Origin of the sequence: Yoonia sp. I 8.24 (genome assembly GCF_022096995.1) — a bacterium.
In the GTDB taxonomy this organism is placed as follows: domain Bacteria; phylum Pseudomonadota; class Alphaproteobacteria; order Rhodobacterales; family Rhodobacteraceae; genus Yoonia.
Genome location: NZ_JACXGQ010000002.1, coordinates 344516 through 459504, shown reverse-complemented (window position 1 = coordinate 459504; position 114989 = coordinate 344516). Strand labels below are relative to the sequence as shown.

Below are 114989 nucleotides of genomic sequence, written 5' to 3'. Positions count from 1 at the left end.
CCAAAAGATGGGTATTCACCTGCACTGCCGCGGTAAGGTTCACCATGTGCCTGTGCCCTTCGATCACCACCGCCTGTCCTTTCTGCGCCTGTGTCGCCATGGCTTGGGACATTTCAGGCGTGGAATTACGATCGCCATCCCCCGTGAGCGCGAGAAAGGGGCAGCTAATGTTAGAAAGCTGATCCGCGTAGGTCTTGTCGCCACCCGCGAATGCAGAATAGGCCGTTCCATAGGCTGCAAGATCAACGGCGTTAAGCCAGTCAGAAACCTGCGCACGGACTTCACCGTCAATTAGTGAGGTGCCAAACCAACGCGCCAGCGGCGTCTGGATGTCTACCTTGCCACGACAAATTTCAGCTGCGCGCACAGTCACTGCCGCACTAGCTGCAACATCCCGAAGGTAGACCGCATTCAAAAGTGCAACACGTCGGGTCATATCGGGATAGGTCGCCGCATACCCCCCTGCGATCAAGGCACCCATTGAATGCCCTGCAAGATTAACAGGCCCGAGGTCTAACGTTGTGATGACATCATCCAACCACGCAACATATCCGGACAACGTGCTGCCTTGGGGCAAGGGATCGCTGCCGCCATGTCCGGGTAGGTCGAAGGCGATAACGCGATTACCGCGTTGCAATGTCTCGATTTGCGGTCCCCAAGCCGCCGATTGCATACCAACACCGTGCAGCAAGATCACAGGTTCGCCCGCACCATGGGCACGGCACGAAACTGTCGCGTTCGACTTAGACAGATGCAGGGTTGTCAACGTCATGGCCCAGTTCCTTGAGGTCTTGATAGCGGTCACCGATGCGGTGATGCGGGCGACCACCGATGGAGGCCCCAAGAGCGATGAGAATTTCGTCAGCCGCAGGCGCATCAGCTACAGACGTCTGGATCGTCAGATAATGAGACCTGCGACCACCATCGTTTTTGTCCATCAGCGGGATCATCAGCGGTGCGTTCGCGGGGCCGCGTGTGTTGCAGAACGACAAGTATGATTTTGCCCCGACAGCGTTGCGATAGTGGTTGCCAAAATGCAAAGTGTGAATCAGCGCAGAGGCGTGCTCAACTTCGCCATTGAGCCCGACAATAGCCGATTTTCCGTAGCCTTCTACCTTGTCACCACCGCCAGCGGCCTCAAGCACCATATCTGTCAGCATCTCACCGAGTCCTGATGCGCAGTCACGGATGGCCGGAGAGAGGTCTTCGACGAACCCCTGACCGGCCCAAGGGTTGCGGATAACGGCCATCGCCGCGATCAGGGTCAACGGCTTTTCGGCCGTCTTACCGCCTTCAATAAGCGTGTTTTCGACGTGAAGAAGTGTCTTTCTGATTTCTGCGGGCACCGGCGGCTTCCTTTGAGTGATCGAATCTCCCAATATCTTGGTATACCATCATACCATATGTCAATATTGCTTGAGGCCACGGCGTTAGACGACTATAAATCCCAAATGAATATTGCGAAATCTAATCTGCCCAAGATCGAACATGCGCCTCAAACCCTGCGCGACATCGTGCAAGAGCGGATGCGCACGGCCATCATCGAAGGCCATTTCGCCCCTGGTGAACGGTTGATCGAGAGACCACTTTGTGATCAGCTCGGCGTAAGTCGGACGGTCGTCCGTGAGACGATCCGTTTTCTGGAAGCTGAGGGTTTGGTTGAAATCATCCCGAACCGCGGTCCGATTGTTGCCTTACTTGACTGGGATCAAGCTGTGCAAATCTATGAAATTCGCGAGCAGCTGGAAGGCTCCGCCGCTGCCGTTTGCGCGCAGCGTTACAGCGGCGACTTTGCCAAGCGACTGGGCGAGGCATTGGCGGCGCTCAACGCAACGATGGATGATTCTGAATGGATCGGCGTCATGCGGGCAACCACCCGATTTTACGAGATCATTTTCACCGAATCTGGCCATTCGATTGCTTGGGATATTGTGCAGCGTTTGAATGGACGGATCAGCCGCCTGCGCGTTCTCACGTTGTCCGCGAAAGATCGCCCGAAGCCGGGTATGAGCCATATGACCGCGATTTTTGAGGCCATTATCAGCCGCGACGCTGATGCTGCTCGGGCGGCAGTGGAGGCCCATATCCTTGATGCGTCCACGACAGCACAACGCTTTTTGCAGGACGAAACGAAAAAGGCGGCAGGCGATGTCTAAGGGATACTGGATTGCTTTTGTTACGGTGACTGACCCCGACGCATATGCTGGCTATCAAGCGCTGGCTCCCGCAGCTTTTGCTAAATACGGCGCACGATTTCTTGTGCGCGGCGGTGATGCAACACCGCTTGAGGGGGAAGCGTGGCAGCGGCACGTGGTCGTTGAATTTGAAAGCAAGGCTCAAGCCTTGGCGTGCTACAATTCACCGGAATACAGGGAGGCCCGCAGCCAACGTTCAGGCGCTTGCAAAGCCAACATCGCCATCGTTGACGGCCTGCCCGAAGCATAAATAGTCACCTAGCGAGGACACCCCATGAGTGCATTTGACGAAGATCTGTTCCTGAAAGGTTTGGAGCAACGTAAAGCAACGCTTGGTGCCGAGTATGTTGAGAAAAACCTTGCGGCGGCTGACGAATTTACACAGCCGTTTCAAGAGGCAATGACAGCTTGGTGCTGGGGCTTTGGCTGGGGCGATGACGTCATTGACGCGAAAACACGCTCGATGATGAACCTGTCGATGATCGGCGCTTTGGGCAAAATGACCGAGTGGGAACTCCACTGCCGCGGCGCTCTCAACAATGGTGTAACAAAAGAAGAAATCCGCGCGATCATCCACGTCATCGCGATATACTGCGGCGTGCCACAGGGCCTTGAATGCTTTCGTGCGGCCCGAAAAGTGCTTATTGAAGAAGGCGTAATCTGACGCCGCTCTCACCCAAACCAAAAAGCGCGGCAATCTTCTGGAAAGGTTTTCAGACGAATATCGAATACCGGAAATGGGCCCCGAAGCAAACCATGCGAAGGCATGCCGGAACAGCAGCTTCGAACAATGGCGCACTTCTTTTTATGATGGAGGTCAGCGGTTCGAGCCTGTGCGGAGAATTAGTAAAATCTGGAGATATGTGCGGCACTCAGGACATTCGCCGTAAATTTCACGCCTAAAGGGAGGTGCTAGTTCTGATACTATCTCTCGATCTTGTCTCTCAAAGCATAGTAAGCCATTCCAACTGCAATCATCAAACTTCCAACTGTCCGGCCGACAGGCAAGTTCCAATGTCGGCAGTTCTCGAATATCTCAAATTCCGAGCTGTCCCCGGTGATGCAATGCGCCGTCACCTCTGCGAGAATGTGGCTTAGGGCAATGCCATGCCCACTGTAGCCTTGGACATAGAACACGTTGGCTCCGATGCGGCCAACCTGTGGGATGCGGTTCAACACGATGCCGTCCATGCCCGACCAACTATAGTCAATTTCAACGCCCTTGAGGCGTGGAAAAGTACGTTCGAGTGCAGGGCGCAATTCGCGTGCAACGTCTTTGCTTTCGCGTCCTGAATAATTTGTGCCGCCACCAAACATAACCCGATTGTCGGCCGTTAAGCGGAAGTAATCCAAAACGAAACGCCCGTCATAAACCGCGAGGTTATGCGGGTTAATTGAGGCTGCATCTTCTTGAGAAAGCGGTGCTGTCGCCATGTTGGCCAATGAGGCCGGGAATAATTTGCCACGCAGTTTCGGCTGTTCTAGCAAATGATAGGCATTCCCGGCGAGCATGACTTTATCTGCGCGCACAGAGCCATGTTTGGTACGGACGGTTGGGTTTGCGCCATGTTCAATATTGATGACTTCGCTGTTTTCAAACACCTTCCCGCCCAGTGAAACGAGGGCCTCCGCCTGCCCCAGACAGAAATTCAACGAGTGTAGGTGCATATTTTTGCGGTTCAACAGCCCGCCAATATAGAGGTCCGTTTCGAGGTAGTCGGGCATGTTGGCCCCAGAAATCATCGTGAGGTCATCGGCCATTCCACGACGACAGCCCGTCGCATAGATGTCTTCGAGTTCGGCCAATTGCCCCTTTGTCAGCGCGGTTTGCATTTGCCCAAAACGCAAGTCGCAATCGATATTGTACTTAGCGATACGTTTTCGGATAATATCGTGACCGCGCCAGCGCAGATCCCAAACGAAATCCGCAGCCCTATCGCCTAACGTGCGGCGAAACTCGCGCTGCATCGCTTTGTCACCCGACAGGCTGCCGGTTATTTGTCCGCCATTACGGCCCGTCGCCCCCCAACCGATTTGATTTGCTTCGCACAACACCACACTTAACCCGCGCTCTGCCAGTTCAAGCGCCGTGGCAACCCCCGTGAACCCACCACCAATGATGGCAACATCTGCGGTAATGTCAGAGGTCAGTTGCGGGAACACCGTTTTGGTGTTGGCAGTCGCCGCGTAGTAAGATGAAGTGTGAGGCATAGAATATCTGCTTTATGAACGTGTTTTCTTGAAGAATGCTTCGATCTCATCTGCAAAATTGACGCGCGTTAGCGGATCATCTTGTGCCGCGGCCGCACCATCCTTGATATGTTGCGGCAGTTGCCCACCGCGCGCTTCGAGCAAATCAGCCATGAAGCCCGCTGTGAATTCGGGATGTGGTTGAATGGTCAATGCTTGGTCGCCATAGGCAAGGATTGCGTTTTCGCAAAAATCTGACGACCCCACGACTGAAGCCATTTCGGGGCGCCGGGTGACTTGATCTTGATGCCAAGCTATCATTTTCTGATCGCCGAACTGGCCACTTTCATAGGCAGTGGGGCCAACAGACCAACCGCCGTCGAATTTTTCGACCTTGCCGCCCAGCGCTTGCGCCAAAATCTGATGCCCAAAGCAGACTCCAAAAATTGGCACCCCTTGGGCAAAGGTTTCACGCAAAAACTCTTCAAGCGGCGGAATCCAATCGTGATCTTCATACGCCCCGAACCGAGAGCCCGTGATAAGCCAGCCGTCCGCGCTTTGCGGCAACTTCGGGAATTTGCCGTCAAGAACCTCGTAGGTTTCAAAATCGAAGCCACGCCCATCAAGGTAGCGTTTAAAAAACGCGTCGTAATCGCCGTATTTTTCGTTCAGGCTTTCAGGCGAACGACCTGTTTGCAGGATGCCAATTTTCATCGTGTACTTTCTATGTCCGTCCAACTTTAGCTGTTTTTGCGCCCGCCTTTTCAGCCAGAACGCATAACCAGTCATGCGCAAGATGGGCAGCGGCCAATGCGGTGATTTCAGACGTGTCGAATGGTGGCGAGACCTCAACAATATCCATCCCGACAAGGTTTAGTTCGCCAAGGCCGCGGATAATTTCAAGGCCGTGCCATGATGCCAGACCACCTGCCACAGGCGTCCCTGTTCCCGGCGCAAATGCAGGATCAAGACCGTCAATGTCAAAGCTGACATAAACGGGTGCATCGCCAGCACGTTTTTTGGCAATATCAATTGCAGCATGAATACCGTGGCGATGAATCCAAGGGCTGCTGAGAATCTCAAACCCATGATCGCTATCGTTGTAGGTGCGCAAACCGATTTGCGTGGATTTTGCGGGGTCGATAATGCCATCAACGGTGGCCCGCGCAAACATTGTGCCGTGGTCAATCGCTACACCGTCATCTTCCCATGTATCGCAATGAGCGTCGATCTGAATTAGCGCAATGGGTCCGTGTTTTTCTGCGTGGGCTTTGATGAGCGGATAAGCAATTGAATGATCCCCGCCCAACGTTAGAAGCTTAGTCCCGGCGGCGATGATTTCTGCCGCTTGGTTCTGAATTGCTGGCAGCACCGTTTCAGGGTGATGTGGGTCAAGCATCACATCCCCAAAATCGACCACGTTAAGCGTGTCAAACGGATCAAACCCCCATGGAAACGCCTTAAGTTCAGCCAGTTGGACAGAGGCTGCACGAATTGCGCGCGGCCCCAACCGCGTGCCCGGCCGGTAGGTGACCGCATTGTCAAAGGGGACACCCATGACAGCCACATCGACGCCATCTAGGTCACGACTGTAGCAACGGCGCAAAAAGCTTACCGCCCCGCCATATGTCATTTCATGCCAACGGCCCTTGAGGTCCGTTTTTAGAAACGCTTGATCACCATTGCCCAACATTTTGCCCTCACAGTCCGAATCTGTCTTTGATGTCGTAGTACCAAGACCCAATTATTGAATAGGGCACGCGGAACATGCGACCACCGGGAAATGGGATATAAGGCACTTTTTCAAATACGTCGTAGCGGCTTGCGTCGCCTGAAATGGCTTCGGCCAAAATCCGACCAAATGTATGCGATCCAGTAACGCCATGCCCCGAATAACCGTGCGCAAAGTACGTGTTGTTATTAAGACGGCCCATTTGTGGCACGCGGCTAAATGATAAAGCGAAATTGCCGCTCCAAGCGTGCGCAATTTTGACATTCGCAAGTTCAGGGAAAACTTTGCTCAGATTTTTACGCAGCTTGGCTTCGATATCACGCGGATCAGCCCCGCCATAGACGGTCCCACCACCAAACAGCAGACGATTGTCAGCAGACAGGCGGTAGTAGTCCAAAATATACCGAATATCTTCGACGCAAGTGTCCGTTGGAAGCAGACGGTTGGCCTGCTCATCGGAAAGCTGTTCAGTCGCCATAACTTGTGTGGACACTGGCATAACACGAGACGTCAATTTGGGCACAACTTTACCAAGGTAAGCGTTACCACACAGGACAACTGTCTTGCTTGTGATCGTGCCCGTTTCCGTTTTCACCACGGGACGCGCGGCTTCGTAATTCACATCTATCACACGCGACATTTCAAAAATTGTGCCACCGTTCTTTTCAAACGCGTCCGCCTCACCCAAGGCAAAGTTCAAAGGGTGCATATGCCCCCCGGAATGATCAATCATCCCACCCGCGTACATATCTGATCCGACGTAGTCTTTGATCTTGTCTTTGGACACCATTTCTTGCGTGTTCAGACCGTAGCCTTGCCATAGCGCCAAACGCTCCTCAAGCTCGCGCATATGCGCATCAGTGCAGGCGGTGAACAGGTTTGTTGGCTTGTAGTCACATTGGATGTCGTAGGTTTTGATACGGTCGCGAATAATATCGCCCCCCTCCATAACCAAGCCTGCGACAAAGTTTGCAGTGTCCTGGCCATAGCGACGTTTGATGGTCTGCAAGGATGCGTTCAAACCGTTGACGACCTGTCCGCCGTTGCGGCCAGATGCCCCCCAACCAATACGCGCACCTTCGACAATCGCGACGTTGTGGCCTTGTTCGGCGAGGTGCAAGGCCGTGGAAAGGCCCGAATAACCCGCACCGACAACGCAGACATCAAATGTTTGATCGCCCTTAAGCGCGGGGCGCAATGTCCGGGTATTTGCAGATGCCGCATAATAGCTTGTTGTGTGGTCCCCATTGCCTGCGTAGGCGTACGCTGCAGTCATCAAACTGTCTCCAAGTAGGTGTGATATTCAGCATCGGGTACAATGCTAAGGAAGTGTTGCAGTTCTTGTTGTTTTGCTTGCGCAAATAGCCGCACCATTTGCGGGCCGAGCACGTCAGCCATAGTTTTACCCTGTTCAAATGCAGCAATTGCCGACAACCAGTCCAAAGGAAGACTAGGCGCATCTGCATCGTAAGCGTTCCCGGTGACGGGAGCTGCCGGCTCCAGCTGCGCATCAATGCCGTTCAAGGCACTTCCAAGAATTGCCGCAAGTACTAAATACGGGTTTGAATCTGCACCAGCGACCCGGTGTTCGATGCGGCGTGCCGCATTTGGCCCACCTGGAATTCGGATCGCACATGTCCGGTTCTCATACCCCCACGCGGCACTGGTGGGTGCGTGCGAATTGGGGCGCATGCGGCGATAGCTGTTTTGATGGGGTGCAAAAAGCAACGTGCTTTCATGCATCGCGCTTAGCAATCCTGCCACTGCGAACCGCAAAGTATCAGACCCCACGTCGGTCCCATCGTCAAAGACATTATTCCCATCCGAATCCAGCATCGAAAAGTGCACATGCATGCCATTGCCCGGCTGATCACCGAATGGTTTCGCCATAAACGTGGCACAAAACCCGTGCTTGCGCGCTGTATCTTTCACAACATTCTTAAACAAAAGCGCGTCATCCGCGGCCTTCAGAGGGTCTGCCGTATGCAACAAATTGATCTCAAATTGTCCCGCGCCACCTTCGGAAATCGCGGCATCTGCGGGAATATTTTGGATACGGCACGCCGCATATACATCATCCAAAAATGCATTCAGCGACGCCAATTCCGCGACCGAAAGTACGTTCCCCTTTGTTGTTGGCGCAAGGGCGTTTGGCAGCGTCGGCGGAACCGCCACACCATTCGTCACTGTGGTCAAATAAAATTCAAGCTCGGTCGCGACAACGGCCGTAAGCCCCTTATTTTTCAAGCGCTTCACCACCTTGACAAGCGCTTGGCGCGGATCAGTTGCCATAGGTGTGCCATCTTCCAAAGTCAGCATCACCTGAAACATCGCCGAGGCATTTTCATCCTCGGATTGTCCGATAATACCGCGTTCAGTGACGTTGCAAACACCATCGCCATCGCCACTTTCAAAGACAAGCTCGCTGGCTTCAATGTCATGTCCCCAGATATCGACAGTACACGCCGATTGCGGCATCCGCATACCGCCAGAAAGAAGCTTATCAAGTTGCGAAAGAGGGACCCGTTTGCCGCGCAGAACACCATTGATATCGCAAAGCCCGATAATGATCGCGTTGACTTCAGGGTGCTCGGCCAGCCAATCTTGGGCGTTTTGGAATGTCACGATGTATGTCCTTCTATGGAACGTGGAATCTCTGCGCAGGGGCTCGGGCATCTATTTAAATGCGGCATCGTCATAGGATCCTCACAGTTTGTCGCGCATCGAAAACCACAGCATCGCAAGGATCAGCAGTGGTTGGCGCATGAGCGTGCCACCCGGAAATTTCGGGGACGGAATTTGTGACATGATGTCAAATCGTTCGGCCTGCCCTGCGATCGCCTCAGCAGCGATTTGGCCTGATAGGGTGCCAAGAGCGACGCCCTGGCCGGAAAAACCCGACATGCTCAGGACATTTCCAGCACCGTAGCGCGCGTAGTGTGGCAACCGATTCATGGTGATCCCCAACGTACCTCCCCACGCATAATCGATCTTCGCGTCTTGCAACTGCGGGAAAATATCGGTCATTGGTTTGCGCACTTGGGCTGCGATGTCTTTTGGGAACTTGTAACTATAGCTTTCGGTGCCGCCAAACAGCATGCGGTTATCATCACTAAAGCGGAAGTAATTCACCACAAATTTCGTGTCCGCCACCGCGATGTTCTTTGCCAAAACCTTGGCGCGATCCGCGTCGGACAAGGGTTCTGTTGCGACGATATAATTGTTGATGGGCATCACGCGACGCGTCACGTCAGCGTCTAAATTTCCGATATATCCATTGCACGCCATAACGACATATTTCGCAGAAATCCGCGCAGCATCCGTTTTCACGACAGCCGTCGGTCCGTGCTGGATCGATCTTACATGGCTGTTTTCATGAAGCTTTACGCCAGCCTTCTGCGCCATTCGTGCGAGACCTAGCGCAAATTGCAACGGGTCGATATGCCCCGAACGGGTGTCAAAACTTCCACCGTGATATGCTTGCGATTGAACCAGCTCTTGCATCTCTTGCTTGTCCAAAAATGAAATATGTTCATACCCGTATTTCGTGTTCATCTTCTCGACGTAATCGCGGGAATGCGGGACATAGCGTGCGCGATGATCGGCGTGGGCAATGCCGGGGTGAAAATCAGCGTGAACCAAGTCGGATTGCGACAAATCACGCACGCATTCGACTGCTTGCATACCAATTTCCCACAATGCGCGCGCGCGATCTTCGCCAAACATGTCTTCCAGTTCATCCTGGTCGACACGTTGCCCCTGCCCGACTTGTCCGCCGTTGCGGCCGGACGCACCAAACCCGATGCGCTGCGCCTCAAGCAAGCGTACAGAATAACCTTTTTGCGCCAAATGCAGGGCGGTCGAAAGACCCGTAAACCCACCGCCAATGACACAGACATCGCAGTTTAGATCGCCTTGGACCGCATCACAGTCCGCAATAGCCGTGATATTGCTGGCGTAGAACGACGGAGGATAAGTTCCCTCCTTATCGTTCACAGAAAGGAGATTCATTAGACGTTCAACAGCAGGTGCTGCCGTTCCCATGGTGAAATCTCGCGCTGGTACTCTTCGTTTTCAGCGCGCTTCAAGTCTAAGAACAATTGGCAGAACTCTGTTCCCAAGACATCCCACAGCGCATCTGCATCTTCAAATAAGTTCAGCGCAGCGTTCAGGCCCGGCGGCAAAGCATCTTCTGTTTCCCATACCTCGTTGACGGCTTCAGGGCGCGGCAACGTCTTGTTTTTCATACCAAGATATCCGCAAGCCAAGGATGCTGCTATCGCCAGATAAGGATTGCAATCCATGCCGATCACGCGATTTTCTAGGCGGCGGGCGTCCGGCCCAGAATGCGGCACGCGCAAACCAGTTGTCCGGTTATCGGCAGCCCATTCAAGATTAGCTGGGGCGCTTTGGCCATCCACGGTGATCCGGCGATATGAATTCACATAAGGCGCCAGCAATGGCACAGCCTGCATCAGGTATTTTTGCGAGCCACCGATGAAATGCGTGAATGCTTCTGTCGCATTGCCATCCGCATCAGAGAATATGTTTTTACCTGTTTTTGTGTCCAAAATGGACTGATGAATATGCATGGCACTTCCCGGTTCATCCCGCATCGGCTTGGCCATGAAGGTGGCATAGATACCATTTTTTAGTGCCGCTTCCCGAATGGTGCGCTTAAAAATGAACACCTGATCCGCGAGGGCAAGTGGATCGCCGTGCAACAGATTGATCTCAATCTGCCCTGCCCCGCCCTCTTGAATCACCGTATCAATCTCGAGCCCCTGTGCCTCGGCAAAGTCGTAAATCGTGTCGATAACCGGCCCGTATTCATCAACGGCCGCCATCGAATAGACTTGGCTGCTAGAGCGTTTTCGGCCGGTGCGCCCAACCGGCGCCTCAATCGGTTCATTTGGATCGACATTTGGTGTTGTCAGGTAGAACTCTAATTCCGGGGCAACAACAGCGGTCAGACCTTCCGCAGCATAGAAATCCAAAATCCGACGCAGCACGTTGCGCGGCGCTATCGCAAGATTTTCGCCTTCGCGCGTCTTCATATCACAAATAATTTGAACTGACGGATCGTCGCCCCATGGAATTGCCGTGGCCGTTCCCATATCCGGCACAAGCATGACATCTTTCTCAAGCCATTGATTTTCGATTTCCATATCCACGTATTCACCTGAAATCGTCTGGTAAAACAGCGAGATAGGCAGAAAGAACGCTTCATCAGGTTTGAATTTATGCGCGGGCATAGCTTTGCCGCGTGACGTGCCGGCGATATCGGGAATGATAATTTCCACCTCATCGATCCGGCGGTCTCCGAGGTACTCTTGAAAATGGTCCGGCAGCTCAGAAATCCATGACGCTGTGGTCGACTTTGTATCACGTCTATTCATTGGTTCTTACCTAAATTTTGATCAAATTTATCTGCGAGAGGTTGACCCGCAAGCATAATCCCCTGCTCGAGGTCTTCCTGCATTGCCGCCGCCGCCGCCTCAGGGTTTCCATCTAAAAACGCCTGCAAAATTGCGTCGTGTTTATCGGGCAGGTTCGCCGTGCCATATCGACCACAAACTACGCGCAGGCTGGGTCCGACCTGCAACCAAAGCGACTGCGCAATACGCGTCAGAATCGGGGAATTTGCGTGGGCATAAATATTGAAATGAAATGCTTTGTTGCGCTCCAAGTACCCATTAACATCACCGACATTGATCGCGAGATCCACCTCTCGGTCAATTTCATACAGCTCTTTAACATGTTGCTTTGTAATTGATTTTGCGGCCCTTTTTGCCAACTCAGGCTCAACCTTCAACCGCATGAAATAAATATCATCAAGCTGATCTTGCGTGAGGGTCGGGACAATAACGCGACGGTTCCCCAAGGTCTCCAGCGCGCTTTCAGATGTCAAACGTCGAATCGCTTCGCGAACAGGCGTCATTCCAACGCCAAGAATTTCGGCCAACCCCTGAATGGTCATAGGTTGCCCCGGTGCAAATTCTCCCAATAGAATTCTATCGCGCAACGTTGCGTAGACGGCTTGGTGCTCCGGCATTTTTTTGTCAATTTGCATAAATTTTAACCAATCGTCGCTATCGGATCTCAGTTTCTTCTCATCAATATTTGCAAAAAACTTGCTATTGTCAAACTTTTGATCAAAAGTTTTTTCAATCAACAAGGAGAAATCAATGAAACTGTTTACCACCCTTTCGACGATTGCGCTTTGCGCTATCGCCCAATCGGCGCTCGCGGAAGAAGTGCGCATCTATAACTGGTCCGATTATATCGACGAAGATCTCTTGGATCAGTTCGAAGCGGAAACTGGTATCGAAGTCATCTATGATGTGTTCGACAGTAACGAAGTTCTTGAAACTAAAATGCTTGCTGGTAGCTCCGGCTACGACATCGTTGTGCCAACGGGCGACTTTTTGCAGCGTCAGATTCAGGCGGGCGCGTTCCAGCAGCTTGATCTGAGCAAATTGCCAAACCATAGCAACGTATGGGACCTGATCGAAGCGCGCACAGCCCAGTACGATCCTGACAATGCCTATTCGATCAACTACATGTGGGGCACCACCGGCATTGGCGTGAACGTCAACAAAGTGGCCGAAGTCCTTGGTGATGACGCCCAGATCGGTTCACTCGATTTGATTTTCAATCCAGAGAACATGGAAAAGCTTGCCGAATGCGGCGTCTATTTCTTGGATGCGCCGACCGAAGTCATCCCAGCGGCATTGGCGTATTTGGGTGAAGCGCCTGACAGCCAAGACCCTGATGTGCTTGCATTGGCAGAGCCACTTTTGACGGCCGTCGCACCCTATGTTGCAAAGTATAACAGCTCTGAATATATCAATGCGCTCGCGAACGGCGACATCTGTGTCGCCTTCGGTTGGTCAGGTGACGTTCTTCAAGCGCGTGACCGTGCAGACGAGGCAGAGAATGGCGTTGAGATCGCTTACAACGCCCCATCTGAAGGCGCCCTGATGTGGTTCGACCAGATGGCCATTCCCGTCGACGCGCCAAACCCTGACGCCGCGCACGCATTCCTGAACTTCATTTTGGATGCTGAAAACATGGCTGCCGCGTCGAACTATGTTTACTACGCAAACGGAAACCTTGCCTCTCAAGAATTCTTGTTTGAGGACGTGATCGATGATCCTGCGATCTACCCAGATGAGGCGACGCTCGAAAACCTTTATACAGCGACCCCATACGAGCCACGCGTTCAACGTACCGTAACGCGCATGTGGACCAAGGTTAAGTCCGGGACATAATACCCCCCTTAACACGCACTGATGAAGTTATCGCATGGAGGAGAACCTCCATGCGTATTCGACAGGATTTTATAATGAATACTGACGCCCCCTTCGCCCCTTGGGAAGATGAGACTGCGACGCCTCTCATCAAGTTTTCAAATGTGACCAAACAATATGGTACATTTACAGCGATTGATGATGTCGATCTCAAAATCTATCCCAAAGAATTTTTTGCCCTGCTCGGTCCATCGGGTTGCGGCAAAACAACCTTGATGCGGATGCTCGGTGGATTTGAAACTGTTACCGAAGGGAGCATCACGATTGATGGCGTCGATATGGATGGCATTCCACCGAACAAGCGCGTCGTGAATATGATGTTCCAGTCTTATGCATTATTCCCGCATCTTACCGTTGCGGAAAACCTCGCCTTCGGATTGAAGCGATCCGATATGCCCAAATCGGAAATTGATGGCCGCGTCGAAGAGATGCTGCGCCTCGTCCAGCTCAAGAAATTCGCAAGCCGCAAGCCGCACCAAATGTCTGGTGGGCAACGCCAACGTGTCGCGCTTGCACGTGCATTGGCCAAAGCGCCCAAATTATTGCTCCTGGATGAACCTCTTGGCGCGCTTGACAAGAAGCTACGTCGAGAAACGCAATTCGAGTTGATGGATATTCAAGAGAAGACCGGCACCACATTTGTGATCGTGACCCATGACCAAGAAGAGGCCATGACAGTGGCAAGCCGCATCGCAGTGATGGATCACGGAAAACTGAAACAAATCGACACCCCCGACCGGATCTATGAAGCACCCAATTCACTCTATGTTGCGGACTTTATCGGCGACGTAAATATCATCGAAGGTCAGGTTACCAAATCAGAAGGCGAGGCTGCCGAATTGTCATGGGGCGAGGGAAAACCCGCCATACGCGGCATGGCCGGTGAAAGCCTGACCGCGGCAACATCCGGCGCATTTGCGGTACGCCCCGAGAAAGTCGCTATCTTTTCCGACGAACCGATGGACCGCCATAACCGCGTCAATGGGACCGTCGAGGACATTGCATATCTCGGAAACATGTCGACCTATTACGTGCGACTTGAGAATGGTTCATTGATCAAATCTCAGGTTGCAAATAATCGCCGCATTGCGCGTCGCGCAATCACTTGGGGCGACAGTGTTTGGCTCTCATGGACGGATACCGCCGGTATCGTCCTCGCATCGTAGGGGGCACCATGAATATCGCACGCCGCCTTCTTATCACCGTACCATATGCATGGCTCGTAGCCTTGTTTTTGGTGCCCTTTTTGATCGTTTTCAAGATTTCGCTATCAGATTACGCGATCTCAATTCCGCCTTACACCCCAACCCTAGAGCTAGAAGAAGGTTGGCCTGGGTTTCGGGCTTTTTGGGCGGGTCTCGACTTTGAAAACTTTGTCTTTCTGTCCGAAGACTCTCTTTACATCAAAGCCTATTGGTCCAGTCTCAAGATTGCCGTGCTCGCAACGTTTTTCACGCTGCTCATTGGTTTTCCTTTTGCCTATGCGATCGCAAACGCGCCACAAGAATGGCGTCCTAGCCTTTTGCTGCTGATCATTCTGCCTTTCTGGACAAGCTTTTTGATCCGCATTTATGCGCTCATCGGCATCATTTCCAACGAAGGCTTCTTAAACCAATTTCTGATGTGGACAGGTATTATCTCTGATCCGCTGGTGATCATGAATACCAATACCGCTGTCTATATTGGCATCGTCTACACTTACCTGCCGTTTATGGTCTTACCGATCTACGCCACGCTCGAAAAGCTCGATGGTTCTTTGCTAGAAGCGGCGCAGGATTTGGGCTGCACACGCACAAGCGCCTTTTGGTCGGTCACCATACATTTGGCGAAGCCGGGCATCATCGCGGGTTGTTTTCTCGTCTTCATCCCTGCGTTGGGCGAATTTGTGATCCCTTCCCTCCTGGGCGGTTCACGCACCTTGATGATTGGTAAGGTTCTATGGGAAGAATTCTTTTCAAACCGTGATTGGCCATTGGCTTCGGCGGTGGCGGTCATTCTTCTCCTCGTCTTGATCATCCCCATCATCTTGTTCCAACGAAACGAGCAAAAACATCGGGAGCAAAACAAATGAGAAAGCCATCATGGTTTAACGTTGTCTCACTCACGCTCGGTTTTGCGTTCTTGTATATCCCCATGATCATCTTGGTCATTTATAGCTTCAATGAATCAAAGCTCGTTGCCGTTTGGGGGGGCTTTTCGACCAAATGGTACGGCGAGCTCATGCAAAACGAAGCATTCCTCGACGCGGCTTGGGTCACACTGAAGGTCGGGGTTATCTCGTCTACCATCGCGACCGTCTTGGGCACTATGGCAGCCTTTGTGTTGGTACGTGCTGGCCGGTTCCGCGGGCGCACATTGTTTTCTGGCATGATCTACGCCCCACTTGTGATGCCCGAAGTCATAACAGGCCTGTCTTTGCTGCTGCTCTTCATAGCTGTTGGCATGGACCGGGGCGTCGCGACGATTGTATTGGCGCACGCTACGTTTTCAATGTGTTACGTGTCCGTCGTTGTCTCATCGCGCATGGCATCGTTTGACGAAAGCTTGGAAGAAGCGGCGCTTGATTTGGGCTGCACGCCTTGGGACGCGTTTAAATCCGTGACCCTGCCGATTATCGCGCCTGCTGTCGCCTCCGGCTGGCTACTGGCTTTTACATTGTCGCTTGATGATCTGGTGATCGCATCGTTCACGGCGGGCCCATCGGCCACAACGTTGCCGATCAAGATATATTCTTCCGTGCGGCTCGGTGTCAGCCCCGAAATTAACGCCCTGTCGACGTTGATCATCGGACTGGTGACGATCGGTGTGCTCGTGGCGTCCATCACTTCAAAGCGCGCGATTCAAAAACAAAAGCGCGATGAGCTTCTCGCGGTCCACTAGGTATCAACCAACACATGTTGGCTGGGGATTCGCCTGCAGCGTTTATCGCGCCACTGACACCGCTAGAATGTTGGTGGCGTGCACGCGCTGATGATCACAGTCTCAACGGGGCCAACTTGTCGAAACCGGTGTGGGCTTGTGCTTGGAAAGAAATATGCGTCGCCCGGCCCCAAGATTTTTCGCATATCGCCTACGGTAACTTCGACACGTCCGGAAATGACGATGCCTCCCTCTTCGCCTGCGTGTTCGTACATGACCCGTCCTGTATCGGCATTCAGCGGATAGGTTTCTTTAAGTATTTGTAGGTTTCTACCGAGCGAGCTAGCGCCGATTTGCTTAAGTGACAGGGATTTTGTGCCAATCTCTGTTAACTCTTCGGCTGCATAAAAGACGTTGGTTTCAAGTTCTGGTTCAAAATCGAAGAACTCCGACAAGCCAATCGGGATACCTTCTAAGATGCGCTTTAATGACCCCACTGAAGGGCTCGTCTTTCCAGATTCCATCAAAGAAATTGTCGCGCTTGCAACATTCGTCTTTTTTGCGAGTGCCCTTTGCGACAAGCCCGCACGAAGCCTGAGAGAACGCAGGCGTTGACCGAGCTGGGCGTTTTCTGAGAAATCCGTGTTCGACATGATTAAAATTCCAATCACTCCTGATTTAAGTCATTATATTTCAATACCTTATAATCACAAAGATACAGACTATTCGGTAAATAATAAACAATTTATCGTTCTTATATCTGGTTTTGTATTGGCCAAGACGCGCTAGTCATAGGAAGTGAAAAGAATGTTGAACGCAGACGTAAGTAAACGCAAAGACGGCGCGATCGCGCGTGGCGTTGGAATGATGACGCAAGTTTTCGCAGATCGCGCGGAAAATTCAGAAATCTGGGACATCGAAGGCACGCGCTACATCGACTTTGCCGCAGGTATTGCTGTCGTGAACACCGGGCACCGCCACCCAAAGGTGATAGACGCCGTCAAAGCCCAGCTAGATCGGTTCACGCATACCTGTCATCAGGTCGTCCCCTATGAAAACTACGTCTCATTGGCCGAGCGCCTCAATGCGCTTGTTCCCGGTGATTTTGAAAAGAAAACAGTCTTTGTCACCACAGGTGCAGAAGCGGCCGAGAATGCAGTCAAAATCGCACGCGCTGCGACGGGTCGCTCTGCTGTCATCGCGTTTTCTGGTGGTTTTCATGGCCGTACGTTCATGGGCATGGCGCTTACTGGAAAAGTGGTGCCGTACAAAAAGGGCTTCGGAAGCATGCCCGGCGATGTATTTCACGCTCCCTTTCCAGTCCCGATACATGGTGTAACGGTTGAGGATTCAATCGCTGCTTTGGACAAGCTGTTTAAAGCCGATGTTGACCCTGACCGCGTCGCGGCAATCATCATTGAACCTGTACAAGGCGAAGGTGGATTCTATGACGCCCCGCGCGCATTGATGGTACATTTGCGCAAACTTTGTGACGAACACGGCATCCTGTTGATCGCAGACGAGGTGCAAACGGGGTTTGCACGGACAGGCAAAATGTTCGCGATGGAACACCACGATGTAGTCGCTGATCTGACAACGATGGCCAAAGGGCTTGGTGGCGGGTTCCCAATCGCGGCGGTTACGGGGCGCGCAACGGTTATGGATGCGGCAAACCCGGGCGGTCTTGGCGGAACTTATGGTGGCAGCCCTATGGGGATTGCTGCCGCGCATGCGGTTTTGGACATTATTGACGAAGAAAACCTATGCGATCGCGCAAACGCACTTGGATCACGCTTAAAGCAGCGGCTTGAAAGCTTGCGCGCCGATATTCCTGAAATTGCGGATATCCGCGGTCTTGGATTTATGACAGCGGTAGAGTTCAACCTGCCCGACGGTGTTACACCCAATGCCGATTTCACGAATGCCGTAAAAGCGCATGCATTGAAGAAAAACCTGATTTTGTTGACCTGCGGGGTATATGGCAATGTCGTTCGTTTCCTTGCGCCAATCACCATCCAAGATGACGTTTTCGCAGAGGCACTTGATATCATCGAGGCCTCCATTCGTGCCGCCCGTGCAGATGTGAGTGAATAATATGATCTCTACAAAACTCGCAGGAATGTTGAAAAATCCAGCACTGCTCTTGGATGCCGGTTTTATTGACGGTGAATGGCTGACGGTTGCCGAAGGTGGTAAATGCTTTGACGTTCTGAACCCATCAACAGCTGAGACGCTCGCTTCGCTTCCCGACATGGGGCTGACGGAAACCAATCGTGCGATTGATGCTGCCTATGTCGCCCAAACCGCATGGGCAAAGCGGACAGGCAAAGAACGCGGAAACATCTTGCGTCGTCTGTTTGATCTGATGGTTGCAAATGCCGACGACCTCGCAGTTATCCTCACGGCTGAAATGGGCAAACCATTGCCAGAGGCGAAAGGCGAGATCCTATATGGCGCGAGCTACGTCGAATGGTTCGCCGAAGAAGCAAAGCGTATCTACGGCGACATCATCCCGGGCCACCAACCTGACAAGAGAATTATGGTTTTGAAACAACCTGTTGGTGTCGTCGCATCGATCACACCTTGGAATTTCCCGAATGCCATGATGACGCGCAAGCTGGCACCGGCACTTGCCGTGGGATGTTCATTCGTCGCCAAACCAGCAGAGCTGACCCCGCTGTCCGCCCTTGCCATGGCGTACCTCGCGCAAGAGGCTGGTATCCCCGACGGATTGTTCAATGTTATTACGACAACGCAAAGTGCGATGGTTGGTCAAGCATTCAGTTCCAATAGCAAAGTACGCAAGCTTACCTTCACCGGGTCCACAAATGTGGGTAAAATCCTGATGCGCCAATCTGCGGATCAGGTTCAGAAAACATCGATGGAACTTGGCGGCAATGCACCGTTTATCGTCTTTGACGATGCTGATCTGGATACCGCAGTCGAAGGCGCGATGATTTCTAAATACCGTAACAATGGGCAAACCTGTGTCTGCGCTAACCGCATTTATGTGCAGTCAGGCGTCTACAATGCATTTGCCGAAAAACTTGCGGTGGCTGTTCGTGCCGTGAAGGTTGGCGACGGGTTTGATGACGGCGTTGCAGCGGGCCCATTAATCAATTTGCAGGCCGTTTCGAAGGTCGAAGATCATATCGCGGACGCCAAAGCCAAAGGTGCGTCAGTGCTGGTTGGCGGCAAACGGCATGAACTTGGCGGAACCTTCTTTGAACCGACGATCCTCAGTGGGGTTCGCAAAGACATGACAATCGCCTCCGAAGAGACTTTCGGCCCTGTGGCCCCGCTCTTTAAGTTCGATTCCGTTGACGATGTTATTGAGCAGGCAAACGATACAGAATTTGGACTGGCGTCCTATTTCTACGCCAAGGACCTGTCGCGCGTCTGGAAGGTGGCCGAAGCATTAGAATATGGAATGGTAGGCGTGAACACGGGTTTGATTTCAACAGAGGTCGCACCATTCGGTGGCATCAAGCAATCAGGTCAGGGCCGAGAAGGGTCAAAATATGGCACTGAAGATTACCTAGAGATCAAATACGTCTGTCTGGGTGGAATTGAGTAACCGCACCCATCGATTAAATAAGCCACGCGTTTGGCTGCCGAGCGGCACCGTCTGGAAATTCTCCAATTGATTGGGACGTCACGTGGATTTGTCATGCCCCCTCAAGATGACCTGCTTTTGTCTTTGAGCCACGGCAGCACAGCAGAAAAATCTGTCCCTAATCCGCCCTCAGCATTCACAAACCTTGCATAAAGATCGCGAGCCATCGCGCCCATCGGCGTTTCAGCATCACAAGATGCCGCCGCATCTTGGCTAAGCCCCAAGTCCTTGAGCATCAATTCCGATGCAAATCCGGGCTTGTAATCATTGTCTGCTGGGCTTTGTGGCCCAACGCCCGGGGCGGGGCAATAGGCGTTCATCGTCCAGCTATACCCCGAAGACGTAGACACAACATCGTACATTGCCTGTCGATCCAGACCAAGCTTGTCAGCAAGCGCGAACGCCTCGCAGGTGCCAAGCATTGTTATCCCAAGGATCATATTGTTACATATTTTCGCGGCCTGCCCCGCGCCTGTCGCGCCGCAATGTACGGCCTTCTGACCCATAATATCAAACAGCGGTTTCGTCGTAGCAAACGCCGCGTCATCACCGCCGACCATAAAGGTCAGCGTGCCATCGGCCGCCCCTTTGATGCCACCTGACACCGGTGCATCCAAGGCCCCAAGACCTGCAGCATTCGCATCAGCCCCTACTGCGCGAGCGCTGTCGACATCAACCGTCGAACAATCAATAAACACACCGCCCTTTGGCAGCGCCGCGATCACCTCTGCTGCGACATTGCGCAGGATCGCGCCGTTGGGCAGCATCGTGATCGCGACGTCAGCATCTGCGCAGGCTTGTGCAATCGAATCCGCCATGGCCAATCCTTCCGGCACAGCGACAGGATCAACGCCAACCACATCATGCCCCGCACGGGCCAAATTGACGGCCATGGGACCGCCCATGTTTCCAAGTCCAATAAATGCAATCTTCATGTTGGTTCTCCTGTTTCGGTCCAATCGTTGGCGCCAAGGCTTTCGATCATCTGGTCGATGTCCGCACGGGGCACATCGAAACCGCTGTGGTGCCATTTTGGTGCGAAATCGCGGTCTATAATCTGCGCACGAATACCCTCGAGAAAATCACCTTGTTTTTGTGCGCGGTAAGAAAAGCGGTACTCGCGTTCAAGCGCATCACTTAAATCCCCGGATCGCGCCGCGCGGATCAGTTCGAGGCCACATGCCATCGCGAGGGGCGATCCCTTGGCCAGTCGTTTGCTCGTTTCCTCAGCGAATTGCGAATGGGATTCAGCAAGGTTCACGCCAATCTCAGAAAGCGTCGCACCACCAAACAAAGCATCTATTTCAGACTGCTGGCTTTCCAAATCACCTTTTTGCACGGGTTGTGCCATCTTGGTGATCTTGGCGATGCTCCCTGTTTTAGCAAGGTCGTCAATCAAATCCACCCAGTCATCTTGCGAGACAAAGTAATCTGCAAATCCAGCAAAGATCGCATCAAAAGGCCCCATGCGCGTTCCGGTTAACCCAAGATAGGTTCCAACCTCACCCGCCGCGCGCCCAAGAATGAAAGTTCCGCCGACATCTGGTACGAGGCCAATACCACATTCGGGCATGGCAACTTTTGTGGTCTCGCTCACAATCCGGTGGGATGCATGGCACGCAACTCCAACGCCGCCGCCCATGACAAATCCCTGCATAAAGACCACCACCGGTTTTGGGAATTGCGCGATTTTGAGATTCATTTGGTATTCTTGGTGCCAGAACGCCCGCCCAAATGCAAAATCTCCAGCCGACCCTTTTTCATAAAGCTCTGCTATGTCACCGCCTGCGCAGAATGCTTTGGTGCCAGCCGCATCAATGACAAGCAACGCGATGTCTGGGTCGTCGCGCCATCTGTCTAAGGCATCTTCTATTGCAATCGACATCTCTGATGTTAGCGCATTCAGCGCTTCAGGTCGGTTCAATGTGATCCGCCCTGCGTGCCCGTCAGTGCGGATGATAATGTCTTTTTTCGTCATCAATCAGCCACCAGCCTGCATTTTGATATCGCGCGCAATAACGAGACGTTGAATTTCGCTCGTGCCTTCGTAGATTTGGCAGATACGGGCATCTCTGTATATCCGTTCAAGCGGATGGTCCGCTAAAAATCCGTATCCCCCTAAAATCTGGATCGCTTGGCTACAGACTTTTTCAGCAAGCTCAGATGTGAACAGCTTCGCCATGGACGCTTCTTTGAGGCAGGGCAAACCCGCATCCTTTAGCGCCGCCGCATAGAACACCATCTGGCGGCCTGCCGCGATCTGCGTGTCCATATCAGCCAGTTGAAATGATATGGCTTGTTGATCAAAAATCGGCTTCCCAAACGCCTGGCGATCCATCGCGTAATCACGTGCATATTCAAACGCACTGCGCGCCATCCCAACGGCCTGTGCCGCGATCCCGATCCGACCGCTTTCCAAATTTGCGAGAGCGATTTTGTACCCCTGCCCTTCTTCACCCAGCAGATTTTCTGTTGGAATGCGCAGGTTTTCAAATGCGATCTGGCAAGTGTCGGATGAATTAATCCCCAACTTATCTTCGACCCGAACGACTTCATACCCCGGAGTGTCCGTTTCGACGATGAATGCCGAAATACCGCGTTTTCCGGCCGCTTTGTCGGTCACTGCAAAAACGATGATCATGTGACCGTTTTTACCCGAGGTGATAAACTGTTTGGCCCCGTTTAGTACCCAATTATCCCCATCACGCACGGCAGTCGTCCTTAGGTTCGACGCGTCAGACCCAGCCTGCGGTTCTGTCAGCGCGAAACCTCCGATCCATTCGCCCGATGCGAGCTTGGGGAGGTATTTTTGTTTTTGGGCATCGGTTCCGTAATCACGGATTGGGCCGCAACCAACGGAACTGTGGACCGACATAATCGTCGAACAAGCCCCGTCCCCCGCTGCAATTTCCTCGACCACGCTGGCGTAGCTTACAAAATCCGCATCAAAGCCGCCGTATTCTTCGGGCACTTGCATGCCAAGAAAACCAAGTTCACCCATCATAGCGAGTTCATCTTTCGGGAACCGCGCGTTGCGGTCACGTTCTTGCGCACCCGGCCAAAGTTCAGCCTTAGCGAATTGGCGCGCCATATCGCGGATCGCGGTTTGCGTTTCATCAAGGATCATGTCGTCTCCATCAATTCTAGTGCGATGGCCGTAGCCTCACCACCACCAATACAAATCGCGACCATGCCGCGTTGGACATTGCGGGATCTTTTCTGGTTGTGAATTCTTGGGTTGTTCATCAGATCGAATAGCGACTGTCGCCCGACGCGATGAAACTATAACTGAGGCACTACGTGCGCCCAAACCAGAGGCCGCGCCTGAAACTACTATCGCTTTATTTTGCATATCATCTTCCCAAGTTGGCGGAATGATAGCTCTTGCTTTGCTTGCATACAGTATCACATTGTGTTCCAATGATGAGACAAAAAGACAGTCAGAAAAACCGCCGTATGGTCGCGCCAATTTTCGTCAACGAAGCGCTCGCTTGTGGCGATGCAGCAGGCGTTGACATCACGACCCTTCTGAAAGACGCTGCCGTAAGCGCTGATGACCTAAATCAATTGGACACGGATGGGTTTGCGCGCATTTGGCTCGCGCTATCCGCTACTTTGTCTGATGAATTTTTTAGCCTTGGGGTGCGGCCAATGCGACCAGGCAGCACGACCCTGCTGGGGCATGCGATCCGTCAGGCTAAGACACTCGAAGTGGCTGTACAGCGAACCCTACGGTTCTTGCGGGTTGTTTTGGATGAACCATACGGCACGTTGGAAACAAACAAGAGCGACTGTAAAATCACCATCGCGGAAACGAACCCATCGCAACACGTGTTTACCTATCGCGCGTTCTTTCTCATTCTCCACGGCTTTAATTGCTGGGTCGCCAAAGAACGTATCCCGATAAAATCCATTTCCTTTCCCTGCCCCGAGCCGGAAGGCGCCAATGACTACGTTGATTTTTTTGGGGTCCCAGTAACGTTTGACGCGCCAGTTGCCAGCCTCGTTTTTGATCGGAAGTTCTTAGGCCGCAAAGTTGATCGCAGCGAAGGCGACTTAAAAACTTTTTTACGCAGTCTCCCCGAGGCGTTTTTGCGGGGGTACAAAGACACGGGCGGGTTAAAGCACATCATCATCGAAACTTGCCTGAAAGGCCCTGCCGAAGATTGGCCCGATGCGGTTGCAGTGGCCGCTCGACTAGGCATGTCGCGATCCAGCTTGCACCGGCAGCTGAAGGCCGAAGGGCACAGCTTAACCCAGCTCAAAGACGAACAGCGCCGCAACCGAGCGACCGTATTACTATCCAGAACAGACCTACCGATATCCGACGTTTCAGCTGCAGTAGGATATGCCGAAGAAAGCGCGTTTTTTCGTGCATTCCATCGCTGGTACGCGGCAACCCCGAACCAATTTCGCAGTGCCGGACTGCCGCCCTCCCTCGTCGACGGATAGATCCTATTTTGCGGCAAACTTGGGTTTGCGTTTTTCCAAAAAGGCAGACATGCCTTCTATTTGGTCTTAAGTTCCAAACAGGGAAGCCTCCCTAAAACTCGCCCGCCAATACATGATTGAGATTGGTCAGCCCGAACGCACGCGTTTCATTTCCCGCCGCCAAAGCTACCACCGAAATACATTGGGTGCCTTGGGCACCGGCGGCAACCTAAGGCGACGAGAGCCCTTTGATCCAGTCATGGTGTCCGCCAGCCGCATAGATGCATGCTTCGAATATCGCGGCCGCGCAGATCAGGAAAGCCCGTATGAATATGGTCAGCGCGTCGCCAATGGACTTGAAAAGGAACTGTTGCGGATCGGCCCAGAGACTGTGATCGGCTTTCTCGCTGAACCTGTGGTTGACCGCCCGCGCGGCGCAGATGGGTGAGTACCTTGGCACCGCGTTGAAAGAGTCGTTCGCACAACACCCACACGTGGGCGACATTCGTGGGCGCGGCATGTTCCGCGGGCTAGAATTTGTCGCCGACGTAGATACGAAAGCGCCATTCGAGCCTAGCAATAAACTGGCGGCAAGGTTGAAAGCCAAAGCGATGGAGAATGGTTTGATTTGTTACCCCATGAACGGGACCATCGACGGAAAAATGGCGATCATGTCCTGCTGGCACCACCATTCATCTGCACTGAAAACCAGATTGATGAATTAATCGACAAGCTTCGCAGAAGCATTGAGGATGTGATTTGAGGCTCTGAAAAGAAACTCCGGGTAGCCCTGAAATCACATTTTACTCTGCTCCAGATCCCCGTACCGCTGTGCGATGACGCTGAGCAGCCGATCGTGCGACATTATTTCTACAACGTCGCAAATTGGGATGCCTCCTGAGGTCTCAGTTATTTTTGTGCGGCGCCCAAAGCACCCGTCAGGTGTTTCAAAAATCTGAGGTTCCGCAACGCTGACGTCTATTTTGTGATCAAGTAGGAGCTGACCAAACAAGGTAAACGTCCCGCGCAACTGGCTGACAAGCATTTCGGGCAGGTTTTCGAAAACGATGCTAAGTTCCGCGTGCAGAACGGTTTCCCCGCTTGCGACAGAGGCCAAATGCGATGTGCGCGTTAGTCTTTGATCGCGTTGCGTAATCGCCACATTATCGGCCTTCATTGCGCCGAACGTCGCGGTAAGGCGCGGTGTCATTAATCCGCGATGTGCGAGCAATCGCAAAGATAGGCTTTGCGCGCACTGCGTCTGAGTTGGCACAAATATCCCTTTGCTTTGGGTCGTTTCAGACATTTGCGGGGGCGTCGCTTTCTTAGGGATTGGTCCAACAGAACTTTACGCGGCGAAGATGCTAGGTTTTCTCGGTCGCGGCAATAGTATCGTCGCTTATGTCGCAGATTGTTTTGTTGGTAGCGACGCGATCGCCCACATGAATTGTCCTAGCGCGCCTCTCTAACAACACCGGCCGCGTCGATTGTGCGACCATGACAGGTGACAGCAGCATCGGTGTAATTGAACCAGAACCGTTCTGTGCCGGTGTCGCGAACCCGTACACCATCGGGCAGATCAAGCGTCGCGATCCCCGCCTTTTCACAAAGATCTTGCAAGAATATATGAAGCGCTGCGCCGTCAAGCCAGCCTCCCAAATAGGTTTGCTTCCCGTCGCGCATCGCCACTGCTTCACCCGTGGCCGTGTGCAGCACAGGTTCTGCCCCGCCCTCGAGCACATCGCGGTAATTGATCACATGCCCGCCCGTTGTCAGCGGGATCGGACAATCGGGGCGCAGGCTCTCGATCGCAACAACGGTCACATCCAACGATGGAATTGCGGGCGGCAACGGGGTTGGAATGCCCATTTCGGCATTGCGCGCACCCGTGCGGGGCCCGTAGACCACCTGCGCATCACTTGCGCCCAACGCGGCTTTCAAATCATCGGCCATCGCCATCATGCCTGGCACCATCACCAAACCATACCCTGCAAAATCGCGTGCGCTGGCGGGCAAAATATCAACCGACAACCCCAGACGGCGTAATCCGCGATAAACATCCAAGATCAGCCCAAAGTAACTAAGCCCCGCGCCATGCGGTTGCACCGTCCACGCGAAATCAGCGTCGTAATCAAAGATGATCGCAACAGGGGCCTGCAGCGGGGCGACATCTGACGCGTCGGCTAATTCAGCCGTGACCTGTTTCAGCTCCTCCATCACGCCCGCGTCAACGCTATCGGGGCGCAAAAGACCTGCATGCAATTGTTCTTGTGCGACGGGGGCTTGGCGCCAACGGAAATAGCAGACGGCTTCGGCGCCATGGGCAAAGGCCTCCCACGACCACAGTCGCACCATGCCGGGCAGTGGTGTCGGGTTATACGGGGCCCAATTCACCGGGCCGGGCTGTTGTTCCATCACCCACCAGCGCCCTTTCCCGACCGCGCGGTACAGATCATGGTGCAGCGCTTGAAAATCCGGGTCGCCTTGGCGGGCAAAAGCACGTTGTCGGGCAGCATCTGCGCCCACCCGGTCCTCGAGAAAACCAAGTGGGTAACTATCCCAGCTTGCAAAATCGAGATCATCGCCCACCGCGAAGTGATCAAAATCAGTGATCCGGCCCATATAGTTATGGGTGATCGGCGCATCCGTCTGCGCGCGGATCAAATCGACTTGTCGCCGGTTAAATGCAACGACTTGATCAGAGCTAAACCGCCGGAAAGCCAGACAATGGGCGGGGTTGGCCTCGGTCACGGTCAGGTTCGGCAGGTCGACCTCAGCAAAGCTGCCATAATCCATCGACCAAAACGTATTGCCCCAATCCACGTTCAATTGATCAACAGAACCATAACGCAGGGCGAGCCAATCTTGAAACGCAGCCCGCGCGGCATCGCTATACGAAATTGTCGTGTCGTGGCAGCCGTATTCATTGTCCGTCTGCCAAGCAGCCACATATGGGTTGGCGCCATAGCGGGCGGCCATCAGCCCAACAATTTTCGCGCATTCGGCCTGATAAGGTTCATGACTAAAGCAATAATGACGCCGCGATCCAAATTTACGCGGGCGACCTTCAACATCCACAGCAAGCATATCGGGATGACGTGTCAGCATCCAACGCGGCGGCGTGGCTGTCGGCGTGCCAAGCACAACTTTCAGCCCTGCATCCCCAAGTGTCTGGATCGCTTGATCGAGCCACTCCCAGCAATAATTGCCCGGCGTTGGTTCAAGCTTTGCCCATGAAAATTCGCCGATCCGCACCCAGGTCAGCCCTGCGTCAACCATACGACGTGCATCTTCGGTCCACATCTTTGAAGGCCATTGTTCTGGGTAATAGCAGGTGCCAAGCGTACGTTTCATGGTGTCTCGCAAATCTTGTTTTTTAGGCGACGGCTTGGTCATATGCCGCAACAATCGCCTGCGCCCGTTGGTGCACGTCATCAGCTGTATAGCCCGGCTTATAGATCGCGCTTCCGATACCAAAGCCAGCGGCACCAGCGCCAATCCACTCTGCAAAATTATCAGGCCCTGCCCCGCCTACCGCATAGACAGGCATATCAGCGGGCAAAACGGCCTTATAGGCCGCAAGCCCCCCTGTGCCGATCACCGAGGATGGAAAAATTTTCAGCCCATCAGCGCCAGCTTTGATCGCGGCAAAGCATTCGGTTGGGGTTAAGACACCGGGATAAGATTGCATCCCCGCAGCTTTGGTCGCGGCAATCACGTCAATATCCGCATTCGGAGAGACAATCAGCGTGCCGCCCGCCGCTTTGACATTGGCGACATCTTCTACCGTCAAAACAGTCCCTGCCCCGATGGTCACATCATCCCCCACCGCTGCAACCATCGCAGCGATAGACGCCAACGGTTCGGGTGAATTGAGCGGCACCTCAATATCTGTGATGCCTTCTTCTACCAATACAGTGCAAATTTCGACAGCTTCCGGTGGGGTAATGCCCCGCAAAATGGCGATAATATTTCTGCTCATGAGACGCACCTTGATATGTTAATAACCCGCGAGGGTTTGGAAAATGATACAGCCATTAATGGCTTTCGCGTGTGACGGGGCGCGTGTCCTTGCCGACAAGGAAATCAAGATCCGCGCCTTTATCTGCCTGAAGAACCGTATCCACATACATCTTTGCATAGCCGCGCGTGTAATGCGGCGCGTCCGGTTCCCATGCGGCGCGGCGTTCGGCCAGAACCTCGTCCGAGACCAACAAATCCAAAGCGCCAGCGCTTGCCGAAAGCCGCAGGCGGTCCCCCGTTTTCACCAGCGCAAGGTTGCCGCCCGCATTCGCTTCGGGGCTGACATGCAAAACCACCGTGCCAAAAGCCGTGCCAGACATGCGGGCGTCTGAGACCCGAACCATATCGCGCACACCTTCTTTGACCAGTTTCGCCGGGATCGGCATATTGCCGACCTCTGGCATGCCCGGATATCCCTTGGGACCACAGCCTTTGAGCACAAGGATAGTGTCGGCTGTCACGGGCAGGTCTTCGCGGTCGATATTGGCTTTCATGTCTTCGATGTTTTCAAACACAAATGCCTCGCCTTCATGTTCTAGCAGCGTTTCAGTCGCCGCAGATGGTTTGATGATGGCACCATTCGGGGCGAGATTGCCGCGTAGCACCCGCAGGCCCGCCGCAGGTTTCAGCGGGTTGTCAAAAGAGCGAATGACATCGTCATTGTAACATTCGGCCCCCTCTGCGTAGGCCATAATATCGCCGCCCATCACCGTTTGCGCGGGGCGCAATTTGTCTTTGAGTTCGGACAGGACCACAGGCATTCCACCCGCGTAACAGAAATCTTCCATCAGGTATTTGCCCGATGGCATACAGTTCACGAGCAGCGGAATTTCTGTGCCAATCTCAAAATCATCCAGCGACAAATCAATCCCCACACGGCCCGCAATCGCAAGCAAATGAATAACCGCGTTGGTCGATCCACCCACGGCGGCATTGGCTAAAATGGCGTTTTCAAATGCTTCGCGGGTCATGACTTGCGACAGCTTCAGGTCTTCTTCGACCATCTCAACAATGCGTTTTCCGGTCAGATGCGACAGTGCCATACGGCGCGCGTCTACGGCAGGAAGTGCCGCATTTGTGGGCAATGACATGCCCATCGCCTCGACGACACTGGCCATGGTCGACGCGGTCCCCATCGTCATGCAAACGCCTTTGGAACGGCTCATACCTGCTTCCGCATTCATGAAATCTTTCAGGGTCATATCACCCGCCCGCACCGCCTCTGAAAATTTCCAAACGTCAGTGCCCGACCCGATATCTTTGCCCTTGAACTTGCCGTTCAACATCGGACCAGAGCTAACAACGATGGTCGGCAAATCGACAGAAGCCGCGCCCATCAGCTGCCCCGGCGTGGTCTTGTCACAGCCCCCCAAAAGCACAACGCCATCAATGCCATATGCACGAATGCTTTCTTCAACATCCATCGCCAGCAGGTTGCGAAATAGCATAGCCGTGGGTTTCATCTGGGTTTCCCCCAGCGACATCACAGGGAATTCCACCGGAAAACCGCCCGCTTCCCAGACACCGCGTTTCACGCCTTCTGCCAGATCGCGCAGCCCAGAATTACAAGGTGTCAGTTCAGACCAAGTATTGCAGATGCCAATGATCGGACGCCCATCAAACGCATGGTCAGGAAAGCCTTGGTTTTTCATCCAACTGCGGTGAATAAACCCATCTTTATCCTGTTTCCCGTACCATGCGCGGTTGCGTTTTTCTTTGGTCATAGACGTGTTCCTTCGACGACCCACATACGCTCTGGGAACGACCAAGGGAGCGTGATGCCGTGACGCATAAGATATGCGCCTGACAGTTCCAAGGGGCGATCCTTTAGGGCTGTTGTTCCACGCGAAAGGGGTGCAATTTCAGCGCGGTTTTTGAGTGAAATACGGTAGATCGCGGCAGGGTCAAGCGCAGTCAGGCGCAAAGGCCGCGGCGCGATCTGTTTTGAGGTTGCGGATTTGCCTGCGAAAACGACAAAACGCCCACCATCTGCCGCCAGATGCTGTTCAGCAGTCACCGCCAGGTCAGCACTATCAAGCCGCAGGATGTCCGCAAAGCGCATCCAATCACGGTTATCTTTCCACCACTGTGTAACTTCGGACAGCACAGCGATTTCGCGCGCGTCCAATTCGCGCGGGTCCATCTCGAACCCCATATGGCGCTGTGCCGCAACCCACGCGCGGAACGTGATATCAAGCGTGCGCCCAGAGGTATGACAAACGCGCGGCCCCACATGGCTGCCGGTCACTGCACTGGGCAAAAACAGTGCCGCATCATGCTGGATACGCAAGCGTTCAATCGCGTCGTTGCTGTCTGACAACCAGACACGTTGGGTACGGCTGAGGATGCCAAAATCGATCCGCCCACCACCAGATGCGCAGCTTTCAATTTCCACCAGCGGGAAATCCGCACGCAGGCGCGCCAGCAGCGCATAGGTACCTTCCGCTTGCACAGCATCCGGCGCAGGCAGAACCCGATTATGATCCCATTTGATATAGTATACGTCATAATCTCCCAAAACTGCGGCAATGTGATCATAAAGGTAATCACGCACATCGGGCAGCGCCATGTTTAAAACATGTTGTTGGCGTCCTGCAATCTGATCCGCAGGGCCAAGTACCCAGTCTGGGTGGGCGCGGCAAAGGTCGCTATCTTGGTTCACCATCTCGGGTTCAAACCAAATTCCAAAGGTCATCCCAAGCCCAAGGACATGGTCAATCAACGGTGTGAGCCCATCGGGGAATTTGCGCGGATCAATGGTCCAATCACCGAGACTGGTTGTGTCGTCGTTACGCTTACCAAACCAACCATCATCAAGCACAAACCGTTCAGCCCCAAGCGCGGCTGCGCGGTCAGCGATATCGGTCAGAACCGGCAGGTCATGATCGAAATAGACGGCTTCCCAGCAGTTATAATGCACAGGGCGCGGCTGATCGGGTTTCGGCCAAGTCACAATTCGGTCGCGCACATGCCGCTGAAAACTGACAGCGCAACCGTTCATCCCGCTGTCGGAATAGGTTAGGTAAAGCGGTGCTGTTTGAAACTGCGTGCCGGGGGTGGTTTGCGTGCGGGCCGCGTGGCCAAATTGCACCTGACGGCGTCCATCCTGTAGCTCTTCGGCAATCATCGTGTGACCGCCAGACCAGCCATAGTGAAACGCGTAGCATTCGCCGCTGGTATCTGTCGCGCCCGATATGGGTATCAAAAGACCCGGAAAATGTTCGTGGCCCGAGCGCCCGGTCCGGTTTTCGCGCATATGAATGCCGGGTGTCCACGGGGTACGGTTCAGTTGGAACTCGTCGCACCAACGCCCAGAGACATCAATCATATCGATAGATTGCTGTGGCGCAGGCATCACGGGTGCGGCAAGCCAATGCAGTTGCACCGGGATCCGCGTATCCAAGGTCGTTTGACAGGTGATCACATGCGTTTGCGCATCAACCACAAAATCAATGGTTAGCGTCAGGCCGTTAGCCGCATCCTTGCTAACCACTTTCAATCCAGCGCTTGCATCAACTTCGGTAGCGGTAAACTTTGGCAGAATGGGCGCGCCATCCCCGGCGCTTAAGATCAGCCCCGGTTGGCCTTGAAACGACCGCCCCGCTTCGGGGCAAATCGATAGATCGGGGTTCTCGTCCAACATGCCTCCTGTGATATCGATCACATGTGCGGCGCAAACCGCGTCCAGATCCTCGGTCGGCGGCAGGGGCGCACCCCAATAGACAACCTGCGGCAAACGGTCAGTTGCCACGGCTAAAACAAGCGTTTGTTGGCCATCATCAAGTCGATAAACATCCAACATCTACTTCACCGCCCCAAGCGTAAGGCCCGCGATAAAGTGCTTTTGCATCAGAAAGAACATCGCAACCGGCGGTAACGCCGCGACAATCGATCCTGCGCTCATCAGGTGATAGGCCGCACGGAACTGCGAGTTAAATTCCGTGATCCCAGCGGTAACAGGCTGCGCGCTTGGTCCTTGGGTCAGCACCACCGCCCAGAAATAGTCATTCCAGATGAAGGTAAAGATCAGCACCGCCAAAGCCGCCAGTGCAGGCTTCATCAGTGGCAGCACAACGTAAAAGAAAATCCGCCATTCTGCGACGCCTTCGACACGGGCCGCTTCGATCAGCGGAAACGGCAAAGCGCGGATAAAGTTGCGCATAAACAGCGTACAGAACCCCGTTTGGAACGCGATATGAAACAGTACAAGCCCCTGAATGCTATCATACATCCCCATGTTGATCGTCAGATCACGCACCGGCACCATCAAGATTTGGAACGGCACAAAATTGCCTGCGATGAACATGAAAAAGATGAATAGATTACCTTTGAATTTGTAGATGCCCAGCGCAAATCCGGCCATGCTTGACAGTGCAACCGCGCCTAACACCGTTGGAATTGTAATGAACATAGAGTTCAGCAAATAGCGCGGCATGTTGGATTCAAGAAACACTTTGCCGTAATTTGTGAAGCCTTCAAAACTGGACGGCCAGCCCCAATAGTTGCCGTTGGCGAAATCCGCGGCAGGCTTGATCGAAAACATCGCAACAGCGATGAGCGGCAGCAGCCACAAGATCAAGGCAAAGGGCAGCACCGCCTGATAGGTCAACTGAAACCCGCGCGACTTTTTGGCAATAGGTGTCGGAAACATCAGCGTGCCCCTTTTTCGTCGCGCCACATAGAGTACAAAAAGTATCCGATAAAGCCGAGCATGATAAAGAATAGAACGACCGCAATCGCTGACCCATACCCCATGCGGAATCCAAATTCAGACAGGGATTCCTCGAACATATAGAACGACAGCACGCGGGTTGATCCGAACGGTCCGCCGTTGGTCATAACACTGATCAAATCAAACGACCGCAGCGCCCCGATGATGGTCACAACAAAAGCGATGAACGTCGCCGGTTTGAGCTGGGGCAAGATAATGTACCACAGCATTTTATAACCTTTGGCCCCGTCCAAACGCGCCGCTTCGACCTGTTCGGGATCAACGGCGTTCAACCCGGTCAGATACAAGATCATGCAGTAAGCTGTCTGCGGCCAAAGACCCGCCGCGATAATCCCATAGGTGGCGAGGGTCGGATCGCCAAGGATGTTCACAGGCCCGGCCCCGAACACGCCCAAAATGGCGTTCAATAGGCCTTCGCGCGGCAGGTAGAACCATGAAAACACAAGCCCAACAACGACTTGAGAAATCACGAATGGAAAGAAAAACAAAGACTTATACAGGCGAATTCCACGCACTGTTTGGTTCAAAAACAGGGCAATAAACAACCCCGCAGGCACAGCCAAAAGATAAAGCGCTAACCATTTGAGGTTGTTCCAAAACGAGGTTTCGAACTTGCGGTCGATATTCTGTTCGCCGATCCCCAAAAGCCGTTCATAGTTGGCCGTCCCAATATATGTCTTTTCGCCCAAACCGTCCCACTGATGGAAACTGATCCAAAAGCTTTGGCCAATTGGGATGATCACATAGACCGCAAAGAACAGCATTGCTGGCAGCAAAAAGAGCCAAGGGGTCAGCGCGATTTCATTGCGCTTGTACCAGCTTCGCGATGTGGGGGTCACAGTTGACATGTCGGGGCCTTTACGCAGGTTAACGCATGCGACAACCAGAGTTTGGTTCGCGAATACGTTAAGGGCAAATGTGCCCCCCACCAAAGCGGGAGGCACAAATTCAGATTATTGGTAAATACGCTGACGCGCTTCTTCGAGACGCGCGAGGATGTCGTCCAGATTGTCGGGGAACACCATGAACTCTTGCAGGCCTTCCATGCCAACGCTGGCCATTTCCGCGGGAAAATCGCGGTCAAAGAACTGCGCGACGCCGCCTTGGGCATTGGTTGACAGCATTGCAAAGCCTTGCTCGAGGAATTCATCCGCATCCACACCTGATTCTGCGTTGATTGGCAGTTGGCCAAGCGCATCACCAGAGTTGATTTCGGTCTGCACGTTTGCCGATGTCACGTATTGCAGGAACGCGCGGGCGTTGTCCTTATTTTCCGCACCAGATGGGATGTGGAATGTATCAGTCGGTGCATCTTCACCTTGTGGGTAGTCGCCGATCAGCGGGAATTGATAGAAATCGATCTGCGCGTCGGTTAGACCCGCTTCGCGCATCGCGGCAACTGCAAAGTTCCCCATCAGGTAAGATGTCGCTTCGCCGTCGATCATGAAGTTCAGCGCTTCTTGCCAAGAGTATGACTGGTGATCGGCGATAAAGCCGCCCATGTCGATCAGCTTGCGCCAGTTCGCGAATGTTTCACGGACGCGCGGATCTGTCCATTCAACTTCGCCACGTGCGAGCTGCATGTGGAAATCAAAGCCGTTCGTGCGCATGTTCATATAGTCGAACCAGCCGCCAGCTGTCCAAAGGAACTTTGTCCCGATTGCGTAACACGCGCGGCCTGAATCAACGATGACTTGGCAGTTCGCAATTTCTTCGTCGAAGGTGACCGGCTCTGACAGGCCCAATTCGTTAAAGATGTCTTCGCGGTAATATACGCCCCACTGATAGTAGGTGTACGGTACACCGTATTGCTTGCCATCAAGCGTCAGCGCGCCTTGGACCGCATCCAGCCCCGGCAGGTCGCCGTCCGCGTACATGTCTGAAATATCTTCGAACAGACCTGCCTCCACGTATGGGCCCATACGGTTGGCCGCATACCAGTTCACGACATCCGGTGGGTTTGCGCCCAATGCGTTGCGGATCTGTGTTTTCCACGCTTCGCGGTCAACAACGGTCAGTTCGATGTTGAGCTCTGGATGCATCTCTTGGAAACCAGCAACCAGACCTTCCATCACCGCGCGTGGCGCAGGGTTAGACATGTCCGATGTGATTTTCAGATCGCCAGATAATTGGTGGCCGTCCGCGAATACCGCTGACGCTGCCATACCTAGCGCAGCCACCGCCGCGCACGAGGTTTTCAAAATGGAATGCATGGTTTCCTCCCTACTGCTTCCGTTGCAATGTATTGTCTCATTATATGAGACGTCGTTTTGCATATTGATACTAAACCGCGACTCGGTTACCGTTGTCAACAGTCAGCTGCGCGTTTACGGCAATGTCGAACGCTCGATTGGCAAAGGGAGACGCGACAAATGGGGAGGAAAACCATGGGCGTTGTGACCGGTGACGGCACAGTCGGCAAAGCACTCACCGTGCTTGATCAGGTAGCGGGTATGGGCCGCCCTGTTCGCATGCGCGAATTGCTTGAGACCTCCGAATTCCCGAAACCCACGCTTTACCGTCTGCTGCAAACCCTGACCAATCAGGGTATGCTCACCTATGATACCGAGGCGCAAACCTATGCGCCCGGTATCCGCCTTGTCCGTTTAGCCCATGTGGCGTGGTCGCAGGCATCGCTTGCGCCAATTGCCCGCCCGCATGTCGACGCGCTCGCCGCTAATCTGCGTGAGGCAGTGCATGTCGCCCAAATCGATAGCGGCCAAGTTGTTTTTGTCGATAAGCGCCAAGCAAGCACAAAGTTTTCAACACTCGCCCAAGCCGGGCAAGTCGCCCCCGCCTATTGCACAGGCGTTGGCAAAGCGATCCTCGCGTTTTTGCCCGAAGAAGATTTGGAACATGCGCTGCTCCAACAAGCGTTCCACCGCTACACGCCTGCAACCCACACGAGCGCCGACACCCTGCGCGCGGAGCTTGAAACGATCCGCGCCGAAGGCATCGCCTTTGACCGTGAAGAACACGCGGCGGGCATCATCAGTATAGCCGCGCCCATATTGACACCCGGCCAACGCGTCGTCGGATCGATTTCCATCGCGACGGCCACCAACCGTCATTCGTTAGAGGGGCTCAAGGCATTCCGTCCTGCTTTGACCGAATGCGCCCAAAAAATCGGAGCCGAGGCGCAGTCTTGGCAGCCCCCATCACTTCCCTAGTTGAAAGGAACGATCCATGTCAGGCGTAGTCATGAAGGATGTCATCAAACGATATGGTGATGTCCAAGTCATTCACGGTATCGATCTTGAAATCAACGACGGTGAATTCTGCGTTTTTGTTGGCCCATCAGGCTGTGGCAAATCTACACTCTTGCGTATGGTCGCCGGGCTTGAGCAAACCACCGAAGGCGCCATGGCGATTGGCCCGCGCGATGTGACCCAAATGGACCCGGCCGAACGTGGCGTCGCGATGGTGTTCCAGACCTATGCGCTTTATCCGCATATGACAGTGCGCGACAACATGGGCTTTGGCCTAAAAATGAACGGACACCCCAAGGCTGAAATCGCTGAAAAAGTCGCCGAAGCCACACGCATTCTCAAGCTCGAAGACTATCTAGATCGCAAACCAGCCGCCCTATCGGGGGGGCAGCGTCAACGCGTGTCAATTGGACGTGCGATTGTACGCGGCCCCGAGGTGTTTTTGTTCGATGAACCGCTGTCGAACCTTGACGCCGAGCTGCGTGTTGAAATGCGCGTCGAAATCGCCCGTCTGCACAAAGAAATCGGCGCGACGATGATCTATGTGACCCATGACCAAGTAGAGGCAATGACCCTTGCCGATAAGATCGTTGTGCTGCGTGCCGGGCGGATTGAACAGGTTGGCGCCCCACTGGATCTGTACCGCGATCCTGACAATAAATTTGTAGCTGGCTTTATTGGATCACCTGCGATGAACTTTCTAGATGGCGTGTCCACTGGCGACGCTGTGACGCTCAATGATATCGCTGGCACCTATGCCCTGCCCGTCACGATCCCCACAGAGGGAATTGAGGTCAGCGTCGGTATTCGCCCAGAACATGTTGAAATCGATCCCAGCGGTGACACCCATACGGTTGAATTGACCGAAGCCCTGGGCGGCGTGTCCTATGTGCATTTGAAATCTGACTCGGGCGCGAAAATCATTGTCGAAGAACGCGGTGATGAGAGGTCCCGCGCAGGCATCCGCGTAGGTATTTCCTTCCCTCTTGAGCGCGCGATGCTGTTTGATCGCAAGACAGAGCAACGTATCCGATAATCGCATCGCCCCACCGCGCAAACAGTGGGGCGAACGCATTTCAGAACGACTTGCTACCCGTCATCGTAACCTGCGCATAAGCGGCAAGATGGCTATCCGCAGATGAAAGCCCGCCCTCATTATTTTAGGGCGCGTTTAGCGCAAAGCGGCACGGTCGTTCCTACAGTTGATCCTGCGCGCGATCGAAATTTGCGCATACCGTCAGCAAGTTTGTGCGGCTGTTTACGTCAAATTAAGAGGAGACCCGGCATAAGTCAGTCGAAGCCAAAAGATGTGCCGATTGATGCAATGAATGGATCGCCTCTACGATGACAACAAATGCCCCCCCCTATCAGCTCGCAGCGGTGATGACGCCAGAAGACTGCGAAAAGCTGCATGATTACCTTAACACAGCCTATGAATCTGCAATCATGGTCAAGTGTGACGCTGTCACCCGTCTGCCGGGACTGGCTGCCCAGCTCTTAGTGATGGCGCAAAAATCTTGGCAGCAACGTGGATTCGGCTTTGCGCTCAGCGACATCAGCCCCGCATGTGCAGATAGCCTTAAAACATTAGGATTACAGCAATTTCTAGCGCAAGAAGGTGCCGCAGAATGAAAACACGTATTCTCGCAATTGACGATTCACGCACGATCCGAAGCTTACTAACGATGGCGCTCGAAAAAGCCGGGTTCGACGTCACCACCGCCGTTGATGGCGTCGATGGTGTGCAAAAATTCCGCGATTCTGATGCGGACCTTGTCATCACTGATGTGAATATGCCCAACAAAGACGGGTTTGGCGTGATCGACGATATCCGCGGCGGTGAAAAAAACCGGGCAGTCCCCGTGCTCGTGCTTACCACTGAAAGCGGGGCCGCACTTAAGGAACGCGCGCGCGCTGCTGGCGCAACAGGCTGGATCGTCAAACCGTTTGATGACGACGCATTGGTATCCGTCATTCGCCGCCTGACTGGAGCATAAGATGGCTACTGACCCTTCAATTCTGGACACATTTTTCGAAGAATGCGAGGACCTTATCGTCGCGTTGACAGAAGGTCTGACCGAAATGCGCGACGGCGCGGAGGACGATGAAACGGTCAACGCCGTATTCCGTGCAGTGCATTCGATCAAAGGCGCGGCCGGGGCGTTTGCGCTTGATGAATTGGTGGGGTTTGCACATAAATTCGAAACCGTTCTGGATGAACTACGTTCCAATCGCCTAACAACGGACGAAAACCTGTTACGGGTCCTACAACGCGCCGGGGATGTGCTGGCCGATTTGGTCGAAGCCGCGCGCGACAATATTCCCGCGAACCGCGATCAGGTCGATCCGGTGCTCAATGAACTACAAGCATTTTTGGGAGACGAAGACGATCAACCCGAAGAAGAGTTTGTATTTGAGGCGATGACGCTCGATTTCGACAATGCCGAAGAGCAAAGTGGCTATCGGGTTTCATTTAGGCCCAGTCACGAGTTTTACGCCTGTGGCCATGACCCCGAACTTTTGATCAAAGCCCTCAACGAACTTGGGTCCGCGACAACAAGCGTCGATGATACTGCCTTACCCGACGACTTTGGCGATTTCGATTGGGAAAGTGGCTATTTGACATGGACCATTGAGATCGAAGACCTCGCAACCGACCTTGGCATTCTTGAGATTTTTCAATTTGTCGACGATCTGTGCGATCTTAAGATTTCGCCGCGAGATACGCCACTTACCCCCGGCGCGGCCCCGGCCATCGAACTCGAAGATCTCCCAGATATCGTGCAAACCACGCCGATTGAGGTCGCCCCAAAGGATGAGCATCCCCCAGCTGACACGCCGCCCGTAGAAGCACCTAGCACTGGACCGAAAGCGGATGCCAAACCAGCCAAACGCAACGCAATCAGCCTGCGCGTTGACCCCGAAAGGGTCGACAGGCTGATCAACGCAGTGGGCGAGCTTATCATCAATCAATCAGTCATCTCTCAACGACTTGAAAAAGCTGCGATCCCGAATTCCTCTGATCTTTTTGCTGATTTGGATGATTACAAATTGCTCGCGCGTGAAATTCAAGAAGGCGTCATGGCCATCCGCGCACAGCCCGTAAAACCTCTTTTCCAACGCATGTTACGGATCGCGCGCGAGGCCGCTGATGGCACCGGTAAAGACGTGGCCATTGTGACACATGGCGAAAACACTGAAGTCGACAAAACCGTTGTTGAACGGCTTGCTGACCCGCTCACACATATGATCCGCAATGCAATTGACCATGGAATTGAAGCGCCCGAACAACGCAAAGCCGCCGGTAAGCCTGCCCAAGGGGTTCTCACGCTCACCGCAAGCCAACGTTCTGGCAGCATCGTCATCGAGATTGCCGATGACGGGGCTGGGCTCAACAGGACCCGCATTCGCGCGATCGCTGTTGAAAAAGGGCTCATTCCGGCCGACGCGACGCTTAGCGAACAAGAAATTGATCAACTGCTTTTTGCGCCCGGGTTTTCGACGGCAACTGAGATCACCAATTTATCGGGCCGCGGCGTCGGGATGGACGTCGTCAAAACAGCAATTACGACGTTGGGTGGCCGGGTCGCAATCAGCAGCGTACCGGGCAAGGGCACGACGTTCTCAATCACCCTACCACTAACATTGGCCGTCATGGATGGCATGATCATCAACGTCGGCGGGCAAACCATGGTTGTGCCGATTTCCAGCATCCTCGAATCAATTCGGCCCAATACGTCGGACATTTCACGGATCGGGTTGCACGGAGAGTTGTTGCGTATCCGCGGGGAATATGTGCCCATCGTGGATTTGGCAGATCGGCTGGGGCATCCGCCTGATAAGCGCACAATGACGGACCGTGTCCTCCTCTTGATTCAGACTGAGACCGTCCCGCAATGTGCGCTTGCGGTCGACGACATCTTTGACCAACGACAAGTCGTCGTCAAAAGCATGCAGGGAAATTATGGGGCGATTTCGGGCATTTCCGGCGCGACAATCTTGGGTGATGGTAAAATTGCCCTGATCATTGACCCCGACGCAATTGCGCTCAATGCAGCGCCACGTAATTTTGAAGAGGAGGCACTCCATGTCGCAGCAAGTTGAAGCCCCACAAGCCAAGCAACTTGAATTCGTTACGCTTGTTGCTGGCGGTCAGAATTTTTGCGTTGAGATTACGCAAATTCGCGAGATTCGACGCTGGACCCCTGTGACGATCCTGCCGCACTCACCCTTCCACGTCTTAGGGGTGATCAATCTGCGCGGCGCGGTCATCCCAATTATCGATCTCGCGGTCAAGCTCGGCTTTGAGAAAATTCAACCGACAGAGCGCCATGTTATCATCATTACCGCAATAGAAGATCGCATCGTCGGGCTTTTGGTGGAATCTGTGTCTGAAATTCTTGGGGTGAGTGCGGATATGGTGCGCGAAACGCCCCGCGGTCCCGAAGACCCCGCAACACGTGCAATTCAGGGTATCATTCCCGTCGATGACGACATGACCAAAATCATTAACCTCGGTGCACTGATGCCGAGCCTCGATCCGGTGGCAGCATGACATCAACCGCTCACCAAACGATGGCGAGCTTGCAGCCGGCAGAGTTCGCGTTTTCTGATGCGGATTTCGGCCAAATCGCTAGCTTGGCTCAGGAAAAATATGGCCTAAACCTACAATCTTCGAAAAAGGCTTTGGTGTATTCACGTCTCGCCAAACGGCTTCGCCAGCTTAAGATGAGCACATTTGCCGACTACTATGCACTACTCAGCCAGCCGCAAGAACAAAATGAACACTCACATTTTTTGTCAGCACTCACGACAAATGTGACCCATTTTTTTCGCGAGGAACACCATTTCAGCTACCTGCAGAATACGGTGATGCCAAAACTTGTTACCAAGGCAAAGGCCGGACAGAGCGTGCGCCTTTGGTCATCGGCCTGCTCATCTGGTCAAGAAGCATATTGTATGGCGGCAATCGTCAATGCAGTGTGCCCTGAATTTGCAAGCCTAGATATCAAAATTCTTGCCACAGATATTGACCCCAAGATCGTCGCACAGGCGAAACAGGGTATCTACCCAGATACGCAACGAACCGCTATTCCAGCAGCGTTTCGCGATACAATGATTGCCGCAAATACGGCATCAGACGGGTCAATCACGATGCACCGAAAACTTAAAAGCCTCATTTCATTTGCCGAACTGAACTTGATCGGAGCCTGGCCAATGCGAAAAGAGTTCGATGTTATTTTCTGTCGCAATGTCGCGATTTACTTTGATCCTGCTACCCAGCATCGGCTTTGGGCGCGTTTTCATGATTTGCTGGCACCAGACGGGCACATGATGATCGGGCACTCTGAACGTCTCGGTGGCCCAACAGCCAAAAAGTTTCGCAACGTCGACATCACAACCTACCAAAAATCCACCGGGCACGCCCCGCTCTTGGACGAAAAGAAAGAATAAGACATGAGCCTCAAAGACTCGCTACGCGTTATGATCGTTGATGATATGGGGGTCAGTCGTGGGCTGTTGGTCCAAGCCATTGAAGAGATGGGCATTTGGAAAAACCAAGCAGAAAACGACGGCCGCGCCGCACTGGCCAAACTGATCGCGGATCCAGTGCATCTGGTCCTGTCCGACTACAACATGCCCGGCATGGATGGGTTGGAATTGCTCAAAGCATTGCGCCAAAACCGCTCCACAGCACGCGTCGGTTTCATACTTGTTACCGGAAACCCAACCGCGGATTTAGTGACCAAGGGAAAGGCACTTGGGGTCAATAATATTATCAAAAAACCGTTCACAACGGCGAGCATGAAACAATGTATCGAAAGCGTCGTTGGCCGCCTATGACAGAGCAGGTTCAACAAATGGACCGCCACGATCTTAAGGCTGTTCTCAAAAACACAAGCGCTGCGATGCGTGAGTTGGGACAAACATTGACCCAACTCGAAGAGGCGCTACTTGACGATATGATGGCCGGGACCAGCATCGTACAAAACAGGCCAGCGATGCAGACCATCGATTTCTTGATGCAATCTATTGAGGAGCTTGCATTGATGTTTGATCGTATGGAGGCGCACGAACATGTCTCTGGTGAGGTGGATTATTTCGATGTAATCGCGCCAATCCGGTTGCAACGCATTCGCGAACACATCGCGGGTCGGCGCGCGCGATATGCGCAAATCGGTGAACATCCAAATACCGATGGCATCTCAATGTTTTAACATTTCGGCAAAGGGCCAAGGCCACATGCAAACCAATGTCCAGACCGCCCCCGTTTTATGCCACCGGCGGCGCCACGCAGCATCCGAATGGCCCCACGGCTGGAGCAAGCAATGGTATCAATAAATGCGCCGTTCGGCAGGCGTCCTGCGGCCAAAAATGAAACGACACAAAACTTTATTCTGTTGGGTTCGTCAACCGGAGGCGTCGATGCGTTGATACAAATCTTACGTCATTTTGGCTCGGATTGCCCGCCGACGTTGATCGTGCAGCACACTGGCAACCAGTTTGCGCAAAGTCTGATTAGGCTTCTGGACGGTGCGACACGGGCCAAAGTTGTCGCCGCGCAAGATGGCGCAATGCTGGAACGCGGACTGGTCTATCTGTCGCCAAGCACCGAACAACATCTTTGTCTTGCCGAAAATCTTCCCTTGCGCATTGCACTAAACAAAAACCCACCGCGAACGAGCCACCGCCCTTCCGTTGACGCCTTGTTTGAATCTGCGGTTCCACATGCGGCAAATGCAACTGCGGCCATTCTGACAGGTATGGGCAAAGACGGCGCACAGGGGCTTCTTTCTTTGCGCCAAGCGGGTGCACAAACGGTCGGCCAAGACGAAAGCACATCCATTGTTTATGGAATGCCGCGGGTCGCACATGCTTTGGGCGGAGTCGCGCGCGCTCTGCCGATCACCGAAATTGGGCCCGCTCTGCTACGTGCGGCAATACAAAGGACCTAAAATGAATGTGACCCGCGCCCCTGATCAATCGCATCAAACTATCACAGTGATCCAAGGCGATTTTGCTGTCTCTGCGGATCCAAACGTCGTGTTGTCCACCGTCTTGGGATCCTGTGTCGCGGTGTGCCTGTATGACCAAACGGCCAGCGTTGGCGGCATGAACCATTTTCTGTTGGCCAGCAGTTCTGACACCGGGTCGAAAGACCTGCGCTATGGCGTCAATGCAATGGAGCTACTCATTAACCGCGTTTTGCGCGCGGGCGGCGACCGTGGATCACTACAAGCAAAGATATTTGGTGGCGCTAAAATGACAACCCATGCAGGGGATATCGGACGCAATAACGCCGATTTTGCGCTGGATTTTTTGACGCGCGAAGGCATCCCATGCGTGTCCCAAAGCCTTGGCGGCGATCAGGCCCGTCGCGTACAGTTTACCCCGACAACGGGTGCCGCGCGCCAATTGCAAATCGCTGGACCAGCGCCTGCGCTTGAACCGGTTCGGACACCCTCACGCGAAGCGCCAGACATTACGCTATTTTAGGATTGAGATCCGAATGCCTGCAAACGCTTGAGCAAAGATGATGTGTCCCAACGTCCGCCGCCAAGTTTCTGCACGTCCTTATAGAACTGATCGACCAAGGCGGTGACAGGTAAGCTCGCACCATTTTCATCTGCCGTGTCCAAGCAGATCCCGAGATCCTTGCGCATCCAATCAACCGCGAACCCGTGGTCGAATTGATCGTCCAGCATGGTTTCATAGCGGTTGGCCATCTGCCAGCTTCCAGCTGCGCCTTGGCTGATAACTTCGACGACCGCGCGCCCATCGAGCCCTGCTTTTTGTGCAAAATGCAGGGCTTCTGACAGGCCTTGAACAAGGCCGGCAATCGCAATTTGATTGCACATCTTCGTCATCTGACCGGCCCCGCTGGCACCGATCCGGCGGCAAATACCGGCATAGGCGGCAAGCACGGGTTCCACGCTGTCAAAGCTGTCTTGCGCGCCACCGCACATCAACGAGAGAACGCCATTTTCAGCCCCCGCTTGCCCGCCCGAAACTGGCGCGTCGACGAATGCGATGCCTAACGCGGCGGCCGCGTCGTGCAATTCGCGCGTTACCGCAGCCGAAACAGTGGTATGATCGACAAAAGTTGTCCCCGCTGCCATGCCCGCGAACGCACCATCCGCACCAAGACAAACAGACCGCAGATCATCGTCATTGCCAACACATGACATCACAATGTCTGCGCCATCGGCTGCAGCGCGCGGTGTTGCGGCCATTTGGCCACCATGCGCGGTCACCCATTTTTCGGCCTTGGCCGCCGTTCGGTTATATACCGTGACGGCGTGCCCTGCTGCTTGCAGATGCCCCGCCATGGGAAACCCCATCACGCCAAGTCCTAAAAATGCGAGTTTAGCCATCGATCCACGTCCTTTTATTGCGGCGCGTTGGCGTTACTCGGCGATCTCCCATGCGATCGTGAAGGCGGCCAGCGCGTCTCCGATGACTTTTTCCTCCACATCGGCAGGTTTTGCAATACGTGCAATCAGCCCACGTTTTTTGTGTTCGGTCACGATTTCAACAGTGGCACCTGTCTCGGCCAGGGCTTCGTTATAAATCCGCGTGATCGCAAGTTTACGCAGGTCTGGCTTAAAGATTTTTCCGACCGCTGTTTTTGGCAGTTCATCCAAAATCTCAAGATGCTTGGGGAATGCCGCACGTTCGTGGATATGCTCTTTGGAAAAGGCGATCAGCTCGTCCGAGGCAATCTCAGCCCCATCAACCAATTCAACATAGGCACAGGGGATTTCGCCTGCATGTGCGTCCGGTTGACCAATCGCGCCAGCAAAGGCCACCGCTGGGTGCCCGGCAAGCGCCTCTTCGATCTCAGCGGGGTCGATGTTGTGACCGCCGCGAATGATCAGATCCTTCGCCCGGCCCGTAATCCACATATAGCCATCTGGGTCGATCCGCCCTAAGTCACCCGTGCGCAAATACTGCGTTTCAGATTTATCACCGGGATAGTACAGGTTCTCGTTTTTATCAGCCTCGGTGTAGGTTTCGCCCATCGAAACGCCCGGGCTGGATACGCAAATTTCGCCAATTTCGTCGGGTTCAACCTCTTGGCCCGTCGCAACCGAGATGATTTTGATATCCGTGTGCGGGAACGGTAGACCGGTTGAACCCACCCGTTTTTCGCCCGCTGGCGGGTTGATCGCGACAAGGCATGTCGCCTCGGTCAATCCGTAACCTTCACAAATTGTGATCCCAGCGGCTGCTTCAAACCGTTTGTATAGCTCAAGCGGCAAGGGGGCTGACCCGCAAAACGCCAAGCGCAACGTCGAAATATCGGCATCGACTGGGCGCTGCATCAATGCCGACATCGCCGTAGGAACGGTGATCATAAAGGTGACTTTGTGCTTTTCGACCAGCTTCCAGAAATTATCGAAAACGCCCTCGCCGCGGTAGCCCTGCGGCGTCGGGAACACAACTTCGGCCCCCGATCCAAGCGACGCGCCAAGCGACACGGTCGTCGCGAAAACGTGGAAAAGCGGCAGTGGACAGATTTGCACATCTTGTTCCGTGAACAGCAATCGCGCGCCCAGCCAAGCGTTATAGATGATCCCGGAATAGCGGTGCTGCACGACCTTTGGCATGCCGGTCGTGCCGCCAGTGTGGAAATAGGCCGCAACCCGGTCCCCTTCGCTATCCGCAAAGGCGAGCGTTTTGGGCTGTTTCGCCATCTCAGTGTGAAAGCTTAGCACGCGCGCGTCGTGGTTTGTTGGGTTTTTCGGCCGAATAAGCGGCACGATAAATTTCTTAATCCCGGTCAGATAGCGGAGCAAATCCACTTCCAGAACGGTTTTGACATTAGGCGCAAAGCGCACGGCTTCTGCCGCCTTTTGGGCCACATCAGTTTTGGGGAAAGCTTTGAGCGTGACCAGCACCTTGGCGTTGGTTTCACGCAAAATTGCGGAAATTTGCTCTGCATCAAGCAGCGGGTTAATCGGGTTCACGATGCCTGCAACCTGTCCGCCCAAGATCGTCAAGATGGCTTCAGTGGCATTGGGCAGCAAGAATGCAACAACATCCGTTTCGCCCACACCCAGCGACCGAAACAAGTTCGCGGCCTGCGCGGTTTGCGCGCGCAATTCGTTCCACGACAATGTTTCGCATTTTGAATCCGGGTCCGACAGCAGGCTATAGCTCACCGCGTTGCGTTCCCCAAATTTGTCAGCAGTCTGATTGAGCAGCGCAAACGTGGTCTTAGGCAGATCGCGATCTTCCCATGGCATTTCTTGTTCGATCGCATTGCGATCAGCGACATTTGCATAAGCCATGTCGGTTCTCCTCCCCTAAAAGTATGCGCGACCTAGCATCTAAGCGCGCGACGTCTGAAGAATAACGTGGGCAAATCCGTAGCATAGCGCAAGTCTGACGCTACGATATTTCCGTATTATTCGGCTGTGCCGCCTTCTGTGAACTGCAATTTTGCCAAACGCGCGTACAGCCCACCTTGCGCGACAAGGCTATCGTGTGTGCCTTGGGCGACGATCTTGCCTTCTTCGAACACGATGATGCGGTCGGCTTTCTTCACCGTCGCCAGACGGTGCGCAACGATGAGTGTCGTGCGCGTCTTCGCCAATTCGTCGACCGCAACTTGCACCGCATGTTCGCTTTCGGCATCAAGCGCACTTGTCGCCTCGTCCAGCAGCAAGATCGGTGCGTCACGCAAAATCGCACGAGCAATCGCGATCCGCTGCTTTTGCCCGCCCGACAGCATCACGCCCCGTTCGCCAACATAGCTGTCATAGCCATCTGGCAGGGCGCTCAGAAAATCATGCGCAGCGGCGGCTTTAGCTGCTTCAACAACTTCGCCGTCCGTGGCGTTCGGACGACCGAAGCGGATGTTTTCGCGCGCGGTATCCGCAAAGATCATCGGGTCTTGTGGGACCAAGGCGATATGTTGGCGGAACGCGGTGCGTTCCATATCGCGCAAATCCTGCCCATCGATACGCACCGCCCCGACCTGCGGGTCATAGAACCGCTGCACCATATGGATCATCGTACTTTTGCCCGCACCAGACGGGCCGACAAGTGCGACCGTTTCGCCAGGTTTGATATCAAGATCAACCCCATGAAGCGCAGGAATATCGGCGCGCGAAGGATAACTAAAGTGTACATCATCGAACACCAATCCGCCTTTGACGGGTGTCACCACGGCGTCAGGTTCCGCAGGGTCCTGCACGGTATCCTCAATGGTTAGCAACTCGACTAAGCGTTCTGTTGCCCCTGCAGCGCGCTGCAATTCCCCCCAGACTTCGGATAGCGCTGCAACCGCGCCGCCGACCATGATCGTGTAGATCATGAATTGCACCAGACCGCCTTCGGTGGTTTCGCCAGCCCGTACATCTTGCGACCCCATGCGTAAGAACATGACAATTGCAGAAAAGACCATAAAGATCACAAGCGCTGTCAGCATAGACCGGGTAAAAATCCGGCGCCGGGCCGAACGATAGCTCAGCTCTGTCACATCATCGAACTTGGCGCGGCTTAGGTCTTCGTGGGTAAAGGCCTGCACAGTTTGCGCTGCAAGCAATTGTTCAGACGCGCCCCCGCTCGATTCCGCGATCAAATCTTGGTTTTCTTTGGATTGGCTGCGCACGCGCCGCCCCAAAATCACCATTGGAATCAAAACAACCGGGATCGGCCACAGCACCATGACGCTCATCTTGACCGATGTCAGCATCATCAGCACCACACCGCCCAGGAAAATCAAAACGTTACGCAGCGCGATGGATGCAGAGCTACCCACCACCGACAGGATCAGCGTGGTATCGGTGGTAATCCGGCTCAGCACCTCACCAGTCATAACACGTTCGTAAAATGCAGGGCTCATCCCGATCATGCGGGCAAAAACCGCTTTGCGAATATCCGCAACGATCCGCTCACCAAGCCTTGTGACCAAAAAATAACGTAGCGCCGTCCCGACCGCCAAAAGCCCGGCGAATGTCATCATCGTCCTGAAATGCCCGGCCAACATCGCGCCGTCATCAGCGCCAAAGTTATCGACAATCAAGCGCGCAGCGATTGGCAGAAACAGCGAAATCGACGCGGTGAAAATAAGCGCCAGCCCCGCGCTGATCACATTTAACCGGTAAGGCTTTAGAAACGGCCATAGCGCCTTGAGCGCGCTCACCTTCTTACCGGGGTCGCGGTCTAAACCAATTTTGGGGGGTCTTGCCATTACTGTCTCAATCTATTGCTTGTCGCAGACATAAAACCGCACCAGCCGTTTCACAAGGCGGCGATACACATAAGCATCATACAAGTTTGAAAAGAATGTGGAGCGGGCGAGGGGAATCGAACCCCTATCATCAGATTGGAAATCTGAGGTCTTACCATTACACAACGCCCGCGACCAAGAGGACCATTAAATCACCCAAGATTGGAGGTCAACATGTACGTTTCAAGTATTGGTTAGTTACGCGCGAGAACCGCAATATTGGGCGGGAAGATTCTTAGTAGGTAGGGCGGGAAGCGGACCTTCGCTGCGGGTGCGAACAACTTCGTCGTCGGCTTCAAACCTGAAATTGAGATATACTATTAAGGGCTAAGAAAAATCAGCTTTTTATGTTGCGGTCCTTAATGATCACGACATGCTGCGATCTCGACAAATGGCTGGTTTGAATTCACCTTTGATTGGAGGTCAAGATAGGTGTTTAAGCATGTTGGGCAATTGCGCTTGCGTCAATCGACGATCGTTTTTGACAGATCGACGTCAGTTTCTGGGTCCAGCACCAAATCAAAAAACTGAGTGTTTCTTTTCAGCCGGTCTTCATCCCAATTCCACCATTCGATGGCCGTGAGTTGCTTGCGCACGTTTTCGCAAAAGCGGTAGCGCATATGCCGCGCTGCAGATCCCGCAACAATAGAATAGGGTGCGACATCTTTTGTAACGACGGATCCGGCGGCAAGAATTGCGCCGTCTCCGACTGTGACGCCAGACATGACCGACACGTTATCGCCAATCCACACGTTGTTGCCAATTGTTATGGGTCCTTTTGTATCGCCGGCAACGCTCGCGCCCACTTCGGTTTGCAGCCATATTTGAAGGTTAATTACCTGTGGGTGGTGGCTTGTCGAAAAAAGGCGACACTCATCTCCAATCGCACAATACCGCCCGATATAAACCTGTCCCCGCACCTTAAGACGACCGTTGATTGAACTGTGGTAGCCGACATGCAAACGCCCTTTGACATTCCAATTATCAACTGGGCCACGGATTTTTCCTGCGACTTTTTCATTTTTGTTCAGTGGGTTATAGAATTTTTTCACTGCGTACTGGCCCCGTTCGTCAATCATCAGTTTATCCTGAAAAGTCTGATGAATAATTAACAACCCAAAGTTGCTGCGCAATGGTTAATTTAACTTTTTAGTGGGACGCCGAGGCGCCTGTGCGCTGTGCGGCAATGCTTGACAGATCAGTGCGATAGCTTGCGTGCGTAAAATGGGTTTGAGGCCGCCAACTACAACAACAAGATCTTTAGCGCTCAGATCAACGACCAAGCTTCCTAGAAGGGATCGCTCTATCCTTGCTCAGTACCGCGTGGGAATGGGTCACCCCTGATCCACACCTAACTCGCGCCTTTCCATTCCTCGGGCGTAACGTAGATGATGTTGTCGTTAATGCTGACCATCACGTCACCGTCTTGGATATTGACCTGCATCTTCATTGAACGGCTGGCGAGGCTCCCCAAGGCGCTGATGTCTGCTTCGATCAGGTTAATGACCCGCAGGTTGTCAAAACGGGTGGTCTTGTTTTGCAGTTTCTCCCACCAAATTTCTGCTGTCTTGCCGCCATAGCAATAGACGATCACATCGTTTGCCTTGCCGCAAGACTGCCGAATGATCTTCTCGCTCGGCAGGCCCAGCGCCACCCACAGTTCCAACTCTCCGCTCAGGCTTTTTTGCCAAATGTCAGGCTCATCATCTGTTGAAATGCCCTTGGTCATTTCCAACTGTTCATGCCCATTCAACGCAAAGGCTAGCAGCCGCAGCATCAATCGCTCATCCGTCTCAGAGGGGTGTTTGGCGACCGTCAAATTGTGGGTCTCGTAGTAGTGACGATCCATATCGGCGACGGAAAGTTCAACTTTATAGATCGTAGCTTTTTGCGCCATGGTTTGCCCCAGAATTGCGAAGATTGGTTTGCTTACGGCGTCCAGCGCAATTGTGAAAGGCGCAAACGTCACAGAGGCTATGGGATCGTCAGTGTTTCAAAGTCGGCGGCGGCATATGTCACTTCAAATTATAATAAATAATGATGGTACAAAAAAAACGCGCCGCCAGAAACCTAGCGGCGCGCTTAATTTCAAATCGTTCGCTTTACTTTACGGTAATGCGGCCGTCTGTGTAGGGCACATATGGTGCGTTAGCAGCCAAGAATTCAGCAGTGACATCTGCAAGGTCGGGGCCGTAGTCATAGGCGTCGGATGCGTCTTTGAACATCGCATAGCCATCACCGCCGTTGCGGACGTAGTTGTTGGAAACCAGCCCGTATGTCGCGGCTAGGTCAATGGCTTCGCCACCGACCATTACGTCAGAGATCCGGCTGCCTGCTTCGGCGGCGGGATCTACTGTAAATGTCATCCCAGCAACCTGTGGGAAACGGCCAGCGCCTTCTTCCATTTGGCTTACGCCGTTTTCAAGTGCTGCAACTACGGTTTCGCCAGTGACAAAGAAGGTCGACAGCGTGTTTTGGAATGGCAACACACCCAAGACTTCGCCCATGGTGATTTCGCCCGCATCGATGGATGACCGCAAGCCACCCCCGTTTTGGATCGCGATTGAAATCCCTTGATCCGCAACACGGTCAAGCATCGCATCCGCAACAAGCGTCCCCATTGAACATTCCATCGCGCGGCACACCGTGCGGTCACCATCGATGGCTTCTGATGTTTCCGCGACCAATCGGGTCTTCATCTCTTCGATTGGCCCAGCCAGTTCAGCGACACGTGCAACGCTGGCTTCGTCTTCTGCAACTGACGCATCCAACAGGATCGTGTCACCCGTCGCAGAGATCACGTTACCTTCATCGTCAAACGTCAGCACCAGATGGCCGACGTATTTCGAATAGGCATAAGCCTGCACCACAGGCACGTCACCAACCATGGTTGGATAGGCCATTGCACCTTCTTCGGTATTCGAGAATTTGGTATGCGAGTGACCACCGATCACAGCATCAATCCCTGCAACTTGTGCCGCGATCTCCATATCACGGTTAATGCCAACATGGGTCAGCGCGATAATCATATCGACGCCTTCGGCCTCAAGTGCCGCGACATCCGCGCTCAGGCTTTCGACTTCGTCAGTAAAGATCACCGCGTCAGACGGGCTGGACGTTTCAGCAGTATCAACCGCAAGCGCGGAAATGATGCCGATCTTCTGGCCGCCAACTTCAAAAACAGCGTGGTTATCAACCTGCCCTGCCAGCACATTCGACTGAGAAACATCGATATTGCCTGAAATCACAGGAAATTCGACCGCATCGGTCAGTTTGCGCAGGCCTTCATCGCCATCATCAAATTCGTGGTTCCCAACGGCCATCGCGTCATAACCGATCAGGCTCATGAACTCGGCTTCGACGTCACCCTTATATGTGGTGTACATCAAGCTACCTTGATATTGGTCGCCTGCGTCCAGAACCAGTAGGTTTTCACCGGCAAGCTCTTCGCGCAACTCGTTGATTTTTGTGACCACACGCGCCACGCCGCCAAAGCATTCGCCAGCTGCGTTGTCTTCTGCACCACAGGTCGAATCATATTTGCTGATCGGTTCGATCCGGCTGTGCAAATCGTTGGTGTGGATGATGTGCAGCGAATAGTCGGCTGCAGCCGCCCCCGCCGTCAGTGCAAACGCACAGGTTGTTGTCATAATACGTGAAATCATTGTTTCAGTCCCCAGGTTGGAATGGACGCAGCTTGCCGCTGGCAATGTACAGAGTCAAATATCTTTGCGAGAATGCCTCCTTACCGCAACGTTAACCTCGCGGATATCGGCGTCTCGAACAGATGCTTGACCAATTTGTGTGCAACCTGCATGACAACCCTATGCAAATTTACAAAATATTCCGGGCTCAGGAATGGGCCGATCTGCAAGCCAATGGCGAAACCCAAGGCGCGCCGATTGATGTGACCGATGGCTATGTACATTTTTCGACAGCTGAAACAGTTGCCGAGACGGCGACGAAATATTTCGCAGGCGTTGAGGGGCTCGTGCTGCTTGCTGTTGAAGCTGATGCGCTTGACCTTCTTAAATGGGAACCCGCGCGCGCAGGCGTGTTATTTCCTCATCTTTACCGTAACTTGCGTATGGATGACATTCTTTGGGATGCGCCGTTGCCGCTAGTTGACGGCGTGCATCAATTCCCGGATTTGACATGAAACTGCTAGAAACAATCGGCCTTAAGGCATTCGCAAAACTCGATTCTGAAACGGCGCATGGGCTTGCGCTCAGGGCGCTCAATACTGGGTTTGGCCCACGTGGCGGCCCCTATACAACGGACCGTTTACGGACATCTGTTGCCGGCCTTGACCTGCCGAACCCTGTTGGGCTGGCCGCGGGTTTTGACAAAAACGCGACCGCGCTTGCCGCGCTCGGGCGCACTGGTTTTGGGTTTCTTGAGGTCGGCGCAGCAACGCCCCGCCCGCAACCTGGCAACCCAACACCGCGTCTCTTTCGCCTGACGGAAGACCGCGCTGCGATTAACCGTTTTGGGTTCAATAACGAAGGTATGGATGCCATCGGCGCACGGTTGGCAAAACGCCCAACGGGACACATTTTGGGCCTGAACCTTGGCGCAAACAAAGACAGTTCCGACCGTGCAGCGGATTTCGCAACAGTACTCACCCATTGCGGCCCGCATGTGGATTTCGCAACTGTAAACGTGTCATCACCCAACACCGAAAAACTGCGCGACCTACAAGGCAAAGCTGCTCTTGCCGCGCTCCTTTCCGGCGTGATGGAGGCCCGCGCAGCGCTGACAACGCAAATCCCCGTATTTCTGAAAATCGCACCTGATCTGACCGGCGATGAATTGGCCGAAGTCGCTGAGGTCGCCAATGCATCGGGCATTTCTGCAATCATTGCGACGAACACCACGCTTGATCGTATCGGCCTGCACGGGCCGCATGCCGCTGAAAAGGGCGGGCTTTCGGGGCAGCCCTTGTTTGAAAAGTCGACGCGCACGCTCGCCCTTCTGTCCGGCATGACCGATCTGCCGATTATCGGTGTTGGTGGTGTAGGCAGTGCCGAACAAGCCTATCAGAAAATCCGTGCGGGTGCGTCCGCAGTGCAGCTCTATACCGCTTTGGTCTATGGTGGCGTTTCGCTGGTGGATGAAATCACGCGCGGCTTAGATGATTTGCTTGTGCGTGACGGGTTTGCGAATGTGGCTGACGCCGTGGGATCAGGTCGGGCTGATTGGCTCTGACGCGGCTTCCAGCGCGGGGTACTTCGCAGCCAGCGTCGCGCCCCGCACAATAAAGCTAATCAAAAACCCGATCCAAAGCCCGTGATTGCCGAACATCTGCATCAACGGAATGACAATGGCAAAGTAGACGATCGTCGAAAGGATCATCATGTTGCGCATATCTTTGGTACGCGTGGCCCCAATAAATATCCCATCCATCATCCAAGCAACGACGCCCACGATGGGGGCGGCCACCATATAGGGCAGATAGGTCGCTGCGGCCTCTTGTACCGGAATATTTTTGGCCATGATTGCGATGACCGTGGTCCCAAAGACGGCAAAACACATCGCCAAAACGATGCCGACCACCCCACCCCACAACGTGGTGAGCAAAGCACTGCGCCGCAACGCGCTGCGTGACCGCGCACCCAGCGCATTCCCAACAAGCGCCTCGGCAGCGACAGCGAAACCATCCATCGCGTAAGCAGTAACTTCGAGAAATTGCAGCAAAATATGGTTCGCGGCCAGCTGTACTTCGCCGAAACTCGCGCCAAAGAATAGGAAACTGACGAATATCGCCTGAAGCAGGACTGAGCGGATCATGATGTCCGAATTCACGGCGGCCATATTGACCAGACGCGCACGGTCCAGCACACGCGTCCAGTCGCGCCAGTCAGGAACTTTAAACGCCGCGCGACACAGCCAGAGCCCCAGAACAACCCCTGCCCATTCGGCAATAAACGTGGCCCAAGCCACCCCTGGCACGCCCCAATCAAATTGCAGGACAAACAAAAGGTCGAGCCCAATATTGACGCCATTCATCAATAATTGGATCGCGAAAACCGCGCCCGTGCGTTCCTGCCCGATCAGCCAGCCGGTAATACCATAAAGCGCGATCATCGCAGGTGCCGACCATACCCGGATCGCCATATATTGCCGGGCGAATCCCTCGACCTCTGGTGTGGCCGGGGACACGCGGAACGCCCCAGCGAACAGCAAGGTCTGTAGCGCGATAATCACAAAGCCCGCACCAAGCCCAATGATGAGCGACCGGGTCAGCAGTGCCGCGACCTCGGGTTGGTTCTTTGCACCTACGGCCTGCGCGGTCAGCCCCGATGTCCCCATCCGCAAGAACCCAAAGATCCAATAGATCGCCGTAAGGATGATCGCGCCAATCCCTACCGCCCCAATTGGTGCGGCCTCGCCCATTTGGCCGACAACGCCCGTATCAACGACACCAAGAATCGGCACGGTTGCGTTGGAAAGAACGATCGGCACCGCAATGGTCAAAACCCGGCGATGGGTTAACCGGGCGGCGTCAGACATCGCGTTGCGGCATAAGAAAGTGCCCGGTTGCTTGGGCAAACAGACGGGTACGATTATCCTGCCAGGCTTCGACGTTAACCGACGCATAGCGGCGGCCGGATCGGGTAACACGTGCGCGTGCATAGGCATCACGGGGCAAGCCCGTACGCAGGTAATCAACAGTGAAATCGATGGTTTTAGGCAGCACGACACGCGGGGCATCTTCGGTGATTTTGCCCGCTTCCATATCTTCCCAGGTCATCGACCATGTCAGTTCCATGATCGCGGTGACCTCTAGAAATGCCGCCGTGACCCCGCCATGCAATGCGGGCAACATCGGGTTGCCGATCAGCTTTTCATCATAAGGTAAAACACCTGTAAGCTCATCGCCGCGCCGATCAATTTCGATACCAAGGAATTGGATATAGGGCACGCCCGCGACCAGTCTTTGCAAGGCAGCATCGCGGCGTTGTTTGACAATCTGTACAGGTTCAGGCCGTCTCATGTCGGGGCCCTTTCTACTGTGAACGCGCCTGTGGCTGTGGCGACGGGGCGTTCAAAATCATTGTCATAGGCCGTGGCACGCACAAAAGCGACGGAGCGCGCAATATGATAGCATTCGGCGCGTGTGGTGATCTGATCGCCCGGGGTGGCCGCGCGCATGTAATCGATCCGCAGATCGAGCGTCGCAGTCGCGATAGGGGCCTCTGGATGGACCATAACGGCTGCCCCACTGCAGGTATCCATCAGGGCAGACACCGCCCCACCATGGATGACCCCCGTCTCAGGGTCGCCAACCAGCCGCGCGTCATAGGGCATGGTAATCTCTGCGCGGGCATCGCCAACCTGCGTCAACTTCATCCCCAAGACTTTCGCATGGGGAATTGCTTCGATGAATTGGCGTGCGATCTCTGTGCGATCTTTGGGCTGTTCATCCGCCATAGGGATTCCTTGCATGTGACTGTCTGCAATTGTTGACGGGCTGCGCCCCATCCGCAAGAGCAGATTGTTAGCTTACGTAACAGACCCCGTTGCCCGACCGGCAAACAACCGTTACGCTAGAAGAAGGGAGATCGCGATGCCGGACAAACGCCTTTCATTCAAAGAGACGTGCGCACAATTCGATGTGACGCCGCGGACGCTGCGTTATTATGAATATATTGAACTACTGACGCCAGACAAAGAAGGGCGTTCCCGCTTCTACGGCCCGAAAGAGCTTGCGCGGATGACCCTCATTTTGCGTGGACGACGGTTTGGCTTTTCGCTTGAAGATATCCGGCAATGGCTGATGATTTACGAAAACGAAGGCACACAAGCGCAAATGCGCGAGTGGGTTTCACTTGCAGATCGGCAAATGGTTGAACTGACCGAACAACGCAAACAGCTTGACGAAACTTTGGCCGAACTCAGCGCGCTGCGCGACACAACGGCCAAGACACTCGGCTAACCCTGGTCGCGACAGTCAGATTAATTTGATCGTTACGCCATTACCTGCCTAAATGCTGCAAAGCAGACGTTCGTGCAGATCGCAGCGAATGTCGGCTATTCCTAGCATACCCAAAACTTACCAAATTTCTGAGTTTTGAGCGGGCTTTGTGACAGCGAGGCATGAACCGCTTTCAAGCCGTGCCAAAAAGATGTGTCTTTGGGGGAAACCCAAATTTGCGGGAATAGTCGCGACTGAAATGCGTGGGGCTTTCGTAACCGACTTCAAACCCTACGGATGACACAGAGTGCCCCCCACCCATGAGCAGTTCGCGCGCTGCGATCAATCGTAAATCTTTTTGATATTGTAACGGTGTTGTACCGGTTACGGACTTAAAATGCTCGTGAAAGGAAGATTGGCTCATTCCGGCGATCTCTGCGAGTTCGGTCACGATGAGCTGTTCGCGAAATTTACTTTTGATCCGTAAAATGGCTCTAGCAATCCGGCTGGCATGGCTGTCGACCGAAAGAAGGTTTCTCAGCATTCCGCCGATCGGCGACATAAGGAGGCGAAAGTGAATTTCCTTTGCAATCATCGGGCCTAGCACCTGTGCGTCTAACGTTGCGTCCATCAGGGCAAGATATCGCGCCATTGGCAGCATATAGGCCGGATCTGCGCGGGTTGCCGATAGTGCGCTCGCAGAGGTTTCTTCCCGAACCGCGTCGCCGACCTGTTCGTAAAGGCTGCGCAGGATTGCCAAATCCAAAGAAAAAACCAACGCGCGATATGGCACCTCTTGGCTCGCTTCGAGGATCTTTGCTGTGACGGGCAAGTCGTGGCTCACGAGAAACGCATCGCCCGGGGACAGAGAAACGGACCTCTGCCCGATGTGAATCTCTTTACGCCCTTGTAGGATTAGGCAGATGAATGGATTGTAGAGAGCCGCCTCAAAAGCACTGACGTGTTCGCGCCGAAAGACATGCGCAGCCTCTAATTGGTTTTCTGATCTACCCTTTTGAAAAATCTCAAACTTTCTCGACAATCGGTGTAATTCTTCATGCGGCAAAGCTTTCTCCTTTAAGGCAGCCTATAAGACACAAAGCAAAAAATCATATAGAAATACGAAACTCCGTAGAAATGTGCATGTCTTATAGAGGATCAGGCAGGAACATGCGCGGCTTAGTCTCTAGGTTCTTTTCCATCAGAACTCAGGAGTAAACATGACACATTCTAACATGATGAAAACCACGTGCCTCGCGGCCACGTTTTTTGCTGTGGCTTTCAATGGGCCATTGTTGGCCCAAATCTCTGCCCAAGACCCAAACATGGCTTGCGATGCCACCTTGGCGCATGGGAGCATTGCCCAGCTTAGTGCAACTCACGCCACGATACATACATCCGTTCTTATCGACGCCGCTCCGGCGGATGTTTGGGCCACGCTGACCGATTTCGAGACCATGTCAGACTGGAGCACCGGCACATTGCAGGGCATAGACGGTGACATTCAGGACGGCGGTAGCGTGGTGGTCACGTTCCTCTTCGGGACCGACGACGCAGGAAACCCGATCTCCAATGAAATCCCTCACTCGCTGATCCTCGATGAAGGCAAGATGTTCGGCTGGTCCGATCCCTTTCCGGCGGATATCGGCGGGGGTCGTGACAATCATGTCTATGCGGTCCAGCCCTGCGGCGAAAAAACCTTGTTTATCCAATCGGATGAAGTCATCGACAATCCCTACGCCGCAAATTTTGTGACACAATTTCTCGCTGGGTATCAACTATTCAATGCAGAACTTAAGGCCGCTGTAGAGAATTAACCCACCCCTTACGGCAGCGCGTTTCCCTCGAAACGAGGTTGTAATCCGCGCTGCCCCCTACTCTCATCGCATTCTGAAAAACGTCTTCTCTGTGCCTGCTGTACTCCGAAGCGGGCACTGGTGCTTGCGCAACACATTCACCGTTTGTCCCGCACTGCTAACTTTGACACAGAGCCTCGCAAGGTCCGGTTGGGTAAAAAAGCTCTTAACGTAGGTCCATTTTAAAAATTCTCTGCCAGATATTTTATTGCGCATTCCCCTGCGTCACCTTCGCTTACCTTTCGTCAGCTTTAAAATGACGCCACGTTTCGTTTACGTTAACGTCACCTTTACTTGTAAGGTAAGACCCATATCCGCAGGTGCATGGCAGCCCATGTCACTAAGGAACGAGTATGATGACGACAGAAATGATGAACATCCGCGAAATGTGCGACGCCTTTGATGTAACCCCGCGTACGCTACGTTTCTACGAATCAAAGGAACTTTTGTTCCCAACCCGCGAGGGCCAAAAACGGCTTTTCTCGAAACGAGACCGCGCGCGTTTAAAACTGATTCTACGCGGTAAACGCTTTGGCTTCAGCCTCGAAGAAATCCGCCAATTGCTTGACCTATACCACATGGATGACGGCCAAGAAGAACAGCTATCCAAAACCTATGTCACCGCTGAACGTCACCTTGCCGACATGGAAGCACAACGCGCCGAATTGGACGAGGCGATATCAGAATTGAAAGAACAAATGGCTTGGGGGGCGGCAAAGCTTGCCGAACTTGGCCAACACAAACACGACGCGGCCTAAACAACCGCGCATTACGCCTTTAGGGAGAGAGACGACAATGCCAATTTACAACGCACCGACCAAAGACCAACAGTTTGTCCTGCATGATTTGTTGAAAGTCAGCGAACAAGACATTCCGGGCTACGAAGACCTGGATCGTGATTTTACCGGTGCTGTCCTTGAAGAATCCGGCAAAGTCGCCACGGCTGTTTTGCACCCGCTGAATGTCGTGGGCGACAAAGAAGGCTGCGTTCTTGAAAATGGCGTTGTGCGGACACCCACCGGGTTTAAGGCTGCGTTCGAACAGATGAAAGAAGGCGGCTGGACCGCGATGGATTGCGATCCCGACTATGGCGGCCAAGGCCTGCCTTACGTGATGAACTGCGCCGCATTGGAACCATTTGTGTCCGCCAACATGGCGTTCAACATGTACCAAGGCCTGACCCACGGTGCATATTCTGCGATCCATGCGCACGGCACCGATGAACAGAAACAAAAATTCCTGCCAAAAATGGTATCCTGCGAATGGACCGGCACGATGAACCTGACCGAGCCGCATTGCGGCACCGATCTGGGCCTGATGCGGACCAAAGCAGCCCCGCAGGCGGACGGCAGCTATAAGATTTCCGGCCAAAAGATCTTTATCTCTGCGGGTGATCACGATCTGGCGGATAACATCATCCACCTTGTCCTTGCCAAAATCGAAGGCGGCCCTGAAGGCATCAAAGGTGTGTCGCTGTTTATCGTTCCCAAAGTGATGGTGAACGATGACGGGTCACTGGGCGACCGCAACGGCGTCAGCGTCGGCTCCATCGAAGAGAAAATGGGCATCCACGGCAATTCTACCTGCGTGATGAACTATGACGGCGCGACCGGCTATCTGCTGGGCACCGAACATAAAGGCATGCGCGCGATGTTCACGATGATGAACGAAGCCCGCATCGGCGTTGGCCTACAAGGCTATGCGCAGGCCGAAAGCGCCTATCAAAATGCTGTCGCCTACTCCAATGACCGCCTGCAAGGGCGTGCGGTAACAGGTGCGGAAAACCCCGATGGCCCGGCTGATCCGCTGATGGTGCACCCTGATATTCGCCGCAACCTGATGGATCAGAAATCATTCGTCGAAGGCGCGCGCGCGTTTACGCTTTGGGGGGCAAACCTGATCGACCGCGCACACCGCAACGGGGACAAAGATGCTGATGGGCTCGTGTCCTTGCTGACACCTGTGATCAAAGGGTTCCAAACCGACAAGGGTTTTGAATACGCCATTGCAGCGCAGCAGGTTTACGGCGGTCACGGATATATCGAAGAATGGGGCATGTCCCAATACGCCCGCGACGCCCGGATCGCGATGATCTACGAAGGGGCCAACGGCGTGCAGGCGCTTGACCTCGTGGGGCGCAAATTGGCCCAAGACGGCGGCAAACACGTCATGGCTTTCTTTGAGATGATTAAGACATTCATCAAAGAAAATGAAGGCAATGAAGTGTTGAAAGCCGACTTCCTTGATCCATTGAAAGCGGCCAGCAAAGACCTGCAAGCGGCGGGGATGTATTTCATGCAAAACGGCATGAAGAACCCGAACCACGCGTTGGCTGGGTCTTACGACTTTATGCATATGCTCGGGCATGTTTGCTTTGGTCTGATGTGGGCGAAAATGGCCAAGGCCGCGATGGAAGCACTAGAAGGCGGCGCATCTGACACCGCGTTCTATGAAACTAAAATCGCAACGGGCCGCTACTACATGGCGCGTCAATTGCCTGCCACAACCATGCACCTCGCCCGGATCAACACTGGGGCAGATACGGTCATGGCGCTGGATGCTGCAAACTTCTAAGGTCGTAGGGGACGCCGCGTTTTTGCGGCGCCCCCATCCGATGATCCATCATGGACATCGGGCATATAGGTTGGGAGGCCTGCACAATGACCATGAAATTGCATTGCTTTGGCGAAAGCGGCCATTCGTACAAAGTTGCGATGGCCCTATCGATGATGGACATCGACTGGGACCCCGTTTTTATTGATTTCTTCAACGGCGGATCGCGCAGCCCAGAATACCGCGACCTCAACATCATGGGCGAAGCCCCCGTGTTGCAAGACGGTGATCTGACGCTGACGCAATCGGGGGTGATCCTCGATTATCTCAGCTCAAAAACCGGCAAAATGGGCGGGCGCTCTGCTGATGCGCGCCGCGAAGTGTTGCGCTGGATGTTCTTTGATAACCACAAAGTATCTAGCATCGCGGGCATTCTACGGTTCCAGATGAATTTTCTGCCCGAAGAAAAACGCAGTGCCGATGTGATCGCGTTCCTGTCAGCCCGCCTCGCTGGCGCGCTTAAGACAATGGACGATCAACTGACCAACCATGCGTGGCTGGCAGGCGATGATATCACCATCGCGGATCTATCCTGTGCCGGCTACCTGTTTTACCCCGAAGCGTTCAACTTTGATCGCAACGACTACCCCCATATCGACCGCTGGTTGGACGCCATCGCTGCCCAACCCGGTTGGAAACCACCCTATGAATTGATGCAGCCTGCCTTTGCGGCGCCTGCGTAAACCGGAGGAAACTATGACCGAAGCCTATATCTATGACGCCGTGCGCACCCCGCGCGGCAAAGGCCGCAAGGACGGCAGCCTGCACGAGGTGACGTCCGCGCGGCTTTCTGCTGGCGTTCTGAATGCGCTCAAAGAGCGGAACAATCTCGAAGGCCACGCCGTTGAGGATGTGATTTGGGGCAATGTGACCCAAGTGGCTGAACAAGGCGGTTGCCTTGCGCGGACGGCTGTTTTGGCTTCGGAACTTGATCAATCCATTCCCGGACTTGCGATCAACCGTTTCTGTGCATCTGGCATGGAAGCGGTCAATCTGGCCGCGAACCAAGTCAAAGGCGGCGCTGGGTCCGCCTATATCGCAGGTGGCGTCGAAATGATGGGCCGCGTGGCCATGGGGTCTGACGGTGCGGCTATTGCCGTTGATCCTTCCATTGCGATGGACACATATTTCGTCCCACAAGGGATTTCCGCCGATATCATCGCCACCGAATACGGGTTCACCCGTGAAATGGCCGATCAGCTCGCGATGGAAAGCCAAAAACGCGCGGCGGCTGCTTGGGAAGACAACCGTTTTGCCAAATCCATTGTGCCTGTGACAGACATCAACGGCCTGCCTATTTTGGACCGCGACGAATACATGCGCCCCGGCACCGATATGCAATCGCTTGGCGGTTTGAACCCTGCGTTCCAAGCCATGGGCGAGGTTATGCCCGGCTTTGATAAAGTCGCGCTGATGAAATACCCACATCTGGAAAAGATCAATCACATCCACCATGCTGGGAACTCCTCGGGCATCGTGGACGGTGCGGCTGGCGTATTAATCGGGTCCAAAGAATACGGCGAAGCGATGGGGATCAAACCGCGCGCGGTGATCCGGGCGACCGCCAAAATCGGCACCGACCCAACAATCATGCTGACCGGCCCTGTGCCCGTGACCGAAAAGATCATGCAAGACAGCGGCATGTCCATCAGCGACATCGACCTGTTTGAAGTGAACGAAGCCTTCGCATCTGTTGTGTTGCGGTTCATGCAGGCCTTTGACGTCGATGACAGCAAGGTCAATGTGAACGGCGGATCAATCGCGATGGGTCACCCCCTGGGGGCCACGGGCGCGATCATCATCGGCACATTGCTGGACGAGCTAGAGCGCACCGGCAAAGGCACAGGACTTGCCACGCTTTGCATCGCATCCGGCATGGGTGCAGCCACAATCATTGAACGCGTGTAAGGGGCCCGGATTATGACTGACTTTACAATGAAAACGGACGCAGACGGCGTCGCAATCATCACTTGGGACGTGCAGGGTAAATCCATGAACGTCATGACGCTTGAGGCATGGCCAGTGCTTGATGGCTTAATCGACGACGCGCTTGCTGATGACGCGGTCAAAGGCATCGTGGTCACATCTGGCAAAGACACATTTGCAGGCGGCATGGACCTCAACGTGATCGCCAAGATGAAAGAAAGCGCGGGCGACAACCCCGCCAAGGGCCTGTTCGATGGGCTGATGGAAAGCCATGCAATCTTGCGCAAAATTGAACGCGCGGGCATGGACCCCAAGACCAACAAAGGCGGCAAGCCTATCGCCGCCGCCCTGCCCGGCACTGCGCTTGGCATTGGTTTGGAAATCCCGCTGGCCTGTCACCGCATCTTTGCCGCTGACAACCCCAAAGCCAAAATCGGCCTGCCCGAAATCATGGTCGGTATCTTTCCAGGCATGGGCGGCACGACACGGTTGTCGCGCAAGCTTGGCGCGATGGGGGCCTCTCCGCTTTTGCTTGAAGGTAAATTGAACGACCCGAAAAAAGCCAAGGCCGCAGGTGTCGTTGATGAGGTGGTGCCAGCTGATGAACTGCTCGCCGCCGCCAAAGCATGGGTGCTGTCTGAACCAAAGATCGTCAAACCTTGGGATGAAAAAGGCTATAAAATGCCGGGCGGTGCGCCCTACCACCCTGCTGGTTTCATGACCTTTGTTGGGGCCTCTGCGATGGTCAACGGCAAGACCCAAGGTGCATTCCCCGCAGCCAAGGCCCTGCTGTCGGCAGTCTACGAAGGCGCATTGGTGCCATTTGACACCGCGCTCAAAATCGAGGCACGCTGGTTCACCAACGTGCTGATGAACCCATCATCATCTGCAATGATCCGCAGCCTTTTCATCAACAAAGAAGCGCTTGAAAAAGGGGCCAACCGCCCTGCTATTGCAGACCAAAAGGTGCAGAAGGTCGGCGTGATTGGCGCTGGTATGATGGGCGCAGGCATCGCGCTTGTGTCCGCTCTGGCAGGCATCCAAGTCGTCTTGATCGACAATACGCAAGAGGCCGCGGACAAAGGCAAAGCCTATACCACCGCGCATCTTGATAAAGGCATCGCCCGCAAGAAAACCACGCCAGAGAAAAAAGAAACAGTGCTTGGCCTGATCAACGCGACCACAGACTACGCGGCGCTGGCTGGTTGTGATCTGATCGTCGAAGCCGTATTCGAAGATGTGAGCGTAAAGGCCGAGGTGACCAAAAAAGTTCAAGCCGTTGTTGGACCAGATTGCATCTTTGCAACCAACACATCGACCCTGCCGATCACCGAATTGGCCAAAGCATCCAACGACGCAGAGAAGTTCATCGGTATCCACTTCTTTAGCCCCGTTGATAAAATGCTGTTGGTCGAGATCATCAAAGGCAAGAAAACCGGCGAAGTGGCCGTGGCCAAAGCGCTCGATTTCGTGCGTCAGATCCGCAAAACACCGATTGTCGTCAATGACGAACGGTTCTTCTATGCGAACCGCTGCATCATTCCTTATATCAACGAAGGTATTCGGATGGTGAAAGAAGGCGTGGAGCCCGCGCTGATCGAAAACGCTGCAAAGCTGCTCGGCATGCCTTTAGGTCCGCTGCAACTGGTTGATGAAACCTCTGTTGATCTGGGTGTCAAAATTGCCAAGGCCACGCGCGCTGCGATGGGTGACGATTATCCGGACGGCGAAGTTGATGAGGTTCTGTTTTGGATGTTCGACCAAAAACGTCTGGGCCGTAAGTCCAACAGTGGTTTCTACGAATACGACGCCAAGGGCAAACGGACTGGCTTGTGGGACGGCCTCGCGGCGCAATACCCGGTCGCAGATGACCAACCAGATCTGACAACCGTGCAGCACCGTCTGATGTTCGCGCAGGTTCTCGAAGCTGTTCGCGCGCTTGAAGAAAACGTGCTTGAAGACATCCGCGAAGGCGATGTCGGCGCGATCCTTGGCTGGGGCTTTGCGCCGTGGTCTGGGGGGCCGTTTAGCTGGCTTGATATCATCGGCGCACCCTATGCGGCCGAACGCTGTGATCAGTTGGCCGAAGAATTCGGCGCACGGTTCACAACCCCTGCCCTGTTGCGTGAAATGGCTGACAAGAACCAAGAGTTCTACAAACGTTTTGCGGCAACTGCAAAAGCCGCCTAAAACACCGGTGCATCCCGTTCAGACGGGATGCACCCCCCATGTCGATTACTGACATGACAATCCCGCGTCCCCGCGATAAGTTCGACGGAAAAGGGCGGTTGGGGCAATGACAGCACTTGAAAAATATGAGCGGCTGGAATGCGACGGGCTTTGGCGCGCAGATAAGGAAGCGCAGCGCCGCGATGTTGTTGTGTCTTTTGGCAACGCCACGCTGGTTATTGCCGATGGCGCCGGACGCCCGTTGACCCATTGGTCCCTGCCCGCGCTTGAACGGCAAAACCCCGGAGAAATACCCGCGATCTACACCCCCGGCGAAGACGCTGAAGAAACGGTTGAAATCGCCGACGCGCTGATGATCGACGCGATCAATGCTATCCAAAAGGCACTCGAAAAATCGCGCCCCAAACCCGGAAAGCTACGTTTATTCATGAGCTTGGGTACGGTGGCCGCGGCAGCTGCGCTCGCGATTTTTTGGCTACCGGGCGCGCTGTCACGCCAAACACTTGCCGTTGTACCTGCCGCAAAACGCGTAGAAATAGGCGCGACGCTTTTGGGATACATGCAAGAGACAACCGGCGCGCCCTGCAATGAGCCGCGCGCGAATATGGCGGCTGCAACCCTTGCCAAGCGCCTATTCGGGACTGACACGCAGACCCGGATTATTGTCGTACCGTATCTCGAACAGGGTGCGGTGGCTATACCGGGAAAATTAGTCGTGATCGACTACAGGCTTTTGCAGCAGGCTGATGATCCTGCGGCCATCGCTGGGTTCATCGTGGCCAGCCGGGCGTCGATGCATGAAAATGATCCGCTCGAAACCCTACTACACAGCGCAGGGCTTGGTGTGACTTTCAAGCTCCTCACCACCGGTGAAATCCCTGCGCAGGTCTTGGCACAAAATGCGCAATCCATCGTCAACGCGCCCGCAACCGTTGCGGATGTGGACGCCATCCATACGGGCTTTGTTAACGCACAAATTCCGCTCGCCCCCTATTTGACCCTGCTCGATCAGGCGACCGGGAATATGCCCGACATCGGGCCAGATGGGCTAGAAGGACAGGCGCTGCCCGCCATTATGACGGACAGCGCATGGGTCAGCTTGCAGAATATCTGCAACATTTAAACTTACTTGGTGCCGAACATCCGGTCGCCCGCGTCGCCCAAGCCGGGAACGATATAACCTTTTTCATTCAGCTTTTCATCAATGGCTGCCGTGATAATCGGCACATCGGGGTGTGCTTCTTTCATCCGGGCAATGCCTTCGGGGGATGCGAGCAAGCACAAGAAACGAATGTTTTGCGCGCCTGCCTTTTTCAACAGATCAATCGCGGCCACGGATGAATTACCCGTGGCAAGCATTGGGTCCACGGCAATTACCAAACGATCTTCAAGCTCGGTTGGGACCTTGAAGTAATATTGCACAGGTTCCAACGTTTCTTCGTCGCGGTACAACCCAACAAAGCCAACCCGCGCTGACGGGATCAATTCGAGCACCCCATCCAGCAGCCCGTTACCCGCACGCAAAATCGACACCAGTGCCAACTTCTTACCATCAATCACCGGTGCATCCATCGTTTGCAACGGAGTTTCAATCTGACGTGTTGTCATCGGCAGGCCGCGCGTCACCTCATAGGCCAAAAGTTGCGAAATCTCGCGCAAAAGCTGGCGAAAGCTTGCGGTAGACGTATCTTTTTGGCGCATCAGCGTCAGTTTGTGCTGCACAAGCGGGTGGGTCACATGGGTCACGTGATCAGTCATCTTTTGGCTCCAGTCGTTTCGCCACACGGGCGCGGGTTTGTTCGTCGCAAAATGCGGCATCAAGGGCGGCTTTATTCAGCGCCCGAAAATCATCTGTGTCCCAGTCAAATGTCTGGGCAAGCATCGCGTATTCATCAGTCATCGTGGTGTGGAAAAACGGCGGATCATCCGTGGACACGGTCACCAACACGCCTGTTTCACGCAGTTTTGCAATTGGGTGCGCATCCCATCCCGACACGGCTTTTAGAACTACGTTCGAGCCAGGGCAAACCTCAAGCACGATGCCTTTATCGGCGATTTCATCCATCAGTGCAGGGTCTTCGATTGCGCCGATCCCATGGCCGATCCGTTCAACTTTCAAGTCGCGAATGGTTTCGGCGACCATCGACGGGCCACCCCATTCACCTGCATGCGCGGTCAGCTGCAACCCAGCCTCGCGGGCCATGTCGAAACTATAGGCATAATCACTGGGACGGCCCACCATTTCACCGCCCGCCATGCCGTAACCGGTAATAAAATCACCTTTGGTTTCCGCCGCACAGGCCGCAGCGACTTTGCATTGATCCGGGCCAAAATGCCGGATGCCTGTCACGATCCCGCGCAGGGTGATCCCCATTGTGCGTTCAGCCTCGTCCGCGGCATCCTGCATTGCTGCCAGATAGTCGCGCCACGCGGCCAGATCACCGCCACCGCAAAAATCAGGCGACACGAATGTTTCCATATAGACCACGCCATGCGCGGCCGTTTCTTCGAGAACAGCCAGCGTCAAACGGCGAAAATCCTCGGGGGATTGCAGCGGCGCGCAAGCCGCCTCATAAACCTTCAGGAAATGATCAAAATCCCGAAACGCATAGCCGCCGTCGGCGTCAAAGATACGCGAGATGTCGATATTCTTTTCGCGCGCAAGCCCAGCGATAAAGGACGGCGGCGCGCAGCCTTCAAGGTGAGTGTGCAGCTCAACTTTGGGAATGTCTTTAAAATTCATAAGAAACTTTCCCCTTCTCCGTTATAATCTACATTCAAATGCGCGGCGATCGTTGCTGCAACATCAACAAAATTCAATTGGCCCAACGCGCGGGCGCCAAGCCCATGCACCAAAACAGGAACCTGTTCGCGGGTGTGATCCGTACCCGGCCAAGTCGGGTCATTGCCATGATCTGCGGTCACGATCAACAGATCATCAGGGCGCAGACGCGGCAATAATTGCCCAAGCTGCGCATCGAACCATTCCAGGTGCTTGGCGTAACCTTTGGGATCGCGGCGGTGCCCGTATTCACTGTCAAACTCAACCAGATTGGCAAAGATAAACGCCCCGTCTTCGGCTGTGTTCACCAAATCCGCGATATGCCCCATCAGTGCATCGTCGCGTCCTTTGCGCAGATCATCAATCCCGCGCATCGAAAAAATATCGCCGATCTTGCCAACCGCATAGGTCTTGCGCCCCGCGGCGTGCGCATAGTCGCAAATCGTCGGCGCGGGCGGCGCGATCGCGTAATCTTTGCGGCTGGCTGTGCGGGTAAACGCCCCTTCTTCGCCCACAAAAGGCCGCGCGATGACACGCCCGACTTTCATCGCGTGCAGGACAGGCGCGATGTCAGCGCAAAGTTTCAATAAGCGTTCAAGCCCAAAGTGTTCTTCATGCGCGGCAATCTGCAACACGGAATCGGCAGATGTATAGCAAATCGGCCAGCCGGATTTCAGATGCGCGGCACCTTCGCGCGCAATGATTTCGGTGCCCGAGGCATGGCAATTCCCCAAAATCCCTTCGGTGCCCGCCGCCGCACAAACCTGCGCGACCAGTTCATCAGGGAAAGCAGGGCTTTGATCAGGGAACACATGCCAGTCCCATGGCACAGGCACACCCGCCAGTTCCCAATGGCCCGATGGGGTGTCTTTGCCGTTGGACACCTCGCGCGCGGCACCCCAAGCACCCGTAGGCGCGGCGTCTAGCCCCGGCGCAACATCGCCCGAGGCCAGCGTGACCGCTGCCCCAAGTCCCAACGCATCCATAACCGGCACATGCAACCCGGCAGTTTCGGCAATATGCGCAACCGTATTGGCGCCAGTATCGGGCAGATCCCCGTTAAAGAACTGATCCGCATCTGGCGCGCCGCCAATGCCAACGCTGTCAATAACGACCAAAAATGCGCGTGCCATCATGTGATCCTTTCAATGATAAGTGGGCCGGGGCTTACGGCATCACCAATGGTGACCGCCGCCAACACTGCGGCGATTGCGGCTTCTGCATCCGCGTCGCTGGCCGCATGGACCATGCACAGCGGATCACCTTTAGAAACCGCCCGCCCCAGCCCGACCATATCGGTTAGCCCGACTGCGGGGTTGATCTTATCTGTCTCAACACGGCGGCCACCGCCCAAGGCCACCACCGCGAGCCCCAAGGCTTCGCCATTGATTGCGGAAACATGGCCTGTGACCGGCGCAGGTACCGGTGTTTCGACCCGTGCTTTGGGCAAATGCGTGTGCCAATCATCGGCCATATCAGGTGGGCCACCCAAAGCGGCCACCATTTGGCTGAATTTCTCCATCGCAGCCCCAGAACTGATCGCAGCTTCGATCTGCGCCTTTGCATCCTTGACCCCGCGCATCGTAAGCAAGGTTTCACACAAAGACACCGCCAATTCATACAAGCGGGGCGCGGCGGCGATATTGCCAGACAGAACCTCCATGCAGACCGCGACCTCAAGCGCATTGCCAAGCGCAGGCGCAAGCGGCGCGTTCATATCGGTGATCAGGCTTACTGTTTTGCAGCCTGCACCATTGCTGGTGTCGGTCAATGCATGCGCCAAAGCCCGTGCTTCATCCGGGGTTTTCATAAATGCGCCTGACCCGCATTTTACGTCCAAAATCAAGCCTTCTAACCCCGCCGCCAGCTTCTTGGCCAGAATGGAAGCTGTGATCAGATCGACGCTTTCAACGGTCGCAGTCACATCGCGGATTGCGTAAAGGCGTTTGTCGGCGGGGGCAATTTGGCCCGTCGCGCCGACAATCGCACAGCCAACGTCGCGGGTGATTTTGCGCAAGCGTGGTTCATCCACATCAACGGATAGGCCGGGGATGGATTCGAGCTTGTCCAGCGTCCCGCCCGTATGCCCCAACCCGCGCCCGGAAACCATCGGAACGTAAACGCCGCACGCCGCCAACACAGGGGCAAGGATCAGCGATACGCAATCGCCCACGCCCCCCGTAGAATGCTTATCTAACACAGGCCCCGGCAGATCCCATGCCAGCACATCGCCACTGTCGCGCATGCCTTTGGTTAACGCCACACGGCCCGCATCAGACAAACCGTTCAAACAGACGGCCATCGCAAAGGCACCCGCCTGCGCATCGCTGACAGCGCCATTCGCCAGACCCGTCGCAATCCACGCCAGTTGCGCTTCGCTTGGGGTGTTCTTGCGGCGCACCGCAGCAATGATCGCGCGTGCATCCATATTATGCGCGGCTCATATAGGCAGCATCAAAACTGCCCGGCAGTAATTCCGCCACAGTTGTTTGCGCGGTCAAACCGTCGACGGTGGTCATTGTCACGACGACATCACCATCCGCGAATTCCGCGATTTTCTGACGGCAGCCGCCACAACAGCTAACGGGTTGCGGGCTATCGGCGATCACTGTGATTTCGGCGATCCGCGTTTCGCCAGCAGCAATCATTGCCGCAATGGCCCCGGCTTCGGCACAGGTGCCCTCGGGGTAGGCGACATTTTCGACATTGCAGCCAACATAGACCGCACCAGAGGTGGCCCGGATCGCAGCGCCAACCTTAAAATTCGAATAGGGCGCATGCGCATTTTCCCGCACGGCGCGGGCGGCTTCAATAAGGGTCATTTTTGTCTCCGGTGTTGATCGACCCAGATTGATCTTTGCGCCTCGCAGATGCAAGTGTGATCCGCGATATCAGCCAGTTTGCACCGACGTAAAACGCCCGGGCAGGCTCACCTCGAGCAGTTCAAGATCATCCGACGGGTCGCCATAACGTGTTGCCATCCCCGGCGGGATCACAAAGGCATCGCCGGCCGTCAGTGCCTGCGGATCGCGGGTTTCGCCTTCCATGGTCATTTCGCCCCGCATCACAAAGGTAAAATGAATATCGGCGTCATGTTTCGTCCAAACGGGGTCACCCTGCCCGCGTCGAATGACCTGCACGCCCGCAACATCTTTGGTATTGGTCGCGATGGTGGTGTCACGCGCAATAAAACCGGGCAATTGCGCCGGGCCCCATTCTGCGCCTTCCGCTTGACTAAACACAAATTTTTGTCCCTGCCATTCCCGGTCAGGGCGCAAATGCGGTGTTGGGAGGGTCATATCGTGGTCGATTTCAGTGATATGCTCGGCAGGCACGCCGATCTCGATCACCTCAATCCCTTCGGATGCCTCAAGCACCCGGTGGCGGATTTCAGGCGGCTGAATAAAGCAATCGCCAGCGGTCAAACGGATCGGTGGACCTTGGTCCTCGTAAACCACATCCACCCAGCCACGATAACAAAAGATCAGCTGAAACCCGACGCGATGAAAATGCACCATATCAGGCACCGGACCGCCGTTAGGAATACGGATATGGCTCGCTATAATCGACCCGCCAAGGCGATTGGGAATCAGATCGCGATAATGCATGCCCGCGCGCCCAATCACCCAGGGTGCTTGATCCGCAAGACGGCGCACAACAAACGCGTGATGCGTTTCAGGCATCTCTAGCGGCGGATTCAACGGGTGTACCGTGACGCGCGCGCCACCCGGCGCGGTCAGGTCAGTAGCACCATCGGCAAAACCCGGATCATCGGTCAAAATACGCAATTGCCCCGCAGGGCCATCCGCCTGCGTCAACCGCACAGAAAGCCCGTGACCCGAAAACACAGCGGTAACAGGGTTATCCGCGGGAAAAATCATATCCAACCGCATCCCAAGCACCTTGCCAAAAAAACCAAGGTCTGCGCGTAGGTCGGTCGTGGTCAAACAGGCCTCTGCCCGCGTTTGAAAAGTATTGTTCATACGGTGATCGTGGCGGGCGTAGTGGCGATTTGCAATACAATGATTTGCCAAATGCCCCCAATCTATGTTTAACCGAAACCAGTTAGATTCCGTGGGGCACGGCGATAGTTTAACATTAAACTATATTTGGAGAATGTGATGACAGACAACGCAAACGACAGCACGCGACAGGCGGCGCTCGACTATCATCAGTTCCCAAAACCCGGCAAGCTTGAGATACGTGCAACTAAACCGCTGGCAAACGGGCGCGACCTGTCCCGTGCCTATTCCCCCGGCGTTGCCGAAGCTTGCCTTGAGATCAAAACCAACCCAGACACCGCACGCGATTACACAACACGTGGCAACCTTGTTGGCGTCGTGACCAACGGGACAGCCGTTCTGGGCCTTGGTAACATCGGCGGATTGGCGTCGAAACCTGTCATGGAAGGCAAGGCGGTTCTGTTCAAAAAGTTCGCCAATATCGACTGTTTTGATATCGAACTGAATGAGCCCGACCCTGAAAAGCTCGCGGATATCGTCTGCGCGCTTGAACCAACATTTGGCGCCGTTAACCTTGAGGATATCAAAGCGCCTGATTGCTTTATCGTTGAAAAGATCTGCCGCGAGCGGATGAATATCCCCGTCTTTCACGACGACCAACACGGCACCGCCATTGTGGTAGGGGCCGCAGCAACAAATGCGCTACGCGTCGCGGGTAAGAAATTTGAAGACATCAAAATCGTCAGCACTGGCGGTGGTGCAGCGGGCATTGCTTGCTTGAATATGCTGCTGAAACTCGGCGTGAAACGCGAAAATGTCTGGCTGTGTGATATCGAAGGTCTTGTCTACAACGGCCGCGAAAAAGACATGACCCCGCAAAAAGCTGAATACGCCCAAGGCACCAGCCCTGCCACATTGGACGATGTGATCGCAGGCGCGGATATGTTCCTTGGCCTGTCTGGCCCCGGCGTTCTAAAGCCCGAAATGGTCGCTAAAATGACCGATGCGCCGGTTATCTTTGCGCTCGCCAACCCCACCCCAGAAATCAGCCCCGCTGACGCGCGGGCCGTCAAACCAGATGCAATCATCGCCACCGGGCGCAGCGATTTCCCGAACCAAGTCAATAACGTACTGTGTTTCCCGTTTATCTTTCGTGGCGCGCTTGATGTGGGCGCCACCGATATCAATGACCAGATGAAAATTGCTTGCATCGAAGGAATCGCAGCACTTGCACGCGAAACAACCAGCGCCGAAGCCGCTGCCGCGTATCACGGTGAAAAGCTCACCTTTGGGGCAGACTACCTGATCCCGAAACCGTTTGACCCGCGCCTGATGGGGGTCGTCGCCAGCTCTGTCGCAAAGGCGGCAATGCAAACCGGCATCGCCACCCGCCCCATTGCTGACATGGAGGCTTACAAGGCCAATTTGGACGGCTCGGTCTTTAAGTCGGCAATGATCATGCGCCCCGTGTTCGAGGCTGCGCGTAGCACCACCCGTAGCATTGTCTTTGCCGAAGGAGAGGATGAACGCGTGCTGCGGGCGTCCCAAGCGATCATGGAAGAAACCACGGATACGCCGATCTTGATCGGCCGTCCTGATGTGATCGCGCAACGCTGCGAACGCGCGGGGCTAAAAATCCGTCCCGGCGTCGATTTCAGCATTGTTAACCCCGAAAACGATCCGCGTTACCGCGACTATTGGGAAACCTATCACAAGCTGATGGCGCGCAAAGGGGTCACCCCTGATCTGGCCAAGGCAATCATGCGCACCAATACCACAGCCATTGGCGCGGTCATGGTGCAACGCGGCGAGGCCGACAGCCTGATTTGCGGCACCTTTGGTCAATTCTTGTGGCACTTGAACTATGTCACGCAGATTTTGGGCGATCAGGTGCTACACCCGGTCGGCGCGCTGTCATTGATGATTTTGGAAGATGGGCCGCTTTTTGTTGCCGACACGCAAGTCCACGCAGAGCCAACCCCTGCCCAAATCGCCGAAACTGTCATTGGCGCCGCCCGCCATGTACGTCGCTTTGGACTAGAGCCCAAAATCGCGCTCTGTTCGCATAGTCAATTTGGCAATCTCGATTGTGACACAGGCCGCCGGATGCGCGCAGCGATGGAAATCCTAGACAGCGCGCCGCGCGATTTTGCTTACGAAGGGGAAATGCATATCGATGCCGCGCTTGATGTGAATTTGCGCAACCGCGTTTTCCCCGATGCCCACCTGCCGGGCGCCGCCAATGTTCTGATTTTCGCCAATACGGACGCGGCTTCGGGTGTGCGTAACATTTTGAAAATGAAGGGCGGCGGGCTCGAAGTTGGGCCAATCCTAATGGGGATGGGCAATCGCTGTCATATTGTCACACCCTCGATCACACCGCGCGGTTTGCTGAATATGTCGGCGCTCGCGGGAACACCTGTGGCACATTATGGTTGAAAAAACAAATACTTAAGGGACATGAACCGCAAAGTAAATTATTTTACGGATCAGTCATCGCAGGCGCAACGCGCGCTTGCCCGCAGCCGGCCCAAGGCGTAACACTTTCTCTCAGGTTGTTTTGGGAGGAACACAATGGGTTACGCGGACGTATATGCGGCTTGGAAAGCCGATCCAGAAGCATTCTGGATGGAGCAGGCCAAGGCCATCGATTGGGACACGCCGCCGTCACGCGCGCTGAACGATGATAACGCACCGCTGTATGAATGGTTTTCTGATGCAAAGGTGAACACCTGCTATAACGCGGTAGACCGCCATGTCGAAAATGGCCGCGGCGAGCAAACCGCGATCATCTATGACAGCCCGATCACCCATACCAAGCGCGAAATCTCTTATATTGAGCTACGCAACCGGGTGGCCAGCCTTGCAGGTGCGCTGCGTGCCAAGGGCGTTAAAAAGGGTGACCGCGTCATCATCTACATGCCGATGATACCCGAAGCGCTTGAGGCGATGCTTGCTTGCGCGCGCCTTGGAGCGATCCATTCTGTGGTTTTTGGCGGCTTTGCCGCAAACGAACTTGCCGTGCGCATTGATGACGCGAAACCCAAAGCGATCATCGCAGCCTCCTGCGGCATGGAGCCGGGCCGCGTTGTGCACTACAAACCACTTGTTGATGGCGCGATTGAACTGGCCGAGCATAAGCCTGATTTTTGTGTGGTTTTCCAGCGCGAACAAGAAGTTGCCGAATTGATCCCTGGCCGTGACTATAACTGGCACGGCTTCCAATACGGCGTGGCACCCGCCGAATGTGTCCCTGTCGAAGGCAACCACCCTGCCTATATCCTTTATACGTCCGGCACGACCGGCGCGCCCAAGGGCGTCGTGCGCCACACGGCCGGGCATCTGGTTGCGCTGAACTGGACCATGAAAAACATCTATAACGTCGACCCCGGCGATGTGTTCTGGGCCGCGTCAGATGTGGGCTGGGTCGTGGGCCACAGCTACATTTGTTACGCCCCGCTGATCCACGGCAACACAACGATCGTTTTCGAAGGCAAGCCCATCGGCACCCCCGATGCGGGCACATTCTGGCGCGTCATCGAAGAACATAATGTAAAATCATTCTTTACCGCCCCCACCGCGTTCCGTGCAGTCAAACGCGAAGACCCGAAGGGTGAATACGTCAAGAAATACGATCTCAGCTGTCTTGATCAGGTGTTCTTGGCCGGAGAGCGCGCCGATCCTGACACTATCGTCTGGGCGCAGAATCAACTGCAAAAGCCGATCATAGACCATTGGTGGCAGACAGAACTGGGCTATCCCGGCGTCTGTAACCCTGTGGGCATCGAATTACTACCTGTCAAACTGGGCTCCCCGTCGGTGCCGCTGCCCGGTTACGACATGAAAATCCTCGACGATGAAGGCAATGAACTCCCCCCCGGTGAGCTGGGCGCGATTGTCACGCCCCTGCCCCTGCCGCCTGGCACATTCCCGACCCTGTGGAACGCCGAAGACCGCTTTCAGTCGAGCTACCTTGAAACCTTCCCCGGCTACTACGAGACCGGCGACGCAGGCATGATCGACGAAGACGGGTATCTGTATATCATGGCGCGCACCGATGACGTGATCAACGTCGCGGGCCACCGCCTGTCAACCGGCGCTATGGAAGAAGTATTGGCAAACCATCCCGATGTCGGTGAATGCGCCGTCATCGGCGTGACAGATCAGCTCAAAGGGCAATTGCCGCTTGGGTTTATCTGCCTCAACAACGGCTGTGACCGCCCACACGACGAGGTGATCAAAGAGGTCGTCGCCTCTGTGCGCAACACCATCGGCCCCGTCGCCGCATTTAAACTGGTGACTGTCGTTGACCGGCTTCCCAAAACCCGGTCCGGCAAAATCTTGCGCGCAACAATGGTCAAAATCGCCGACAACGCGGAATTCAAAATGCCCGCAACCATCGACGACCCGGCGATCTTGGATGAAATCCGCGCGGCGCTCAAACCAATGGGCTACGCTGGGGGCTAGGCCAACGACAAATTAACGATCCGGCCATCGCGCGACGACGCTTCGATGGCCGTGACCAGATGATGGGATGCCAATGCTTGGCGCCCCGTCACCATAGGGGCTGTGCCTGCGCGCACTGCATCGACAAAGTCCCGGATAATCGCTTGATGCCAGTCGTGTTTGGCCACTGCTGGTCCATTGTCAGATGCCCCCCCCGCGACGACGACCTCATGGTCGTTGCGGTCCCCGCGCCAGAACACATCCAAGCTCCCCGTGCCGATGCGCAATGTCGCGCGCGCGTAGTGCAAAGTGATCGTTTCAACGCCATGGGGATAGCTGGCCGTGCTCGCGATCAATGATCCAACCGCCCCATTTGCAAATCGCAGCCCAGCGACAGCCATATCTTCGGCTTCCATATTATGCAGGGCGGTTGTCGCCACCATACCCTGAACGCTTGACACAGCGCCCGTGAAGCTAAGCGCCAGATCGATCGTATGGATCGCTTGGGTAAGCAGCACCCCGCCCCCATCGCGCGCATATGTACCGCGCCCTAGCTCATCATAATAGGATTGATCACGCCAAAGCGGGACTGCAATTTCGACATGGGCCAGCTTGCCCAGATCGCCACTCGCCAGCAGTTTCATTGCCGCAATTGTGGGTGCACGCGCGCGGTGCTGGAACAAGATACCCAGCGAGACACCTGCATTTTCGCAAATCTCAACGACCTCCTGTGCCTCTGCACTGTTTCGGGCGACTGGCTTTTCAAGCAAGATGTGTTTACCCGCGCTTGCCAACGCCGTAATCAAATCAATCCGGACCGAGGGCGGGGTCGCGACAATAGCAATATGAATATCAGGATTTTCCGTGATCGCCGTTAGATCAGAGGTAAACAATGGCGCGGTGCCTGCGTAAGTCTCAGCAAGATACGCCGCATTCTCTGGATGACGCGACAAGACCGCATCCAAGCGCAACAGGTCACGCAGGCCCGATAGGGCCGCAACATGTGTCGGTGCAATCATCCCCGCACCGATCAGAGCAACGCCAAGGCGCGCAGGTAGTTCAGGTTTTGTCATGCTTCCCCCAACTCCTAGTATACCAGAGCAGAGCGGGCCGTGAGACGCAAGCAACAAAAAAGCCCGCCGCAGTTTCCTGCGACGGGCTAGATTTTGCAACGCTTAAAGCGGGTGACTTATTCGTCGCCGCCTTTAAGGGCCGCACCAAGGATATCACCCAAGGATGCGCCAGAGTCAGACGAACCGAACTGTTCAACTGCTTCTTTTTCTTCAGCGATTTCACGTGCTTTGATCGACAGACCCAGTTTACGTGTCTTGCTGTCGATGTTGGTGACGCGGACGTCGACCTTATCACCAACGCCGAAACGCTCTGGACGCTGCTCTGCACGGTCACGTGACAGGTCTGAACGACGGATAAAGGATTTTGCACCTTCATAGTCGACTTCGATGCCGCCATCTTCGATCTTGGTCACTTCAACAGTGATGATCGAACCGCGCTTCACGCCGCCAACAGCTTCTGCGAACGGATCACCGTCCAACGCTTTGATGGACAGAGAGATACGCTCTTTTTCAACGTCAACTTCAGCAACTTTGGCTTTGACAACGTCACCTTTGCGGAAATCGCCGATGACGTCTTCGCCGCGGCCTTCCCATGTCAGGTCAGACAGGTGAACCATGCCGTCGATGTCGCCTTCGAGGCCAATGAACAGACCGAATTCGGTGATGTTTTTGACTTCGCCTTCGACTTCAGTGCCTTCTGGGTGTGTCTCAGCAAAGACTTCCCATGGATTGCGCTGTGTTTGTTTCAGGCCAAGTGAAACGCGACGCTTGGCTGAATCGATTTCCAGAACCATGACTTCGACTTCTTGCGAGGTCGACACGATTTTGCCTGGGTGTACGTTTTTCTTTGTCCAAGACATTTCTGAAACGTGTACAAGACCTTCAACACCGGCTTCCAGCTCAACGAATGCGCCGTAATCAGTGATGTTAGTCACGCGACCCTGGTGTACAGAACCAAGGCTGAATTTCGCTTCGACAGCATCCCACGGATCTTCTTGCAGCTGCTTCATGCCAAGGCTGATACGGTGGGTTTCTTTGTTGATCTTGATGACCTGCACCTTGATCGTCTCACCAATTGTCAGGATCTCGGATGGGTGGTTAACCCGGCGCCATGCCATGTCAGTCACGTGCAACAGACCGTCAACACCGCCCAAATCAACAAACGCACCGTATTCGGTGATGTTCTTGACGACGCCGTCAACTTCTTGGCCTTCAGTCAGGTTGCCGATAACTTCGGCGCGCTGTTCGGCACGTGATTCTTCAAGGATCGCACGACGCGATACAACGATGTTCCCGCGACGGCGGTCCATCTTCAGGATCTGGAACGGCTGCTTAAGACCCATCAATGGGCCGGCGTCACGCACAGGGCGTACGTCAACTTGTGAACCTGGCAAGAACGCAACCGCGCCGCCAAGATCAACAGTGAAACCACCTTTGACGCGGCCAAAGATAGCCCCATCAACGCGCAGTTCATCAGCGTATGCTTTTTCCAGACGATCCCAAGCTTCCTCACGGCGCGCCATCTCACGAGAGATAACAGCTTCGCCACGGGCGTTCTCAACTTGGCGCAAGAACACTTCTACAGTGTCGCCAACAGCCAGTTCAGCGTCTTCACCTGGGTTTGCAAATTCTTTCAGATCAACGCGGCCTTCCATTTTGTAGCCGACGTCGATGATCGCTTGGCCAGCCTCGATAGAGATGACTTTGCCTTTGACAACAGACCCTTCGGCCGGTGTGTCCATTTCGAAGCTTTCGTTCAAGAGTGCTTCAAACTCTTCCATTGTATTAGCCATGTGGCGTCGTTTTCCTAACGTTTTGGTTTTATACGGGCCGTGCGGTTGTCTCCGCCGGTCTTTGGATTTCGGTTGGTCTGGGCACCTTCGCGAACATAAAACAACAGGGCCGGTTCAACACCGACCCCGCTCAAGTCTCACGCCCGCACCTGTTTCGATGCTTAGACAGGGCGGCGTATAGGCGTGTTTTGGTATGTTTGCAAGGAGTTTTGACCGGGCATCCCCACCATAGCACACCGCGCGCGCACAGAACGGCGGGTGCTGCATTTTGCATTCGCAAAGGGATGTGGGGTAACGCGCACGTACGCAGTAAAGAGCCCAAAGTACCCGTTACATTTGCACCCCAATTGCCAAAACTACGATTTGGCAGCGCCCGAACCGCCCCCACGGGGCGGGCGCTTCTCGCCCACCCCTCGGCTCGGACGCGGTATTTTAGTCAACGGGCGGCAATGTCAGCACAGCGCCGCTATTTGGTCTCCAACCTTGAGAGCCCTGCCCAAGGCAATTAGTCCTTTTTACGGCCCAAACGGTTCTTGATGAATACAAACGGGACTAACAACAAGAACCACGCCTTTTTCAGGATCAACAGCAACGTCACCAACAGACCACCTGCGGCTTTGCTATATTTAAGCCCCGCAATCCCCGCCAGTACACCAACAGCACCAACCGCAGCAACCTTGTCACCCGATGCAAACGAAGCATAGGCTTCATTAGCCGTCGGGACATATTGGTCAAGCACGCGAATAATCATCGCTTCGACTTCTTCCGGCATCATTGTGGCGGCTTCCGGAATGATCAGAAATTCGATATGGCCGCGTCGGTCAAACACAGTCGCATTGATATTGACGTTTTTTGATCCGCCCCAGATCGCACCGGTCGCATAATACATAAACCCGCGCTCTTTGTTCAATGTCGGCTGAACGACCCAACCGTCAAAGGTGATGTTCACACCAAGCGCGGCACCCTGCTGGACAAAGCTCTGGCGTAGCCCTTCTTCGATCTGGGCAACGACTTCGGCCTTTTCATCCGATTCCCAGTCATCAAATGCGACGTACCCGTCAGAATTCGGCTTGAAGACAACCGTCGCATAGACATCATCGAACTGAAAGAAAACGAACCCATCGACGTGAGCGCAGCTGGTCCAGCCCCAATCTTGCATGACATACTGACAGGCGTCACCCGACACCAGAGTCACGGATTGGTCGGATGCCGGCGTGACATTTCCGCGTGATACGCTCAGGGGTTCTGTAAAAGGGAGCGGATTAATCTCCTGTGCGGGCAAAATCGCAGGGGCGCCAGAAAAAATAAAGATGGACGCCGCCATGAACACAATCTGTTCACGCAAAAAATATGCTAGCTGTTTCAAAGCGCAACCCCGATTAGTAAAATGCTAATTATTCTCCATCCCTGGATGCACTCCCCTTGTCCGGCTCGCAAGGGAAATCAAGTGATGTTTCCTATCTATATCGGGATAGGGGCATCACAGACACAGGTGCTAAACCGGACAAATGGCGCATAATTGCGCCATTCACCGTGTTCAATTGGCATTACATATTGTCGAGCGGCACCAGTGTCGCGGCGGCGTCAACGTACATGCCGACGACCGTGTTCATATTGGCCATCGTGACATTCAATTGCTGGAATTTCACTGTGTTATCATCAAGGTCCAGCGAATTGCCCGCCAAAACCTCTGTCACATAAGGTTTTGCGCCGTTCCAATCATCCTGCACCCCACCCAGACCTGTTGAGATCGTATCATTTGGTGGCGGGAGCACCCCTACGACAGGCAATCCGTATTGCAATGCATCCAGCGAGTTTTCAAAAATCCGCATCGTTGTTTCAAGGTCTGCGACAGTCACGGTCGTTTCGAAATCACCCTCTAGAATACAAGATTCTTTGGACATTTTTTGCGTCAGCATGCGCTGCCGCCCCGAAATGTCGACCAAAACCAAAGCTGCAAATGTTGTCGCATTCGGGTTGGAATATTGTTGCACGAGCCGTTCAACCAACAATTGGGCCGCACGCAACACGGGCAAGTTTTCATTCAGCACATAATTGCGCTCCGCCTCGGTCGCTGTGCCGTTCGCGACTGCTTCGGCAGCCGTTCTCAGCGGCTCCCACAAGGTGCGCAGCTCCGCGATAAGTGTCAGTGTCTGACCATTCGTTTCAGGTAGTTGAATGTTCAGATCGGCGTCCCCGAATTCAAGCCCGGTCAGGATTTTTTCAAACTCTTCCGTTGCCGCCACCAGCAAGGCCGCCGATCCCTCTACATCAATACCGCGCGAAAAGTGGCATGCCGCCGATGGAACCCGCTGTGACAACATCCGCAATTTTCCGGAAAAATTGATTCGTTGCTCCGCATTTTCCTCGATGACTGGGGCGCTCTGGCTGAGCGCGATGCTGGGCACGATAGTTGCCGGATATGCAGCTGTAAGTAGAAACGCAAATTTCAGGCACTTAGGAATCATAATCAACTTTCTGTCTTTATTTTTAGGGAATGACTGCGCGGTCGGTGCGCCATATGACATTCGGTTCGTTCGGTTTTACATCGGAGTCTCACGCATTCGCGGGAATCCTCAAAACAGCTTATAGTTATGAATATGTTTGATTTATGTCAAATTCCAGAAAACGCAAAAGCTCACAAACTTGACCGTTATTTATGCGCCAAATCGACCGAATGACCGCTTATTGTGCGCTAAAAAATCTTTACTACCCATCAGCATAAAACACAATCCAAGGAAGAGCATGTGTTTAAAGTAAGTGCCGCACACGCGCGGTTCTATGAGGCCGATTTGCGAGCCCCGAACCATACACCCGTGCAAATTAACAAATACCCAATGCCGACCGCACAGCTTCAATTGCCGCAGCGATGGCCTGCTCAATCGTCATATCTGACGTGTCAATTTCTACCGCATCATCTGCTGCGACCAGCGGTGCTTCCGCACGGTTACGATCACGTGCATCACGGATTTTGACATCTGCCAGTACCTGGTCAAGGGTGATTTCCATACCCTTACCCACCAGTTCGTTGAAGCGTCGCTCGGCCCGGCATTCTGCTGAGGCCGTCACAAAGAGCTTCACAGGCGCATCTGGGCAAATCACTGTGCCGATATCGCGCCCATCCAAAACAGCCCCGCCATCACGAGCCGCAAAGTTGCGCTGAAACGCGACAAGCGCGCTGCGCACCTCAGCGATCACAGCGATTTCGCTTGCGGCCTGTGCGGCGGCTGGGGTGCGCAGGCCGTCGTCTTCCAGATCACGCGGATCAAGCATCTGCGCCGCCGCAACTGGATCAGCGCCAGCACGCACCTTAGCCCCCACGGCACGGTACAAAAGCCCGGTATCAAGATGTGCAAAGCCGAAATGCGCAGCGACGGCCTTGCTAATCGTGCCTTTGCCTGCGGCGGCAGGCCCGTCTATAGCGACGGTAATGATCATGCGTTTGCGCGCACGACTTGCGCGCCAAGCCCCGCCATCAGCGGCTCAAAAATCGGGAATGATGTCGCAATAGGCGATCCATCATCGACGGACATCGGCTTTTGCGTCGCCATCCCCATCACCATAAAGGCCATTGCAATCCGGTGATCCAACACGCTGGCCACCGTCACCCCACCGGGTACATTGCCGTGCCCTAGCCCGGTAACTTTCCACCAATCGGGGCCTTCATCGACGGTGACGCCAGCGGCGCGCAGACCTTTGGCCATCGCGTCGATCCGGTCGCTTTCTTTGACGCGCAATTCCTTGACACCCTGCATATCAGTGACGCCTTGCGCAAAGGACGCAACCACCGAAAGCACGGGATATTCGTCGATCATGCTCGCGGCACGGGCGGGCGGCACTGCGATCCCTTTGAGATCAGGGGAATATTTCGCGCGCAAATCGGCAACCGGTTCGCCGCCTTCTTCGCGCATGTTTTCATAAGTCAGGTCCGCGCCCATCTCGATCAGCGTCGTGAACAGCCCGGCGCGGGTCGGGTTCAACCCAATATTGGGGACCAGTACGTCAGAACCGGGCGTAATGATCGCAGCACAGACCGGGAAAGCCGCCGACGACGGGTCGCGCGGCACAACAATGGTTTGCCCCCGCAATTCAGGCTGCCCATCCAAGGTAATCACACGGCCTTCTGCGGTGTCTTCAACCGTCAATGTCGCGCCAAACCCTTGCAACATGCGTTCCGTGTGGTCGCGCGTCGCTTCTTTTTCGATGACAACGGTTTGACCCGGCGCATTCAGCCCTGCGAGCAGAACAGCCGATTTCACCTGCGCAGAGGGGACAGGCACAGTGTAACGCACTGGCACCGGATCAACGGCCCCAACAAGCGTCATTGGCAGGCGTCCGCCTTCGCGACCAACGGTTTGTGTCCCAAACAGTGCAAGCGGGTCAGTCACACGCCCCATCGGACGCCCGTTCAACGACGCATCGCCGGTGAATGTCACGGTGATCGGGGATGTCGCCATTGCGCCCATGATCAAGCGCACGCCGGTGCCTGAATTGCCGCAATCAATCACATTCTCGGGCTCTGCAAAACCGCCAACGCCAACGCCCTGAACTGACCATTCACCGCCGCCGTGATCTGTCACTGTCGCCCCAAAAGCACGCATCGCCTTGGCTGTGTCCAGCACATCCTCGCCTTCCAGCAGTCCCGTCACCCGTGTTTCACCGACGGACAACGCCCCCAAAATCAACGAGCGGTGCGAAATGGACTTATCGCCGGGCACATTGGCCTCACCCTTTAACGGGCCGCAAGGGCGGGATGTCATGGGAATGGGGGTACCGTGGCCGGACATAGTGTATTCCTTTATTCTTCAAGGGGCGGTTTACCGCAGGGCCGCAACAGGGTCTATGTCAGATCCGCCGGAAAGTCAGGTAATGGGGGGTACGCCCTTCGCGCAGGGCTTTTTGCTCGTAGCGGGTCGAAATCCAATCGCCCCAGGGATCGCGCCAATCTGCGGGCCCTTTGGCCAGCCATTCGAACCCTTGCGGCGGGACCTCTTCAAGCGTTTGGCGCACATAGTCTTTGATATCCGTCGCAACGCGCAATTCTGCACCCGGTTTCATCACGCGGTGCAGCGGGGCCAAATGTTCTGGCGTCACAAAGCGACGGCGGTGATGTCGTTTCTTTGGCCAAGGGTCTGGATAGTTCAGGAAAACTTTGCTCAGGCTATTGTCAGGCAAGACGTCAAACAGATCCCGCACATCGCCCGGATGGACGCGCAGATTGTCGACATCCGCCTTACGAATTTTGCCCAACAGCATCGCCACGCCGTTGATAAACGGCTCGCAGCCAATCAACCCGATATCGGGGTAAGTTTGTGCCATATGAACCAGATGTTCACCGCCGCCAAAGCCGATCTCAAGCCAGATATCTTTCCCCGGAAACACCGCATTCAGATCAAGCGGATCGCGGTCCGGGTTTTCTTCCCAGCTGATCGCGCCGGGCGACAGCGGGATCAGATCGTTTTCAAGATAGTCTTGCTGGCTACTACGGATCGTCTTGCCCCGAAAACGGCCATAGAAATTGCGCCACGGGGCGCCCGAAGGGTGTCTGTCGTTTTCCATGGCGCTGCCATAGCAAGCCGCCGCGCGCTGCGCAATTGGTTCAGTCGCGCAATACGCCTGCCTCTTCAAGTTGGCGGCGGGTCGGATACCACATGTTTGACCGCTCGCGCTTTGTTTCGATCGCAAACACTGGGTCAACACCGCGTGCGACCAGATAAGAGAGCTGGTTATGCATCTCGGTCTGTACATCGCGGTAAAGCCATTGCCCAAAATCAAATGGATTGTCCCAGTTTTCATCGAGATGCCAATATTTATAATATTCACGCAACCCATCCGCGTTCCACGCGTTTTGATGAAATCCGATCGCACTGCCGCGGTCCATTTCGCGGCTTTCGCCAGCCAGAAACAGGGTCACACAAGCGCTGCTACATTCGCCCGAGACGCGCGTATCCAAACGATAATCCATCGCGATCCGCGCCATTTGTTCGCCCGCCCAAACAGAGCCGCCCGTACTGGTCAGCCGCAGCAGCTTTGTGTTTGGGTGCTCAGCCAAGATATCAGAGAACCCCTCGACGTCAGTGCTGTCCATTTCGGCATACTGGTCTGGCGGCACGTTGTTTGTATTGTAAACAAGCGTCGTGCCATCGACAAAGAACTTACCAATCGGCGCATCATCACTCACCGGTAGTTTTTGGGCCATGACGGGGCCAGAAGCCCCCAGGCATATGACAACAAAAACGCGAAACAATTTCATAGCACTCTCCCAAGACTTGCTTGATTTGAACTGTATTCGCGCAGAATCCTCAACCCCTTAGGTTAGAAAAAACGACAGAACGGCCCCGCGAGGGTATCTTGTTTCGAAACGGCGGTATGCGGGGCTTTCCTGCCGTTCACGGCGGCTGCACCAATGTCCGCTTTATGGAGTTTCCGCACTACTATTGGTAGAGAAACGAAGTACGACCAAAAGGGCGTTTGAATCTTCGTCGTGTCGCGGTGCCACTAGAAAAAGCAAGCCAATTGGGATCAGTTCAGTAAGATGAATGGTCAACGACTATTGGCAATTATCTTCTATAAAGTTGTTCAGAAAATCTATCTCGGCTTGATAGGCTTTTGCCTCTTCCTGCCCTTCATCGGCGATAGAATGACTACCTACAATCCCCCGAGCAAAGCATGCTCTACGGTGTACAGCTTCGTGTACTACAGTCACTTCGTGTTCGAGGCCCGGGTAACAGGAAGCCCTATGCGCATCGGTATATGTTATCACACACGTCTCAGTATCGGTTTCTGCTGCAGTGAGTGTGCCAGTGTCTAAACCAGCAGACTCGCTATCGACCACCTTTTCACCGTTGGGAAAGTGCGATTCAACAGCGGTTTTCACGGCCTCTTCATGGGTCATATCTTGGCCGATCATCAAGGCGATAACATCGTCGTAAACAATCGCGTCCCAATGCTCTTCAGCGACACCATCCGGACGGTCATAATATTCGGGGTTTGCATAAGCGCTTCGGAATTTTTCAGCCGCAGCCGTTTGTTCGGCTATCCAATCTGCAAGATTGTCCTTGCAGGTGCATTCATACTTGGTGCGTTCCGCGAGTGGTTCTATAGATTGCAAAAAGACTTGAAACTCTACTGTACCCCCATTGGGAAGAGCGGGGACAACCAGATTGTTCATTCCGGTGGCCTGATGGGAGTTACCAATAATCCATTCCCAGTTCATCGTCCCATAGTTCGCTACGGCGGCTGATCCAGTGTAGATTGCACCATCTTCGCTTGTCCAATCTGCTGGTGACATCTCTGCCGATATCAGGCCAATGTTTGGGGCGTGAAATTCGAAAGTGAAGTTCGAGTTATTGCATCCATTGATTTTGACTTCTCCAAAGCCCCTTTCGTTTGATGGCGGCGTTGGTATCCTCAGTTGACCATGTGTTGGGTGAAAACATCGACAAGGCCTCCCGACACTTGGTCTATGGTCCAAGTGCCGTCAATCACGGGGGCGGGGCACTGTCGTTGTTGCTGGGCCGATACGGGCAGAGCCAATATTGCGGCGATGCAGAATGTAAGTGAGCTATATTTTAAAATTTTCATTGTTTCCCTATGCACTATCTATTCAAAAAATTTAGTAACGATTACAGCTTCGTCTCGCCAAAATTGGCACGAAGTCAAAATACACTGTCACGACAATGATGGACGTATTTTGTTTTAAGGCTAGAGCTTTAAGCGATCTCTGTCACAGGCTTTGTTGTCCAAATCGGGTGAAGAGCGATCCTCCGCTTGTCCCGACTTAATTAAGGTACGATTGCGCTTCAAGTATTAGCCCGGACCTTGGTGCATGGATGATACTTGAAGCGCAATCATACCTTATATTTTTGGATCAGCGGGTATAAAGTGCCGCTGATCGCGCCCTTGCAAGCATATGATCAGCAGCACTTCCTTTTCGCGACGGCACTTTTTTGTCTAGCGCCGCGTAGGTTTAGACAGCGCGTTTTAGCGCCTCGACCAAATCGGTGCGTTCCCAGCTAAACCCACCGTCCGCGTCTGGCGCCCGGCCAAAGTGACCGTAAGCCGCTGTGCGTTCAAAGATCGGTTTGTTCAAGCTCAGGTGTTGCCGGATCCCGCGCGGTGTCAAGTCCATGACCTGCGCGATGGCGCGCTCGATCTCCGCAGGAGCCACCTCGCCTGTGCCATGGGTATCAGCATAGATCGACAGCGGCTTGGCGACACCAATCGCATAAGAGAGTTGGATCGTGCAGCGATCCGCCATGCCCGAAGCGACCACGTTTTTCGCCAAATAACGCGCGGCATAAGCGGCAGAGCGGTCAACCTTTGTCGGGTCTTTACCTGAAAATGCGCCACCACCATGTGGGGCGGCACCACCGTAAGTATCCACGATGATTTTGCGCCCGGTTAGTCCGGCATCCCCATCAGGGCCACCGATGACAAATTTACCTGTTGGGTTCACCCACCATTCGGTTTTCGGCGTGATGAAACCAGCGGGCAGTACCTCGCGGATGTAGGGCTCTACGATTGCGCGGATATCGTCGCTTGATTGATCTTCGTCGCGGTGCTGCGTGGACAGCACGATTGATGTGACCTCAACCGGTTTGCCGTCTTCGTAGCGCACGGAAACTTGGCTTTTGGCGTCCGGGCGCAACGTTGGCTGTTCGCCAGATTTACGCACCTCGGCCAAACGGCGCAGCATCGCATGGGCGTATTGGATCGGCGCAGGCATCAATGCATCGGTTTCGGTTGTCGCGTAGCCAAACATGATACCCTGATCACCAGCACCTTCGTCTTTGTCGACGGCGGCATCAACACCCTGGGCGATATGCGCGGATTGTTCATGCAAGAGGTTGGTGATCTTGCAGGTGGCGTGGTGAAATTTGTCCTGCTCATAGCCGATGTCTTTGATGCAGGCGCGCGCGATATCTTCGACGCGGCCCATATAATCTTTCAGCTTTGACTGATCTGTCAGCCCAACTTCGCCGCCAATCACGACACGGTTTGTCGTTGCAAATGTTTCGCAAGCAACCCGCGCCTCAGGTTCTTCCGCCAAAAACGCGTCTAGAATTGCATCAGAAATGCGGTCGCACACCTTATCCGGGTGCCCCTCGGAAACGGATTCCGAAGTGAAGGTGTAGTTTTTTCGTGCCATGAGAAGTGCTCCATTGAATATATCCGCCACGTCAGGAAGCCGTTGTGGCAGTACTAGCGTCGGGTCTATGCCCCGCCTCAGGTGAGGTCAATCGCTATCGCGCCTTTGCGTCAGATAACAACCCAACGTTAACAACATGAGTATGCCAAACAACAGCCAGTCGCTGAAACGACTGTAAAGGGTTGCTGCCCCCGTTGTTGGCAGCGCGACATCAAGCGCACCGTCGCTGTTCAACGGCAGTGACGCGATGATCCGCCCAAAAGGATCAATCATCGCGCTCACACCGGTATTGGCGACCCGCACCATCGGTAGCCCTTGTTCAATGGCGCGTAACCGCGCCTGCGCAAGGTGCTGATAGGGACCAGCGGCCTCCCCGAACCATGCATCATTTGTGATCAAAAGCAGCAAACGCGGACGCGCGCCACCATCGCCGATTTCTTCGGCAAAAATGCCTTCGTAGCAGATCAGCGGAATCGCGTCGCCGATCCCCGGCAGGTTGATACGCGGCGGCGCGGTTCCCGCGGCAAACCCCGCCCCGTCGCTTGCCGCCAGCCCACGAATGCCAAATTGTCCAAGCAAATCACCACCGGGGATGTATTCCCCAAATGGCACAAGATGGCGTTTGTCATAGGTACTGCGCAGCGTCCCACCCTGCCCCATCACAACAAGGCTGTTGTGGTAATGCAGGTTTTCGCTCCGTCGCTGAATACCAAAGACCAAGGGCGCACCGCGCGCGGCCTCAGCCATCAGCACGAGATCCCCATGTACATAATTCAGCAGGTACGGCACCGCCGTTTCCGGCCAGACAATCAGATCGGGGCGCGCGCCCTGCCCGGTCATCGTGATCATGCGGTTTAAAAACACGTCACGATACGCAGGGTCCCATTTCTGGTCCTGCGGCGCATTTGGCTGGACCAGCCGCACTATGGGCGCATTTGCATCGGCAGGTTCGAACGGCGAAGGCACGGCCCAAGCGCCCAATCCAATCAAACCCAATAGCATCCCCCCACCAGCGATCCGCACTTGCCCAAACAGCGCGTAAACGGCCCATGCCGCGCCAATCGTGAACAGGGTTAATAGATGCGGGCCACCAATAGCAGCCAATTGCGCAAGTGGTGTCGGCACCCAAATGTGGCCCAACAACGCCCAAGGAAATCCGGTAAGCACATGCGCGCGTGCCAGCTCCGCCCAGACAAGCGCAAGTGCGATGCCGCCAACCGCGCGCGGCGCAACGCGTGCCCCAATATAGGCAAAACCGCCCCAAAATAGTGCCGCCCCTGCGGCCATGGATGTGATCGCAAATGGGGCCATCCAGCCATGGTTGGCGGCATCGACCAAAAACGGCTCAATTATCCAGCGCAAGGACACGGCAAAATAGCCGACCCCAAACGCCCAGACTTGAAACGCGGCGCTGCGCGAGTTTTGGTCCAGCACCAAAAACAGCGCGGCCAAGGCCAAGATCGTCAGAAACCACAGATCCTGTGGGGCTTGACCAAGCCCGGCGACTGCACCGCCCAGCGCCAACATGCAAAATCTTGCCCAGCGCGGTAGGCGCGCAAAGCCCAGGCGCACGCTAGGCGTCCTGGGCGTTCGGCAGGCGCACACGCAAGCGTTTGATCCGGCGTGGGTCCGCATCGACGACTTCGAATTCAGGGCCGTCAGGATGCACGATCACTTCGCCACGCGCGGGCAAATGCCCTGATAACATCGTCACAAGACCACCAAGCGTGTCAATTTCTTCTTCATCGATCTCTTCGTGGGCTGTCAGTTTCATGCCAATCTCGGCCTCGAAATCTTCGAGCTCTGTGCGGGCCTGCGCCATATAGACACCCGGTTTTTCCATGAGCCAGCTTTTGGCTTCGTGGATATCGTGTTCATCTTCGATGTCGCCGACGACCTGTTCGATCAGATCTTCGATTGTGACCAGCCCATCCGTGCCACCGTATTCGTCAATCACAAGCGCCATATGAATGCGTTCAGCCTGCATTTTTTGCAGCAGAACACCCAATGGCATTGACGGCGGGACAAACAGCAGCGGCCGCGCGGTTTCGCGCAGATCCAATTCAGGGGTCTCCCCGTTGAAGCCGTGACGCAGCGCAAAGTCCTTAAGGTTCACGATGCCGACAGGCGTGTCCAATGTCCCGTCATAAAGCGGCAATCGCGTCAGCCCGCTGTCACGAAACACTTTGACCAAATCATCTTTGGAAATGCCCAATGGAACGGCGACAATGTCGGTTTTGGGAACGGCAACATCTTCGACCCGCTTGCGCCGCAGGTTCAACATTCCCAACACAGATTGTGGTGTATAGCTGACCTCGTTTGGCGCATCATCGTGCACCTCGGGCATCGCCTGTGGCTGAAAAACATAGCGCAGCCGGGTCCAAAACCCTGGAGCCGTCACGTTTTGATCCATTTGCGCGCTTTGCGCTGCGATAGATGGACCGTCGTTGGAGTCGCCCATTTCGTCCTTACCTATGCGGGCAAAATCGCCCTAATCTTCCCTATATGGGTCACAAACACCCAGTTTGCCAAGTATCTCGACCTCTAATCGTTCCATCAAGGTGGCGTCTTTGTCACGTTCGTGATCATAGCCGAGCAAATGCAACGTCCCATGCACAAGTAAATGAAGGGTATGATCCTGCATCGACTTGCCCGCCTCTTGCGCCTCGCGGGTGCAGGTTTCAAAGGCAATCGCGATATCGCCCAGCTCTGTATCCATCGGTAAATCGGGTGCGTCGGGCGTGTCGCCGTCCACTTCTGCGCCGCGCTCATCAGAGGGCCAGCTGAGTACATTGGTCGCCGTTTCTTTATCGCGAAAGTCAGCGTTCAGAACGGCAATCCGTGCGTCGTCACACGCCAGCAGGCTGATCTCAAACGCATCAGGATTATAACCCAAATGCACCAAAGCGGCGTCACTAGCGCGCGTCGCGAGAGCATCGATCCCATCCCAACGCGTGTCTTCGATAATACAGTCTATTGTCACGACGCCTCGTCGGCCTCGTAAGCTTCAATGATTGCAGCAACCAGCGGGTGGCGCACGACGTCTTTAGAGGTGAAATAGTTAAAGCTGACCTTCGGAATATGTGTCAGCAGTCGTTCAGCATCTCGCAGTCCAGAGCTAACCCCACGCGGCAAATCGATCTGTGTGCGGTCGCCGGTGATCACCATGCGTGAACCTTCGCCAAGGCGGGTCAGGAACATCTTCATCTGCATGGTCGTGGCGTTCTGGGCTTCGTCAAGCACAACAAAGGCGTTCGACAATGTCCGTCCACGCATAAAGGCCAAAGGTGCGATTTCGATCACCTTTTCCTCCATCATTTTTGCGGCCTGTTTGCCCGGTAAAAAGTCATTCAGCGCATCATAAAGCGGCTGCATATAAGGATCGACTTTGTCTTTCATATCACCCGGCAGATACCCAAGTTTTTCACCTGCTTCGACGGCAGGTCGCGATAGAATGATCTTATCAACATGCCCAGAAATCAGCATATTCACACCGACAGCCACAGCCAGATAGGTTTTGCCTGTCCCGGCGGGGCCGATGCCAAAGGCCAGCTCTTTGTCGAACAGTGATTTGACATAAGCCTTTTGCGCATCGGTGCGCGGTTCAATCAGTTTCTTGCGCGTCTTAATCTCAACCCGCGCATTTTCACCTTTGAACATTTCCGTTTGCTCAGTTGGCCCTGCGGGACCACGGATCGTTTCCGGACCCATGCGCAATTCGCGGTCAATATCACCGGGATCCAAACTGCGCCCAGCCTCAAGCCGCCCATAAAGCGATTTGAGCACCTCTTGTGCGGTCTCGCGCGCGGCACTACCGCCCAACACATCAAGCTGGTTACCGCGGCGCAGGATCTGCACACCCAAACTGTTTTCTATGGTCGTCAAATTGCGGTCAAATTCGCCGCAAAGGTCAATCAATAAAAAGTTGTCAGGAAATTCTAGCGTAACTTCGGTGACAATATCGTCGGCGAGGGTCGGTGCTCCAGTGGCCAAATGGCTCTCCTTTGAATCGGTATAAATCCAGCTTGGCAAGGGAATGCTGTGGGTGCAAGAACAGATCAAAGGTTGTCACGTGAATGACATCAAAAAGGTGGGCCTAAGCGAATATTTGCACATATTTGGTAAATTCGCCGCAGTTTAAGATCCGTCAGGATCGCCGAGTTAAAGCAGCTCACCTTTGAGCGAATTCGCCGCGTCATCAACGATCTTGACCTTACGCACGGTGCCGATCACATCAAGCGGGGCCTCGGCGAAGACGGCGTGTAGGTATTCGGATTTACCGATCATTTGTCCGGCTTCACGGCCTGACTTTTCGAACAAGACGTTGACTTCACGGCCAATCATGGAGGCTTGTGTCGCCTGTTGTTGTTCGCGCAGCAAACCTTGCAAACGCTGCAAACGTTCATTCATCACGTCTTCAGGGAGCTGTGGTTTTTCGGCGGCCGGGGTGCCGGGGCGGGTGGAATATTTGAATGAATAGGCCTGCCCGTAATGTACATCGCGCACCAGCTGCATCGTATCTTCGAAATCTTCATCCGTCTCACCGGGGAAACCGACGATGAAATCACCTGACAACAGCAAATCCGGACGGGCAGCGCGAATCCGTTCGATCAGACGCAAATAGCTTTCGGCAGTGTGTTTGCGGTTCATTGCCTTCAGGATACGGTCAGAGCCAGATTGCACGGGTAAATGCAGGTAAGGCATCAGCTTTTCACACGTGCCATGCGCATCAATCAGCGCATCATCCATGTCGTTGGGGTGGCTTGTGGTAAAACGAATACGTTCCAGACCATCAACCTTATCAAGGTCCCAAATCAAACCGGCCAAACCACCTGCGTGCCCATGATAGGCATTCACGTTTTGACCCAGCAGCGTGATTTCGCGCACGCCCGATGCGACTAATTCTTGTGCTTCGCGGATAATCCGGTCAGAGGCGCGCGATACTTCGGCGCCGCGTGTATAGGGAACCACGCAAAAGGCGCAGAACTTGTCGCAGCCTTCCTGCACCGTCAAAAACGCCGTCGGGCCGCGCTTGGCTTTGCTACGCGCCTTGAGCGTGTCGAATTTATCATCGTCGGGGAAATCGGTATCAAGCGCCTTGGCCCCGGTCTGCACCGCATCATCCATCGCTGGCAGACGGTGATAGCTTTGCGGACCGACGACCAAATCCACCATTGGCGCGCGGCGCATGATTTCTTCGCCCTCGGCCTGCGCAACGCAGCCTGCGATCCCGATTTTCAGATTGGGGTTTTCAGCCTTCAGCGGCTTCATACGCCCCAATTCAGAATAGACCTTTTCCGCCGCTTTTTCGCGGATGTGGCAGGTATTAAGCAGAATCATATCTGCGTCTTCGGGGGTCTTGGTTTCTACATAACCTTTGCCGCCCAGCGCTTCGGCCATGCGTTCGCTGTCATAGACGTTCATCTGGCAGCCGTAGGTCTTGATAAATAGCTTCTTGGGCGCGGACATGTGCAGGCCTTGGATAGGGGTGGTTTAGACGCGTCATAGCGGCTTGGCCGATTGCTTGCAATGCGGGGCGATTTGGCACAGTTTACCCCGACCCTATCCGGACAGGCGATTGATGCACTACCCCGACCTCCCTTCCCTGATTTCAGACGCAAAAACGACGTTGGCGCGCGGGCCAATTGCCTTGATCCTCGTTGAAGATGACATTGAGATCGCGGGTACAATCACCCATCACCTTAAGCTCGGGTTTCGACAATTGGTGCTCTTTTGTCCGCTCGACGTTCAAATACCCGATGATCTGGCCGCGAATGTCCACCGGGTCGATTTTGATGTCACCGCCGAGGGCGCGCTTGCGAAGATAAACAACGCAATCATCAAAGCCGCACCGGAACAGTGGATATATTACTGCTATAACGCCGAATACCTGATGTTTCCCTTCTGCGAAACCCGCAGTATTGGCGAATTACTGACCTTCATGACAGAAGAGCGCCGCGACAGCGTGATGTCCTACACCATCGATCTTTACGCGCGCGACCTGACGCAAACGCCCACTGCGGTCGCCCCGCAAGCCGCCTATTTTGACCGCAGCGGGTATTTTGCCTTGGCCCGCCAAGACGACGAAGGGAATGCGCAAGAGCGCCAAATGAACATCCACGGCGGTCTGCGGTGGCGGTTCGAAGAGCATATTGCCAAAGCGCGACAGCGACTTGATCGGGGCTCGCTGTACCGCACGGTGCCAGGGTTGCAAATGGCCGCGGACGGGTCTTTTTCAGAGCCAGAGCACAACACGGTCTCTTGCCCTTGGCACAATAACCTGACGGTCGCGACTGCCTCTTTTCGAACGGCAAAGGCGCTTCGCCGCAATCCCGGCAGCAGGCACGTGATTGATACATTTCACGGAGCACAATCCGAAAGCTTTAGCTGGTCATCACAACAGCTTTTGGATTTAGGCTTGATTGAACCGGGGCAATGGTTCTAGCCCCGCGTGGATCAAGATCCACCCTACGTTTGCAAATCGACGCATAGGGCCAATCAGATGGCTTATCGACTAGCCCAGCGGTTACAGGGGCAGTGATGATAAGATGATCATGCAAGTCGTAATCCGTCTGATCTCGGATCACATGCTCCCAAAATCGGCGCTGCCAGATACCTTTCTCACCGGGGCATAATTTGGACTGCGGCTGTTTGGCGGGGGCCGGGCAATGGCGCGAAAAGGTCGATTTTATCAATCGCCAACGTTTGGAATAGTCGGCGTCGTCGGGCGGTAACGTCCAAATCATATGCAGCTTGTTTGGCAAGATTACTGCCGCATTGATCTCAAACGGCCAGCGCTGCATGCAAAGACTGGTTACGCTTCGCAAAAGATCGATCCGATCGACCAATAGCGTGGAACCTGCGTCACGCAACTGGACAGAAAAGAAATAGGTGCCACCGGGCACATAGCGTCTGCGATAACTTGACATCGCCCGACATTGGCACGGTATTGGTTAAGTTTAGGTGAAATCCGTAGGGTGGATCTTGATCCACCACCGCCTAAGCGCCGGTTGTCGGTCGCTGCACCTTTTGACGCGCCAATTTTACCAATGCGATATCGGCTTTCCCCTTGACGAGCCATGACAGGCCAAACGCCCAAATCCCAATCGCTTCGAACCAGAACACCAGATTATAGCTAACCACGGCTGCCTTTGGCGCGCCACTGCCAAGTATTTTTACCGCAGAGGCAACAGCGATCCCAACCAACGAGGCCACGATAACCCAGCCGCAAAATAGGTAAATCCGCTTGCGTGCCGGTTTTGCTGTGCGCGTAAATTTATTCAGGCAGAACACTGCCAAACAGCTAAAAAATACCAGCGCGGACGTATAGTGAAACATCGGGCTGATGCTAATGCCGACCATCTGTTGGGTCATTGTCGCGATCTCGGCGGTAGGGCTTTCATTCGGAAACAGCGCCACACCAAAAGCCGAGACCCCAGCGACCGTACCCAGCCAATCATCGTCGATCATATCGCCTGACCGCCGCCCATAGCCGCGGTAGCAGATCAGAAAGACTCCAATGGCGCAGAGCGTTCCCACAAAAATATCTCGGTAAGTCGTGTGATAAAAATCGCTGATCGAGGGTTCAAGGTGCCGCACATCAAATAGCCCGCCCATGATTAGCACCAGCGGCAAACCCATGCCCAGCAGCCCCAGCGCCGTGCGCACCCGGTGATAAGATTGCACCATGTCTCTGTGTTGTTCATGCGGCATACCAATAACTTTCATCTAAAAAATTATAGTATCTATGCGAGAGCTTGATCAAACACGCAAGCGTGACGAAAGCTGCCCCTATTTGCGGCGTAGCCGGATCACAACATCCACGGATGCGATTTCAGCACCGTCTGGCGCATGCGGCACCCGCGCGATTTCCAGCTGCTCAGCCGGTGCATCGGTCAAATGCCCTGTGTCTTCCCAATAAAAATGTGGGTGGTCGGTCATATTGGTATCGAAATAGCTTTTAGCACCGTCAACCGTGATTTCGCGCATCAATCCAACATCACAAAACGCGCGCAGCGTGTTGTAAACCGTCGCCAATGATACTTTTTCGCCTGCAGTAGAAGCCGCATCAAACAGGCTTTCAGCAGTCACGTGGCGGTCCTGCCCATCGCCAACCAATAGGTTGGCAAGCGTCATCCGTTGCCGCGTTGGGCGCAATCCCGCCCCCGAAAGCCAGTCTGTGCTGCGCTGAATAGTGATATCTGTCATGGCTGCCTGCTTCTTGCTGCCCCCTATATAGGACTGAAATATCATGTTTCACAATGGAAATTCGACATTCAGTGGTCTGACTTGCCCTTACAAAGCTCCAAGTGATAAAGGTTGCCTAACGAAGCAGACAACAATGAGACCAGACAAATGGCCGATTACCCCACGAGTTTTGACAAAGACGACCTGCTGAAATGCGCCCGCGGCGAATTATTTGGCCCCGGAAACGCGCAACTTCCCGCCCCGCCGATGCTGATGATGGACCGTATCACCGAAGTATCCGGCGATGGCGGCGCGCATGGCAAAGGGCATATCGTCGCCGAATTCGACATCACACCTGACCTGTGGTTCTTTGATTGCCACTTCCCCGGCAACCCGATCATGCCCGGCTGCTTGGGGCTTGACGGCCTATGGCAGTTGACCGGATTTAACCTTGGCTGGCGCGGCTGGCAGGGGCGCGGATACGCACTTGGCGTGGGCGAAGTTAAGCTGACCGGCATGGTCCGCCCCGAGCGCAAAATGCTAACCTATAAAATCGACTTTACCAAAGCGATCCAAACCCGCCGCCTGACAATGGGCGTCGCCGACGGTATCGTCGAAGCCGACGGCGAAGTGATCTATCAAGTCAAAGACATGAAAGTCGCACTGTCTGAGAGTTAAAGACTGGGCTTCACGCCGATTTAAACGATCGGCGTGAAGCGCGCTCGGGAATACGCGAAAGCACATTATCCGGGCAATACTGTATTCCATTTCAAATCTATGATTGTCATATTTCGGGGGCGCGTTCCAGAAACGGTCGTTTTTGACAGGGTGTCGGAGGTATGCGGTGCGGACGAAGCGACGCTCCGGCAGAACAGTTTGAACGACCGCTTAAGGGCGACTCAACCTTCAGACCCATTTGTGCTACGACGCCATCATAAATCAAAAATAAATAGGTTCTATTCAATGAAACTCTTGCTTCTTGGTCTCTGCCTAACATTCATTGCCACCCTGACGTCTGCACAAAATTCGGATGATATTTGGATTGCGATTGAGCCATGTAGCGATCAATCATCGACGTTCGAAAACCGTCTGGCTGCATGTAATGCCGCCCTGTTAATTGACGATCCAACCGAACTAGCTCTTCAAGAGAGGGCATCACTTTACATGCAAATGGGGCGCATTGACGAAGCACTGAATGACCTAAATGAAGCGGTGGTACGTACTGAGCAAGCAAAAGGAGGAGAGTTTTGGATGGGAACTCTTTCCGCGCTTTTGAACCGGACGGTTTTCTATCTGGAAACATCTCAAATTGAATTAGCCTTGGGTGATATGGAAAGAATTCTAACTGAGAGTTCGCCGCCAATTATTGCTTCAATACAGAAAGACTTGCAACATTTAGGAACGTTGACCGGTGAAGCTGACGGTACCTTTGACGCGCGGACAATGACGGCGATCGAAATCTGCTTTCGTGACCAAATGTGTTACGAAAACTGGTAGTTTATTCTTAGAAAGTGGACATCCAAATACCACGTAGCATCCGTGGCTCTGGGCTCGAACCGGACCTTAGGCGGATCGCAGCAATGGTGTCAAAAAACCCCGTTCAAAACTCACGCGGTTGTTGGAGGTTTTTGGCGTAGCTACGCCAGCTAGCATTCGCAGCATGTTTAGGAATAAAGTTCGTAGCGACCTTCACCCGCCCAGCTGTGTCCGCATTGCTTGATAGATCACGGCTGTCGCAACGTTTGCGAGGTTGAGGGACCGCACCCGTTTATCGAGCATTGGCAGGCTCAGCGTGCGGTCTTCCATACCGGTGAGTATCTCGGGAGGTAGCCCCGCGGATTCACAGCCAAACACCAAATACCCATCTTCTTGATAATCAGCGCTATAGACAGTTTGCGCGCCGTGTTCTTCAAAAAAGAACATGCTTTCGGGGCGCGGGTTACGCGCATCCATAAAGCTTTGCCAAGTGTCATACTCGGTCAGGTTGACGTGTTTCCAATAATCTGTTCCCGCCCGCCGCACCGCTTTTTCATCAAGCGAGAACCCGTAAGGTTTGATCAAGATCAGCTCGAGGTTCAGCGCAACACATGTCCGCCCGATAGCGCCCGTATTGTATGGAATTTCGGGCGTCACTAAAACAATTTTCATGTGCGGGTCGGACATCGGATCAATCGGCTTTCATAACGGAAATATTGTGAAAATGTGTATTATCGGCCTTCAAGGAATGCGTACGCCTCAAGCAGCGCGTTCGCCAATCCGTCGAAAAAGCCCGGTGTACTGACATCAATCAATCCAGATGTTTTGCGGTTTTCATCGACCACGACGTCTGCGACCGGAATAACCGTAAACGGTGTGACTTTGGCAGCAAGCAATTCGCGGTAGCTTGCGCCTGTGCCGTGCTTCAGCACGTTCACCGCAAGATAGTGTTTGTGAATACGGTCCGCGAGATCAGGATGTTTGGCATCCAACAGCGCGGCCTTAAGTTTGCGCGAAAATGGTCCGCGCTTGAAATGGTGCTGCATGCGCGCCTCGAACAAGGTAAAGGCATCGACTGCGGCCAATTCAAGTGCTGCCGTTGCTGCGCGTAGATCTGCGGTTTGGGCTTCGGTCCCGTTTTGGGCAGCCCCGATACGATCTTCAAAGATCTTAGCATCGGCCTGCGCCGCGACAATCAGCTCTGGCAGGCTTTGTGAATTTTCCATTTTTCGGTCTCCGTTAATCCCACCCTCCCTTAAGCTAAGCGGCGCGGAATGATAGGGGGTGACGCGATTTCGTTCACCGCCACCCCGCTCGACCATACCTGCTTGCCCCCGCCCCCACTGCTGCCGTACAAAGCGGTAAGAACTTAAAGGGAGTGCGCCTATGCGTCGCGTCGTCGTCACAGGTTTGGGGATTGTATCCCCGATTGGGAATAACGCCGAAGAGGTGAAGGCCTCTCTTATGGCTGGCAAATCCGGGATCGAAGCATCGCCTGAGATGGCCGAGCACGGGTTCCGCAGCCAAATCGCAGGCACCGTCAAAATCGACATAAAAGAGCATGTGGATAAGCGCGCGCTGCGGTTCATGGGGCCGGGTGCGGCCTATGCCTATATCGCGATGGGCCAAGCCATCGCGGATGCTGGGCTTGATGAAGACACGGTATCTAACGTGCGTACAGGTCTGGTTGCTGGCTCCGGTGGCCCATCCACATCTGCAATGTTTGCAGCCCACAATGTCGTCAAAGACACCGGTGCCACAAAACGCATCGGGCCCTTTGCCGTGCCTAAATGCATGTCCTCGACAATCTCAGCGAACCTGTCGACCCAGTATAAAATCAAAGGCATCAACTATTCGATCACCTCGGCCTGTTCGACCAGCCTGCACTGCATCGGTAACGCAGCTGAACAAATCATGATGGGCAAACAAGACGTGATGTTTGCGGGCGGCGGCGAAGAATTGGATTGGACCCTGTCCTGCCTGTTTGACGCGATGGGCGCGATGTCTTCAAAATTCAACGATACCCCTGAAAAGGCATCCCGTGCCTTTGACGCCAACCGCGATGGGTTTGTCATCGCCGGTGGCGGCGCAATGCTGGTGCTAGAAAGCCTTGAGCACGCGCAAGCACGCGGCGCGAAAATCTATGCCGAAGTCACAGGTTACGCGGCCACATCCGATGGCCACGACATGGTTGCCCCATCGGGTGAAGGCGGCGAACGCGCGATGCGTCTGGCCCTGGAAACTTTGCCAGAAGGCCGCAAAGTCAGCTATATCAACGCGCATGGCACATCGACGCCTGTGGGCGACGTCGGCGAGATCGAAGCCGTACGCCGCGTCTTTGGCGAAGGCAACACACCACCTGTGTCTTCCACAAAATCCATGACGGGTCACAGCCAAGGGGCCACTGGTGCCTCTGAAGCCGTCTATTGTCTGCTGATGCTCCAAGACGACTTCATCACCCCATCTATCAACGTTGAAACCCTTGACCCGGCGCTCGCCCCCGCGGAAATCGCGACCGACCTGGTCGAGAACGCCGGGCTTGATACTGTCATGACCAACTCTTTTGGGTTTGGCGGGACCAACGGCTCAATGTTGCTTTCGAAATTCAAAGGTTAAGCTATGACAATTTCTTTGCAGGGAAAACGCGGCCTCATCATGGGTGTCGCGAACGAAAGATCAATCGCTTGGGGTATTGCCAAAGCAATGTCCGAAGCCGGGGCCGAACTGGCGTTCAGTTACCAAGGCGAAGCATTTGGCAAACGGCTTGAACCGCTGGCGGCCTCTGTCGGATCCGATATGTTGGTCGATGTGGACGTGACTGATGACGCCAGCATGGACGCCGCTTTTGACATGATCGCGCAAAAATGGGGCAAATTGGATTTCGTTGTCCATGCGATTGCCTATTCTGACAAGAACGAATTGGCGGGCAGGTTCACCGACACAAGCCGCGCGAACTTCCAAAACTCGCTCACGATTTCGTGCTATTCTTTCGTAGATGTCGCTAAACGCGCCTCTGCGCTGATGCCCGACGGCGGCACATTGCTGACCCTGACCTACCAAGGGTCCAACCGCGTTACCCCGTTCTACAACGTCATGGGCGTCGCAAAAGCCGCATTGGAAAGCGCCACGCGCTATCTAGCAAATGATCTGGGCCCGCAAGGCATTCGCGTCAACGCAATCAGCCCCGGCCCGATGAAAACCCTTGCGGGTGCAGCCATCGCAGGTGCGCGACGTACCTATAAACATACTGAGCAAAACGCGCCCGCGCGTGAAAATGCAAGCCTCGCAGCGGTGGGTGGCACGGCCGTTTATCTTGCCTCTGACGCGGGCGCGTTTACATCGGGCGAAATTATTCGCGTTGATGGCGGTTTCCACGTCTTGGGCATGCCCCAGCCTGAAAACCTCGTGATGCCGGTAACGGATAAATAAACACAATCACAGGGCGATAGCGGCTATCGTTATCGCCCCTACTGATCTACACTTTTGCAGATTGAACGATATTTTTTGCAAAAGGCATTGGCATGGACAGCACCGCACATTTTCGGATCGATGGAAACTATGACGCGCAAACCTACTGGGAACGCGTCAAACGCAGCGAAGTCTTCTTAGGTCTTGATCGCGATCATATGCGGGCCTCGCAGGAAAAAATCGCGGGGGCAACTGTAGGCGTCGCCGGACTTGGTGGTGTTGGCGGTGCGGTGGCAATGCTTTTGGCGCGGCTTGGCGTGCGACATCTAAAAATCGCCGATCCAGACGCCTTTGACACCAGCAATATAAACCGACAGCTTGGGGCCGCACCCGGCACTGTGGGCGCCTCCAAAGCCGGCACAATTGCGAACATGATCCATGAGACCGCGCCAGATGTGACGCTTGATGTGTACCCGGCCGGGTTATCGGTCGAAAACGCGGCGGATTTCGTCGCGGGTTGCGACCTGCTGATCGACTGCATTGATTTCTACACGATTGCCGAACGTTATGCCCTGCACCAAGCCTTTCGTGCCAGCCCCACCTGTATGGGATGCTTGTCGTCCAAGATGGTTGGCTACGGCGCGAACCTCTATCTGTTCACCCAAGACGGGCTCAGCCTCGAAGATTTTTACGGCATAGCACCCGGCACCGAAATGACCCCAGAGCTGATGGATAAGCTGGTGCGCCTACAGGCCGCGTTCTTGCCACGGTTCCCCAGTCTTGGGGTGATCTATGAATGGATGCAAGAGGTCGGCACCGCGCCAATGATCGCGACGACACCGCCATTGACGCACTATTTGGTGGGCTCACGCGCAGCGCTCATGCTCGCGGGGTTGGATCAACCGCCCTATTGCGATGCGCTACCGCCGATGCCCAGTTATCTTTGGGTGGATGCGACGCGCGGGCAATGCGGGATCTATGAATTCACCGGCGCATTCGCCAACCCTGACGAACACGCCGCGTTTTTTGGAAAGGCCCCGGATTAAGCCGCGTCGATCCCGACCATTTCGATGGCAAAGATCAGGTCTTTGCCAGCCAAGGCATGGTTTGCATCCAGCGTGACTTCGGTTTCAGTCACTTCGGCGACGGTGACCTGCATCACCTGACCTTGGGGCGTTTGCATTTGCAACTGCGTGCCCAGATCAAGCGGGATGTTGTCGGGGATTTCACCGCGCGGCACAGATTGGCGGGCGTCCGGGTTGGTTTCGCCGTAGGCTTGGGCGCAGGGCACTTCAACCGTCTTTTTGTCACCCACTGCCATCCCTGGAATTGCGACATCAAGACCGGGGATAATCTGGCCTGAACCGACCACAAATTCCAAAGGGTCGCGCCCGTCCGAGCTGTCGAATGTTTCACCGGTTTTGAGGGTCCCGGTGTAATGGATACGGACGGTATCACCTGATTTTGCTTGGCTCATCGCTTGTTCTTTCGGCTAGATTTCCTAAAATTCACGGCAAGCTACGCGCCTGTGCCCCAAGTTGCAAATCGCTTTCGCTCTTTCCGTTGCGCCAAGCCCATGACACGATGTCCAAAAGCGGGAGAATCCGATGACGATAACAACCTGTGTATTTGATGCCTACGGGACCCTTTTCGACGTCAATGCGGCCACGCAAGCCGCCGCCCGCGAACCCGCCCATGCGCAACTTGCCGATGTGTGGCCCGCGATTGCCCGTGATTGGCGCGCAAAGCAGTTGGAATATAGCTGGCTGCGCGCGGTGGCAGACCAGCACTGCGATTTTTGGCAAGTGACCCAAGACGGGCTGGATTGGGCGCTTGAAGCAAGTGGCATCACTAACGAAGCGACCCGCAAACGCCTGCTTGATCTTTATTGGGAACTGCAAGCCTACCCCGAGGCCCCGCAAGTCTTGACCGACCTACGCGCCGCAGGGATGAAAACCGCGATCTTGTCTAACGGCAGCCCGGAAATGCTGAACGCGGCGGTGCAATCGGCACAGATTGACCCGTTGCTGGATGCCACTCTCTCTGTCCAAGACGTGGGCATATTCAAACCCTCCGCCCGCGTTTACGACATGGTTGGCAACAGTTTTGGCTGTGCCAAGGAAGACGTTCTTTTCGTGTCCTCAAACGGTTGGGATGCGGCGGGGGCTGCGGGATATGGGTTTCAGACAGCATGGGTTAATCGCGCAGGCGCGCCCGTGGATCGGCTGTATGCCGCACCACACCATATCGTGTCTGACCTCACTGCCATTCCGGGGCTGGTCTGATGCCACATTTCACGTCTCAAGATGGGCTAACGTTGCATTACACAGATCAAGGCACTGGATTGCCTGTCATCGCTTTGGCGGGGCTTACCCGCAATGGGGCTGACTTTGATCATATCGCGCCGACGTGGCCGACCCGGCTAATCCGGCCTGATTACCGGGGGCGCGGGCAGTCGGATTGGGCGGATCCCGCAACCTACACAATCCCGCACGAGGCCGCAGATGTCTTGACCCTGATGAACCACCTTAACATCGACAAAGCGGCCATACTGGGCACATCGCGCGGCGGGCTCATTGCGATGACCCTTGCGATTACTGCCAAAGATCGGTTGCTGGGCGTTGCGCTGAATGACATTGGGCCCGAACTGAAGCCCGGGGGTCTGTCGGTCATCATGGATTACATCGGGCGCAACCCCGCACAAAAGACCTATGCCCAAGCCGCTGCTGCGCGCGCGCACCTATGGACCACCTTTGAAAACGTGCCCATGGACCGCTGGATGGCAGAGGTGAAAGCGCATTACGAAGAAACCCCCGAAGGATTGATCATACGCTACGATCCGAAACTGCGGGATGCGGTTATCGCCAGCGGCGCACAGCCAATGCCGGATCTTTGGCCGCTTTTTGATGCGTTTGACGGGTTGCCATTGGCGTTGATCCGCGGCGTGAACTCCGATCTTTTGTCGGCTGAAACCGCTGATGAAATGTCCCGTCGTCGCCCTGATATGATCCGCGCGGACATCCCCGGACGCGGGCATGTTCCCTTTTTAGACGAACCACAATCGCTGACTGCCTTGCATGCATGGCTGGAGAAAATGACATGAATATAGACATGATCCGCGCTGCGGCCCAACGTATCGACGGCCATGCGCGACGCACGCCAATCCTATCCTCACCGTTCTTAGACGACATCGCGGGACGACGTGTGTTCGTAAAGGCGGAATGCCTGCAACACACAGGATCCTTCAAATTTCGCGGCGCTTGGTCGGCCGTTTCCATGCTGCCCCCTGACCAGATCAAAGCAGGGGTGATCGCATTTTCAAGCGGCAACCACGCGCAAGGCATTGCGCTGGCGGCACAAAAGCATGGCGCGCCAGCGGTCATCATCATGCCGTCAAATGCCCCTGCAATCAAAATCGCCAATACACGGGCGCTTGGTGCAGAGGTCGTGCTATATGACCGTTCAACCGAAGATCGCGATGAAATTGGCGACCGGCTTGCGGCTGAGCGCGGATTGACGTTGATCAAACCCTTCGATGAGCCGCTTGTGATCGCAGGCCAAGGCACCTGCGGGCTTGAGATTGCACAAGAGCTGGGCAATTTATCGGCGGAAGTCGCTGTGTGCTGCGGCGGTGGCGGGTTGACATCAGGGGTCGCAATGGCATTGGCCGCAGACGCGCCAAACATGCGGGTACGCCCTGTGGAACCGGTAGGTTTTGATGACGCAACCCGTTCGCTTATCAGCGGTAAGATAGAACGGAACGCACAATTGGACGGCTCGCTTTGTGATGCGATTGTAACACCGCAACCGGGCAATTTGACCTTTCCAATTATGCAAGAATACTGCGGCCCCGGCCTTGCAGTGACCGACGACGAATGCTTGCGCGCGATGGGCCTCGCATTTGCCCGATTAAAAATCGTGATCGAACCCGGCGGTGTGGCCGCTTTGGCCGCCGCACTTTATCACCCTGACGCATTTACTGGTGACGCGGTTGTCGCCATTGCGACCGGTGGAAACGTTGATCCGGCTATATTTGCACGTGCCTTGGAGACGCTGTCATGACCCGATTCACCATCGCCAGCTTTAACGTCAAAAACCTGATCGAAGCGGATCAAGAATACTATAAATTCGAACAATACACCCCCGAGGAATACGCGTGGAAACGCGCGTGGCTTGCGGATCAATTACTGACCATGAACGCGGATATCGTCGGGTTTCAGGAAATCTTCAGCGAAGAATCCCTACGCGATGTCGTGATTGAAACTGATGAGTTAGGCATGGCAGCCAACGCGGCCAATATCCCCGATCGGTCAAAACGCTATGCACGAAAGGCCATTTTCCGCAAACTTGCCTATGAACCCTACACGGAATCCGCGCTGGCATTTGCCCCCAACAGCTTTGACGGCGGCCCCGGCGCGCGCCGGCCGGGCGTTGCGATCCTGTCGCGGTTTGGCTTTGTTGGCACCCCCGAAGTTATCCAAGACCTGCCAGAGCCGCTTGATATTCCCTTCAGCGACATTGATGGCACCGATGGGGGCAGCTATCAGGTCAAGCGCCTGTCGCGTCCAATCCTTAAGGTGCGCATTCCGATTGGCGATACAGTCGTGACCGTGTTCAACTGCCATTTGAAATCAAAGCTCGGCGAACTGCCCCGGCCCGAAGGTGCCGCCTTTCCGCCTGCAGCGGATTTGGTGAACTATGACCCTGCGGCCCGTGCGATGGGATCGCTGCGTGCCGCCCTGCGCCGCATGGCCGAAGCATGGGTTTTGCGCAAAGCAATCCTCGAAGAACTTGAGGCGGGCAATCCCGTCATAGTCTTAGGCGATTTCAACGATAGCGAAACCGCCGTTTCATCCGAAATCATCACTGGCGAGGCGCCGTTTAAAAACTATGCATGGATGCGTCGCCACGACGCCCAAACGAGCCGTGACCGCTATTCCGACGAACAAAACGAAGTGATCCAAGAAAAGATCAGCAGAGTGCGTTTGTTTTCAGCAGAGAAACTATTCGTGCGTAAATCATTGCGCGATATGGTCTATACCTCGGCCTTTGGGGGTGTCTTTGAAAGCATCGACCAAATTTTGATGTCGCGCCACTTCCACCCTGAATTCGATGGCAAGCTCGGTGAAATGGAATATTTTAGTGCGCTTAACGATCACCTAACGGACGGGTCCCACCCCGAGGCGCCGTATAACAAGCTCGCCTCTGATCACGGGCAGATCATGGCGCATATGGTTTTGGGTGCTCCTGATGGATGAACTGACGCAAATTGATCGCGACGGCGTGAAGCTGAACGTCTTTGCTGATGGCCCCGCTGATGCGCCTGCAATCGTCTTTGCCAATTCGCTGGGTACCGACCTGCGGCTGTGGGATGGGATTATCCCACTGTTGCCAAAGGGTCTGCGGGTGATCCGCTATGACATGCGCGGCCACGGGCAATCGGATGTGCCTGCTGGGCCCTATACGATGGGCCAATTGGTCAGTGATGCAGAAGCCGTTTGCGATGCCTTCGCGCTGCGTGACGTGTTGTTTGTTGGCTTATCTGTTGGTGGGATGGTGGCACAGGGTTTAGCGATCAAACGCCCTGATCTGGTCCGTGCGCTTGTGCTGTCCAATACGGCGGCGAAAATTGGCAACAAGAACCTGTGGCAAGATCGGATCGACACTGTATCGTCGAAAGGGCTAGATGCCATGGCGGATGAGGTCATGAAGCGCTGGTTTTCACCGACATTCTACGCCTCTAACGCAATGCTCGCATGGCGCGACATGTTGGTGGCCACCCCGATCAACGGGTATGTTGGGATTTGCCATGCGATTGCGGGCACTGATTTCTATACGCCAACAAGCGGGCTGCGCATCCCAACGCTTGGCATCGCCGGATCAGAAGATGGGGCAACGCCGCCTGATTTGGTCCGCGAAACCATCGACCTGATTCCGGGCTCAAAATTTGAACTGATGCGCCGTGTCGGACACCTGCCTTGCGCCGAAAACCCGGTTGGCTATGCGTCCCTGCTCAACACGTTCATTCAAGATATCGGGCATGGCTGAGTTTTTATTGATCCACGGATCCTGTCATGGGGCCTGGTGCTGGGACGATCTTATCCCACACTTGCAGGCCGCCGGACACAGCGCCCGCGCGATTGATTTGCCGTCGCACGGCGATGATACCACTGATCCCGCAGACGTTACGCTTGACCTTTACGCCAGCGCAATTGTTGCCGCAATCGACACACCTGTCGTGTTGGTTGGGCATTCGATGGCCGGCTACCCCATTACCCAAGCAGCGAATTTGGCCCCTGAAAAGATCAGCAAGCTGATCTATCTTTGTGCCTATGCGCCGATGATCGGACAGTCTACGGCCCAGATGCGGCAGATGGCGGACACCCAGCCATTGCACGACGCGATCATTGTCGCAGCTGACCGGGTGACGTTCTCCATTGACCCGACCAAGGCCACCGAAAAGTTCTATCATGATGTTGACCCAGCGCGCGCGGCTTGGGCCGTAGGGCAGCTTGGGCCGCAACCTATTTTACCGCAAGAGACTGCGATCACGCAGATCCCCAATGTGCCACGCCACTATATCCGCTGTACTAATGACAAGACGATCCCGCCTGCATTTCAGACGAAAATGACCGCCGGTTGGGCTGCCGAAATGGTCACGCAATTGCCGACATCGCATTCGCCATTTCTATCAGCCCCCGCCGCTTTGGCTACTGCGCTGATCAACGCCTTGTAGATTAAAATCACCCCTTGCAATGGGACGCAGGGCGTCCAATTGTGCCCTCATGAAAAGCAATCTTCCACTCACCTTTATCCTGATCACCGTCGTGATCGACGCCATGGGGATAGGGTTGATCATGCCCGTGATGCCCGAATTGATCCAAGAGGTCGAAGGGCGCGATCTGGCGATGGCCGCCGTTTGGGGCGGTGTGCTCACAACAATATTTGCCGCGATGCAGTTTCTATTTGGCCCGACCATCGGCAGCCTATCTGACCGTTGCGGGCGGCGGCCTGTGTTACTGTGGTCCCTCGTATTCATGGCGTTCGACTATGTGTTGATGGCTGTTGCGGGGACAATTTGGCTGCTGGTGATTGGGCGCTTGATCGGCGGGATCACTGCGGCCACGCAATCGACCGCATCCGCCTATGTCGCTGATATTTCGACGCCGGAACAAAAGGCCGTCAACTTTGGCCGGATCGGCGCGGCGTTTGGGATCGGGTTTGTCTTTGGCCCGATGCTGGGCGGCGTATTGGCCGAATTTGGGACGCGCGCACCATTTTGGGCAGCGGCCATATTGGCAGGGACAAATGCGATCTTTGGCTATTTTGTGCTGCCTGAAACGGTCACCGACAAGATTCGACGCAAATTCGAATGGCGGCGCGCTAACCCCTTGGGTGCATTCAAGAGCATCGGCTCCCTGCCCGGCCTGAAACGGCTGATGCTGATCCAATTTGTCTATACCATCGCCTTTTTTGTCTACCCCGGGGTCTGGGCCTATTTTGGGGTCGCGCGATTTGACTGGGGACCGGGAATGATTGGGCTGTCGCTTGGGATCTTTGGAATTGGGATCGCCGTGGTGCAAGGCCTACTGATGAGACCCATTCTGGACCGGATTGGCGAACGCAAAGCCGTGATCCTAGGGCTATCAATCGACATCTTAGCCTTTGGCGTGCTCGGGTTCATAACTAGCGGCTGGCTGGCGCTTGCATTGATCCCGCTTACTGCGCTTGGATCCATCGCGGGACCCGCCCTGCAAGGGATCATGTCGCGCACGGCATCGGACGACCAACAAGGCGAGCTGCAAGGTCTGGTCGCCTCCATTGCAGCAGTGGCCACGATTATTGCGCCGCTGTTGGTGACGCAGACCTTCTACTACTTCACCAGCGACACAGCACCCGTCTATATGCCCGGCGCGCCGTTCTTGGTGTCAGCATTCTTAACCGTTGGCTGCGTTCTTTTGTTTGTACAAACACCACGACCGACGCGAATACGCACGTATTAGGCTTTTCATCGCGTTTCCCCCTTGCTACGGTGAACTACGTTCAGATGAGGGTACTATGGCTGGAAAAGTTGCTTTGCGCCGCGCGGCATTGCGCGAAGATCTTATTAACATTGCGCAGCGACGGATCGCGGCAGACGGGCTATCAGCGCTGCGCGCGCGCGATCTTGCGGCCGAGGCAGGGTGCGCCTTGGGGGCAATCTATAACGTCTTTGGCGATCTGAATGATCTGGTGCTAGCCGTCAACGCGCGCACATTTCACCATTTAGGGGCTGATGTGGCTGCTGCCCTAGCCGATGCACCACAAGATCCGGTGGATCAACTGGTTGTCATGGCACAAGCCTATCACCATTTTGCAGCCGCACATCTGCACAGCTGGCGCGCGCTATTCGATGTAGAACGCGCGCCCGACACCCCCGCCCCCGATTGGTATCTGCTCGAGATGGGGCAGCTATTCACCTATATCTCTGATCCGCTTGCTGTGATTTTCCCGGCGCGCGATCCGCAAGAATTGGTACTTTTGACACGTGCGCTGTTTTCTTCCGTGCACGGAATCGTGCTTTTGGCGCTAGATGGGGCCAGCGCGGGCGTACCATCCGACGATATCGACCGAATGATCGCCCTTGTTTTAAGGCAATTCGCGGCCTCCGCATAATTTTTTGAACTATGTTCAATGTTTTTCTTGACCCCAAACGCAGGGCTCGCTATCACTTCTACATGAACAACGTTCAATAATAAGGATGATAGCAATGTTTAAGACACTCGCGACCTTGATAAACGGACAGAATGCGCGCGCCGAAGACCGTGTACGTGACGCATTCGCAATTGAACTCATTGATCAAAAAATCCGTGAATCCGAAGGCAGCCTGCGCGCTGCAAAATCAACTTTGGCCAGCCTGATCCAGCGTCAGCGGGCAGAGGAAAAACAGCATAACGCCCTGCGCGCCCGGATCAGCGATCTGACCACACGGGCCCAAGAAGCCTTGGAAAGCGACCGTGAAGATATGGCCGCAGAAGCCGCCCGTGCCATCGCGACGATGGAAAACGAATTGACGGTGAGGGCCGAGACATTGAACCGTCTGGACCAAAAGGTGCTGCGTTTGCGGTCATCCATTGAAACCGGACACCGCCGGATTATCGATCTCAAACAAGGTGCGATCCAAGCCCGTGCTGTCCGTCGCGAACAATCGATCCAAATGCAGATGGTCAAAACCGGTGCAACTCACGGCAGCGTCGAAGAGGCCGAAGAGCTTATCCAGCGCGTTTTGGGCCGTGACGACCCGTTTGAGCGCACAGAAATTCTGGCCGATATCAATCACGAACTTGAAGGTGGCACGATCACCGACCGTATGGCTGACGCCGGGTTTGGCGGGGCCACACGATCAACCGCAGATGATGTCTTGGCGCGGCTCAAGTCATCAAAGAAATAACAAAACCAATTCACGTAACTCAATAAGGATTAGATAAAATGGCACATAATAAATCAGACAACACATTGATTATGTTTGTAAACGGCGCAGGTGTTGCGGTCGCTTATGGGATGCTGGGAATCTCGCTTTGGCTTTCACCTGATGTTCCACTGTCCACCAAAGGCTTTTGGGCGATGTCGGTGATGATGCTGACACTGGCGCTGGTGAACTTTGTGAAATACCGTTTTGACGACAAAATGTCCGAAGACCGTATCCAGCGGATCGAGGACGCGAAAAACGAAAAATTGCTGTCAGACTACGTCGGTGAAACATCCTAAATGTCTCCTCCCTGCCCGCGCAATTGCATGGGCAGGGAAATTCGCTTTTCAACACAAACGATATATACCAAGGTTGGCCTTATGATATTTTTACGCCGTTTCGCGGCCCGGATCGTGGGCCATGCCATCCGAATTTTCGCGCGCGCAATCACGGCTGTGCGTGCTGACTGGCAAGGGATCGAACCCCTGCCGCGCCAACGCGTCTATTTCGCCAATCACACAAGCAACGGCGACATGCCGATGATTTGGGCCTCATTGCCGCCAGCCCTCCGCCGTGAAGTCCGCCCCGTTGCCGCGGCGGACTATTGGCTGAAAAACAAGCTGCGTGCCTTTGTCGGCCCTGAAGTGTTCAACTGCGTGCTCGTCGATCGCCGCCCAGAGGTCAAAGATAAGCCGATGGATAAGATCATTGCCGCCTTGGACGAAGGGGCGTCGTTGATCATCTTTCCCGAAGGCAATCGCAACATGACCGAAGACCCGCTTTTGCCGTTCAAGGCAGGGCTTTACAATATGGGACTGGCCCGCCCTGATATTGATTTGGTGCCCACGTGGGTCGCCAATCTCAATACGATCATGCCCAAAGGCGAGGTGATCCCACTGCCGCTGATTTGCACCGTCACATTTGGTGCGCCTATCCATGTCAAAGCCGGCGAAGACAAGGACGCATTCCTTGCGCGCGCATCCTCTGCCTTGGTTGCACTCGCACCAGAGGTGACCCCATGAGCCCCACAACCGTTGATATTTTACTGCTCGCCTTTGGCAGTTTTGGCATTCTGATTGGGCTAACATTTATCGGTGAAGTCTTGCGCGCCCGCCAAACTCCCGGCACCACGAACCCGGTGCTTGAGACATTTATGACCCGCATTCAAAGCTGGTGGGGCATGGTCGCATTTGTCGGTGGCGCGCTGCTTTTGGGGAAAGTCGGCGTGATGATCTTGTTCGCCTTTTGCTCATTCGCGGCGTTGCGCGAGTTTTTGACGCTGACGGCTAAAGCACAGGCTGACCACAAATCGCTCGCGCTCGCATTTTTCGTGGTGCTGCCGTTGCAATATGTCTTTGTCGGCATGGGCTGGACCGGGATGTATACGGTTTTTATTCCGGTTTACGCGTTTTTACTTTTGCCAATCATGTCGGCATTACGCGGCAATGCAGATCGGTTCTTGGTAAGAGTGGCCGAGACACAATGGGCGCTGATGATTGCGGTTTTTTGTGTCAGCCACGTACCCGCATTGATCAATCTAGACCTAGGCCAAAGCAGCGACCGTTCCGTCCTGATGATCGCCTTTTTGGTCATGGTCGTGCAGTTCGGTGATTTGCTCGAATATTTCTTTGGGCGGCGGATCGGGCGTCACAAAATCGCCCCCGGACTGTCGCCTAAAACCCGCGAAGGCATGTTTTGTGGTGTCATATCCGCGATGTGTATCGGGGCATTGCTGCATTGGATTACACCCTTTGGCATTTTGGGTGCTGCGGGCATGGCGGGGGCTGCATCACTTGTCGGCATGTTAGGCAGTCTTGTCTTTGCCGCCATCAAACGCGATCGCGGCGTCAAGGATTGGTCGCATCTGATCCCCGGCCAAGGCGGGTTTGTTGATCAATTGGACAGCGTGATCTTTGCCGCTCCGATCTTTTATCATCTAACCGCATATTTCTATGGGTGACGCAAAAACTGCGGCAGTTTCGATAGGTTTTTCGCAACCAACGTGCCCGGCCCGCCGATACGGTGCCGACGGATCGCACGGTAATCTTCACGGCTTTTGCGAATGAGCTGTTTGAGCGACCCATTGCTGACCCCGCCGACCTGCATCTGCACCATCACTTGCGGCAGATAGGCCAGCCGTAAATCTGCCGACAGATAGCGCAGCATCGCCTCGTAATCGCCCGCGATACGAAATTCGGCGTCATATGGTCCCATTTTTTCGAACACTTGGCGGCGCAGATACAGCGTCGGATGCGGCGGCATCCACCCCCATTTCAGACGGTCCTTATGGTATCTGCCCGCTTTCCAATGTCGCACCACCTGGCCAGATCCATCTGCCGCCACATATTGCAAATCGCCGTAAACGCCATCAACCGCAGGATCCGCTAGCGCCTGAGCCACAGCGGGCAACACATTCGGCCCCGCGAGCTGATCATCCGCATGCAGCAATCCAATTACCTCTCCCGTGGCGCGCGCGATGCCCGCGTTGATTGCTTCGTAGATGCCCCCGTCAGGGGCCGAAACGACCTTGGGCGTGATCCGGCGATGTGTCTGCAAAATCGCCAAAGTGTCATCGGTCGATCCACCATCTTGGACCAGATGTTCGATGTCAGCGTGGGTCTGACCCGCTAAGCTGTCGAGCATTCTAGGCAAGGTCTGCGCGCCATTCATCACGGCTGTCACCACCGATATTTTCATGACGCCCCTGCCCCCAGATCAATGCCAAGCACCGCCAGAATTGCTGCTTTTGGGTCATCTCCTGAGATCGCCATATGGCGGCGGATCTCGGCAAGTTTTGCGTCGACCAAATAGCGGTACCAAAATCCTTGCAGCACGTGAAATGCCCGCGCCTGTCGTCCATCCAAAAAACCAAGCCGCAAGATATATCGGTAAAAGAAATACAGACCTGCACGCAACCCGCCGGGCAGGCGCGCGTAAATCTGGTCTTTGATCCAGCGTTTCACTGCCGCCTGCTGCCGCCCACGCAATCCACCGATGTTTTCTTGCGGCATAAAGCGGTGCGTGCGATTCAAGATGTCTACGACCTCGCGGCTGGCATAAGCATTGTGTTTGGCGACCCACCAATCAAGGCTTTTGTGATTGTCGTCGATGATCATCCCCGACAGCGCGGCCTTTGGCCCAGTGACAACGATATGTTCATCCATCCACCGATTTTCGCAATGCCCAGCCCCCGTGCGAAACAGGCGCAACACCTGAATAGGAAAAACACCGCCCCAGCGCACGGGTTGCCCCATGAAACACATGCTGCGGCGCACATAAATGCCGTTCACCTCGGGCAGACCCGCGCTGATTTGGGCCGCCAACTCAGGGCTGACGACCTCATCTGCATCCAGCCGGAGTACCCACCCCGGCGCGTCAGATATGTGTTGTAACGCCCAATTAAATTGCGTCGCGTAATTGATCCAAGGATGGTGCAGCACCGTCGCCCCAGCATCGCGCGCCAGCATCACCGTGTCGTCTGATGAACCGCTATCGACCACAATAATCTGTGTCGCAATCGCCTGAACCGATGCAATAGCCCGCGTGATATGCAGGCTTTCGTCTTTGGTTAAGATAATGACGGTGAGCGCGGTCATTTCATTAACCTGATTTGCACGGGGTTTCCGACACCCATATGGCCCTTTGGCAAATCTTTCATGGCCACGGCCCGCGCGCCCAAAATGGCCCGCGCGCCAATACGCACGCCAGGCCCAACAAAGGCGTCAGCGCACACCCATGCGTCATCACCTATCCAAATTTCCGGGGTGATCAAGGGGCGGTGCGGCTGACGCCAATCATGGCTTCCCGCACATAGATGCGCATATTGCGAGACCGTCGCGCGCGCACCGATATGAATTTCACCTAAGGCATAAAGAATGGCGTGCGCACCAACGGCCGCCTGATCATCGATACGCAGACGCCACGGCATGGTGATCCGCACGCTTGGGTAAATATGCACGCCGCGCCCGATCTGCGCCCCAAAGGCCCGCAAAAGAAAAACCCGCCATCCCCAAAGTGGCCGGGGACTCCACCAGAATATCGGCGATACAAGCGCCCACATCACGCGGCGCAGCTGGATGGTAAATCCGTATTTTTGCGCGTTGCGATTTTCACTGACATCAACATGGGTCATCATACAGGCACCGCCGTGGTACGCCGGACGGCGGCCTGTTGATAAAATTCCACAAAACGCGCGATCATGGCTGTGGATGAAAACTCT

At 54.6% G+C, this 114989-nt stretch carries 113 protein-coding genes, 1 tRNA gene, 2 pseudogenes and 1 riboswitch (2 of these 117 running past the window's edge); of the genes and pseudogenes, 52 read left to right on the top strand and 64 right to left on the bottom strand.

Annotated features, from left to right (window positions below):
- Both Yoon_RS05235 and Yoon_RS05230 read right to left on the bottom strand, forming a co-directional pair.
- Positions 1-772, bottom strand: partial view of an alpha/beta fold hydrolase gene (locus Yoon_RS05235; RefSeq protein WP_238110780.1) — the 5' portion only. The gene continues 41 nt to the left of window position 1, outside the view; the window shows 772 of its 813 coding nt (coding positions 1-772); its start codon is at positions 770-772; its stop codon lies beyond the left edge, outside the window.
- Positions 744-1346 carry an amino acid synthesis family protein gene (locus Yoon_RS05230; protein ID WP_238110778.1) on the bottom strand — a complete coding sequence of 201 codons (603 nt, stop codon included), beginning with the start codon at positions 1344-1346 and terminating at the stop codon, positions 744-746. The genes Yoon_RS05235 and Yoon_RS05230 overlap by 29 nt, the downstream gene beginning before the upstream one ends.
- 57 nt (positions 1347-1403) lie before the next feature.
- Between Yoon_RS05230 and Yoon_RS05225 the strand changes: the two genes are divergently transcribed.
- Genes Yoon_RS05225 through Yoon_RS05215 form a run of 3 tightly spaced genes read left to right on the top strand, consistent with a single transcriptional unit; the run spans position 1404 to position 2859 of the window.
- Positions 1404-2156, top strand: coding sequence for a GntR family transcriptional regulator (locus tag Yoon_RS05225; RefSeq protein WP_370642111.1), 753 nt, complete (start codon positions 1404-1406; stop codon positions 2154-2156).
- Complete coding sequence (locus tag Yoon_RS05220; protein ID WP_238110776.1) at positions 2149-2445, top strand: DUF1330 domain-containing protein; 297 nt, start codon at positions 2149-2151, stop codon at positions 2443-2445. Before Yoon_RS05225 ends, Yoon_RS05220 begins: the two co-directional genes overlap by 8 nt.
- Positions 2446-2469: 24 nt before the next feature.
- Positions 2470-2859, top strand: a complete 390-nt coding sequence (locus tag Yoon_RS05215) for a carboxymuconolactone decarboxylase family protein (RefSeq protein WP_238110774.1) — start codon at positions 2470-2472, stop codon at positions 2857-2859.
- 260 nt (positions 2860-3119) lie between these two features.
- Here Yoon_RS05215 and Yoon_RS05210 read toward each other — a convergent pair whose 3' ends face one another.
- The 8 genes from Yoon_RS05210 to Yoon_RS05175 all read right to left on the bottom strand — a co-directional run bounded on the left by Yoon_RS05210 (position 3120) and on the right by Yoon_RS05175 (position 12295).
- Entirely contained in the window at positions 3120-4406 is a 1287-nt protein-coding gene (locus tag Yoon_RS05210; protein WP_238110767.1) for an FAD-binding oxidoreductase, read from the bottom strand.
- Positions 4407-4418: 12 nt separating this feature from the next.
- On the bottom strand, positions 4419-5099 hold the full coding sequence (locus Yoon_RS05205; RefSeq protein ID WP_238110765.1) for a type 1 glutamine amidotransferase: 681 nt from the start codon (positions 5097-5099) through the stop codon (positions 4419-4421).
- 10 nt (positions 5100-5109) lie between these two features.
- Positions 5110-6078: an agmatinase gene (gene speB / locus Yoon_RS05200; RefSeq protein WP_238110763.1), complete on the bottom strand. Its 969-nt coding sequence runs from the start codon at positions 6076-6078 to the stop codon at positions 5110-5112.
- Positions 6079-6085: 7 nt separating this feature from the next.
- Positions 6086-7393, bottom strand: coding sequence for an FAD-binding oxidoreductase (locus Yoon_RS05195; protein WP_238110760.1), 1308 nt, complete (start codon positions 7391-7393; stop codon positions 6086-6088).
- Positions 7393-8742: a glutamine synthetase family protein gene (locus tag Yoon_RS05190; RefSeq protein ID WP_238110758.1), complete on the bottom strand. Its 1350-nt coding sequence runs from the start codon at positions 8740-8742 to the stop codon at positions 7393-7395. The genes Yoon_RS05195 and Yoon_RS05190 overlap by 1 nt, the downstream gene beginning before the upstream one ends.
- An 81-nt stretch (positions 8743-8823) precedes the next feature.
- A complete protein-coding gene (locus Yoon_RS05185; RefSeq protein ID WP_238110755.1) occupies positions 8824-10128 on the bottom strand; it encodes an FAD-binding oxidoreductase in 1305 nt (434 codons plus the stop codon).
- On the bottom strand, positions 10128-11516 hold the full coding sequence (locus Yoon_RS05180) for a glutamine synthetase family protein (RefSeq protein ID WP_238110753.1): 1389 nt from the start codon (positions 11514-11516) through the stop codon (positions 10128-10130). The genes Yoon_RS05185 and Yoon_RS05180 overlap by 1 nt, the downstream gene beginning before the upstream one ends.
- The gene (locus Yoon_RS05175; RefSeq protein ID WP_238110746.1) at positions 11513-12295 is read right to left on the bottom strand and encodes a GntR family transcriptional regulator; all 783 of its coding nucleotides are present in this window, start codon (positions 12293-12295) and stop codon (positions 11513-11515) included. The genes Yoon_RS05180 and Yoon_RS05175 overlap by 4 nt, the downstream gene beginning before the upstream one ends.
- Before the next feature lie 10 nt (positions 12296-12305).
- Between Yoon_RS05175 and Yoon_RS05170 the strand changes: the two genes are divergently transcribed.
- The 4 genes from Yoon_RS05170 to Yoon_RS05155 all read left to right on the top strand — a co-directional run bounded on the left by Yoon_RS05170 (position 12306) and on the right by Yoon_RS05155 (position 16310).
- On the top strand, positions 12306-13391 hold the full coding sequence (locus Yoon_RS05170; RefSeq protein WP_238110744.1) for a polyamine ABC transporter substrate-binding protein: 1086 nt from the start codon (positions 12306-12308) through the stop codon (positions 13389-13391).
- Between the two features lie 74 nt (positions 13392-13465).
- Positions 13466-14596 carry an ABC transporter ATP-binding protein gene (locus tag Yoon_RS05165; RefSeq protein ID WP_238110740.1) on the top strand — a complete coding sequence of 377 codons (1131 nt, stop codon included), beginning with the start codon at positions 13466-13468 and terminating at the stop codon, positions 14594-14596.
- A 14-nt stretch (positions 14597-14610) separates the two neighbouring features.
- Positions 14611-15501 (top strand): ABC transporter permease subunit, encoded by an 891-nt coding sequence (locus Yoon_RS05160; RefSeq protein ID WP_238110988.1) that lies wholly within the window; start codon positions 14611-14613, stop codon positions 15499-15501.
- On the top strand, positions 15498-16310 hold the full coding sequence (locus Yoon_RS05155; protein WP_238110739.1) for an ABC transporter permease: 813 nt from the start codon (positions 15498-15500) through the stop codon (positions 16308-16310). Before Yoon_RS05160 ends, Yoon_RS05155 begins: the two co-directional genes overlap by 4 nt.
- 62 nt (positions 16311-16372) lie before the next feature.
- On the opposite strand, the gene Yoon_RS05150 is transcribed toward Yoon_RS05155, so the two are convergent.
- A complete protein-coding gene (locus Yoon_RS05150; protein ID WP_238110738.1) occupies positions 16373-16942 on the bottom strand; it encodes a cupin domain-containing protein in 570 nt (189 codons plus the stop codon).
- Positions 16943-17096: 154 nt separating this feature from the next.
- On the opposite strand from Yoon_RS05150, the gene Yoon_RS05145 reads away from it, so the two are divergent.
- Complete coding sequence (locus tag Yoon_RS05145) at positions 17097-18383, top strand: 4-aminobutyrate--2-oxoglutarate transaminase (protein ID WP_238110737.1); 1287 nt, start codon at positions 17097-17099, stop codon at positions 18381-18383.
- A 1-nt stretch (position 18384) separates the two neighbouring features.
- On the top strand, positions 18385-19866 hold the full coding sequence (locus Yoon_RS05140; protein WP_238110735.1) for an NAD-dependent succinate-semialdehyde dehydrogenase: 1482 nt from the start codon (positions 18385-18387) through the stop codon (positions 19864-19866).
- Between the two features lie 101 nt (positions 19867-19967).
- On the opposite strand, the gene mmsB is transcribed toward Yoon_RS05140, so the two are convergent.
- The 3 genes from mmsB to Yoon_RS05125 are packed head-to-tail and all read right to left on the bottom strand — an operon-like array spanning position 19968 to position 23032.
- Positions 19968-20840 carry a 3-hydroxyisobutyrate dehydrogenase gene (mmsB, locus tag Yoon_RS05135; RefSeq protein WP_238110733.1) on the bottom strand — a complete coding sequence of 291 codons (873 nt, stop codon included), beginning with the start codon at positions 20838-20840 and terminating at the stop codon, positions 19968-19970.
- Positions 20837-21883 (bottom strand): enoyl-CoA hydratase/isomerase family protein, encoded by a 1047-nt coding sequence (locus Yoon_RS05130; protein WP_238110731.1) that lies wholly within the window; start codon positions 21881-21883, stop codon positions 20837-20839. The genes mmsB and Yoon_RS05130 overlap by 4 nt, the downstream gene beginning before the upstream one ends.
- Positions 21884-21886: 3 nt before the next feature.
- Positions 21887-23032, bottom strand: coding sequence for an acyl-CoA dehydrogenase family protein (locus tag Yoon_RS05125; RefSeq protein ID WP_238110729.1), 1146 nt, complete (start codon positions 23030-23032; stop codon positions 21887-21889).
- 293 nt (positions 23033-23325) lie between these two features.
- Here Yoon_RS05125 and Yoon_RS05120 point away from each other — a divergent pair, with 293 nt between their 5' ends.
- Both Yoon_RS05120 and Yoon_RS05115 read left to right on the top strand, forming a co-directional pair.
- Complete coding sequence (locus Yoon_RS05120) at positions 23326-24357, top strand: AraC family transcriptional regulator (protein WP_238110728.1); 1032 nt, start codon at positions 23326-23328, stop codon at positions 24355-24357.
- Between the two features lie 82 nt (positions 24358-24439).
- Positions 24440-25099: pseudogene (locus Yoon_RS05115) on the top strand (aminotransferase class III-fold pyridoxal phosphate-dependent enzyme); the annotation flags it as partial.
- A gap of 33 nt (positions 25100-25132) precedes the next feature.
- On the opposite strand, the gene Yoon_RS05110 reads toward Yoon_RS05115, so the two are convergent.
- The 8 genes from Yoon_RS05110 to Yoon_RS05075 all read right to left on the bottom strand — a co-directional run bounded on the left by Yoon_RS05110 (position 25133) and on the right by Yoon_RS05075 (position 35304).
- Positions 25133-25546 carry a hypothetical protein gene (locus Yoon_RS05110; RefSeq protein ID WP_238110726.1) on the bottom strand — a complete coding sequence of 138 codons (414 nt, stop codon included), beginning with the start codon at positions 25544-25546 and terminating at the stop codon, positions 25133-25135.
- Between the two features lie 242 nt (positions 25547-25788).
- Positions 25789-27690 carry a beta-galactosidase gene (locus tag Yoon_RS05105; RefSeq protein ID WP_238110724.1) on the bottom strand — a complete coding sequence of 634 codons (1902 nt, stop codon included), beginning with the start codon at positions 27688-27690 and terminating at the stop codon, positions 25789-25791.
- Positions 27691-27712: 22 nt separating this feature from the next.
- The gene (locus tag Yoon_RS05100) at positions 27713-28318 is read right to left on the bottom strand and encodes a 2-dehydro-3-deoxy-6-phosphogalactonate aldolase (protein ID WP_238110723.1); all 606 of its coding nucleotides are present in this window, start codon (positions 28316-28318) and stop codon (positions 27713-27715) included.
- Between the two features lie 55 nt (positions 28319-28373).
- Positions 28374-30083, bottom strand: coding sequence for an IlvD/Edd family dehydratase (locus Yoon_RS05095; protein ID WP_238110721.1), 1710 nt, complete (start codon positions 30081-30083; stop codon positions 28374-28376).
- Positions 30080-32161 carry an alpha-galactosidase gene (locus Yoon_RS05090; protein WP_238110720.1) on the bottom strand — a complete coding sequence of 694 codons (2082 nt, stop codon included), beginning with the start codon at positions 32159-32161 and terminating at the stop codon, positions 30080-30082. Before Yoon_RS05090 ends, Yoon_RS05095 begins: the two co-directional genes overlap by 4 nt.
- Positions 32162-33010 (bottom strand): carbohydrate ABC transporter permease, encoded by an 849-nt coding sequence (locus Yoon_RS05085; protein WP_238110718.1) that lies wholly within the window; start codon positions 33008-33010, stop codon positions 32162-32164. It lies immediately after the preceding gene.
- Entirely contained in the window at positions 33010-33939 is a 930-nt protein-coding gene (locus tag Yoon_RS05080) for a carbohydrate ABC transporter permease (protein ID WP_238110717.1), read from the bottom strand. The genes Yoon_RS05085 and Yoon_RS05080 overlap by 1 nt, the downstream gene beginning before the upstream one ends.
- Positions 33940-34044: 105 nt before the next feature.
- Positions 34045-35304, bottom strand: coding sequence for an ABC transporter substrate-binding protein (locus tag Yoon_RS05075; RefSeq protein WP_238110716.1), 1260 nt, complete (start codon positions 35302-35304; stop codon positions 34045-34047).
- Positions 35305-35478: 174 nt separating this feature from the next.
- Here Yoon_RS05075 and Yoon_RS05070 point away from each other — a divergent pair, with 174 nt between their 5' ends.
- The 11 genes from Yoon_RS05070 to Yoon_RS05020 all read left to right on the top strand — a co-directional run bounded on the left by Yoon_RS05070 (position 35479) and on the right by Yoon_RS05020 (position 43797).
- Positions 35479-36261: an IclR family transcriptional regulator gene (locus Yoon_RS05070; protein ID WP_238110986.1), complete on the top strand. Its 783-nt coding sequence runs from the start codon at positions 35479-35481 to the stop codon at positions 36259-36261.
- A gap of 16 nt (positions 36262-36277) precedes the next feature.
- Entirely contained in the window at positions 36278-37336 is a 1059-nt protein-coding gene (locus Yoon_RS05065) for an ABC transporter ATP-binding protein (RefSeq protein ID WP_238110715.1), read from the top strand.
- Between the two features lie 308 nt (positions 37337-37644).
- Positions 37645-37932, top strand: a complete 288-nt coding sequence (locus Yoon_RS05060; protein WP_238110711.1) for an STAS domain-containing protein — start codon at positions 37645-37647, stop codon at positions 37930-37932.
- Positions 37929-38297: a response regulator gene (locus Yoon_RS05055; protein ID WP_238110710.1), complete on the top strand. Its 369-nt coding sequence runs from the start codon at positions 37929-37931 to the stop codon at positions 38295-38297. Before Yoon_RS05060 ends, Yoon_RS05055 begins: the two co-directional genes overlap by 4 nt.
- A gap of 1 nt (position 38298) precedes the next feature.
- A complete protein-coding gene (locus Yoon_RS05050; RefSeq protein WP_238110708.1) occupies positions 38299-40404 on the top strand; it encodes a chemotaxis protein CheA in 2106 nt (701 codons plus the stop codon).
- Positions 40388-40855: a chemotaxis protein CheW gene (locus Yoon_RS05045; protein ID WP_238110706.1), complete on the top strand. Its 468-nt coding sequence runs from the start codon at positions 40388-40390 to the stop codon at positions 40853-40855. The genes Yoon_RS05050 and Yoon_RS05045 overlap by 17 nt, the downstream gene beginning before the upstream one ends.
- A complete protein-coding gene (locus Yoon_RS05040; RefSeq protein WP_238110705.1) occupies positions 40852-41754 on the top strand; it encodes a protein-glutamate O-methyltransferase CheR in 903 nt (300 codons plus the stop codon). The genes Yoon_RS05045 and Yoon_RS05040 overlap by 4 nt, the downstream gene beginning before the upstream one ends.
- A gap of 3 nt (positions 41755-41757) precedes the next feature.
- Positions 41758-42144 carry a response regulator gene (locus tag Yoon_RS05035; RefSeq protein WP_113777215.1) on the top strand — a complete coding sequence of 129 codons (387 nt, stop codon included), beginning with the start codon at positions 41758-41760 and terminating at the stop codon, positions 42142-42144.
- Between the two features lie 17 nt (positions 42145-42161).
- Complete coding sequence (locus Yoon_RS05030) at positions 42162-42518, top strand: hypothetical protein (protein WP_238110704.1); 357 nt, start codon at positions 42162-42164, stop codon at positions 42516-42518.
- A 111-nt stretch (positions 42519-42629) separates the two neighbouring features.
- Positions 42630-43256, top strand: coding sequence for a CheB methylesterase domain-containing protein (locus tag Yoon_RS05025; RefSeq protein ID WP_238110702.1), 627 nt, complete (start codon positions 42630-42632; stop codon positions 43254-43256).
- A gap of 1 nt (position 43257) precedes the next feature.
- Positions 43258-43797 carry a chemotaxis protein CheD gene (locus Yoon_RS05020; RefSeq protein ID WP_238110701.1) on the top strand — a complete coding sequence of 180 codons (540 nt, stop codon included), beginning with the start codon at positions 43258-43260 and terminating at the stop codon, positions 43795-43797.
- Here Yoon_RS05020 and Yoon_RS05015 read toward each other — a convergent pair.
- From Yoon_RS05015 to Yoon_RS04985, 7 genes and pseudogenes are all read right to left on the bottom strand, one after another.
- Positions 43794-44675: an NAD(P)-dependent oxidoreductase gene (locus tag Yoon_RS05015; protein ID WP_238110698.1), complete on the bottom strand. Its 882-nt coding sequence runs from the start codon at positions 44673-44675 to the stop codon at positions 43794-43796. The two genes, Yoon_RS05020 and Yoon_RS05015, sit on opposite strands and share 4 nt — an antisense overlap.
- Positions 44676-44708: 33 nt before the next feature.
- Positions 44709-46595 (bottom strand): acyl-CoA synthetase, encoded by a 1887-nt coding sequence (locus Yoon_RS05010; RefSeq protein WP_238110695.1) that lies wholly within the window; start codon positions 46593-46595, stop codon positions 44709-44711.
- Positions 46596-46711: 116 nt separating this feature from the next.
- On the bottom strand, positions 46712-48502 hold the full coding sequence (locus tag Yoon_RS05005) for an ATP-binding cassette domain-containing protein (RefSeq protein ID WP_238110694.1): 1791 nt from the start codon (positions 48500-48502) through the stop codon (positions 46712-46714).
- 98 nt (positions 48503-48600) lie between these two features.
- A tRNA-Gly gene (locus Yoon_RS05000) sits at positions 48601-48674 on the bottom strand.
- A 501-nt stretch (positions 48675-49175) separates the two neighbouring features.
- Positions 49176-49320: pseudogene (locus Yoon_RS17990) on the bottom strand (DapH/DapD/GlmU-related protein); the annotation flags it as partial.
- Positions 49321-49892: 572 nt separating this feature from the next.
- Entirely contained in the window at positions 49893-50438 is a 546-nt protein-coding gene (locus Yoon_RS04990) for a YaeQ family protein (RefSeq protein WP_238110690.1), read from the bottom strand.
- A 205-nt stretch (positions 50439-50643) separates the two neighbouring features.
- Positions 50644-52206: a bifunctional UDP-sugar hydrolase/5'-nucleotidase gene (locus Yoon_RS04985; protein WP_238110679.1), complete on the bottom strand. Its 1563-nt coding sequence runs from the start codon at positions 52204-52206 to the stop codon at positions 50644-50646.
- Positions 52207-52367: 161 nt separating this feature from the next.
- On the opposite strand from Yoon_RS04985, the gene Yoon_RS04980 reads away from it, so the two are divergent.
- A complete protein-coding gene (locus Yoon_RS04980) occupies positions 52368-52700 on the top strand; it encodes a DUF952 domain-containing protein (RefSeq protein ID WP_238110678.1) in 333 nt (110 codons plus the stop codon).
- A complete protein-coding gene (locus tag Yoon_RS04975) occupies positions 52697-53749 on the top strand; it encodes a quinone-dependent dihydroorotate dehydrogenase (RefSeq protein ID WP_238110677.1) in 1053 nt (350 codons plus the stop codon). The genes Yoon_RS04980 and Yoon_RS04975 overlap by 4 nt, the downstream gene beginning before the upstream one ends.
- Here the strand turns inward: Yoon_RS04975 and Yoon_RS04970 are convergent.
- Genes Yoon_RS04970 through Yoon_RS04960 form a run of 3 tightly spaced genes read right to left on the bottom strand, consistent with a single transcriptional unit; the run spans position 53726 to position 55975 of the window.
- The gene (locus tag Yoon_RS04970; RefSeq protein WP_238110676.1) at positions 53726-55054 is read right to left on the bottom strand and encodes an MATE family efflux transporter; all 1329 of its coding nucleotides are present in this window, start codon (positions 55052-55054) and stop codon (positions 53726-53728) included. The genes Yoon_RS04975 and Yoon_RS04970 overlap by 24 nt on opposite strands.
- Positions 55047-55538, bottom strand: a complete 492-nt coding sequence (locus tag Yoon_RS04965) for a PaaI family thioesterase (protein WP_238110675.1) — start codon at positions 55536-55538, stop codon at positions 55047-55049. Before Yoon_RS04965 ends, Yoon_RS04970 begins: the two co-directional genes overlap by 8 nt.
- Positions 55535-55975 (bottom strand): PaaI family thioesterase, encoded by a 441-nt coding sequence (locus Yoon_RS04960; protein ID WP_238110672.1) that lies wholly within the window; start codon positions 55973-55975, stop codon positions 55535-55537. Before Yoon_RS04960 ends, Yoon_RS04965 begins: the two co-directional genes overlap by 4 nt.
- Before the next feature lie 136 nt (positions 55976-56111).
- On the opposite strand from Yoon_RS04960, the gene Yoon_RS04955 reads away from it, so the two are divergent.
- Positions 56112-56480, top strand: coding sequence for a MerR family DNA-binding transcriptional regulator (locus Yoon_RS04955; protein WP_238110671.1), 369 nt, complete (start codon positions 56112-56114; stop codon positions 56478-56480).
- 172 nt (positions 56481-56652) lie between these two features.
- Here Yoon_RS04955 and Yoon_RS04950 read toward each other — a convergent pair whose 3' ends face one another.
- On the bottom strand, positions 56653-57501 hold the full coding sequence (locus Yoon_RS04950; RefSeq protein WP_238110984.1) for an AraC family transcriptional regulator: 849 nt from the start codon (positions 57499-57501) through the stop codon (positions 56653-56655).
- Between the two features lie 178 nt (positions 57502-57679).
- Here Yoon_RS04950 and Yoon_RS04945 point away from each other — a divergent pair, with 178 nt between their 5' ends.
- The 7 genes from Yoon_RS04945 (at position 57680) to Yoon_RS04915 (ending at position 66167) form a co-directional block, all read left to right on the top strand.
- Positions 57680-58276, top strand: coding sequence for an SRPBCC family protein (locus Yoon_RS04945; protein WP_238110669.1), 597 nt, complete (start codon positions 57680-57682; stop codon positions 58274-58276).
- 395 nt (positions 58277-58671) lie between these two features.
- Entirely contained in the window at positions 58672-59073 is a 402-nt protein-coding gene (locus tag Yoon_RS04940) for a MerR family DNA-binding transcriptional regulator (RefSeq protein WP_238110982.1), read from the top strand.
- A gap of 37 nt (positions 59074-59110) precedes the next feature.
- On the top strand, positions 59111-60889 hold the full coding sequence (locus Yoon_RS04935) for an acyl-CoA dehydrogenase C-terminal domain-containing protein (protein ID WP_238110667.1): 1779 nt from the start codon (positions 59111-59113) through the stop codon (positions 60887-60889).
- An 86-nt stretch (positions 60890-60975) separates the two neighbouring features.
- Entirely contained in the window at positions 60976-61611 is a 636-nt protein-coding gene (locus tag Yoon_RS04930; RefSeq protein WP_238110666.1) for a glutathione S-transferase family protein, read from the top strand.
- 13 nt (positions 61612-61624) lie between these two features.
- Positions 61625-62836, top strand: coding sequence for an acetyl-CoA C-acetyltransferase (locus Yoon_RS04925; RefSeq protein WP_238110665.1), 1212 nt, complete (start codon positions 61625-61627; stop codon positions 62834-62836).
- 12 nt (positions 62837-62848) lie between these two features.
- The gene (locus Yoon_RS04920; protein WP_238110664.1) at positions 62849-65044 is read left to right on the top strand and encodes a 3-hydroxyacyl-CoA dehydrogenase NAD-binding domain-containing protein; all 2196 of its coding nucleotides are present in this window, start codon (positions 62849-62851) and stop codon (positions 65042-65044) included.
- A 106-nt stretch (positions 65045-65150) separates the two neighbouring features.
- Positions 65151-66167, top strand: coding sequence for a hypothetical protein (locus Yoon_RS04915; protein WP_238110662.1), 1017 nt, complete (start codon positions 65151-65153; stop codon positions 66165-66167).
- Positions 66168-66169: 2 nt separating this feature from the next.
- On the opposite strand, the gene upp is transcribed toward Yoon_RS04915, so the two are convergent.
- The 6 genes from upp to Yoon_RS04885 all read right to left on the bottom strand — a co-directional run bounded on the left by upp (position 66170) and on the right by Yoon_RS04885 (position 71809).
- Positions 66170-66802, bottom strand: coding sequence for a uracil phosphoribosyltransferase (gene upp, locus Yoon_RS04910; protein ID WP_238110661.1), 633 nt, complete (start codon positions 66800-66802; stop codon positions 66170-66172).
- On the bottom strand, positions 66795-67787 hold the full coding sequence (locus Yoon_RS04905; protein WP_238110660.1) for an adenosine deaminase: 993 nt from the start codon (positions 67785-67787) through the stop codon (positions 66795-66797). The genes upp and Yoon_RS04905 overlap by 8 nt, the downstream gene beginning before the upstream one ends.
- A complete protein-coding gene (locus Yoon_RS04900; RefSeq protein ID WP_238110980.1) occupies positions 67784-68959 on the bottom strand; it encodes a phosphopentomutase in 1176 nt (391 codons plus the stop codon). Before Yoon_RS04900 ends, Yoon_RS04905 begins: the two co-directional genes overlap by 4 nt.
- Positions 68959-70254 carry a thymidine phosphorylase gene (locus Yoon_RS04895; RefSeq protein WP_238110659.1) on the bottom strand — a complete coding sequence of 432 codons (1296 nt, stop codon included), beginning with the start codon at positions 70252-70254 and terminating at the stop codon, positions 68959-68961. Before Yoon_RS04895 ends, Yoon_RS04900 begins: the two co-directional genes overlap by 1 nt.
- 1 nt (position 70255) lies before the next feature.
- Positions 70256-70648, bottom strand: a complete 393-nt coding sequence (locus Yoon_RS04890) for a cytidine deaminase (protein WP_238110657.1) — start codon at positions 70646-70648, stop codon at positions 70256-70258.
- Between the two features lie 69 nt (positions 70649-70717).
- Positions 70718-71809: a cupin domain-containing protein gene (locus Yoon_RS04885; protein WP_238110655.1), complete on the bottom strand. Its 1092-nt coding sequence runs from the start codon at positions 71807-71809 to the stop codon at positions 70718-70720.
- A gap of 138 nt (positions 71810-71947) precedes the next feature.
- On the opposite strand from Yoon_RS04885, the gene Yoon_RS04880 reads away from it, so the two are divergent.
- Positions 71948-74227, top strand: a complete 2280-nt coding sequence (locus Yoon_RS04880; protein ID WP_238110653.1) for an NADP-dependent malic enzyme — start codon at positions 71948-71950, stop codon at positions 74225-74227.
- Between the two features lie 135 nt (positions 74228-74362).
- Positions 74363-76255 (top strand): propionate-CoA ligase PrpE, encoded by a 1893-nt coding sequence (gene prpE, locus Yoon_RS04875; protein ID WP_238110650.1) that lies wholly within the window; start codon positions 74363-74365, stop codon positions 76253-76255.
- Here prpE and Yoon_RS04870 read toward each other — a convergent pair.
- From Yoon_RS04870 to miaB, 15 genes are all read right to left on the bottom strand, one after another.
- On the bottom strand, positions 76252-77307 hold the full coding sequence (locus Yoon_RS04870) for a Gfo/Idh/MocA family protein (protein WP_238110647.1): 1056 nt from the start codon (positions 77305-77307) through the stop codon (positions 76252-76254). The two genes, prpE and Yoon_RS04870, sit on opposite strands and share 4 nt — an antisense overlap.
- Before the next feature lie 116 nt (positions 77308-77423).
- The gene (gene rpsA / locus Yoon_RS04865) at positions 77424-79100 is read right to left on the bottom strand and encodes a 30S ribosomal protein S1 (protein WP_255698678.1); all 1677 of its coding nucleotides are present in this window, start codon (positions 79098-79100) and stop codon (positions 77424-77426) included.
- Between the two features lie 505 nt (positions 79101-79605).
- Positions 79606-80466 (bottom strand): DUF2167 domain-containing protein, encoded by an 861-nt coding sequence (locus Yoon_RS04860; protein ID WP_238110638.1) that lies wholly within the window; start codon positions 80464-80466, stop codon positions 79606-79608.
- 181 nt (positions 80467-80647) lie between these two features.
- On the bottom strand, positions 80648-81568 hold the full coding sequence (locus Yoon_RS04855; protein WP_238110976.1) for a type IV pili methyl-accepting chemotaxis transducer N-terminal domain-containing protein: 921 nt from the start codon (positions 81566-81568) through the stop codon (positions 80648-80650).
- A 355-nt stretch (positions 81569-81923) separates the two neighbouring features.
- Entirely contained in the window at positions 81924-82538 is a 615-nt protein-coding gene (locus tag Yoon_RS04850) for a d(CMP) kinase (protein WP_238110636.1), read from the bottom strand.
- A complete protein-coding gene (aroA, locus tag Yoon_RS04845; RefSeq protein WP_238110634.1) occupies positions 82535-83887 on the bottom strand; it encodes a 3-phosphoshikimate 1-carboxyvinyltransferase in 1353 nt (450 codons plus the stop codon). Before aroA ends, Yoon_RS04850 begins: the two co-directional genes overlap by 4 nt.
- A 58-nt stretch (positions 83888-83945) precedes the next feature.
- Positions 83946-84659, bottom strand: a complete 714-nt coding sequence (gene trmB / locus Yoon_RS04840) for a tRNA (guanosine(46)-N7)-methyltransferase TrmB (protein WP_238110632.1) — start codon at positions 84657-84659, stop codon at positions 83946-83948.
- Positions 84660-84699: 40 nt separating this feature from the next.
- Positions 84700-85353, bottom strand: a complete 654-nt coding sequence (locus tag Yoon_RS04835) for a hypothetical protein (protein ID WP_238110631.1) — start codon at positions 85351-85353, stop codon at positions 84700-84702.
- Between the two features lie 297 nt (positions 85354-85650).
- Positions 85651-86391, bottom strand: coding sequence for a hypothetical protein (locus Yoon_RS04830; RefSeq protein ID WP_238110628.1), 741 nt, complete (start codon positions 86389-86391; stop codon positions 85651-85653).
- Positions 86392-87069: 678 nt separating this feature from the next.
- Entirely contained in the window at positions 87070-88251 is a 1182-nt protein-coding gene (metK, locus tag Yoon_RS04825; protein WP_238110626.1) for a methionine adenosyltransferase, read from the bottom strand.
- Positions 88252-88257: 6 nt separating this feature from the next.
- A riboswitch (SAM-SAH riboswitch) is annotated at positions 88258-88305 on the bottom strand.
- A 33-nt stretch (positions 88306-88338) separates the two neighbouring features.
- On the bottom strand, positions 88339-89778 hold the full coding sequence (lnt, locus tag Yoon_RS04820; RefSeq protein ID WP_238110625.1) for an apolipoprotein N-acyltransferase: 1440 nt from the start codon (positions 89776-89778) through the stop codon (positions 88339-88341).
- 46 nt (positions 89779-89824) lie between these two features.
- A complete protein-coding gene (locus tag Yoon_RS04815) occupies positions 89825-90712 on the bottom strand; it encodes a hemolysin family protein (protein ID WP_238110624.1) in 888 nt (295 codons plus the stop codon).
- Positions 90713-90742: 30 nt separating this feature from the next.
- Positions 90743-91234, bottom strand: a complete 492-nt coding sequence (gene ybeY, locus Yoon_RS04810; protein ID WP_238110622.1) for an rRNA maturation RNase YbeY — start codon at positions 91232-91234, stop codon at positions 90743-90745.
- A complete protein-coding gene (locus tag Yoon_RS04805; RefSeq protein WP_238110620.1) occupies positions 91231-92244 on the bottom strand; it encodes a PhoH family protein in 1014 nt (337 codons plus the stop codon). Before Yoon_RS04805 ends, ybeY begins: the two co-directional genes overlap by 4 nt.
- 168 nt (positions 92245-92412) lie before the next feature.
- The gene (gene miaB, locus Yoon_RS04800; protein WP_238110618.1) at positions 92413-93720 is read right to left on the bottom strand and encodes a tRNA (N6-isopentenyl adenosine(37)-C2)-methylthiotransferase MiaB; all 1308 of its coding nucleotides are present in this window, start codon (positions 93718-93720) and stop codon (positions 92413-92415) included.
- A gap of 112 nt (positions 93721-93832) precedes the next feature.
- Between miaB and Yoon_RS04795 the strand changes: the two genes are divergently transcribed.
- Positions 93833-94696: a hypothetical protein gene (locus Yoon_RS04795; RefSeq protein ID WP_238110616.1), complete on the top strand. Its 864-nt coding sequence runs from the start codon at positions 93833-93835 to the stop codon at positions 94694-94696.
- Here the strand turns inward: Yoon_RS04795 and Yoon_RS04790 are convergent.
- The 3 genes from Yoon_RS04790 to irrA all read right to left on the bottom strand — a co-directional run bounded on the left by Yoon_RS04790 (position 94635) and on the right by irrA (position 96459).
- The gene (locus tag Yoon_RS04790) at positions 94635-95180 is read right to left on the bottom strand and encodes a transposase (protein ID WP_238110614.1); all 546 of its coding nucleotides are present in this window, start codon (positions 95178-95180) and stop codon (positions 94635-94637) included. The two genes, Yoon_RS04795 and Yoon_RS04790, sit on opposite strands and share 62 nt — an antisense overlap.
- A 70-nt stretch (positions 95181-95250) precedes the next feature.
- Entirely contained in the window at positions 95251-95964 is a 714-nt protein-coding gene (locus Yoon_RS04785; RefSeq protein WP_238110612.1) for a hypothetical protein, read from the bottom strand.
- A 78-nt stretch (positions 95965-96042) separates the two neighbouring features.
- Complete coding sequence (irrA, locus tag Yoon_RS04780) at positions 96043-96459, bottom strand: iron response transcriptional regulator IrrA (RefSeq protein WP_238110611.1); 417 nt, start codon at positions 96457-96459, stop codon at positions 96043-96045.
- A 147-nt stretch (positions 96460-96606) separates the two neighbouring features.
- Between irrA and fabA the strand changes: the two genes are divergently transcribed.
- Both fabA and Yoon_RS04770 read left to right on the top strand, forming a co-directional pair.
- Complete coding sequence (gene fabA, locus Yoon_RS04775; protein WP_238110610.1) at positions 96607-97116, top strand: bifunctional 3-hydroxydecanoyl-ACP dehydratase/trans-2-decenoyl-ACP isomerase; 510 nt, start codon at positions 96607-96609, stop codon at positions 97114-97116.
- Positions 97117-97401: 285 nt separating this feature from the next.
- Positions 97402-97935: a peptidoglycan-binding domain-containing protein gene (locus Yoon_RS04770; RefSeq protein WP_238110609.1), complete on the top strand. Its 534-nt coding sequence runs from the start codon at positions 97402-97404 to the stop codon at positions 97933-97935.
- Positions 97936-98127: 192 nt separating this feature from the next.
- On the opposite strand, the gene Yoon_RS04765 is transcribed toward Yoon_RS04770, so the two are convergent.
- Positions 98128-98586 carry a tRNA (cytidine(34)-2'-O)-methyltransferase gene (locus Yoon_RS04765; protein WP_370642109.1) on the bottom strand — a complete coding sequence of 153 codons (459 nt, stop codon included), beginning with the start codon at positions 98584-98586 and terminating at the stop codon, positions 98128-98130.
- 59 nt (positions 98587-98645) lie between these two features.
- Entirely contained in the window at positions 98646-99140 is a 495-nt protein-coding gene (locus tag Yoon_RS04760; RefSeq protein ID WP_238110607.1) for a hypothetical protein, read from the bottom strand.
- 160 nt (positions 99141-99300) lie between these two features.
- Between Yoon_RS04760 and fabB the strand changes: the two genes are divergently transcribed.
- From fabB to Yoon_RS04745, 3 genes are all read left to right on the top strand, one after another.
- On the top strand, positions 99301-100530 hold the full coding sequence (gene fabB, locus Yoon_RS04755; RefSeq protein ID WP_238110606.1) for a beta-ketoacyl-ACP synthase I: 1230 nt from the start codon (positions 99301-99303) through the stop codon (positions 100528-100530).
- 3 nt (positions 100531-100533) lie between these two features.
- A complete protein-coding gene (locus tag Yoon_RS04750) occupies positions 100534-101343 on the top strand; it encodes an enoyl-ACP reductase (protein WP_238110605.1) in 810 nt (269 codons plus the stop codon).
- Positions 101344-101435: 92 nt separating this feature from the next.
- Complete coding sequence (locus tag Yoon_RS04745) at positions 101436-102368, top strand: ThiF family adenylyltransferase (RefSeq protein ID WP_238110604.1); 933 nt, start codon at positions 101436-101438, stop codon at positions 102366-102368.
- Here the strand turns inward: Yoon_RS04745 and Yoon_RS04740 are convergent.
- Positions 102365-102799 carry a peptidylprolyl isomerase gene (locus Yoon_RS04740; protein WP_238110601.1) on the bottom strand — a complete coding sequence of 145 codons (435 nt, stop codon included), beginning with the start codon at positions 102797-102799 and terminating at the stop codon, positions 102365-102367. The genes Yoon_RS04745 and Yoon_RS04740 overlap by 4 nt on opposite strands.
- A gap of 130 nt (positions 102800-102929) precedes the next feature.
- On the opposite strand from Yoon_RS04740, the gene Yoon_RS04735 reads away from it, so the two are divergent.
- The 12 genes from Yoon_RS04735 to Yoon_RS04680 all read left to right on the top strand — a co-directional run bounded on the left by Yoon_RS04735 (position 102930) and on the right by Yoon_RS04680 (position 112730).
- A complete protein-coding gene (locus Yoon_RS04735) occupies positions 102930-103607 on the top strand; it encodes a haloacid dehalogenase type II (RefSeq protein ID WP_238110598.1) in 678 nt (225 codons plus the stop codon).
- Entirely contained in the window at positions 103607-104425 is an 819-nt protein-coding gene (locus tag Yoon_RS04730) for an alpha/beta fold hydrolase (RefSeq protein WP_238110596.1), read from the top strand. Before Yoon_RS04735 ends, Yoon_RS04730 begins: the two co-directional genes overlap by 1 nt.
- Positions 104422-105384: a threonine/serine dehydratase gene (locus Yoon_RS04725; RefSeq protein WP_238110594.1), complete on the top strand. Its 963-nt coding sequence runs from the start codon at positions 104422-104424 to the stop codon at positions 105382-105384. Before Yoon_RS04730 ends, Yoon_RS04725 begins: the two co-directional genes overlap by 4 nt.
- Positions 105381-106580, top strand: coding sequence for an endonuclease/exonuclease/phosphatase family protein (locus Yoon_RS04720; protein WP_238110592.1), 1200 nt, complete (start codon positions 105381-105383; stop codon positions 106578-106580). Before Yoon_RS04725 ends, Yoon_RS04720 begins: the two co-directional genes overlap by 4 nt.
- Positions 106573-107370, top strand: coding sequence for a 3-oxoadipate enol-lactonase (gene pcaD / locus Yoon_RS04715; RefSeq protein ID WP_238110589.1), 798 nt, complete (start codon positions 106573-106575; stop codon positions 107368-107370). Before Yoon_RS04720 ends, pcaD begins: the two co-directional genes overlap by 8 nt.
- Positions 107363-108058 carry an alpha/beta fold hydrolase gene (locus Yoon_RS04710; RefSeq protein ID WP_238110587.1) on the top strand — a complete coding sequence of 232 codons (696 nt, stop codon included), beginning with the start codon at positions 107363-107365 and terminating at the stop codon, positions 108056-108058. The genes pcaD and Yoon_RS04710 overlap by 8 nt, the downstream gene beginning before the upstream one ends.
- Before the next feature lie 49 nt (positions 108059-108107).
- On the top strand, positions 108108-109325 hold the full coding sequence (locus Yoon_RS04705; RefSeq protein ID WP_238110586.1) for a TCR/Tet family MFS transporter: 1218 nt from the start codon (positions 108108-108110) through the stop codon (positions 109323-109325).
- Positions 109326-109380: 55 nt separating this feature from the next.
- Positions 109381-109977 (top strand): TetR/AcrR family transcriptional regulator, encoded by a 597-nt coding sequence (locus tag Yoon_RS04700; RefSeq protein WP_238110585.1) that lies wholly within the window; start codon positions 109381-109383, stop codon positions 109975-109977.
- Between the two features lie 94 nt (positions 109978-110071).
- On the top strand, positions 110072-110752 hold the full coding sequence (locus Yoon_RS04695; RefSeq protein ID WP_238110584.1) for a PspA/IM30 family protein: 681 nt from the start codon (positions 110072-110074) through the stop codon (positions 110750-110752).
- Between the two features lie 38 nt (positions 110753-110790).
- Positions 110791-111069 carry a hypothetical protein gene (locus tag Yoon_RS04690; RefSeq protein WP_113777507.1) on the top strand — a complete coding sequence of 93 codons (279 nt, stop codon included), beginning with the start codon at positions 110791-110793 and terminating at the stop codon, positions 111067-111069.
- 81 nt (positions 111070-111150) lie between these two features.
- Entirely contained in the window at positions 111151-111792 is a 642-nt protein-coding gene (locus tag Yoon_RS04685; RefSeq protein WP_238110583.1) for a lysophospholipid acyltransferase family protein, read from the top strand.
- Entirely contained in the window at positions 111789-112730 is a 942-nt protein-coding gene (locus Yoon_RS04680) for a phosphatidate cytidylyltransferase (protein WP_238110582.1), read from the top strand. Before Yoon_RS04685 ends, Yoon_RS04680 begins: the two co-directional genes overlap by 4 nt.
- Here the strand turns inward: Yoon_RS04680 and Yoon_RS04675 are convergent.
- The 4 genes in view from Yoon_RS04675 to Yoon_RS04660 are tightly spaced (each overlapping or abutting the next) and all read right to left on the bottom strand, a layout consistent with a single transcriptional unit that may run on beyond the window.
- Positions 112721-113467, bottom strand: coding sequence for a glycosyltransferase family 2 protein (locus tag Yoon_RS04675; protein WP_238110581.1), 747 nt, complete (start codon positions 113465-113467; stop codon positions 112721-112723). The two genes, Yoon_RS04680 and Yoon_RS04675, sit on opposite strands and share 10 nt — an antisense overlap.
- Positions 113464-114366, bottom strand: a complete 903-nt coding sequence (locus Yoon_RS04670) for a glycosyltransferase family 2 protein (protein ID WP_238110580.1) — start codon at positions 114364-114366, stop codon at positions 113464-113466. The genes Yoon_RS04675 and Yoon_RS04670 overlap by 4 nt, the downstream gene beginning before the upstream one ends.
- A complete protein-coding gene (locus tag Yoon_RS04665) occupies positions 114363-114905 on the bottom strand; it encodes an acetyltransferase (RefSeq protein ID WP_238110579.1) in 543 nt (180 codons plus the stop codon). The genes Yoon_RS04670 and Yoon_RS04665 overlap by 4 nt, the downstream gene beginning before the upstream one ends.
- Positions 114902-114989, bottom strand: partial view of a glycosyltransferase gene (locus Yoon_RS04660; protein WP_238110577.1) — the final stretch only. The gene runs 1034 nt beyond the window's last position; 88 of the gene's 1122 nt are visible here — the last part of the coding sequence; the start codon falls outside the window, past its right edge — the gene reads right to left on this strand; its stop codon occupies positions 114902-114904. The genes Yoon_RS04665 and Yoon_RS04660 overlap by 4 nt, the downstream gene beginning before the upstream one ends.

Bases quoted from the DNA above. Each gene is read 5' to 3' on its own strand.
- Yoon_RS05060 (WP_238110711.1), top strand. From the start codon at position 37,645: ATGACAACAAATGCCCCCCCCTATCAGCTCGCAGCGGTGATGACGCCA.
- Yoon_RS05090 (WP_238110720.1), bottom strand. From the start codon at position 32,161: ATGTTGGATGTTTATCGACTTGATGATGGCCAACAAACGCTTGTTTTA.
- Yoon_RS04835 (WP_238110631.1), bottom strand. From the start codon at position 85,353: ATGAAATTGTTTCGCGTTTTTGTTGTCATATGCCTGGGGGCTTCTGGC.
- Yoon_RS05080 (WP_238110717.1), bottom strand. From the start codon at position 33,939: ATGTCAACTGTGACCCCCACATCGCGAAGCTGGTACAAGCGCAATGAA.
- Yoon_RS04735 (WP_238110598.1), top strand. From the start codon at position 102,930: ATGACGATAACAACCTGTGTATTTGATGCCTACGGGACCCTTTTCGAC.
- Yoon_RS05055 (WP_238110710.1), top strand. From the start codon at position 37,929: ATGAAAACACGTATTCTCGCAATTGACGATTCACGCACGATCCGAAGC.
- Yoon_RS04905 (WP_238110660.1), bottom strand. From the start codon at position 67,787: ATGAATTTTAAAGACATTCCCAAAGTTGAGCTGCACACTCACCTTGAA.
- Yoon_RS05130 (WP_238110731.1), bottom strand. From the start codon at position 21,883: ATGACGAAAAAAGACATTATCATCCGCACTGACGGGCACGCAGGGCGG.
- Yoon_RS05040 (WP_238110705.1), top strand. From the start codon at position 40,852: ATGACATCAACCGCTCACCAAACGATGGCGAGCTTGCAGCCGGCAGAG.
- Yoon_RS04670 (WP_238110580.1), bottom strand. From the start codon at position 114,366: ATGACCGCGCTCACCGTCATTATCTTAACCAAAGACGAAAGCCTGCAT.
- Yoon_RS04925 (WP_238110665.1), top strand. From the start codon at position 61,625: ATGACCGAAGCCTATATCTATGACGCCGTGCGCACCCCGCGCGGCAAA.
- Yoon_RS05215 (WP_238110774.1), top strand. From the start codon at position 2,470: ATGAGTGCATTTGACGAAGATCTGTTCCTGAAAGGTTTGGAGCAACGT.
- Yoon_RS05085 (WP_238110718.1), bottom strand. From the start codon at position 33,010: ATGTTTCCGACACCTATTGCCAAAAAGTCGCGCGGGTTTCAGTTGACC.
- Yoon_RS05170 (WP_238110744.1), top strand. From the start codon at position 12,306: ATGAAACTGTTTACCACCCTTTCGACGATTGCGCTTTGCGCTATCGCC.
- Yoon_RS05025 (WP_238110702.1), top strand. From the start codon at position 42,630: ATGGTATCAATAAATGCGCCGTTCGGCAGGCGTCCTGCGGCCAAAAAT.
- Yoon_RS04740 (WP_238110601.1), bottom strand. From the start codon at position 102,799: ATGAGCCAAGCAAAATCAGGTGATACCGTCCGTATCCATTACACCGGG.
- Yoon_RS04770 (WP_238110609.1), top strand. From the start codon at position 97,402: ATGAAACTCTTGCTTCTTGGTCTCTGCCTAACATTCATTGCCACCCTG.
- Yoon_RS04830 (WP_238110628.1), bottom strand. From the start codon at position 86,391: ATGTCACCAGCAGATTGGACAAGCGAAGATGGTGCAATCTACACTGGA.
- Yoon_RS05155 (WP_238110739.1), top strand. From the start codon at position 15,498: ATGAGAAAGCCATCATGGTTTAACGTTGTCTCACTCACGCTCGGTTTT.
- Yoon_RS05120 (WP_238110728.1), top strand. From the start codon at position 23,326: ATGATGAGACAAAAAGACAGTCAGAAAAACCGCCGTATGGTCGCGCCA.
- Yoon_RS04675 (WP_238110581.1), bottom strand. From the start codon at position 113,467: ATGAAAATATCGGTGGTGACAGCCGTGATGAATGGCGCGCAGACCTTG.
- Yoon_RS04720 (WP_238110592.1), top strand. From the start codon at position 105,381: ATGACCCGATTCACCATCGCCAGCTTTAACGTCAAAAACCTGATCGAA.
- Yoon_RS04985 (WP_238110679.1), bottom strand. From the start codon at position 52,206: ATGATTTCACGTATTATGACAACAACCTGTGCGTTTGCACTGACGGCG.
- trmB (WP_238110632.1), bottom strand. From the start codon at position 84,659: ATGGAAAACGACAGACACCCTTCGGGCGCCCCGTGGCGCAATTTCTAT.
- Yoon_RS05140 (WP_238110735.1), top strand. From the start codon at position 18,385: ATGATCTCTACAAAACTCGCAGGAATGTTGAAAAATCCAGCACTGCTC.
- Yoon_RS05070 (WP_238110986.1), top strand. From the start codon at position 35,479: ATGGGCGTTGTGACCGGTGACGGCACAGTCGGCAAAGCACTCACCGTG.
- Yoon_RS04665 (WP_238110579.1), bottom strand. From the start codon at position 114,905: ATGATGACCCATGTTGATGTCAGTGAAAATCGCAACGCGCAAAAATAC.
- Yoon_RS04945 (WP_238110669.1), top strand. From the start codon at position 57,680: ATGACACATTCTAACATGATGAAAACCACGTGCCTCGCGGCCACGTTT.
- Yoon_RS04850 (WP_238110636.1), bottom strand. From the start codon at position 82,538: ATGATCATTACCGTCGCTATAGACGGGCCTGCCGCCGCAGGCAAAGGC.
- speB (WP_238110763.1), bottom strand. From the start codon at position 6,078: ATGTTGGGCAATGGTGATCAAGCGTTTCTAAAAACGGACCTCAAGGGC.
- Yoon_RS04725 (WP_238110594.1), top strand. From the start codon at position 104,422: ATGAATATAGACATGATCCGCGCTGCGGCCCAACGTATCGACGGCCAT.
- Yoon_RS05125 (WP_238110729.1), bottom strand. From the start codon at position 23,032: ATGATCCTTGATGAAACGCAAACCGCGATCCGCGATATGGCGCGCCAA.
- Yoon_RS04900 (WP_238110980.1), bottom strand. From the start codon at position 68,959: ATGGCACGCGCATTTTTGGTCGTTATTGACAGCGTTGGCATTGGCGGC.
- fabB (WP_238110606.1), top strand. From the start codon at position 99,301: ATGCGTCGCGTCGTCGTCACAGGTTTGGGGATTGTATCCCCGATTGGG.
- Yoon_RS04785 (WP_238110612.1), bottom strand. From the start codon at position 95,964: ATGCCGCATGAACAACACAGAGACATGGTGCAATCTTATCACCGGGTG.
- Yoon_RS05020 (WP_238110701.1), top strand. From the start codon at position 43,258: ATGAATGTGACCCGCGCCCCTGATCAATCGCATCAAACTATCACAGTG.
- Yoon_RS04745 (WP_238110604.1), top strand. From the start codon at position 101,436: ATGGACAGCACCGCACATTTTCGGATCGATGGAAACTATGACGCGCAA.
- Yoon_RS05180 (WP_238110753.1), bottom strand. From the start codon at position 11,516: ATGAATAGACGTGATACAAAGTCGACCACAGCGTCATGGATTTCTGAG.
- Yoon_RS04870 (WP_238110647.1), bottom strand. From the start codon at position 77,307: ATGACAAAACCTGAACTACCTGCGCGCCTTGGCGTTGCTCTGATCGGT.
- Yoon_RS04885 (WP_238110655.1), bottom strand. From the start codon at position 71,809: ATGAACAATACTTTTCAAACGCGGGCAGAGGCCTGTTTGACCACGACC.
- Yoon_RS05030 (WP_238110704.1), top strand. From the start codon at position 42,162: ATGGACCGCCACGATCTTAAGGCTGTTCTCAAAAACACAAGCGCTGCG.
- miaB (WP_238110618.1), bottom strand. From the start codon at position 93,720: ATGTCCGCGCCCAAGAAGCTATTTATCAAGACCTACGGCTGCCAGATG.
- Yoon_RS04855 (WP_238110976.1), bottom strand. From the start codon at position 81,568: ATGATTCCTAAGTGCCTGAAATTTGCGTTTCTACTTACAGCTGCATAT.
- irrA (WP_238110611.1), bottom strand. From the start codon at position 96,459: ATGACAGATATCACTATTCAGCGCAGCACAGACTGGCTTTCGGGGGCG.
- Yoon_RS05185 (WP_238110755.1), bottom strand. From the start codon at position 10,128: ATGAATCTCCTTTCTGTGAACGATAAGGAGGGAACTTATCCTCCGTCG.
- Yoon_RS04815 (WP_238110624.1), bottom strand. From the start codon at position 90,712: ATGGGCGACTCCAACGACGGTCCATCTATCGCAGCGCAAAGCGCGCAA.
- Yoon_RS05165 (WP_238110740.1), top strand. From the start codon at position 13,466: ATGAATACTGACGCCCCCTTCGCCCCTTGGGAAGATGAGACTGCGACG.
- Yoon_RS04790 (WP_238110614.1), bottom strand. From the start codon at position 95,180: ATGTCAAGTTATCGCAGACGCTATGTGCCCGGTGGCACCTATTTCTTT.
- upp (WP_238110661.1), bottom strand. From the start codon at position 66,802: ATGACTGATCACGTGACCCATGTGACCCACCCGCTTGTGCAGCACAAA.
- Yoon_RS04710 (WP_238110587.1), top strand. From the start codon at position 107,363: ATGGCTGAGTTTTTATTGATCCACGGATCCTGTCATGGGGCCTGGTGC.
- Yoon_RS04750 (WP_238110605.1), top strand. From the start codon at position 100,534: ATGACAATTTCTTTGCAGGGAAAACGCGGCCTCATCATGGGTGTCGCG.
- Yoon_RS05015 (WP_238110698.1), bottom strand. From the start codon at position 44,675: ATGGCTAAACTCGCATTTTTAGGACTTGGCGTGATGGGGTTTCCCATG.
- rpsA (WP_255698678.1), bottom strand. From the start codon at position 79,100: ATGGCTAATACAATGGAAGAGTTTGAAGCACTCTTGAACGAAAGCTTC.
- Yoon_RS04680 (WP_238110582.1), top strand. From the start codon at position 111,789: ATGAGCCCCACAACCGTTGATATTTTACTGCTCGCCTTTGGCAGTTTT.
- Yoon_RS05065 (WP_238110715.1), top strand. From the start codon at position 36,278: ATGTCAGGCGTAGTCATGAAGGATGTCATCAAACGATATGGTGATGTC.
- Yoon_RS05145 (WP_238110737.1), top strand. From the start codon at position 17,097: ATGTTGAACGCAGACGTAAGTAAACGCAAAGACGGCGCGATCGCGCGT.
- lnt (WP_238110625.1), bottom strand. From the start codon at position 89,778: ATGTTGGCGCTGGGCGGTGCAGTCGCCGGGCTTGGTCAAGCCCCACAG.
- Yoon_RS04730 (WP_238110596.1), top strand. From the start codon at position 103,607: ATGCCACATTTCACGTCTCAAGATGGGCTAACGTTGCATTACACAGAT.
- Yoon_RS04935 (WP_238110667.1), top strand. From the start codon at position 59,111: ATGCCAATTTACAACGCACCGACCAAAGACCAACAGTTTGTCCTGCAT.
- Yoon_RS05005 (WP_238110694.1), bottom strand. From the start codon at position 48,502: ATGGCAAGACCCCCCAAAATTGGTTTAGACCGCGACCCCGGTAAGAAG.
- Yoon_RS04700 (WP_238110585.1), top strand. From the start codon at position 109,381: ATGGCTGGAAAAGTTGCTTTGCGCCGCGCGGCATTGCGCGAAGATCTT.
- Yoon_RS05210 (WP_238110767.1), bottom strand. From the start codon at position 4,406: ATGCCTCACACTTCATCTTACTACGCGGCGACTGCCAACACCAAAACG.
- Yoon_RS04990 (WP_238110690.1), bottom strand. From the start codon at position 50,438: ATGGCGCAAAAAGCTACGATCTATAAAGTTGAACTTTCCGTCGCCGAT.
- prpE (WP_238110650.1), top strand. From the start codon at position 74,363: ATGGGTTACGCGGACGTATATGCGGCTTGGAAAGCCGATCCAGAAGCA.
- Yoon_RS05195 (WP_238110760.1), bottom strand. From the start codon at position 7,393: ATGACTGCAGCGTACGCCTACGCAGGCAATGGGGACCACACAACAAGC.
- aroA (WP_238110634.1), bottom strand. From the start codon at position 83,887: ATGTCCGGCCACGGTACCCCCATTCCCATGACATCCCGCCCTTGCGGC.
- mmsB (WP_238110733.1), bottom strand. From the start codon at position 20,840: ATGAAGATTGCATTTATTGGACTTGGAAACATGGGCGGTCCCATGGCC.
- Yoon_RS05100 (WP_238110723.1), bottom strand. From the start codon at position 28,318: ATGAGCAGAAATATTATCGCCATTTTGCGGGGCATTACCCCACCGGAA.
- pcaD (WP_238110589.1), top strand. From the start codon at position 106,573: ATGGATGAACTGACGCAAATTGATCGCGACGGCGTGAAGCTGAACGTC.
- Yoon_RS05035 (WP_113777215.1), top strand. From the start codon at position 41,758: ATGAGCCTCAAAGACTCGCTACGCGTTATGATCGTTGATGATATGGGG.
- Yoon_RS04895 (WP_238110659.1), bottom strand. From the start codon at position 70,254: ATGGATGCACGCGCGATCATTGCTGCGGTGCGCCGCAAGAACACCCCA.
- Yoon_RS05010 (WP_238110695.1), bottom strand. From the start codon at position 46,595: ATGGCTTATGCAAATGTCGCTGATCGCAATGCGATCGAACAAGAAATG.
- Yoon_RS04915 (WP_238110662.1), top strand. From the start codon at position 65,151: ATGACAGCACTTGAAAAATATGAGCGGCTGGAATGCGACGGGCTTTGG.
- Yoon_RS04690 (WP_113777507.1), top strand. From the start codon at position 110,791: ATGGCACATAATAAATCAGACAACACATTGATTATGTTTGTAAACGGC.
- Yoon_RS04685 (WP_238110583.1), top strand. From the start codon at position 111,151: ATGATATTTTTACGCCGTTTCGCGGCCCGGATCGTGGGCCATGCCATC.
- Yoon_RS05050 (WP_238110708.1), top strand. From the start codon at position 38,299: ATGGCTACTGACCCTTCAATTCTGGACACATTTTTCGAAGAATGCGAG.
- Yoon_RS05075 (WP_238110716.1), bottom strand. From the start codon at position 35,304: ATGCATTCCATTTTGAAAACCTCGTGCGCGGCGGTGGCTGCGCTAGGT.
- Yoon_RS04960 (WP_238110672.1), bottom strand. From the start codon at position 55,975: ATGGCGGATGAACAGCCCAAAGATCGCACAGAGATCGCACGCCAATTC.
- Yoon_RS04980 (WP_238110678.1), top strand. From the start codon at position 52,368: ATGCAAATTTACAAAATATTCCGGGCTCAGGAATGGGCCGATCTGCAA.
- Yoon_RS05105 (WP_238110724.1), bottom strand. From the start codon at position 27,690: ATGAAACGTACGCTTGGCACCTGCTATTACCCAGAACAATGGCCTTCA.
- Yoon_RS04975 (WP_238110677.1), top strand. From the start codon at position 52,697: ATGAAACTGCTAGAAACAATCGGCCTTAAGGCATTCGCAAAACTCGAT.
- Yoon_RS05045 (WP_238110706.1), top strand. From the start codon at position 40,388: ATGTCGCAGCAAGTTGAAGCCCCACAAGCCAAGCAACTTGAATTCGTT.
- Yoon_RS05225 (WP_370642111.1), top strand. From the start codon at position 1,404: ATGTCAATATTGCTTGAGGCCACGGCGTTAGACGACTATAAATCCCAA.
- Yoon_RS04795 (WP_238110616.1), top strand. From the start codon at position 93,833: ATGCACTACCCCGACCTCCCTTCCCTGATTTCAGACGCAAAAACGACG.
- Yoon_RS04940 (WP_238110982.1), top strand. From the start codon at position 58,672: ATGACGACAGAAATGATGAACATCCGCGAAATGTGCGACGCCTTTGAT.
- Yoon_RS05110 (WP_238110726.1), bottom strand. From the start codon at position 25,546: ATGACACCGCGCCTTACCGCGACGTTCGGCGCAATGAAGGCCGATAAT.
- Yoon_RS05150 (WP_238110738.1), bottom strand. From the start codon at position 16,942: ATGTCGAACACGGATTTCTCAGAAAACGCCCAGCTCGGTCAACGCCTG.
- Yoon_RS04760 (WP_238110607.1), bottom strand. From the start codon at position 99,140: ATGGAAAATTCACAAAGCCTGCCAGAGCTGATTGTCGCGGCGCAGGCC.
- Yoon_RS04930 (WP_238110666.1), top strand. From the start codon at position 60,976: ATGACCATGAAATTGCATTGCTTTGGCGAAAGCGGCCATTCGTACAAA.
- Yoon_RS04765 (WP_370642109.1), bottom strand. From the start codon at position 98,586: ATGAAAATTGTTTTAGTGACGCCCGAAATTCCATACAATACGGGCGCT.
- Yoon_RS04695 (WP_238110584.1), top strand. From the start codon at position 110,072: ATGTTTAAGACACTCGCGACCTTGATAAACGGACAGAATGCGCGCGCC.
- Yoon_RS04890 (WP_238110657.1), bottom strand. From the start codon at position 70,648: ATGACCCTTATTGAAGCCGCCCGCGCCGTGCGGGAAAATGCGCATGCG.
- Yoon_RS04920 (WP_238110664.1), top strand. From the start codon at position 62,849: ATGACTGACTTTACAATGAAAACGGACGCAGACGGCGTCGCAATCATC.
- Yoon_RS04955 (WP_238110671.1), top strand. From the start codon at position 56,112: ATGCCGGACAAACGCCTTTCATTCAAAGAGACGTGCGCACAATTCGAT.
- Yoon_RS05095 (WP_238110721.1), bottom strand. From the start codon at position 30,083: ATGACCAAAGAAAAACGCAACCGCGCATGGTACGGGAAACAGGATAAA.
- Yoon_RS04880 (WP_238110653.1), top strand. From the start codon at position 71,948: ATGACAGACAACGCAAACGACAGCACGCGACAGGCGGCGCTCGACTAT.
- Yoon_RS05205 (WP_238110765.1), bottom strand. From the start codon at position 5,099: ATGAAAATTGGCATCCTGCAAACAGGTCGTTCGCCTGAAAGCCTGAAC.
- Yoon_RS04965 (WP_238110675.1), bottom strand. From the start codon at position 55,538: ATGAGACGGCCTGAACCTGTACAGATTGTCAAACAACGCCGCGATGCT.
- Yoon_RS04705 (WP_238110586.1), top strand. From the start codon at position 108,108: ATGAAAAGCAATCTTCCACTCACCTTTATCCTGATCACCGTCGTGATC.
- metK (WP_238110626.1), bottom strand. From the start codon at position 88,251: ATGGCACGAAAAAACTACACCTTCACTTCGGAATCCGTTTCCGAGGGG.
- Yoon_RS04970 (WP_238110676.1), bottom strand. From the start codon at position 55,054: ATGTCTGACGCCGCCCGGTTAACCCATCGCCGGGTTTTGACCATTGCG.
- fabA (WP_238110610.1), top strand. From the start codon at position 96,607: ATGGCCGATTACCCCACGAGTTTTGACAAAGACGACCTGCTGAAATGC.
- Yoon_RS05220 (WP_238110776.1), top strand. From the start codon at position 2,149: ATGTCTAAGGGATACTGGATTGCTTTTGTTACGGTGACTGACCCCGAC.